At 51.3% G+C, this 94,682-nt stretch carries 86 protein-coding genes and 1 tRNA gene; 70 read left to right on the top strand and 17 right to left on the bottom strand.

Annotation, left to right across the window (positions count from 1 at the left end):
- The first annotated feature begins 282 nt into the window (after positions 1–282).
- The 4 genes from IT781_RS22805 (at position 283) to IT781_RS05280 (ending at position 2,319) form a co-directional block, all read left to right on the top strand.
- Positions 283–384 carry a phage integrase N-terminal SAM-like domain-containing protein gene (locus IT781_RS22805; protein WP_370526935.1) on the top strand — a complete coding sequence of 34 codons (102 nt, stop codon included), beginning with the start codon at positions 283–285 and terminating at the stop codon, positions 382–384.
- Positions 356–565, top strand: a complete 210-nt coding sequence (locus IT781_RS22210) for a phage integrase N-terminal SAM-like domain-containing protein (protein ID WP_228778937.1) — start codon at positions 356–358, stop codon at positions 563–565. The genes IT781_RS22805 and IT781_RS22210 overlap by 29 nt, the downstream gene beginning before the upstream one ends.
- A 396-nt stretch (positions 566–961) precedes the next feature.
- A complete protein-coding gene (locus tag IT781_RS05285; RefSeq protein WP_194969098.1) occupies positions 962–1,402 on the top strand; it encodes an Hsp20/alpha crystallin family protein in 441 nt (146 codons plus the stop codon).
- A gap of 410 nt (positions 1,403–1,812) precedes the next feature.
- Positions 1,813–2,319 (top strand): cytochrome P460 family protein, encoded by a 507-nt coding sequence (locus IT781_RS05280; RefSeq protein ID WP_194969097.1) that lies wholly within the window; start codon positions 1,813–1,815, stop codon positions 2,317–2,319.
- A gap of 83 nt (positions 2,320–2,402) precedes the next feature.
- Here the strand turns inward: IT781_RS05280 and hemF are convergent, their stop codons facing one another.
- Complete coding sequence (gene hemF / locus IT781_RS05275; RefSeq protein ID WP_194969096.1) at positions 2,403–3,320, bottom strand: oxygen-dependent coproporphyrinogen oxidase; 918 nt, start codon at positions 3,318–3,320, stop codon at positions 2,403–2,405.
- Between the two features lie 139 nt (positions 3,321–3,459).
- Here hemF and cysM point away from each other — a divergent pair, with 139 nt between their 5' ends.
- From cysM to IT781_RS05190, 17 genes are all read left to right on the top strand, one after another.
- The gene (cysM, locus tag IT781_RS05270) at positions 3,460–4,350 is read left to right on the top strand and encodes a cysteine synthase CysM (protein ID WP_194969095.1); all 891 of its coding nucleotides are present in this window, start codon (positions 3,460–3,462) and stop codon (positions 4,348–4,350) included.
- A 31-nt stretch (positions 4,351–4,381) separates the two neighbouring features.
- Positions 4,382–6,418 (top strand): C4-dicarboxylate ABC transporter, encoded by a 2,037-nt coding sequence (locus IT781_RS05265; RefSeq protein ID WP_194969102.1) that lies wholly within the window; start codon positions 4,382–4,384, stop codon positions 6,416–6,418.
- Between the two features lie 13 nt (positions 6,419–6,431).
- The gene (locus tag IT781_RS05260; RefSeq protein ID WP_194969094.1) at positions 6,432–7,019 is read left to right on the top strand and encodes a YdbL family protein; all 588 of its coding nucleotides are present in this window, start codon (positions 6,432–6,434) and stop codon (positions 7,017–7,019) included.
- A 2-nt stretch (positions 7,020–7,021) separates the two neighbouring features.
- Complete coding sequence (rlmD, locus tag IT781_RS05255; protein ID WP_194969093.1) at positions 7,022–8,359, top strand: 23S rRNA (uracil(1939)-C(5))-methyltransferase RlmD; 1,338 nt, start codon at positions 7,022–7,024, stop codon at positions 8,357–8,359.
- A gap of 111 nt (positions 8,360–8,470) precedes the next feature.
- Positions 8,471–9,769 (top strand): MFS transporter, encoded by a 1,299-nt coding sequence (locus IT781_RS05250; protein WP_194969092.1) that lies wholly within the window; start codon positions 8,471–8,473, stop codon positions 9,767–9,769.
- A 16-nt stretch (positions 9,770–9,785) separates the two neighbouring features.
- The gene (locus IT781_RS05245; protein WP_194969091.1) at positions 9,786–10,271 is read left to right on the top strand and encodes a L,D-transpeptidase; all 486 of its coding nucleotides are present in this window, start codon (positions 9,786–9,788) and stop codon (positions 10,269–10,271) included.
- A 59-nt stretch (positions 10,272–10,330) separates the two neighbouring features.
- On the top strand, positions 10,331–11,134 hold the full coding sequence (gene truA, locus IT781_RS05240) for a tRNA pseudouridine(38-40) synthase TruA (RefSeq protein WP_194969090.1): 804 nt from the start codon (positions 10,331–10,333) through the stop codon (positions 11,132–11,134).
- 90 nt (positions 11,135–11,224) lie between these two features.
- The gene (locus IT781_RS05235; protein WP_194969089.1) at positions 11,225–12,106 is read left to right on the top strand and encodes a DUF2231 domain-containing protein; all 882 of its coding nucleotides are present in this window, start codon (positions 11,225–11,227) and stop codon (positions 12,104–12,106) included.
- A 160-nt stretch (positions 12,107–12,266) separates the two neighbouring features.
- Positions 12,267–12,893 carry a phosphoribosylanthranilate isomerase gene (locus tag IT781_RS05230; RefSeq protein WP_194969088.1) on the top strand — a complete coding sequence of 209 codons (627 nt, stop codon included), beginning with the start codon at positions 12,267–12,269 and terminating at the stop codon, positions 12,891–12,893.
- A 4-nt stretch (positions 12,894–12,897) separates the two neighbouring features.
- Positions 12,898–14,100, top strand: coding sequence for a tryptophan synthase subunit beta (trpB, locus tag IT781_RS05225; RefSeq protein ID WP_194969087.1), 1,203 nt, complete (start codon positions 12,898–12,900; stop codon positions 14,098–14,100).
- Positions 14,097–14,900 carry a tryptophan synthase subunit alpha gene (gene trpA, locus IT781_RS05220; RefSeq protein ID WP_194969086.1) on the top strand — a complete coding sequence of 268 codons (804 nt, stop codon included), beginning with the start codon at positions 14,097–14,099 and terminating at the stop codon, positions 14,898–14,900. Before trpB ends, trpA begins: the two co-directional genes overlap by 4 nt.
- A 116-nt stretch (positions 14,901–15,016) precedes the next feature.
- Complete coding sequence (gene accD / locus IT781_RS05215; protein WP_194969085.1) at positions 15,017–16,009, top strand: acetyl-CoA carboxylase, carboxyltransferase subunit beta; 993 nt, start codon at positions 15,017–15,019, stop codon at positions 16,007–16,009.
- A gap of 38 nt (positions 16,010–16,047) precedes the next feature.
- A complete protein-coding gene (gene folC, locus IT781_RS05210; protein ID WP_194969084.1) occupies positions 16,048–17,319 on the top strand; it encodes a bifunctional tetrahydrofolate synthase/dihydrofolate synthase in 1,272 nt (423 codons plus the stop codon).
- Positions 17,320–17,328: 9 nt separating this feature from the next.
- Complete coding sequence (locus IT781_RS05205) at positions 17,329–18,141, top strand: SPOR domain-containing protein (protein ID WP_194969083.1); 813 nt, start codon at positions 17,329–17,331, stop codon at positions 18,139–18,141.
- A gap of 40 nt (positions 18,142–18,181) precedes the next feature.
- Positions 18,182–18,676, top strand: coding sequence for a CvpA family protein (locus IT781_RS05200; RefSeq protein WP_194969082.1), 495 nt, complete (start codon positions 18,182–18,184; stop codon positions 18,674–18,676).
- A gap of 27 nt (positions 18,677–18,703) precedes the next feature.
- Positions 18,704–20,212, top strand: coding sequence for an amidophosphoribosyltransferase (gene purF / locus IT781_RS05195; RefSeq protein WP_194969081.1), 1,509 nt, complete (start codon positions 18,704–18,706; stop codon positions 20,210–20,212).
- Positions 20,213–20,271: 59 nt separating this feature from the next.
- The gene (locus tag IT781_RS05190; protein WP_194969080.1) at positions 20,272–21,459 is read left to right on the top strand and encodes an O-succinylhomoserine sulfhydrylase; all 1,188 of its coding nucleotides are present in this window, start codon (positions 20,272–20,274) and stop codon (positions 21,457–21,459) included.
- Between the two features lie 68 nt (positions 21,460–21,527).
- On the opposite strand, the gene IT781_RS05185 is transcribed toward IT781_RS05190, so the two are convergent.
- The 3 genes from IT781_RS05185 to IT781_RS05175 form a co-directional block, all read right to left on the bottom strand.
- Positions 21,528–21,914, bottom strand: a complete 387-nt coding sequence (locus tag IT781_RS05185; RefSeq protein WP_194969079.1) for an acyl-CoA thioesterase — start codon at positions 21,912–21,914, stop codon at positions 21,528–21,530.
- Positions 21,915–22,016: 102 nt separating this feature from the next.
- Complete coding sequence (gene grxC, locus IT781_RS05180; RefSeq protein ID WP_194969078.1) at positions 22,017–22,277, bottom strand: glutaredoxin 3; 261 nt, start codon at positions 22,275–22,277, stop codon at positions 22,017–22,019.
- 35 nt (positions 22,278–22,312) lie between these two features.
- Positions 22,313–22,963: a class II aldolase/adducin family protein gene (locus IT781_RS05175; protein ID WP_194969077.1), complete on the bottom strand. Its 651-nt coding sequence runs from the start codon at positions 22,961–22,963 to the stop codon at positions 22,313–22,315.
- Between the two features lie 177 nt (positions 22,964–23,140).
- On the opposite strand from IT781_RS05175, the gene nrdR reads away from it, so the two are divergent.
- From nrdR to zapE, 21 genes are all read left to right on the top strand, one after another.
- Positions 23,141–23,593 carry a transcriptional regulator NrdR gene (gene nrdR / locus IT781_RS05170; RefSeq protein WP_194969076.1) on the top strand — a complete coding sequence of 151 codons (453 nt, stop codon included), beginning with the start codon at positions 23,141–23,143 and terminating at the stop codon, positions 23,591–23,593.
- Positions 23,594–24,685, top strand: coding sequence for a bifunctional diaminohydroxyphosphoribosylaminopyrimidine deaminase/5-amino-6-(5-phosphoribosylamino)uracil reductase RibD (ribD, locus tag IT781_RS05165; protein WP_194969075.1), 1,092 nt, complete (start codon positions 23,594–23,596; stop codon positions 24,683–24,685).
- 13 nt (positions 24,686–24,698) lie between these two features.
- Positions 24,699–25,355: a riboflavin synthase gene (locus IT781_RS05160; protein ID WP_194969074.1), complete on the top strand. Its 657-nt coding sequence runs from the start codon at positions 24,699–24,701 to the stop codon at positions 25,353–25,355.
- A gap of 8 nt (positions 25,356–25,363) precedes the next feature.
- The gene (gene ribBA / locus IT781_RS05155) at positions 25,364–26,518 is read left to right on the top strand and encodes a bifunctional 3,4-dihydroxy-2-butanone-4-phosphate synthase/GTP cyclohydrolase II (protein ID WP_194969073.1); all 1,155 of its coding nucleotides are present in this window, start codon (positions 25,364–25,366) and stop codon (positions 26,516–26,518) included.
- Positions 26,519–26,526: 8 nt separating this feature from the next.
- Complete coding sequence (gene ribE / locus IT781_RS05150; protein WP_194969072.1) at positions 26,527–27,003, top strand: 6,7-dimethyl-8-ribityllumazine synthase; 477 nt, start codon at positions 26,527–26,529, stop codon at positions 27,001–27,003.
- Positions 27,003–27,446, top strand: coding sequence for a transcription antitermination factor NusB (gene nusB, locus IT781_RS05145; protein WP_194969071.1), 444 nt, complete (start codon positions 27,003–27,005; stop codon positions 27,444–27,446). Before ribE ends, nusB begins: the two co-directional genes overlap by 1 nt.
- Positions 27,447–27,592: 146 nt before the next feature.
- Positions 27,593–28,528 (top strand): thiamine-phosphate kinase, encoded by a 936-nt coding sequence (gene thiL / locus IT781_RS05140; RefSeq protein WP_194969070.1) that lies wholly within the window; start codon positions 27,593–27,595, stop codon positions 28,526–28,528.
- On the top strand, positions 28,512–29,024 hold the full coding sequence (locus tag IT781_RS05135; protein WP_194969069.1) for a phosphatidylglycerophosphatase A: 513 nt from the start codon (positions 28,512–28,514) through the stop codon (positions 29,022–29,024). The genes thiL and IT781_RS05135 overlap by 17 nt, the downstream gene beginning before the upstream one ends.
- A gap of 91 nt (positions 29,025–29,115) precedes the next feature.
- Positions 29,116–29,192, top strand: a tRNA-Met gene (locus IT781_RS05130).
- A 127-nt stretch (positions 29,193–29,319) separates the two neighbouring features.
- Positions 29,320–29,805, top strand: coding sequence for a ribosome maturation factor RimP (gene rimP, locus IT781_RS05125; RefSeq protein ID WP_194969101.1), 486 nt, complete (start codon positions 29,320–29,322; stop codon positions 29,803–29,805).
- Positions 29,795–31,312 carry a transcription termination factor NusA gene (gene nusA, locus IT781_RS05120; RefSeq protein WP_194969068.1) on the top strand — a complete coding sequence of 506 codons (1,518 nt, stop codon included), beginning with the start codon at positions 29,795–29,797 and terminating at the stop codon, positions 31,310–31,312. The genes rimP and nusA overlap by 11 nt, the downstream gene beginning before the upstream one ends.
- A 10-nt stretch (positions 31,313–31,322) precedes the next feature.
- Entirely contained in the window at positions 31,323–34,034 is a 2,712-nt protein-coding gene (gene infB / locus IT781_RS05115) for a translation initiation factor IF-2 (RefSeq protein ID WP_194969067.1), read from the top strand.
- Between the two features lie 5 nt (positions 34,035–34,039).
- Entirely contained in the window at positions 34,040–34,402 is a 363-nt protein-coding gene (gene rbfA / locus IT781_RS05110) for a 30S ribosome-binding factor RbfA (RefSeq protein WP_194969066.1), read from the top strand.
- Between the two features lie 6 nt (positions 34,403–34,408).
- Complete coding sequence (gene truB / locus IT781_RS05105) at positions 34,409–35,320, top strand: tRNA pseudouridine(55) synthase TruB (RefSeq protein WP_194969065.1); 912 nt, start codon at positions 34,409–34,411, stop codon at positions 35,318–35,320.
- 124 nt (positions 35,321–35,444) lie between these two features.
- Positions 35,445–35,714 (top strand): 30S ribosomal protein S15, encoded by a 270-nt coding sequence (gene rpsO / locus IT781_RS05100; RefSeq protein ID WP_194969064.1) that lies wholly within the window; start codon positions 35,445–35,447, stop codon positions 35,712–35,714.
- A gap of 100 nt (positions 35,715–35,814) precedes the next feature.
- Positions 35,815–37,890 (top strand): polyribonucleotide nucleotidyltransferase, encoded by a 2,076-nt coding sequence (pnp, locus tag IT781_RS05095; RefSeq protein WP_194969063.1) that lies wholly within the window; start codon positions 35,815–35,817, stop codon positions 37,888–37,890.
- A 53-nt stretch (positions 37,891–37,943) separates the two neighbouring features.
- The gene (locus tag IT781_RS05090; protein WP_194969062.1) at positions 37,944–38,588 is read left to right on the top strand and encodes a uracil-DNA glycosylase; all 645 of its coding nucleotides are present in this window, start codon (positions 37,944–37,946) and stop codon (positions 38,586–38,588) included.
- Entirely contained in the window at positions 38,585–40,426 is a 1,842-nt protein-coding gene (gene uvrC, locus IT781_RS05085) for an excinuclease ABC subunit UvrC (RefSeq protein WP_194969061.1), read from the top strand. The genes IT781_RS05090 and uvrC overlap by 4 nt, the downstream gene beginning before the upstream one ends.
- Positions 40,416–40,973, top strand: a complete 558-nt coding sequence (pgsA, locus tag IT781_RS05080) for a CDP-diacylglycerol--glycerol-3-phosphate 3-phosphatidyltransferase (RefSeq protein WP_194969060.1) — start codon at positions 40,416–40,418, stop codon at positions 40,971–40,973. The genes uvrC and pgsA overlap by 11 nt, the downstream gene beginning before the upstream one ends.
- Before the next feature lie 80 nt (positions 40,974–41,053).
- Positions 41,054–41,659, top strand: a complete 606-nt coding sequence (locus tag IT781_RS05075; RefSeq protein ID WP_194969059.1) for a TetR/AcrR family transcriptional regulator — start codon at positions 41,054–41,056, stop codon at positions 41,657–41,659.
- 240 nt (positions 41,660–41,899) lie between these two features.
- Positions 41,900–43,060: a cell division protein ZapE gene (gene zapE, locus IT781_RS05070; RefSeq protein WP_194969058.1), complete on the top strand. Its 1,161-nt coding sequence runs from the start codon at positions 41,900–41,902 to the stop codon at positions 43,058–43,060.
- A 76-nt stretch (positions 43,061–43,136) separates the two neighbouring features.
- Here zapE and IT781_RS05065 read toward each other — a convergent pair whose 3' ends face one another.
- Together IT781_RS05065 and IT781_RS05060 are read right to left on the bottom strand one after the other, a co-directional pair.
- On the bottom strand, positions 43,137–44,882 hold the full coding sequence (locus IT781_RS05065; RefSeq protein ID WP_194969057.1) for a sulfite reductase subunit alpha: 1,746 nt from the start codon (positions 44,880–44,882) through the stop codon (positions 43,137–43,139).
- Between the two features lie 80 nt (positions 44,883–44,962).
- A complete protein-coding gene (locus tag IT781_RS05060) occupies positions 44,963–50,446 on the bottom strand; it encodes a glutamate synthase-related protein (protein WP_194969056.1) in 5,484 nt (1,827 codons plus the stop codon).
- A gap of 242 nt (positions 50,447–50,688) precedes the next feature.
- On the opposite strand from IT781_RS05060, the gene IT781_RS05055 reads away from it, so the two are divergent.
- Together IT781_RS05055 and IT781_RS05050 are read left to right on the top strand one after the other, a co-directional pair.
- Positions 50,689–51,915: an FAD-dependent monooxygenase gene (locus IT781_RS05055; RefSeq protein WP_194969100.1), complete on the top strand. Its 1,227-nt coding sequence runs from the start codon at positions 50,689–50,691 to the stop codon at positions 51,913–51,915.
- A 500-nt stretch (positions 51,916–52,415) separates the two neighbouring features.
- Positions 52,416–52,808, top strand: coding sequence for a PilZ domain-containing protein (locus tag IT781_RS05050; protein WP_194969055.1), 393 nt, complete (start codon positions 52,416–52,418; stop codon positions 52,806–52,808).
- A gap of 16 nt (positions 52,809–52,824) precedes the next feature.
- Here IT781_RS05050 and glnD read toward each other — a convergent pair whose 3' ends face one another.
- Positions 52,825–55,464: a [protein-PII] uridylyltransferase gene (gene glnD, locus IT781_RS05045; protein ID WP_194969054.1), complete on the bottom strand. Its 2,640-nt coding sequence runs from the start codon at positions 55,462–55,464 to the stop codon at positions 52,825–52,827.
- Positions 55,461–56,225 carry a type I methionyl aminopeptidase gene (gene map / locus IT781_RS05040; protein WP_194969053.1) on the bottom strand — a complete coding sequence of 255 codons (765 nt, stop codon included), beginning with the start codon at positions 56,223–56,225 and terminating at the stop codon, positions 55,461–55,463. The genes glnD and map overlap by 4 nt, the downstream gene beginning before the upstream one ends.
- 299 nt (positions 56,226–56,524) lie before the next feature.
- Here map and rpsB point away from each other — a divergent pair, with 299 nt between their 5' ends.
- The 9 genes from rpsB to IT781_RS04995 all read left to right on the top strand — a co-directional run bounded on the left by rpsB (position 56,525) and on the right by IT781_RS04995 (position 64,724).
- Positions 56,525–57,268, top strand: a complete 744-nt coding sequence (gene rpsB, locus IT781_RS05035) for a 30S ribosomal protein S2 (RefSeq protein WP_194969052.1) — start codon at positions 56,525–56,527, stop codon at positions 57,266–57,268.
- 110 nt (positions 57,269–57,378) lie between these two features.
- Positions 57,379–58,260, top strand: coding sequence for a translation elongation factor Ts (gene tsf, locus IT781_RS05030; RefSeq protein ID WP_194969051.1), 882 nt, complete (start codon positions 57,379–57,381; stop codon positions 58,258–58,260).
- Positions 58,261–58,322: 62 nt separating this feature from the next.
- Positions 58,323–59,036, top strand: a complete 714-nt coding sequence (pyrH, locus tag IT781_RS05025; protein WP_194969050.1) for a UMP kinase — start codon at positions 58,323–58,325, stop codon at positions 59,034–59,036.
- A gap of 10 nt (positions 59,037–59,046) precedes the next feature.
- Entirely contained in the window at positions 59,047–59,604 is a 558-nt protein-coding gene (frr, locus tag IT781_RS05020) for a ribosome recycling factor (RefSeq protein WP_194969049.1), read from the top strand.
- Between the two features lie 13 nt (positions 59,605–59,617).
- Positions 59,618–60,385 carry an isoprenyl transferase gene (locus IT781_RS05015; protein WP_194969048.1) on the top strand — a complete coding sequence of 256 codons (768 nt, stop codon included), beginning with the start codon at positions 59,618–59,620 and terminating at the stop codon, positions 60,383–60,385.
- A 27-nt stretch (positions 60,386–60,412) separates the two neighbouring features.
- Positions 60,413–61,285 (top strand): phosphatidate cytidylyltransferase, encoded by an 873-nt coding sequence (locus IT781_RS05010; protein WP_194969047.1) that lies wholly within the window; start codon positions 60,413–60,415, stop codon positions 61,283–61,285.
- Positions 61,282–62,469, top strand: coding sequence for a 1-deoxy-D-xylulose-5-phosphate reductoisomerase (gene ispC / locus IT781_RS05005; protein WP_194969046.1), 1,188 nt, complete (start codon positions 61,282–61,284; stop codon positions 62,467–62,469). Before IT781_RS05010 ends, ispC begins: the two co-directional genes overlap by 4 nt.
- 8 nt (positions 62,470–62,477) lie before the next feature.
- A complete protein-coding gene (gene rseP, locus IT781_RS05000) occupies positions 62,478–63,830 on the top strand; it encodes an RIP metalloprotease RseP (RefSeq protein ID WP_194969045.1) in 1,353 nt (450 codons plus the stop codon).
- A gap of 171 nt (positions 63,831–64,001) precedes the next feature.
- Positions 64,002–64,724 (top strand): DsbC family protein, encoded by a 723-nt coding sequence (locus IT781_RS04995; protein ID WP_194969044.1) that lies wholly within the window; start codon positions 64,002–64,004, stop codon positions 64,722–64,724.
- A 199-nt stretch (positions 64,725–64,923) separates the two neighbouring features.
- Here IT781_RS04995 and mutS read toward each other — a convergent pair whose 3' ends face one another.
- The gene (mutS, locus tag IT781_RS04990; protein WP_194969043.1) at positions 64,924–67,491 is read right to left on the bottom strand and encodes a DNA mismatch repair protein MutS; all 2,568 of its coding nucleotides are present in this window, start codon (positions 67,489–67,491) and stop codon (positions 64,924–64,926) included.
- A gap of 38 nt (positions 67,492–67,529) precedes the next feature.
- Here mutS and IT781_RS04985 point away from each other — a divergent pair, with 38 nt between their 5' ends.
- On the top strand, positions 67,530–68,033 hold the full coding sequence (locus IT781_RS04985; protein ID WP_194969042.1) for a CinA family protein: 504 nt from the start codon (positions 67,530–67,532) through the stop codon (positions 68,031–68,033).
- Between the two features lie 38 nt (positions 68,034–68,071).
- Here IT781_RS04985 and IT781_RS04980 read toward each other — a convergent pair whose 3' ends face one another.
- From IT781_RS04980 to IT781_RS04970, 3 genes are all read right to left on the bottom strand, one after another.
- Positions 68,072–69,580, bottom strand: a complete 1,509-nt coding sequence (locus IT781_RS04980; RefSeq protein WP_194969041.1) for a hypothetical protein — start codon at positions 69,578–69,580, stop codon at positions 68,072–68,074.
- 241 nt (positions 69,581–69,821) lie between these two features.
- The gene (locus tag IT781_RS22205; protein ID WP_305076249.1) at positions 69,822–70,244 is read right to left on the bottom strand and encodes a pilin; all 423 of its coding nucleotides are present in this window, start codon (positions 70,242–70,244) and stop codon (positions 69,822–69,824) included.
- A gap of 313 nt (positions 70,245–70,557) precedes the next feature.
- Positions 70,558–71,079 carry a DUF1264 domain-containing protein gene (locus IT781_RS04970; RefSeq protein WP_194969040.1) on the bottom strand — a complete coding sequence of 174 codons (522 nt, stop codon included), beginning with the start codon at positions 71,077–71,079 and terminating at the stop codon, positions 70,558–70,560.
- 773 nt (positions 71,080–71,852) lie between these two features.
- On the opposite strand from IT781_RS04970, the gene IT781_RS04965 reads away from it, so the two are divergent.
- Entirely contained in the window at positions 71,853–72,239 is a 387-nt protein-coding gene (locus IT781_RS04965; protein WP_194969039.1) for a hypothetical protein, read from the top strand.
- Positions 72,240–72,269: 30 nt separating this feature from the next.
- Here IT781_RS04965 and IT781_RS04960 read toward each other — a convergent pair whose 3' ends face one another.
- Positions 72,270–72,848, bottom strand: coding sequence for a hypothetical protein (locus IT781_RS04960; protein WP_194969038.1), 579 nt, complete (start codon positions 72,846–72,848; stop codon positions 72,270–72,272).
- Positions 72,849–72,988: 140 nt separating this feature from the next.
- On the opposite strand from IT781_RS04960, the gene IT781_RS04955 reads away from it, so the two are divergent.
- The 6 genes from IT781_RS04955 to IT781_RS04930 all read left to right on the top strand — a co-directional run bounded on the left by IT781_RS04955 (position 72,989) and on the right by IT781_RS04930 (position 79,868).
- Positions 72,989–73,180 carry a hypothetical protein gene (locus IT781_RS04955; RefSeq protein ID WP_194969037.1) on the top strand — a complete coding sequence of 64 codons (192 nt, stop codon included), beginning with the start codon at positions 72,989–72,991 and terminating at the stop codon, positions 73,178–73,180.
- Between the two features lie 29 nt (positions 73,181–73,209).
- The gene (locus IT781_RS04950) at positions 73,210–73,908 is read left to right on the top strand and encodes an ABC transporter ATP-binding protein (RefSeq protein ID WP_194969036.1); all 699 of its coding nucleotides are present in this window, start codon (positions 73,210–73,212) and stop codon (positions 73,906–73,908) included.
- Positions 73,892–76,414, top strand: coding sequence for an FtsX-like permease family protein (locus IT781_RS04945; RefSeq protein ID WP_194969035.1), 2,523 nt, complete (start codon positions 73,892–73,894; stop codon positions 76,412–76,414). Before IT781_RS04950 ends, IT781_RS04945 begins: the two co-directional genes overlap by 17 nt.
- Positions 76,414–77,580: a lipocalin-like domain-containing protein gene (locus IT781_RS04940; RefSeq protein WP_194969034.1), complete on the top strand. Its 1,167-nt coding sequence runs from the start codon at positions 76,414–76,416 to the stop codon at positions 77,578–77,580. The genes IT781_RS04945 and IT781_RS04940 overlap by 1 nt, the downstream gene beginning before the upstream one ends.
- A gap of 97 nt (positions 77,581–77,677) precedes the next feature.
- Positions 77,678–78,634, top strand: a complete 957-nt coding sequence (locus IT781_RS04935) for an NAD-dependent epimerase/dehydratase family protein (protein ID WP_194969033.1) — start codon at positions 77,678–77,680, stop codon at positions 78,632–78,634.
- 10 nt (positions 78,635–78,644) lie between these two features.
- Entirely contained in the window at positions 78,645–79,868 is a 1,224-nt protein-coding gene (locus tag IT781_RS04930) for an aminotransferase class I/II-fold pyridoxal phosphate-dependent enzyme (protein ID WP_194969032.1), read from the top strand.
- Positions 79,869–79,932: 64 nt separating this feature from the next.
- Here the strand turns inward: IT781_RS04930 and IT781_RS04925 are convergent, their stop codons facing one another.
- A complete protein-coding gene (locus IT781_RS04925; protein WP_194969031.1) occupies positions 79,933–80,328 on the bottom strand; it encodes a cupin domain-containing protein in 396 nt (131 codons plus the stop codon).
- Positions 80,329–81,197: 869 nt separating this feature from the next.
- Here IT781_RS04925 and IT781_RS04920 point away from each other — a divergent pair.
- The gene (locus IT781_RS04920; protein ID WP_194969030.1) at positions 81,198–81,842 is read left to right on the top strand and encodes a response regulator; all 645 of its coding nucleotides are present in this window, start codon (positions 81,198–81,200) and stop codon (positions 81,840–81,842) included.
- A 50-nt stretch (positions 81,843–81,892) separates the two neighbouring features.
- On the opposite strand, the gene IT781_RS04915 is transcribed toward IT781_RS04920, so the two are convergent.
- Together IT781_RS04915 and IT781_RS04910 are read right to left on the bottom strand one after the other, a co-directional pair.
- A complete protein-coding gene (locus IT781_RS04915) occupies positions 81,893–82,798 on the bottom strand; it encodes an NAD(P)-dependent methylenetetrahydromethanopterin dehydrogenase (RefSeq protein WP_194969029.1) in 906 nt (301 codons plus the stop codon).
- Positions 82,799–82,852: 54 nt separating this feature from the next.
- Complete coding sequence (locus tag IT781_RS04910) at positions 82,853–83,761, bottom strand: NAD(P)-dependent methylenetetrahydromethanopterin dehydrogenase (RefSeq protein ID WP_194969028.1); 909 nt, start codon at positions 83,759–83,761, stop codon at positions 82,853–82,855.
- Positions 83,762–83,896: 135 nt separating this feature from the next.
- On the opposite strand from IT781_RS04910, the gene IT781_RS04905 reads away from it, so the two are divergent.
- From IT781_RS04905 to IT781_RS04870, 8 genes are all read left to right on the top strand, one after another.
- Positions 83,897–84,907 (top strand): isocitrate/isopropylmalate dehydrogenase family protein, encoded by a 1,011-nt coding sequence (locus IT781_RS04905; protein WP_194969027.1) that lies wholly within the window; start codon positions 83,897–83,899, stop codon positions 84,905–84,907.
- Positions 84,908–84,958: 51 nt separating this feature from the next.
- Positions 84,959–85,567, top strand: a complete 609-nt coding sequence (locus IT781_RS04900; protein WP_194969026.1) for a 5-formyltetrahydrofolate cyclo-ligase — start codon at positions 84,959–84,961, stop codon at positions 85,565–85,567.
- Entirely contained in the window at positions 85,567–86,721 is a 1,155-nt protein-coding gene (locus IT781_RS04895) for a carboxynorspermidine decarboxylase (RefSeq protein ID WP_194969025.1), read from the top strand. The genes IT781_RS04900 and IT781_RS04895 overlap by 1 nt, the downstream gene beginning before the upstream one ends.
- Positions 86,722–86,811: 90 nt before the next feature.
- On the top strand, positions 86,812–87,804 hold the full coding sequence (locus tag IT781_RS04890) for a zinc-dependent alcohol dehydrogenase family protein (protein ID WP_194969024.1): 993 nt from the start codon (positions 86,812–86,814) through the stop codon (positions 87,802–87,804).
- A 346-nt stretch (positions 87,805–88,150) separates the two neighbouring features.
- A complete protein-coding gene (locus IT781_RS04885) occupies positions 88,151–89,893 on the top strand; it encodes a bifunctional diguanylate cyclase/phosphodiesterase (RefSeq protein ID WP_228778936.1) in 1,743 nt (580 codons plus the stop codon).
- A gap of 158 nt (positions 89,894–90,051) precedes the next feature.
- Positions 90,052–92,388 carry a penicillin-binding protein 1B gene (gene mrcB / locus IT781_RS04880; RefSeq protein ID WP_194969022.1) on the top strand — a complete coding sequence of 779 codons (2,337 nt, stop codon included), beginning with the start codon at positions 90,052–90,054 and terminating at the stop codon, positions 92,386–92,388.
- Between the two features lie 12 nt (positions 92,389–92,400).
- Positions 92,401–93,030, top strand: a complete 630-nt coding sequence (gene lolA, locus IT781_RS04875; RefSeq protein WP_194969021.1) for an outer membrane lipoprotein chaperone LolA — start codon at positions 92,401–92,403, stop codon at positions 93,028–93,030.
- 57 nt (positions 93,031–93,087) lie between these two features.
- Complete coding sequence (locus IT781_RS04870) at positions 93,088–94,392, top strand: replication-associated recombination protein A (RefSeq protein WP_194969020.1); 1,305 nt, start codon at positions 93,088–93,090, stop codon at positions 94,390–94,392.
- 14 nt (positions 94,393–94,406) lie between these two features.
- Here IT781_RS04870 and IT781_RS22195 read toward each other — a convergent pair.
- Positions 94,407–94,682 (bottom strand): hypothetical protein (locus tag IT781_RS22195; protein ID WP_228778935.1); only part of this gene is annotated, 276 nt, incomplete at its 5' end.

Genomic DNA, 94,682 nt, shown 5'->3' with positions numbered 1-94,682 from the left:
GTCATAGCCCCATTTTCTCATAAGTTGGAGCCTCCGAGAAAACCGGGGCGGTTCAAATTCAAAACTGCATTGATACATTCACAATCTCCTTTTGATGCGTAATGACGCTAGCTATAAGTAGCCACTTTCTCAGGTGTATATAAAATTGAAATCGCAGGTGTATAACGCCACTCTCGCAATCCGTTAGGCATGATTTTATAGTCGTCACTATATTGATATCAACCTTAATTTATCCAAACTGAAAAAGCACCGCCAAAACTTCTTGATTAAGTCTGCGAGCGTATCCGTATTAAGCGCCATAGCATTCGTACCGAAAAGCAATATGTGCAGTGGATTAAGCGTTTTATTCTATTTCATGACGTATATCCCTATACGCCACCCTAGCGGGCAGTCTTGCGGCTGTGCAAAACGGCTTTCCTGCCGTTTTGTCACGGTAAACGCTATTCTCATAAAGAGGGAGCAATCGAAAGTGAAAGCTTTTCTAACGCATTTGGCGGTAGAAGGAAAAGTGTCGGCTTCAACGCAAAATCAGGCCTTATCCAGTTTGCTGTTTTTATATAAATGAGGTGCTGTTAATCGATTTGCCGTGGCTGAATAACGTTGTGCGCGCCAAGCAGCCGCAACGTTTGCCGAATGTGTTGACACGCACGACATTAGTCTGTTGGATATGTAGAGGATTGAGCTGTGCAGTGCAGCTTCCGCTCATGCCGCACTTTTGTACGTTTTAGCTGGCTCACGGACTCTCATCTTATTCACAAAAACATCCAAAGTTCATCATTCGACATGGATTAATGTTCATCCGGAACCCTGCGTGTTGTTTTGCGGCGTTGTATGCAGGCTTAAAAAATTCAGCGTCCATACGGCTTGAAAAATTGCCAAGTCGCCTCATATTATCAGCGAATGCCGAATTGAAACGGTTTTCGACGTGTTGTTGATAATTTGAATCTATTTGGAGATGATTATGGCTATTACTCGTTATGAACCTTGGAGTTTACTGAATCAATTGCAAAAAGAGCTGGAACGGGCGTATGAAGGAACTGCCGGCGGCGAGGGTTCAATCGCCACGGCTGAGTGGGCGCCTGCGGTCGATATCAAAGAGGAAAGCGATAGATATGTGCTGCTGGCCGACCTGCCTGGCGTAAAACCGGAAGATATCGATCTGAGCATGGAAGAGGGCGTATTGACTATTAAAGGCGAGAAGAAAACCGAAGCCAAGACCCAACGTGAAAATTATAAGCGAGTGGAACGGACCTATGGCTCTTTTTATCGACGGTTCAGTTTGCCTGATACGGCTAACGCCGAAGGCATTAGCGCCAGATCAAGGCATGGGGTGCTTGAAATCGTAATTCCAAAGCGTGAAGCGATCCAGCCGAAAAAAATTACCGTCGCAGCGGAAGATTAGTAAAAAACGGAGCCTTCGGGCTCCGTTTTTTATGTTATTGACTGATGCTTAGCAAGGACTGTTTTTATCCTGCTTGTCGCCTGAACAGTTACGCACGCAGGTGCGAATTCATTCGCACTGCATGGGCATTTGTCCCGGGTCGAATGAGTTTGCCCCTACAGCTGAATTCAAATAACCGTCATGCTGGCGGTATTTTTAAACCCGTCCCAGTTCATCTGATGCCTGTCCATAAAATTGGCGCTATGAATGTCTGGCTATTTTAAAAGCAATTGATGAAACGGTAGGTAAGCCGGGAGTTTTCTGATATAAATTTGCGGTTGAGTTTGTGCTGGAGACGTTCTTGTGATCCAAATTCAAGAAGAGCAACAGCAAAGCCGCAATTTATAAAGATCCCGAAATGGAGAGTTGATATGAAAAAAATGCAGAATCTTAAATTGAGATTCTCTCTTGCCGTGGTGCTGTTGGCGCTATCGGCGACCACAACGGCGGAAACCAAAACAGCGCCGGCGGCCGCCAAGCCGGTGCACGGCGAATATAAAGACTGGCGATTGCTGTCGGTTTCCCATCGGACCGATAAACAAACCCTGCGCGCTATTTTAGGCAATGATAAAGCGATAGAAGCCGCGGGCAAAGGGCAGACCAAACCCTGGCCGGACGGTACGGTTTTAGCCAAAGTAGTATGGAAAGAACGCACGCATCCTAACTGGCCGCAAGCCATCGTGCCCGGCGAATTTGCCGCAGCCGAAGCCATGATCAAGGACAGCAAGAAATATGCTGCTACCGGCGGTTGGGGATTTGCGCACTGGGACGGCAACAAGCTGGTCATGCATGAGGAAGCCAAGGCCAAGGAGTGCTTTGCCTGCCACATGCCCATGAAGGACAATGATTACACTTATACATTTTCCGCGCTGCAATAAGCTCAGCGAGAAAAGCAGGTTTTGAAAACCTGCTGATCAGCGCGCGGGAAGGCTCTGTTCTTCCCGCGTTCAATTCTTTAAGTTCAGTTGCCGGCCAGCCAATCCTGCGGCTTCAGGTACTGCTCATAAAGCCGCGCCTCGTCACTGCCGGGTTCCGGCTGCCAGTTGTAGCGCCAGTGGGCGATAGGCGGCATGGACATCAGAATCGATTCAGTCCGTCCGCCCGATTGCAGGCCGAACAGTGTGCCCCTGTCATAGACCAGGTTGAATTCGACATAGCGACCCCGGCGGTAAAGCTGGAAATCGCGTTCCCGCTCGCCGAAAGGCGTGTCCTTGCGTTTCTGCACGATGGGCAGATAGGCCTCGGTATAATGGTTGCCGACGCTTTGCATGAAAGCAAAGCTACGTTCAAACCCCCACTCGTTCAAGTCGTCGAAAAACAGCCCGCCAACGCCGCGCGTTTCATTGCGGTGTTTGAGGAAAAAATACTCGTCGCACCATTTTTTGTAAGCAGGATAGACCTGATCGCCGAAAGGCTGGCAGGCGGCGCGCGCCGTCTGATGCCAGTGCATGACATCTTCGTGGAACGGATAAAACGGCGTCAAGTCAAAGCCGCCCCCGAACCACCAGATCGTCGGCTCGCCCTGTTTTTCGGCAATAAAGAAGCGCACATTGGCATGCGAGGTGGGTACATACGGATTTTTGGGGTGGATGACCAGCGACACGCCCATGGCCTGAAACTCGCGATCGGCCAATTCAGGGCGCTTTGCCGTGGCCGACGGCGGCAGGTTGATGCCCGATACATGAGAAAAGTTGACGCCGCCCTGTTCGAATACCTGCCCGTCCGCGAGCACGCGTGTTCTGCCGCCGCCTCCCTCCGGCCGTTCCCAATTGTCTTCAATAAACCGGGCTTCGGGCTCCTGGCCTTCCAGGGCCGTGCAGATATGGTCCTGCAAGCCGAGCAGGTAGGATTTTACGCGGGCGATATCATCGGTATTCATAGGTTTTAAGTGATGAATGGTTGAAACAGGCGGGAAATCTATCAGTTTTTGTAGGGAATCGGCAAATAAAAACGGAATCTGTGTCGCCCTTTTTTATGGGATAATTGGCTCATCCTTTGTTACCCCAACAATATCAACCATGACTTTTCCAACCATTGAATCCTTTGTCGGCAATACGCCGTTAGTCAGACTCCAGCGATTGCCCGGCGCCACCGGCAATACCATTCTAGTCAAGCTGGAAGGCAACAATCCTGCCGGATCAGTGAAAGACCGGCCGGCGCTCAGCATGATCAAGCATGCCGAAGCTAGGGGCGAAATCAAGCCCGGCGACCGGTTGATCGAAGCGACCAGCGGCAACACCGGCATCGCCCTGGCTATGGCCGCCGCCATCAAGGGCTACAAAATGACCTTGATCATGCCCGACAATATGAGCGAGGAACGCCGGGCATCGATGAAAGCCTACGGCGCCGAGATCATTCTGACGCCGGCGGCCGGCAGCATGGAGGCCGCGATCGATCTGGCGCGGGAAATGGAGGCGGCCGGCAAGGGCAAGATTCTCGACCAGTTTTCCAATCCCGACAATCCGCGCGCGCATTATGAAGGCACCGGCCCTGAAATCTGGCGCGACACGCAGGGCAAAATCACGCATTTCGTCAGTTCCATGGGTACGACCGGTACGATCATGGGCACGGCCAAGTACCTGAAAGAGCAGAATCCAGCTATCCAGATTATCGGCGTGCAGCCGGAAGGCGAGTCCAAAATTCCCGGCATCCGGCGCTGGCCCAAGGAATACCTGCCAAAAATTTACCAGGCTGAGCGCGTTGACCGCATTATCGATGTCGATCAGACTTCGGCTGAAAATACCACGCGCGCGCTGGCGGCCGAGGAGGGCATTTTTGCCGGCATTTCATCGGGAGGCGCCGTCTCGGCGGCATTGCGGTTATCGGCCGAAGTCGAAAATGCCGTGATTGTGGTCATTATCTGCGATCGGGGCGATCGCTACTTGTCGACCGGCGTTTTTCCGGGCTGATTGAGGAGCGCCCTTTTTTGCTTTGCTAAAGATGAGGCTCTTTCTGGCGATTGCCTGTTTTTTAATCGCATCGCCAGCCAATGCTTTAGATGCCGCCTCGGCCAATATCAAAACCATTGAAGCGAATGGCTGGCAGTTGCAGGGGGTGCATATCGCCTTGACGGAACTGGCTAAAAGTCCGCAGCGATTAGTCTTGACCATCGACAGGCTGGTCCTGCCCGAGCCTTTTAACGATTTGAATCTGGCTAATATCCACTGCGCCGCTTTTACCTGGGGTAACAAGGCCATGGTCTGCGCTAAGGGGCAGGCCGAAATCCGCTCGCAACGCTGGCAGTCGCCGGCAGCCGATTTTTCCTTTCAGGTTGCGGAAAACCGCAGCGCCTTTTCGCTCGCCAATCTGTACTGGGCCGGAGGGCGATTTGCTGTGGAAGGCGAAGAGATAGGCCATCAATGGCGGCTGAAAATCCGCGCCCGCAGGGTTGATGCCGAACTGATGCAGGCATTGATCAAACTGCCGTCGGCTGAATTCAAAGACGGCCGCATCAGTTTTTCAATTGACGCGTCGGGTTCGAATGACGTCGTCCATACTATTGATGCGGCGGTCAATCTGAAAGATTTTTCGGGGCAGAGCACGGATGCACGCTTCGCCGCCGAAAAACTGAATCTGACGGCCAGACTGGAGGCGTTTCGCGACGATAACGGATGGCAATGGCAACAGCATGCTGAAGCTAGCGGCGGTGCTCTTTATGCCGAACCGCTCTATCTGACGATAGGGGCGCAAATAATTGCACTGGATGCACAGGGCGAATGGAGCGATAAAACCCAGCAGGCTGAGGTCAAATCGATCAGTTATCATCATCCGGGCGCGGCGGCATTAAAGGGGAGCGCGGTTGTTCGGTATGACGATAAAGTAAGAATCGAAAAAGCCGATATGACACTGACCAGCGAGGATCTGGCCGGACTGTCGGCTGCCTATCTAAAGTCCCTGTTTGAAGGGACGGTATTAGAAGGCGTATCGCTGGCAGGGCGGCTGAGAGCCGACTTTTCCATCGCACAGAATGCGTTGACCCATTTGACGGCCGGTTTCAGCGATCTGGATGTGGATGACGAATCGGGACGCCTGGCGATGCAGGGCGGCGATGGCATCTTCAACTGGTCCAGCGACGAAGCCTTTCACAAAAAATCCGAATGGGTCTGGCAACGATTGCAGATACGGGCTTTGCCTGTCGGTCCAGCCCGGTTTTCATTTCTGGCCAAGGCGGGAACTATTGAACTGCTCGAGAAGACTAACCTGCCTTTTTTGGACGGCATTATCGCCGTCAATGCGTTCAAATGGCAGACCAGGCCGCAAGGGGAGCCTGAAGTTTACTTTGAAGGCAATGTCGATAAGGTGTCGCTGGAGCAATTATCGAACGAGCTGGACTGGACGCCGTTGTCCGGAACGATCAGCGGCCACATCCCAGGTGTCGATTACCGTGACAAAACGCTGAGCCTCGGAGGCGAGCTGAACATCAAGGCTTTTGACGGGGAAATCAAGGTCACGAATCTGGCATCGTCGGGATTGTTTACCGATTTTCCAAGGTTTCATGCCGAACTGGAAATCAATAACCTGGATCTGGATCAATTGACGCGGCGGTTTGAGTTCGGCGGCATTACCGGGCGATTATCGGGCTATGTTCAGCAGTTGTACATGGAAAACTGGAAGCCGGTCAGTTTTTACGCTTGGCTGGGGACGCCCGATGACGATGATTCCAAGCACCGGATCAGCCAGAAAGCGGTCAGGAATATCGCCAGCATCGGCGGCGGAGGCGCGGCCGATATACTGTCCAGAAGCTTCCTGCGTTTTTTTGAAACCTTTATGTACGACAAGATCGGCGTGGGCTGTTACCTGCACGAAGGCGTCTGCCAGATGATGGGCGTGGAGGCGGCGCAGCAGGGTTATTACCTTATTAAAGGCGGCGGTCTGCCGCGAATCGACGTAATCGGCTATAATCCGCGGGTTAACTGGAACGTATTGATGGATCGGTTGGCGCGTATTTCAACTACCGATGAAGTACGTATCGAATAATTTGGAGCAAATCATGAGAAAAGTAGCCGTATTCGGCACATTGTTGTTGACCGCGTGTGTGACGATCAATATTTATTTTCCTGCCGCAGCCGCGGAAAAGGCTGCCGATGAAATCATCAAAGGCATCCAGAAGGAGGAAATACCGGAAAAGACCGAGCCTAGGTCCAGCCGTCCCGATTGGCAGGTTGCCGTTTTCCGGTCGCTAGATAGCGCCATCAATGTCCTGGTTTCGCCGGCGCAGGCCGAGGAGGCTGATTTAGCCATTGACAGCCCGGAAATCAGACAGGCGCGCTCAGTTATGCAGAGCCGTTTCCCAGCGTTGAAGCGCTTTTATGACGCCGGTTATATCGGCATACAGACGGACGGGTTGTTGACGGTCAGAGATGCCGGCAGCGTGCCTCTGCAGGACAGAAACAAAGTCAACAAACTGGTGGCGGCCGAAAATGCCGACCGCGAGCATCTTTACCAGGCCATTGCCAAAGCCAACGGTCATCCCGAATGGGTCGCCCAAATCAAATCAACCTTTGCCACCCGCTGGATCAATAACGCTCAGCGCGGCTGGTGGTATCAATCATCTAACGGAAGTTGGAAGCAGAAGTAAGCATGTCACGTAACAGATCGAGAAAAAAGCAGCTGCCGGAAATGCCGGTCAGAGTCACCATAGAATCGCTGGCGCATGATGGGCGCGGCGTCGCGCATGTGGACGGCAAGGTCGTCTTTATAGACGAATCATTGCCGGGCGAGGAGGTCGAGTTCGTCTATACTGAAATTCGCCGGGATTACGCGGAAGGCAAGGTGGTCAGCCTGCTGAGCCGTGCCGTCGACCGCGTTGAGGCGGCGTGCGCGCATTACGGCGTCTGCGGCGGCTGCAGCTTTCAGCATGTCGATTCAAACGCCCAGATCCGCATCAAGCAGGATTTGCTGATCGAGCAATTCAAGCGCATCGGCAAAGTGGAAATTCCGCAGTTGTGGGAGCCGCTGGAAGGACCGCATTGGGGGTATCGCCGCAAAGCGCGCATGGGTGTCAAATACGTCGCCAAGAAAAACCGCGTGCTGGTGGGCTTCAGGGAAAGACGCCATCCGTATCTGGCCGAGATCGACAGTTGCATGGTCATGCATCCGATCGTGGGCAAGCGGCTGATTGCGTTAGGCGAGATGATCGCCGGTTTGACGGTCAAGGATAAAATCCCGCAGATCGAAGTGGCGATCGGCGACGACGACTGCGTGCTGGCTATCCGCGTGCTGGAGCCGCCGACCGAGGCCGACAAGGAGCGCCTGCGCGCGTTCGGGCGCGAGCACCGCATGAGTATCTGTCTGCAACCGAAAGGCCCCGACACGATCGAACCGCTGGACGGCGAGCCGGAAGTCATACCGACTTATGCGTTGCCGGATCAGTCCGTGGAATTCAAATTCAGGCCGGCCATGTTCACGCAGGTCAATTACGAGATCAATCGGAAGATGATCAACCGCGTGCTGGACACGCTGGATCTCAACGAAAACGATAGTGTGCTGGACCTGTTCTGCGGTCTCGGCAATTTTACGCTGCCGATGGCCAGAAAAGCCGGCCGCGTTGTCGGCGTCGAGGGCGATCTGCCGCTGGTCAAGCACGCCCGCGAAAACGCGCGTCATAATGGCATAGAGAATGTAGAATTTTATGCCGCCGATTTAAGCAAGGACATTAGCGACCAGCCCTGGGCCAACCGCAAGTACAACAAGGTCATGCTGGACCCGTCCAGGGCGGGCGCCTCGGAGGTGCTGCATCATTTTAAGAAATGGAAGCCTGATCAGATCGTCTATGTGTCCTGCAATCCGTCGACACTGGCCCGCGATGCCGGTATCCTGGTCAATGAACTGGGTTACAAGCTGATCAAGGCCGGCGTCATGGATATGTTCCCGCAGACCGGTCATGTGGAATCGATCGCTTTGTTTGAGAAAAAATAGTGTTTACAGGAAGGGGCGGCCGGAACAGTGCCGCCCGCAGAATTCAGCTATGTATCCAGTTTCATGGTTTTTCAGCGCCTGTGATTTCCGCATACAACAGTTAGAAAAGCTATGACGACCTATAACAAGACGCCTTCCATCAGCCATATCGCCTTTGCCAGCTTTATCGGCACGGCAATTGAATTCTACGATTTTTATATTTATGCGACGGCTTCGGCGCTGGTGATCGGGCGCGTGTTTTTTCCGCAGAGCGAGCCGGCGGTCCAGGCATTGAGCGCCTTTCTGACTTTTGGCATTGCCTTTATCGCGCGGCCCTTGGGAGCGGTGCTGTTCGGCCATTTCGGCGACCGGATCGGGCGCAAGGCGACGTTGGCGGCTTCACTGTTGGTAATGGGCCTGTCTACGCTCCTGATCGGCTGCTTGCCCGGCTATGACACGCTGGGCGCATGGGCGCCGATTGCGCTTTGCCTACTGCGCTTCGGGCAAGGTCTGGGCCTGGGCGGCGAATGGGGCGGGGCGGTGCTGCTGGCCACGGAATACGCGCCAGCCGGCCGTCGTGCCTGGTACGGTATGTTTCCGCAACTGGGACCGTCCGTAGGGTTTCTGCTGGCGACACTGAGTTTCTGGCTGCTGGCGGTCGGTTTGAGCGATGCCGACTTTCAGGCTTGGGGCTGGCGTCTGCCTTTTCTGGCCAGCGGCTTATTGGTTGCGGTGGGCTTGTATGTGCGTATGAAGCTTGCCGAGACGCCCGAGTTTTCGGCGCTGCTGGAGCGGGAGCCGCCTTTGAAAATGCCGCTGGCGGTTTTGTTGCGGCAGCATCTGCGCGCCGTGTTGCTGGGGGCTCTGGCGATGGTGGTCTGCTACACGTTGTTTTATACGGCGACGGTATTCTGCCTGAGTTACGGGACGAACATACTGTCGATTCCACGGCAGCAATTTTTAGGTATGCTGTGCGTGGCTATCGTGTTCATGGCGCTCGCGACGCCCTTGTCAGCTTGGGCCAGCGATAAATTTGGCCGCAGCCCCGTGCTGTTGATCAGCGGTTTTGTCGCCATTCTGGCGGGTTTTACGCTTGCTCCGATGTTGAGCAGTGGATCAATGCTGCAAATCACGCTGTTTTTGTCATTGTCGCTGTTTCTGATGGGCGCGACCTTTGCGCCGATGGGCGCTTTACTGCCTGAATTGTTTCCGGTGGCGGTGCGCTATACAGGCGCAGGTGCGGCCTATAATCTCGGCGGTATTTTAGGGGCATCGTGTGCGCCGTATATTTCGCAGTTGCTGGTCAATCAGGGCGGCTTGGCCTGGGTGGGCGGCTATGTTTCGGCCGCTGCGGCCATCAGCTTCTTGGCTGTATGGCGCATCGGTGAGACCAGGGCGCAATCAATGAACGAATGCTACGACTTAAGGTAAAAATCCAAATGCGTCTATGAAAACCGACTTATTTCTGGATATTTCGATTAGCCAACAACAGTTGAGCATTATAGGTAACGGACAGATCCTGCGAAGCTATGCCGTATCTACGGCCAAAAATGGCGCAGGTGAACGCCGAGGCAGCGAATGCACGCCGACAGGCTGGCACAAAATCAGGGCGAAAATCGGAACCGGTCAGCCGCTGCATGCGGTTTTTGTCGGCAGGCGGCCGACCGGCGAAATCTATAGCATGGAGCTGGGCAAGCAGTATCCGCAGCGGGACTGGATATTAACCAGGATTTTATGGCTGGGCGGACTGGAGCCGGGAAAAAATCGCTACGGCGAAGTCGATACGGCCTGGCGGTATATTTACATCCACGGTTGTCCCGATGAATTAATGAACGGCAAGCCTGAATCGCATGGCTGTATCCGCATGAAAAATGCCGATGTGCTGGATTTATTTGATCGGGTGGCGGCCGGGATGCCTGTTTATATTCACTAATGGTAAGAGAGTCGTTTAATGTTGTTTTGTAGTGGGCTGATTGAGCGCAGGGATCTAAGATGACGCGTATCGTTTTAGGCGTGGAATACGATGGCAGCGGCTTTTCAGGATGGCAGTGGCAGCCTGAAAAGCGCAGTATTCAGCAAACGCTGGAGCAGGCTTTGTCGAAAGTCGCGGATCAGCCTGTTACCGTGACATGCGCAGGCAGGACCGATGCCGGTGTGCATGCTTTTGAACAAGTCGCGCATTTTGATGTCGATGCAGAAAGGGAATTGCACGCCTGGATGCTGGGTGGCAACAGCAATTTGCCCGATGACGTCAAAATTACCTGGGTAAAAGCAGCTGTGAATGATTTCCATGCCCGATACAGCGCGATTGCGCGTTTTTATCGCTATATCATACTGAATCGTCCGGCTAAACCGGCCTTGCAGCATGGTCGGGTCACCTGGTGTTACAACCCGCTGGATGCCGGCAAGATGCATCAGGCGGCGCAATATCTGATCGGCAATCATGATTTTTCCTCGTTCAGGGCGCAGGGCTGCCAATCAAAAAGCCCGTGGCGCATCATGCATTTTATTGACGTCTATCGGCATGAAGATCAAGTGATCATGGATATTTCCGCCAATGCCTTTTTGCACCACATGGTCAGGAATATCGCTGGTGTATTGATGGCTATCGGCATGGGCAAGCAGCCTGTGGACTGGGCCCGGGAGCTGCTTGAGGTGAAAAGCCGTAAATTGGGCGGCATAACAGCGCCTCCCGACGGGCTTTATTTGGGCGGAGTTTATTATCCTGAGCATTATGGCATTGCCAAACATCCTGTGTTTGATAAATTGCCGGCTGATGCCAAGCGTTTTGATTAATTTGATGATCAGATTAAGGTTTTTTGTCTAATTTGCAATTATTAACATTTCGGGTTAGTGTCTTTCTCTACATATATATAAATTACAAGTATGATCAATGTGAGTAACTTTTTATCTTTCCAGATTCATGGTGGCGGTGACCATGGCGGCGGCGTTGTGAGCAGCGTAGCCAGTTTTCTTAGTTTTATCGAAGGGCTTTTAAGCAAAGAGCCGGCTGATCTTTTTCCGGCCCTCATGCCCGGCTTAGCGAGTTTGGATAATATTCATCCGCTGTTGGTGCATTTTCCTATTGCATTTTTATCGGCATTTTTTGCTCTGGATTTAATTGGCACGCTGGCAAAAAAAACGCAATGGCGCATTGCTGCCAGTTGGCTTCTTTATTTTGGTACTGTCGCTACTGTGTTTACCGTGATTTCCGGCTTTATGGCCGCTGATTCCGTAGCGCATGGGGATAATGTACATGATCTTATGGAGCGTCTTGAACAAATTGGGATTGTTGTGCTAATCATTGCTGTGTTGCTTTCGATCTGGCGCATTGCAAGCGGAGGTTTGATTCAAGGAGCGGCAAACGGTTTTTTTCTGACGTTGACTGTGCTGCTTTGTGGCTTGATGGTTTGGGGCTCCGATTTGGGCGGGTTGATGGTTTATAAATACGGCATAGGCGTTCAAGCGGTCAAACAGCCGGAGGATGGTCATGTGCATTCTCATCAGAATGCGGCGGATGAACATGACCAACAGAGCTTAGAGCATGATCATGCGGCCGCTCATGAACACGCAGAGGGCGACCATGCACACGATCACGAGTATGCGGCGGATGAAGAACATGCGCACGACCAAGAGCCTGTGGTGGACAGCCACACGCATGACCATGCATCTGACGGTCATACACACAGCCACACACATGCATCCGATGGTCATACGCATACTCACACGCATCCATCCGGTAATCATACGCACACTCACGCGCATTGAGCCCAACCAGCTTTAATAATCGCGAGGCTGACTTGTGTCAGCCTTTTTTATTGGGCTCGCGATTGTTTAATAACGAATTTTTTATATATTGCAGACGCCACCAGCGCGGTTTTATGTTATTCTAGTCGGCTGGTTTTTGAATAAATTCTCATATCACTTTATGCGAACTCGCGTTAAAATTTGCGGCTTTACCCGTGTTGAGGATGCCGTGTGTGCCGCTCAGTTGGGTGTGGATGCGATTGGCCTGGTTTTTTATCCGCCCAGTCCAAGAAATGTTGATATCGAGCAGGCAGTTAAAATCGTTAGTGCCTTGCCGACATTTGTCTCCGTCGTGGCTTTGTTTGTCGATGAGCAGGAAGCTCGGATACGTGAGGTCCTGGAACGGGTGCCGGTTGATTGTATCCAGTTTCATGGCGATGAGCCGGCCGAGGACTGCCGGATCTATGGTAAACGTTATATGAAAGCGGTTAGTATGCGGCAGGATGTCGATATCCCGGCTCTGGTGCAGCACTATCACGATGCGGCGGGATTGCTGCTGGATGCCTGGCATCCAGATGCCAAAGGCGGGACAGGCAGTCAGTTTGACTGGGAATTGATTCCAAGGCAGTGCGCTTTGCCGATTATATTGGCGGGTGGCTTGGCGGCGGAGAATGCAAAGCAGGCTGTACAGGCAGTAAGGCCGTATGCGCTCGATGTCAGCAGTGGCGTAGAGGCGGAGAAAGGGATTAAGGATGCGCTGAAAATGGCGGCATTTTTAAGAGCAGTTAATGAGGGTGACAAAAGTTAATAACATGACAAAAAAATATAATATGCCCGATGAGCGGGGACATTTTGGCCCTTACGGCGGAATGTTTGTAGCAGAGACCTTGATACCACCTATTCAGGAATTGAATGAAGCCTATCAGCGGTATTTAACAGACCCGGATTTTATCGCCGAGCTGGACGCCGATCTGAAATATTATGTCGGCCGTCCTTCGCCTTTGTACCATGCCGAACGCTGGAGCCGCGAACTGGGCGGCGCGCAGATCTATTTGAAACGCGAAGATCTCAATCATACCGGCGCGCATAAGGTCAACAATACGATCGGCCAGGCATTGCTGGCCAAACGCATGGGCAAGACACGCATCATCGCAGAGACCGGCGCCGGTCAGCATGGCGTCGCGACAGCTACGGTTGCGGCAAGGCTGGGGCTCGAGTGCGTGGTTTACATGGGCGCTGTCGATGTGGCGCGCCAGGCGTTGAACGTTTACCGCATGAAGCTTTTGGGCGCCAAGGTCGTCGCGGTCGAGTCCGGTTCCAAAACCCTGAAAGATGCGCTGAATGAGGCGCTCAGAGATTGGGTTACCAACGTCGACAATACTTTTTATATCATCGGCACCGCAGCAGGCCCCCATCCTTATCCGGCTATGGTCCGGGATTTCCAGGCCATTATCGGCCGTGAAGCGAAACAGCAATGCCAGGAGATGACCGGACGCCTGCCCGATGCGCTGGTTGCTTGCGTAGGCGGCGGTTCCAATGCCATCGGTCTGTTCTATCCGTTTATCGACGATGCCTCAGTCAAAATGTACGGCGTTGAGGCGGCCGGCGACGGCATCGAGACAGGCCGCCATTCCGCGCCGCTATGTGCAGGCCGCCCAGGTGTGCTGCACGGCAATCGCACCTATCTGATGGAAGATGACGACGGTGAAATCATCGAAACGCATTCGATTTCGGCAGGTCTGGATTATCCGGGCGTAGGCCCAGAACATGCCTGGCTCAAGGATACCGGCCGGGCGCAGTACGTCAATATTACCGATAATGAAGCTTTGGAAGGGTTTCATGCTCTGACCCGCATGGAAGGCATTATTCCGGCGCTGGAGTCCAGTCATGCCATGGCCTATACCATGAAGCTGGCCCCGATCATGAAAAAGGACGAAATCATCATTGTGAGTCTGTCCGGTCGTGGCGATAAAGACATGCATACAATGGCACAACGCGAGGGCATAGTACTGTGAGCCGATTAGCCGCTAAATTTGAAGAACTTTCCAAAGCGGGCCGCAAGGCTCTGATTCCATTCATTACGGCCGGCGATCCGCATCCTGACTTTACCGTGCCCATGATGCATGCGATGGTTAAAGCCGGCGCCGATGTTATCGAGCTGGGCGTGCCGTTCTCTGATCCGATGGCCGATGGTCCTGTGATTCAGCGCGCCAGTGAGCGCGCGCTGGAACACAAAATGAGCTTGCGCAAGACGTTGGCGCTGGCTAAGGAATTCAGGAAAACTGATACAACTACACCTTTAGTATTGATGGGCTATTTAAACCCAATCGAAGCCATGGGCTATGAGAATTTCGCCAATGCCGCGCAGGAGGCCCAGATTGACGGCGTGTTGACCGTTGATCTGCCGCCGGAAGAAGGCGAAGAATGCACGGGATTGCTCAAGACGCGCAGCATTGATCCGATTTTCCTGCTCGCCCCCAACAGCAACGAAGAACGCATCAGGAAGATGGATAAGCTGGGCAGCGGATATCTTTACTACGTTTCTTTGAAGGGCGTTACGGGCGCGGGCCATTTGAATACAGCCGATGTTGAAAACAAACTGAAACAGATCAGGGCAAATACCCGCTTGCCGGTCGGCATCGGTTTCGGCGTCAAGGATGCCGAAACAGCGAAAACTATCGCAGGGATAGGTGACGGCGTGGTCATCGGCAGCACGCTGATCAGCAAAATTGAAGCAAATCTGCAGGACCCTGAACGGGCCAAACAGGAAATTGTTGAATTATTGTCGGCCATGCGCCAGGCGATGGATAGTTAAGGCATAGTATAAAACGCAGTTACATCCGGTTGCCTGCTTATAACCGGATGTTATGGTTTACCACGAGCCGGTTTACCATTGTAAGCATATGATGAAGCGCTACGGAGCGTAAAGTAATGAGTTGGTTTAAGAAATTAGTTCCTTCGACAATCAGAACAGACGGATCGAACAAAAGAAATTCCGTGCCGGAAGGCTTGTGGAACAAGTGCCCCAGTTGTAATGCGATTCTTTACAATGTTGAGCTGGAGAAAAACTTCAGTGTCTGCCCGAAATGCGAGCATCATCTGCGCATTTCGGCCAGAGCGCGACTGAATATGTTCCTGGATGAGGAAGGGCGTGAAGAGATCGGCAAGAACGTGAAACCTACCGATCCCCTAAAGTTCAAAGACAGCAAGAAATATAAGGACCGGATCGCGCAAGCGCAAAAACAGACCAAGGAAAGCGATGCGCTGGTGGTCATGAAAGGCAAGCTGAAAGGCAAGGATATCGTTGTTGCCGCTTTCGACTTTAATTTCATGGGCGGATCGATGGGTTCCGTAGTGGGTGAGCGGTTTGTCCGAGGCGTCAACACGAGTCTTGCGCTGGGCGCACCTTTTGTAGTCTTTACCGCCAGTGGCGGCGCCCGCATGCAGGAATCATTGTTTTCATTGTTCCAGATGGCAAAAACAAGCGCCGCATTAACTAAGTTGTCTGAAGCCGGCATTCCCTATATTTCCTTTATGACTGATCCCACCATGGGCGGTGTATCGGCCAGTTTGGCCATGCTGGGCGATATTAACATAGCCGAGCCCAAGGCGCTGATAGGTTTCGCAGGGCCTCGCGTCATCGAGCAGACTGTCCGTGAAAAATTGCCCGAAGGTTTTCAGCGCAGTGAGTTTTTACAGGAGCACGGTGCCATCGATATGATCGTCGACAGACGTGAGATGCGCGATAAGATCGCCAGCATTTTATCGATGCTGATAACAAGCAGGGCAGAGGCGGAAACGGAGGTGCCGGCGGTTGAGCCGGTGGCGCCAGAGGTAGATGCGTTTATCCAGGTTGAGCCGGAAGCAGCCATTGCCGAAGTTGAAGTGTTTGCCGATAGCCATCAAACCGAGCTGGGTGCGTAATTCCCTTATGCCTATCGGTATTCAGGCATTGTCGGTTAATGATGCATTTTGATTCGCTCCAGGGTTGGCTGACCTGGCAAGAAAGCTTACATCCGCTGACAATAGACTTAGGGTTGGAACGGGCTGCGCAGGTTTTTCGCGCGCTTAATCCCGATGGTGTCAAGCCGCCGACTATTACAGTCGCCGGCACTAACGGCAAAGGCTCGTGCATCGCTTATCTTGAAGCCATCTACAGAGCACAGGGATATCGCGTCGGTGCTTATACTTCGCCGCACATTCTGAAGTATAACGAAAGAATCAAGATAGACGGCAAACCAGTATCGGATGAGTTGATTTGTGAGGCTTTTTCCCGGATTGAATCGGTTCGCGGAGATATTTCATTAAGTTATTTTGAGTTTGGTACTTTGGCGGCGCTGGATATATTCCGGCGTTCCAATCTGGATATTCAATTGCTTGAAGTCGGTCTTGGCGGGCGCCTGGATGCGGTCAATATTGTCAATCCCGATGTGGCGCTGATAACAAGCATCTGCATAGATCATATCGATTGGCTCGGCGAAACCCGCGAAGCTATCGGCAGGGAAAAAGCCGGCATTTTTCGCGCCGTTACGCCCGCCATAGTCGGTGATCCCGAACCGCCGGCCTCTTTGATGCAGGTGGCTGCCGACAAGCAGGCGCGACTCTATTGCCTGGGCAAGGATTTCGGTTATAAAAAACAGGCAAGCGGATGGGACTGGTTTGCAGGCGACCGGCAACTGAACCGATTACCCGAGCCAGGCTTAAAAGGCGAGCATCAGTTTCGTAATGCGTCATCGGTTATTTTGGCAATAGCCGAAATGGCTGAAACTTTGCCTGTCAGCGAAGCGTCAATCCGGCAGGGATTGGAGAAAGTTCAGTTGGCTGGGCGCTTTCAGTTGATCAACGATGAAATTCCCGTGCTGCTGGATGTGGGACACAATCCTCAGGCAGTAAGAACGCTGGTTGATTATGTGACAGAGGCGTTTCCCGGCAGGCGCATACATGCTGTTTTTTCCATGATGAAGGATAAAGACATCGCCGGTGTGATTGAAATCATGCATCCGGTGGTCTTTGACTGGTTTTTTGCGCCCTTGGCCAATCCACGGGCGGCTATGGAACCGCTGATGCGCGAGATTTTTGCGCAAAGCTCGGCGTCCAATGTGTTTTTTGGTTTTAATGGTTTTTCCGATGCATTCGCTGCTGCAAAAAACCGGTCACAGGAAAGCGATCTGCTGCTGGTTTTCGGGTCGTTCTTTCTGGTATCTGATTGCCTGGCTGAATTTGAAAAAAGGTGAGTTGATAAAATGGATCAAGAGTTAAAACAACGATTAATCGGTGCGGTAGTTGTAACGGCGCTGGCTGCCATTTTTATTCCTATGCTGTTTGATGATCCTGTCGATAATAGCGGTCAAGTCGTCAGCGAATTGATTATTCCCGAGGCGCCGATTGTCGAAGACAATGTGGATAGGCTGCCCGCCAATGCCGCGCAGGTTCTGGATGCGGAGAAGGGCGAGCCTGTAGGGGCTTATCCTGACAAGCCGCTTAATGAAGCAGAAATTGCCCAGGCTGAACTGAGTCAGGAAGAGTTGAATTACCCTGGTCCTGCCGACGCTGAAGGTGCGCAGGATGTTGAAATAGTTGAAGATGTCGCGCAAGTCATCGAGGAAGAGCCTGTCGTAGCGCAGCCGCAAATCATGCCCGAAAAAATTCGCCCCGAAAAGCCGGCTGATGTTAAAGCGCAGGCCGTGGTTAAAAAGCCTGTGAGAGAGCCAAAGGCGGTTGCTGCAAAGCCAGTATCGGAAGAATCTGTCCATGAGAAATCGATAGAAGCCAAGAAACCTGCTGAGCAGCAAAAAACTGCGCCGGCGAAATCAGGCTCCGGCTTGTCACGCTGGTACATACGCGCGGGCAGTTTCAGTCGTGAGGAAAATGCCACGGCATTGTGGTCTGAACTGCGCAAGCAAGGCTTTCCGGTATCCCTGGAAACGGCTCAGGTCAACGGGAAAACCCTGTACCGTCTCAAAGTGGGTCCTGAACTGGATCAAAAACGCGCTATAGCCATGCAGGAAAAATTGAATAAGCAAAATAAGATCAAATCCATTCTGGTCTCGGAGTGAGGCTGATTGAAGCGCGGCATTTGATAAATCGGGCAAGCACATGATCTGGGTAGACTTTGTCATTATTGGCCTCGTTTTTATCTATCTGGTTATAGGATTAATGCGCGGTTTTGGCAGGGAAACATTTTCATTGGTGTTCTGGATTCTGGCTATCTGGGTGGGCTTGAATTTCAGTCGTGAGTTTTCGCGTTTCCTGGAGCCGGCCGTCAGCTATCCATTAGCCAGAATTGCCGCATCGTTTGCATGCCTATTGGTGATCACACTGGCTCTCGGTGGTCTAATTAGTTTCTTATTGGGAGAAGAGTTGCTTAATCAGGCGGGATTGACCTTTAGCGATCGATTCCTCGGCATGATTTTTGGCTGTGTCCGAGGATTGGCTGTTGTCGAGGTCATGATCATGCTGGCAGGGTTAACAGCGTTGCCGGAAGATCCCTGGTGGAAAGAATCCCGGTTTATTCCGCCTTTTCAGTCGCTCGCGCTTTGGCTGCGAGATCATAACCCGTCAGGCATGGCGGGTTTCATTAATTATCGCTAAATTTTGTAAGGATCAGGTTAAAAAAGAATGTGTGGTATTGCTGCAATCGTTTCACATCAAACTGTTAATCAGGAGCTATATGATGCTTTAACAGTTCTGCAACATCGAGGCCAGGATGCCGCAGGAATCGTCACTTGCGAAAAGGGGCGGCTGCATTTGCGCAAAGAGAATGGGTTGGCGCGGGATGTTTTTAACAATGACCAGATGATGAAGCTGAGGGGCAATATGGGCATTGCTCATGTGCGTTATCCTACAGCCGGTTGCACCAGCTCCGCTGAAGCGCAGCCTTTCTATGTGAATTCTCCTTTCGGTTTGACGTTGGCGCACAACGGCAATCTGACTAATACCGAAGAGTTGAAAAAAGCCTTGTTTGTCGAAGACCAGCGCCATATCAATACCGATTCCGACTCCGAGGTCCTGCTGAACGTTTTTGCTCATGAGTTACAGACGCTGGGCAAATTGCAATTAACCGTGGATGATGTGTTTGCGGCCGTATCGGGCGTACACCGGCGCTGCCGCGGCGCTTATGCGGTTGTCATTATGATCGCCGGATTCGGGGTACTGGGGTTCCGGGATCCGCATGGCATCCGGCCAGTGGTATTCGGCGAAAGACAATCCGACCAGGGGCCGGAATTTATGATCGCTTCGGAAAGCGTAGCGCTGGATGTGCTCGGTTTTGATCTGATCAGAGATCTTGAGCCCGGTGAAGCCGTATTTATCGAGGAGTCGGGCATCCTGCATACCAAACAGTGCGCTGATAAGGTCGATCACTGCCCTTGCATTTTTGAGTATGTTTATTTCGCCCGCCCCGATTCCATCATTGATGATATTTCCGTGTATAAAGCCCGTTTGCGTATGGGTGAGAAACTGGCTGCGAAAGTACTGCGCGAATGGCCGGATCACGATATCGATGTCGTCATTCCGATTCCCGATACCAGCCGCACAGCCGCTTTGCAGATGGCCAATGTGCTCGGTGTCAAGTTCCGCGAAGGCTTCATGAAGAACCGCTATATCGGCCGGACTTTTATTATGCCCGGCCAGAAGATGCGGAAAAAATCAGTCAGGCAAAAGTTAAACGCCATCGGTCTGGAATTCGAAGGCAAGAATGTCTTGCTGGTTGATGATTCTGTCGTTAGGGGCACGACTTCCGAGCAGATTATTCAGATGGCCCGCGATGCCGGCGCCAGAAAAGTTTATTTTGCCTCTGCGGCGCCGCCTGTCCGTTATCCGAATGTCTACGGCATCGATATGCCGGCCGCTCATGAGCTGATTGCGCACAATCGCACCGAAGATGAGGTCTGCGCAGCGATCGGGGCCGACCGTATGATTTATCAGGATCTGGATGATTTGATCGATGCCGTCCGCAAGGGGAATCCGAACATCAAGCATTTCGACACCTCATGTTTCAGCAATGAATACATTACCGGCGATATTGATGAGGCGTATCTGGAGCGCATTGAAGCAATGCGCAACGATAGTGCGCAGACAGAAAGGAATTCGCATAATTTCATCATCGAAATGCAGAACTGCGGTTAAGATACGGAACTCTCATTACTAGAGCTCTCTTTTTTCTTCTTTATAAAAAACTAAAAACGATGAAAGACATTGACTGGAACGACTATTCTCTGGAAACCCAGGCCATAAGAGCGGGGCATAAGCGGACTTCTGAAGATGAGCATAGTATGCCGATTTTTGCCACGTCCAGTTATGTCTTTGACAGCGCCGAAGAAGCGGCTTTGCGTTTCACAGGCCAGAAAGCCGGCAATATCTATTCACGCTTCACCAATCCGACCGTCAGTGCCTTTCAGGAACGGCTTGCATTGATGGAGAAAGGTGAGCGCTGCCTGGCTTTCGCATCGGGCATGGCTGCCATCATGGCGGTCGGCATGGGCTTGCTGAAAGCCGGCGATCATGTGGTTTGTTCGCGCAGCGTTTTCGGCAATACTGTGCTGATGTTCCAGAATTATTTCGGCAAATTCGGCGTCGAGACTGACTTTGTCGAATTGACTGATCTGTCGGCCTGGGAGTCGGCCATCAAGCCGAATACGCGCTTCCTGTTTCTGGAAACGCCATCCAATCCGCTGATCGAAATCGCCGATATCGAACGCATCGCTGCAATCGCGCACAACCATGGCTGTTTGCTGGTGGTTGATAATGTATTCTGTACGCCCGTGCTGCAAAAACCGCTGACATTGGGTGCCGATATTGTCGTGCACTCGGCCACCAAATACATAGACGGACAGGGGCGTTGCGTCGGTGGCGCCGTCGTGGCCAGCGAGGAATTGATCGAAAAGCATATTTATCCGTACTTGCGCACAGGCGGCTCGACCATGAGTCCGTTCAATGCCTGGGTGTTTTTATCGGGCCTGGAAACGCTGGCGGTCAGAATGAAAGCGCATTGCGACAACGCTTTCGAACTGGCCAAATGGCTGGAACAGCAGCCGGCCGTCGCCAAAGTCCATTATCCCGGACTGGCATCCCACGCCCAGCATGAATTGGCCAAGCGTCAGCAGGCGCACTTCGGGGCCGTGGTCAGTTTTGAGCTGAACGGCGGCAAGGACCAAGCCTGGCGGTTGATCGATTCCACTCAAATGCTGTCGATTACCGCCAATCTGGGTGATGTCAAAACCACAATCACGCACCCTGCCTCGACCACTCACGGCCGCTTGGCGCCGGAAGTTCGCGCCGCGGCCGGCATTAAGGATGGGTTGGTCAGGGTCTCCGTAGGCCTTGAAAATATTGATGATATTAAAAACGACCTGTCAAGAGGACTGGAAGGCTAGGCAAGATAAGGTCATATTCAGACATATGGCCGAGCAGGCCCTGATCCGTTATCTTGGCTTGTAACGGATCAGGGTATGATGCTGCCTTGATCGGCATCGCTCTCGTTGATCGGCTTTTTCTTGCCGGTCTTGTCGATGCTGACAAAGGTGATATTGGTTTCAAAAACCTGGGCAATGTTGCCGGTATCAATATCTTCACACGACACTTTGACATTGTACGTTGCGGATGTCTTGCCGCGCCTGGTCAGGTTGGTCTCGAACTTCAGAATGGAGCCGAGCTTGATGCTTTGTTTGAACACCACATTATCAAGTCCGATGGTGACAAACTCATGGCCAGGAAACTGGAGATTGGCCGCGATATAGCCGATTTCATCAATCCAATGCAGCAGATTGCCGCCGAATAAATAGCCGTAATGATTCAGATGTTCCGGTAAGACTAATTTGTAGTGATCCATCGTACGCCTCGTGTTTGTAAGAATGTCTGAAAGAATGGCTTTCTCTTCATTATGGAAGACTATTTTACAAAGGACGGCGTTTAATGCGAGAAAATAATGTCCTTAAGGCGCATCTGACAGCAAGGCATCCAGTTTCTTTTGCTGTTCCAAGGCATAAAGATCGTCAAAACCGCCGACATGATAGTCGCCAATATAAATTTGAGGCACGGTCCGCCGCTGGGTTTTGCGCATCATTTCCTCTCTTAGTCCGGACTGTCTATCGACATTAAGCTCAGTATAGCGAACCCCTTTTTTATCGAGCAGGCGCTTGGCCATAACGCAGTAAGGACAAAAGGTGGAGGTATAAATCAGTATTTCAGGCATATGTTTATTAATAATTGCTAATATAGCGTACTATTCTATTCATAATTGGCTTGTTGTTCAATGCCGAGCGCCAATGATAACTGTTTAATCAGTTCTAGGGCCGCCGCTTGAAGCGTACTGCCGAATGCAATAACGCCGTCTTCATGGCCGAGCATGGTAAACAGCGAAGCCTGCCGCAAGCTGTTTGAGCGGAATAATTGCTCGACAGCCACCGTCATTTCAACCGTGCCGTAAGCGATATCGGCCGAAGTATGAGGCAGGTCAAGTGATTTGGTGTGGCGCCAGATTTCGGGACTGTGTACGTGTATGACTGCTTGTATGGCAGGATCTTGGGTGTAGACGCTGGCGTGCGTCAGCGATTCGGAAGATGGCTGGCAAAGTCCGCTAGACTGGAGCCAATTTCTTTTAGGTTCCGCTTCAGTGACAAGGCAATAGTGCTTAGACTTTAAAAATTCGATGTGTCCGGTTTGAGTGCCGCTGATAATGAATTGGCTACTGCCAGGCTCCAGTCGCTGGCTAATATTGCCGAATCCGATGTTGTCATATCTATCGGCGCATCGCCCGATAAGCCCGAGCCGGAAAAGCACAGTACGCCAGGCATTGATTTCGGTTAATGACAACGCAGGATCGATCGGCTGTTGCATATGGCTGAGCCGATATTTGATGACGCCTTCCTGTTCTTTCATCTTGGCGGAATGGTGGTTATTCGAATCATGACACTATATACATTCGAGGTCATTATTTGAATAGGACTGCTGCGTATATTAGAAAATAAAATACGGAGACAGGACATTGTGTTATAAAATTACCAGTTTTGAATTTGAAGGCCGGATTTCTGGCGCTCATGATTAGTGGCTTAAATTATGCGATGTCCGTTCTGCGGGGCACAAGATACGCGTGTTATAGATTCCCGATTAGCGAATGAAGGCGATCAGGTTCGTCGTCGGCGCGAATGTATCGCCTGTAAAGAAAGATTCACGACCTATGAGGCGGCCGAGTTGACGTTGCCGCGTATTGTGAAGCGCAATGGCATTCGCGAGCCGTTCGAGGAAAATAAACTGCGTTCGGGCATGCTTCGCGCACTGGAAAAACGTCCGGTCGGCAGCGATGATATCGAGGCCGCCATCAACCGCATCAAAAGAGAATTGATGGCTAAAGGCGAGCGCGAAATAACGGCGCAGGAACTCGGCGAGAAGGTCATGAAAGAATTAAGCAGCCTTGATCACGTCGCTTTCGTGCGTTTTGCCTCGGTCTATCGCAGCTTCCAGGATGTCAGTGAATTTACTGACATGATTGAGCATCTACAGAAAAAATAAATGATTCGATCAGCACAGCAGGACGCCATTTACATGGCAAGAGCCATCGGTCTGGCTAAAAAAGGGCTTTATACGACCGATCCGAACCCGCGCGTCGGTTGCGTCTTAGTCAAAGATAATGTTGTGATTGGCGAGGGATGGCACGTTAAAGCCGGTCAGGGCCATGCGGAAATCGAAGCGTTAAAGACAGTATACGACGCCAGAGGTGCGACTGCTTATGTGACATTGGAACCCTGCAGTCATCACGGCAGAACACCGCCTTGCTGCGATGCCTTGATCAAAGCCGGCGTCAGTCGAGTCGTGGCGGCCATGCAGGACCCGAATCCATTGGTGGCCGGGCGCGGCCTGGAAAGGCTGAAAGCGGCCGGCATTGAAGTCAGTTGCGGCGTATTGGAGCAGGATGCGCAGGCGTTGAACCGCGGCTTCATCAAAAGAATGACTGAAAATCGCCCGTTTGTGCGCAGCAAGCTGGCGATGAGTCTGGATGGCCGGACCGCTATGGCATCGGGCGAAAGCAAGTGGATTACCTCGGCCGAGGCCCGATCCGATGTGCACAAATTAAGGGCGCAAAGTTCGGCAATTCTGACCAGCATCAGTACCGTGCTGGCTGACGATCCTGCCTTGAATGCGCGCGTGGACGCCGAAGTCGTGCAGCCTGTCAGAGTTATATTGGATTCGCAGTTGAAGATGCCGGTGACAGCCAGGATGGCGAGCCTGCCGGGGCGCAGTCTGATTTTAACCTGTTCACAGGATGAACAGCGGCGGCAGACATTGCAGCAGGCCGGCTTCGAAGTTTATGGTTTGGCTGAGAACAAGGGGCGGCTTGATCTGAATGCAGTTCTGGATTTTCTAGCAGGACAACAGATCAATGAGGTATTGGTAGAAGCGGGCGCCGTTCTGAATGGGTCTTTGCTGGCTGAAAACCTGGTCGACGAATGGATCGTTTATATGGCGCCTTGTGTTCTGGGCGATCAAGGCCGCGGATTATTTACCGTGCCGGGTCTGCAGCAGATGAGCGATAGGAAGAATTTTCATCTGCACGATGTCAGACAGGTAGGTCCGGATTTGAAATTAACACTTATATCGCAGTAATCAGGGGTATTCCATGTTTACAGGCATCATACTAGCCATCGGAAAAATAGCGACCATCGAGCATCGGGCCGGTGATTGCCGATTCAAGATCAACACTGGCAAATTGCCGCTTGATGGCGTCGCGCTAGGCGACAGCATTGCCGTTAACGGGGTGTGCTTGACAGCCATTGAGCTGGGCAAGGATTATTTTTGCGCCGATGTATCTAACGAAACGCTGTCCAGAACATTATTGGGCGAAGCCACGATCGGCGCATCGGTTAATCTGGAATTGGCCTTGACGCCTTCAACGCGCATGGGCGGGCACATCGTCAGCGGGCACGTCGATGGCATTGGCAGGGTCATGGAAAAAAAGCCGGACGGACGCTCTTTCCGGTTCAAGTTCAAGGCACCTGACAATCTGGCCAAATATATCGCCGAGAAGGGTTCCATTTGCATCAACGGCATCAGCCTGACAGTCAACGACGTGGATGGTGCCATGTTTGGCGTCAATATCGTGCCGCATACGCTGAAGGAAACGACGCTGGGCGAGGCTGTGCCGGGAACCCGGGTCAATCTGGAAGTCGATTTGCTGGCACGCTATATGGAGCGCTTGATGCAGGGCGATTCGGCGGCAGCTGCCCAAGGCGGCGTGACAGAAACATTGTTGCAGCAGGCGGGCTTTTTGGGCTAGAGGCATTAGTGAACACGATTGAAGAAATTATAGAAGATCTGCGTTTGGGCAAAATGGTCATCATTATGGATGATGAGGACCGTGAGAATGAAGGCGATCTGCTTATGGCGGCGGCATTCACGCGTCCGGAAGATATCAACTTCATGGCTCGCTACGGGCGCGGCTTGATTTGCCTGACCTTGACCAGTGAGCGCTGCCAGCAGCTGCGCCTGCCGCTGATGGTTAATGAAAATAAAACTTCTCATTCGACCAATTTTACGGTGTCTATCGAGGCGGCAACGGGCGTGACCACAGGCATTTCCGCAGCCGACCGGGCGCGTACCGTGCAATGCGCGGTCGCTGTCGATGCAAAAGCCGAAGATCTGGTTCAGCCTGGTCATATTTTTCCATTAATGGCCAAGCCCGGCGGCGTGTTGAACCGGGCAGGACATACCGAAGCGGGCTGTGATCTGGCACGCTTGGCCGGTGTGGAGCCTGCGGCCGTTATCGTCGAGATCCTCAATGAAGATGGCTCGATGGCCAGGCGGCCGGATCTGGAGGTTTTTGCGAAACAGCATAATCTCAAGATCGGCACCATTGCCGATCTGATCCATTATCGTATCCAGCATGAAAACACTCTGGAGCGCATCAGTGAATGTGCTTTTCCCACAGAATTTGGGGATTTCAGGCTTTACGCTTATCAGGATCGCAATGACAACAATGTGCATCTGGCATTGGTGATGGGACAGGTTTCGGGTGACGAGCCCGTTCTAGTCAGGGTTCATGCGCGCAATTTGCTCGATGATTTATTTGCGTCTAAGCGCAGCGGCGGCAGTGTTTCAATCCGCGAAGCCATGCAAAAAATAGCCGAGGAAGGGCGCGGCGTGCTGGTGGTCGTCAGGCAGAGCGAAGACAATAAATCCCTGGTGGAGCTGATTCACCGTTATCAATTGGAAGATCACGGCATTGCCAATGCCGGACTGGTTGCGGATGCCGTGGATTGGCGCACGACAGGCACGGGTTCGCGGATATTGGCGGATCTGGGCGTGCGCAAATTGAAAGTGTTAGGGACGCAAAAAAGATATGTCGGGCTGTCCGGATTTGATCTGGAAGTGGCCGAGCATGTCGGTATCGATGCCTCCGAGGGCGTCGTTTCAGAAAACAATGTTAATAATTTAGATTGAGAAACAAAATGTCGGCAATAAAGACTTATGAAGGCAATTTTTCCGCCCAAGGCGGCAAATTTTGTATCGTGGCCTCCCGTTTTAACAGTTTTATCGTTGAGCAGTTGGAGGCCGGCGCTATTGATGCGCTGGTACGCCACGGTGCGGCTAAGGCCGATATTGATCTGGTCAAGGCGCCCGGCGCATTTGAGTTGCCCATGGTGGTTCAGCGCATAGCCGCCGCCAAGAAATATGATGCGATTATCGCCATAGGCGCGGTAATTCGGGGTGGTACGCCGCATTTTGAATATGTGGCTGGCGAGTGCGTCAAGGGGTTGGCCAATGTTTCGCTGCAATATGATATACCAATCAGTTTTGGTGTGCTGACGGTCGATACGATAGAGCAAGCGATAGAGCGTGCAGGTACGAAAGCGGGCAATAAAGGCGCGGAAGCCGCCCTGTCTGCAATCGAAATGGTCAGCCTGTTCAAGAACCTGGAAATCTGATGAGTCAAGCGCGTACCAACGCCCGTAGAAGTGCTGTTCAGGCATTGTATCAATGGCAGATGACGGGACAGAATCTCAGTGAAATCGAGCGTCAGTTCCTAGAGGAAGAACGGCTGAAAAATGCACAAAAAAGCTATTTCACCGAGCTATTCTTCGGCGTTCCTAAAAATCTGACTGCCATTGATCAGGCTTTGTCTGAATTTGTCGACCGTCCGGTCGACAAGATTGATCCGGTCGAAAGAGCTATTTTGCGCATCGGTGCTTACGAATTGATGTTTCGGCTGGATATGCCGTACCGGGTCGTTCTGAATGAAGGCATCAATCTGGCCAAGGATTTTGGCGCCGACGGCAGTCATAGATACGTTAACGGCATCCTCGATAAAGTGGCTCAAAAGCAAAGGCCGCTTGAGATTAAAGCCAAATCAGAAGGTAAAAAACCATAGTGCCTGTTTCGACAATCGTTCCAGACATTGTTCTACCTCGGCAACTGCTCCATGCGTTGCTCTACCTCCTGCATCCCTGCAGTCGTCCTGCATCTGACCGCCAGGGATGGCGGAAATGCCGGTCTGGTATGGAGCACTGACCGGCCATGCAGTCGTCAGAATTTGCCCTGATTCGGCGGTTTTTCACTAACCAGCCGGTAAAAAACCCGACAACGCGTTTGGGAGTGGGCGACGACTGTGCATTGCTGGCTATTCCTGATGGTTATGAGTTGGCTATAACGACCGATACAATGGTCGAAAATGTGCATTTCTTTGCCGGAACCGATCCCGAACAGCTTGGCCATAAATTGCTGGCTGTTAATCTGAGTGACTTGGCCAGTATGGGCGCGCGGCCTGTTTCCGTGACGCTGGCGTTGACCCTGCCGAAAGTCGATGAGGACTGGCTGGCGGCTTTTGCCAAAGGCTTTTTGGCATTGGCCGAGCGTTATTCAGTGGATCTGATCGGCGGCGATACGACGTCTGGTCCCTTGACGCTAACCGTGCAGGCTCTGGGGCTGGTTCCTCGGGGGCAGGCATTAACGCGCTCGATGGCTCAGCCGGGTGATTTCATCTACATGACCGGCTGCCTGGGCGATGCGGGGCTGGGGCTGAAAATAAAGCAAGGCTATGACTGCGCAAACCCTGACGAAGCTTTAAAACGGTTCAATAAGCCGGATCCCGCTTGTGAGCTTGGCCAGGCTTTGATCGGCATAGCCAATTCGTGCATTGACTTGTCAGACGGTTTGGCCGGGGACTTGGGGCATATTCTGGAGCAAAGCAATGTGGGGGCTTGTCTGGATTGGGATGACTTGCCGCTGTCGCCGGCCGTACTGAGCTACATACGCGATACGGGTGACTGGCAGATGCCTCTTTCTGCAGGAGATGACTATGAGTTATGTTTCACTGTATCCCCCGATAAAGCAGGGCTGCTGCCTATCGGTTGCAGGAAAATCGGCGTGATTGAGCCTCAGCCTGGGTTGCGGCTTAACAAATCGGGTAACATTCAAGCATTGCGGGTAAAAAGTTTTGAGCATTTTTCTTAATACGCAACTCGGCAAAAACAAACTGACGCCGAAACAGGTCTTATCGGACCCGATTTTATTTCTGGCTTTCGGTTTCGGCTCGGGATTGGCAAGAAAAGCGCCCGGGACCTTAGGTACTCTAGCGGCAGTGCCTGTTTATTGGTTATTTGCCCAGGCTGATATTGTCGTTTACAGCTTATTAACACTGGTCGTGACTATTGCCGGCATAAGCATATGCGGCCGGGCAGCGGAAAAACTGGGTGAGCACGACTTCGGTGGCATAGTCTGGGACGAAGTGGCCGGTTATTTGATTACCATGTGGCTGGTCCCTTTGACATGGCAAACGCTGGCGGCGGGTTTTGTCCTGTTCAGGCTATTCGACATACTCAAACCATGGCCTATCAGCTGGGCCGACCGACACATAAGTGGCGGTTTGGGCATCATGCTGGACGATGTATTAGCGGGCGCATTTGCCGCTGTAACTTTATTCCTGATCGCACATGGAGGTTGGATTTAAGCATGGGAATCAGCAAATTGACCTATAACGCTGTAAAATATAAAAAATAGGTTGCCAAATCCGAAAAAGTCTTTATAATACAATTATCAATCGCGGGGTGGAGCAGCTTGGTAGCTCGTCGGGCTCATAACCCGAAGGTCGTAGGTTCAAATCCTGCCCCCGCTACCACTTTTTTAGGAACCCCATTTATGGGGTTTTTTATTTTCTGGGCTTTGATAATTTAAAAGTCCGCTATTGATTGTTTATGGAAGAGCCTCTGGCTCTTTTTTTATGTGCGAAAATAAACGAGGCAAAAATGAAACAGGCTCCTGAGCATTTGGTTAATCTAATCGAGCCAATTGTTGAAGGTTTAGGCTATGAATGTGTGGGCATTGAATATAATCCGCACCCTAAACATGGCCTGTTAAGAATTTATATTGATAGCGAGAACGGCATTCTGCTTGACGACTGCACGCGCGTCAGTCATCAAATCAGCGGTGTCCTTGATGTCGAGGATCCCATTCAAGGCAATTATCAATTGGAAATTTCTTCGCCGGGAGAGGACAGACCATTTTTTAAAATAAGTCAGTTCGAACGATATATCGGCAGCACGGTATTGGTAAATTTATTTAAACCTTTGGCTGGGCGTAGAAAAATTACAGGTCGGATTGAAAAAGTCACAGACGATATTGTTACGCTTCAGGAAGGTGATCAGGTTTTTGAGGTGCCATTTAGCGCAATGAGTAAAGCGCGTTTGGTTCCTGAGTATTTAATTGAAAAAGGAGGGCGCAGTGGCAAATAAAGAAATTTTGTTAGTAGTAGATGTTTTTTCTAATGAAAGGGATATTGAAAAAGAGATTGTTTTCCAAGCTATAGAATCAGCATTGGAAGCGGCCACTATCAAGCGTCATGCAAATCAGATCAAAGCCCGTGTCGTGATCGACCGGAAAACCGGCGATTATGTCACATATCGCGGCTGGGAAGTCGTCGATGTCAATCCTAACATTAATGGTGATGTGGAGTTTCCGGAAACCCAGATTCCTTTGGAAGTCGCACGGCTGGATAATCCTGACGTGCAGGTAGGCGATATTATTGAAGAGGAAATTGAGTCAGTTGATTTCGGGCGCATTGCCGCACAGACGGCCAAGCAGGTTATCATCCATAAGGTCAGAGAAGCCGAGCGTCGGAAAATTGTCGAAGCCTATAAAAGTCGTGTTGGTGAATTGATTACCGGTGTTGTAAAGCGCATTGAAAAAGGCAGTGTTTATCTGGATCTGGGCGGGCATATAGAAGCTTATATTGCCAAGGAAGACATGATTCCGCGCGAATCCGTGCGCATCGGCGACAGGATCAGAGGTTATCTGAAAGATGTGCGTTCAGAGCCTCGGGGGCCACAATTATTCGTCAGCCGGACCGCACCGGAATTGCTTATCGCATTATTCCGGCTTGAAGTGCCCGAAGCCGGCGAAGGCCTGATTGAAATTCTGGCGGCCGCGCGCGATCCAGGCTCCAGGGCTAAAGTGGCGGTAAAAAGCAACGACCCGCGCCTGGATCCGGTTGGCGCATGTGTGGGCATGCGGGGTTCCAGGGTGCAGGCGGTTTCCAATGAGTTGGCCGGAGAGCGCGTTGATATCATCCTTTGGAATCAAAGTGACGCCCAATATGTCATTAATGCCATGTCGCCAGCTGAAATTCAATCCATCGTCATTGATGAAGACAAGCACAGCATGGATCTGGCTGTCAGCTCGGACAATCTGTCCCAGGCTATCGGCCGAGGCGGGCAAAATGTTCGGTTGGCGACCCAGTTAACCGGATGGGAGTTAAACGTTATCGATGCATCCAAAGCTGAAGAAAAAAATGAAGCCGAAGCAGGGGAAATAAAACGTCTGTTTATTGAGCAGCTCGATATCGACGAAGAGATAGCAGCCATCCTGGTTGAAGAAGGCTTTAATACGATTGAAGAGGTGGCCTATGTTCCAGTCAGTGAAATGCTGGAAATTGAAGGGTTTGATGAAGAGCTCGTCAATGAGCTCAGAAGCCGGGCTAAAGATGCTTTACTGATTAGCGCCATTGCTTCAGAAGAAAAACTGGAAACAGCTGAACCGGCACAGGATCTGCTGGAAATGGAAGGCATGAATAGAGATCTGGCCTATGAAATGGCCAGTCAGGGCATTATTACGATGGATGACTTGGCGGAACAATCGGTGGACGATTTGCTGAAGTTTTCCGGAATAGATAAAGATCGGGCGGCAAAATTGATTATGAAGGCACGTGAGCCTTGGTTTGCCGAGGAAAAGGCGAGTAAGTAAGGGGTAGGAAATGAGCGATAAAACAGTACGGCATTTGGCTGAGGTAGTAAAAATACCTTTGGAACGATTATTAGAGCAGCTGAAAGAAGCAGGATTATCCGCTAGCGCCCCTGATGATGTCATTAGTGATGATGAAAAAATGCAGTTGCTGGCGCATTTGCGTAAGCGGCATGGCAAGTCTGACGGTTCCGATGAGGGAACGCCTAAACGCGTGACTTTGAAGCGCAGAAAAGTCAGTGAGCTTAAACAGGCGAGTGTGCCGGGCAGTGCGACCAAGACAATCAGTGTTGAAGTACGTAAAAAGAAGACGTATATCAAGCGCACCGAAGTCAGCGAAGCTGATGAGCAAAAAGAACTGGAGCTGGCCAGACAGGCGCAGGAAGAGCAGCAAAGACAGCTCGAGCGCGAGGAAGAAGCGCGCCGGAAGCAGGAGGAGCGCCTGAAGCAAGAGGAAGCCTTAAGGCAGGCCGAAGAAGTCCGTCTGCGTGAAGAACAGACGAAAGCGGAGGCCGAAGCGCCTCAAAAGGCAGAAGCTGAAAAGGCTGCAATTGAGCCGGAAGTTGAAGCCGAGGCTGAAGTTAAGCCGGAAGTTGAAGCCAAGGCTGAAGTTGAGCCAGAGGCCGAGCCTGAAGCAGAGTTCGAGATTGAATATGATGCTTTAAAATTCAAAGAAGAAAAGAAGAATAAGCACGAAAAACCCGGCAAAACAAAAGAAGCCGAAGATATCCGGAAAAAACAGGAAGAAAAGGAGCGTCGTCTTGAGGAATCTATTAAAAGAAATGCAGAAAAGGTAAGGCAACAGGCCGCAGCGAAACAGGAAATGCTGCAACGGAAGAAAATACAGGAAGAGGGTGCTCGCGCCGGCGGTAAGGAAGGCAAACGCGGCAAGAAAAAAGGCGGCAAATTCGAACGTGCGGCTACGCCTGAAATCAGGCATCAGTTCGAGATGCCGGTTGCGCCTATCGTGAAAGACGTCACAATACCTGAATCTATTATCGTTTCCGACCTCGCCCAGAAAATGAGCGTGAAGGCGGCCGAAGTGATCAAACAGTTGATGAAGCTGGGCATGATGGCGACGATCAACCAGAGCATAGATCAGGAAACAGCGGCCATTCTGGTTGAAGAAATGGGCCATAAAGCCATCATGCAAAGCGAAGATGATCTTGAGCGGGAAATGCTGGCTGAAGTCACGGCCGAGGATAACCGCGCTGCGCTACCACGGGCGCCTATCGTAACGATTATGGGGCACGTCGATCATGGTAAGACATCGTTGCTGGATTATATCCGCAAGACTCGCGTAGCTGCCGGTGAGGCAGGCGGTATTACTCAGCATATCGGTGCGTATCAGGTGAAAACCGATCATGGCTCAGTCACCTTTTTGGATACACCGGGCCATGCCGCATTCACGGCCATGCGTGCGCGTGGCGCCGATGTGACCGACGTTGTTATTGTCGTCGTAGCTGCTGATGACGGTGTGATGCCGCAGACAAAAGAAGCGGTTGAGCATGCCAGAGCAGCCAAGGTGCCGATTATCGTTGCGATCAATAAAATCGATAAGCCTGATGCCAACCCTGATAAGGTTATGCAGGAGTTGTCAGCTATTAACGTCGTGCCCGAAGAATGGGGCGGTGATGTGCAATTCCTGAAAATCTCGGCTAAAACGGGTGAAGGCATTGACGATTTGATCGAAGCCTTGATCGTGCAGGCGGAAATTCTGGAATTGACCGCACCGGTTGAAGGTGCGGCATCCGGTATTGTCATTGAATCAAGGCTCGATAAAGGTCGTGGTGCCGTGGCAACGGTGCTGGTACAAAAAGGCACGCTGGAAAAAGGCCAGATCGTTCTGTGCGGCCATGAATTCGGCCGCGTCAGGGCCATGTTCAATGAGAACGGCAAAGCTATTAAAGAAGCCCTTCCGAGTGCTCCGGTGGAAATTCTCGGCTTATCGGGCACACCGAATGCCGGCGATGAATTTTTAGTCGTGCAAAATGAACGAATTGCCAGAGAATTGGCCGAACACCGTGAAGACAGAAGCAAGACCAGCCGCCATGCCGCTCAGCAGGCATCGAAACTGGATGAAGTCTTCTCGAAGATGGCCAGCGGAGAAACCGCGAGCTTGAATCTGGTTATCAAGACTGACGTTCAGGGAAGTCTGGAAGCATTGCGCGAATCCTTGATCAGTCTGTCCACGGAAGAGGTCGAGGTGAAGGTCGTCTATGGCGGTGTCGGCGGTATCAATGAAGGCGACGTCAACCTGGCGCTGGCTTCGGGCGCGATTCTGATGGGCTTTAACGTTCGTGCCGATGCGACGGCCCGGAAACTGATCGAAGAGAAAGGCGTTGATCTGCATTATTACAGCGTCATCTATGATGCGATTGATGAAGTCAAAAAATCCATTAGCGGCATGCTGGCGCCTGAAATCAAGGAACAGATTGTCGGTCTTGCTGAAGTTCGCGATGTCTTCCGGTCGCCTAAATTCGGTGCTATCGCCGGCTGTATGGTTATCGACGGCTATGTTAAGAGAAATCTGCCGATACGCGTGCTGCGCAACAATGTGGTTATCTACGAAGGGCAACTGGAATCGTTGCGCCGCTTCAAGGAAGATGCGACTGAAGTCAAGATGGGCATGGAGTGCGGTATCGGTGTGAAAAACTACAACGATGTCAGAGTCGGTGATCAGATCGAGGTGTTTGAACGTATAGAAGTTAAACGGGAACTGTAATCCTTATGGCAAAAGAATTCGGTCGTAGCGCGCGCGTTTCATCGCAGATGCAGAAAGAGCTTTCCTTGATTCTGCAACGGGATATTGATGACCCCAGGTTGGGCTTTATTACTATTAATGAAGTTGAAGTCAGCAAGGATCTGGCCGTGGCAAAGGTTTACGTTACGGTCCTGAATGCCGACGAGCAGGGCAAGCGCAACAATGTCAAGTGGCTGAACGAGATGGCGCCTGTTATCCGGCATGAGCTGGCCAAGAGGATGCGTTTAAGGCATATGTCCGAATTGCGTTTCTATTATGATGATTCGTTCGATACCGGCATGCGCGTTGCCGAGCTTTTAAGCGATCTGGATAAGAAAGACAAGGATTAGCCGGGAATGAGTAAACGCAAATCCGGGCGCAATGTCCACGGCATCCTGTTGCTGGACAAACGCCTGGGGGTTTCTTCAAACAAAGCCTTGCAGGAAGTCAGGCGTTTGTTTGACGCCAACAAAGCCGGGCATACCGGCAGTCTGGACCCATTGGCAACAGGCTTGTTGCCGCTGTGTTTCGGTGAGGCGACCAAGGTTTCGGCGCTAATGCTCGATGATGACAAACGTTACCAGACGCTGGTTCAGCTTGGCGTCATGACCGATACGGGGGACGCGGAAGGTCAGGTTCTTGAGACCAGGCCGGTGCCCGAACTGACTGTTGATGCCATCAACGCCTGTCTGAAAAAGTTCACCGGTGAAATCGATCAGGTGCCTCCGATGTATTCGGCTTTAAAGCACAATGGCAAAAAGCTCTATGAATTGGCCCGGGCCGGTGAAACCGTGGATCGGAAAGCCAGGCGCATCACAATATATGACTTGCAATTGCTGGATTTTTCGAAAGATCAGTTGAGACTGGACGTTCGCTGTTCGAAAGGCACCTATATCCGTTCATTGGCGGAAGATATCGGCCACGAACTCGGCTGCGGTGGAACGGTAAAAGAGCTGCGTCGGCTGGAAGCCGGCCGGTTCAGTATTGAAAATGCCAAGACCCTGGAGCAGTTGGCCGAAATGGATGAGCAGGAACTGCAGCAATGCCTGATTGATGTCGATAAGCCTTTAGAGTTCATGCCTGCCGTGCAGCTGTCCGAGAGCGAGGCTATCCGTATAAAGCAAGGGCAAGCGCTCAAGATTAAAGAAGTCTTGCCCGGCATGGTGCGTATGTACCATACCAAGGTTTTTTTGGGCTTGGGAGAAATGCTATTGGATGGTAAACTAGCGCCGAAAAAATTGTTCAATCTGAACGACGAGCCTGCCTGAACCGAAGGGTTCTCAGGCTAAAAATTACACCTGTTTCTACCCCCTATCGTGGAGACAGGGTATTCATTAGTTGTCATAACAGGCAACTTTATTTTTAATTTTTTAATCTTAATAGGGATTATAAATGCCATTCACTGCAGAACAGAAAAAAGCAGTCGTAGAAGCTTATCGACTGTCAGAAAACGATACCGGTTCACCCGAAGTGCAAATTGCCTTGTTGACCGCACACATTACTCATTTAACACCGCACTTTGCAACCCACAAAAAAGACAACCATTCTCGTCGCGGTCTGCTGCGCATGGTTAATCAGCGTCGCAAGTTGCTGGATTATTTGAAAAATAAAGACGGTAATCGTTATCGTTCATTAATTGAGCGTCTAGGCTTACGTAAATAAAAAAAGCAAAAAAGAAACGGCACATAAGGTGCCGTTTCTGCTTTAGCAAGTCATGGATTGAATAAATCTTCAAATAACCTTTATACAAAGGAACCTTATAGTGAATCCTATTAGGAAAGAATTTCAGTACGGCGATCAGCTCGTAACATTAGAAACCGGTGAAATAGCTCGTCAAGCAGACGGCGCTGTTATGATCGATGTCGATGGCACCTCATTGCTGGTCACAGTCGTTGGTAAAAAAGAAGCTAATGGTGGCGATTTTTTCCCACTGACTGTTAATTATCAGGAAAAAACATACGCCGCTGGCAAAATCCCAGGCGGTTTCTTCAAGAGAGAAGGACGTCCTAGTGAAAAAGAGACTTTAACGTCTCGTTTAATCGATAGACCGCTCCGTCCTCTTTTTCCGGATGGTTATACGAACGAAGTTCAAATTATCGCTACTGTCGTGTCATTGAACCCGGAAGTTGATCCTGATATTCCAGCTTTACTGGGGGCTTCGGCCGCATTGGCTGTTTCGGGATTGCCCTTTAACGGCCCGGTAGGCGCTGCTTGCGTCGGCTACAAAGACGGCAGTTATTTATTGAATCCATCCCCTGCGGTATTGAAAGATTCCGAACTGGAACTGGTTGTCGCCGGTACTGCGAAAGCCGTTTTGATGGTTGAATCAGAAGCTCGCAATTTATCTGAAGAAGTCATGTTGGGCGCGGTTTTGTTCGGTCACGAACAAATGCAGACAGCCATCAATGCCATTAACGAATTCGCTCAACTCGCCGGTGCGGCAACTGTTGATTTTACGGCTCCTGAAGCCGATGCTGAGCTAGTAAAACTGGTAACCGCGGAAGTGGAAGCCGGTATTAAAGCCGCTTACCAAGTGCCTGAAAAACTGGTCAGACAGGAACAGTTGAAAGAGATCAGAAATGCGGCTGTAGAAAAACTGGCTGCGGAAGAGCAATATGCAGAACAGGACATTCGCGCCATTATCGAACATCTGGAGAAAAAGATAGTTCGTAGTTCCATTCTAGAAGGCAAACGCATTGACGGCCGCGCTCTGGATTCAATCAGACCGATCACGATCAGAACCGGCGTACTGCCCAGAACCCATGGTTCCGCCTTGTTTACACGCGGCGAAACGCAGGCTTTGGTGGTCGCGACCCTGGGTACTCAACGTGACGCGCAAATTATCGATGCGTTGTCCGGCGAATACAAAGAGCAGTTCATGCTGCATTACAACTTTCCTCCGTTCAGCGTCGGCGAAACCGGTTTCGTCGGCTCGCCAAAACGCCGCGAGATCGGCCATGGCCGTTTAGCGAAGCGTGGCGTTCAGGCGGTTCTGCCTAATATGGATGAATTTCCATACGTGATTCGCGTCGTTTCCGAAATCACCGAGTCAAACGGTTCAAGTTCTATGGCTTCCGTTTGCGGCAGTAGTCTGGCATTAATGGATGCGGGTGTGCCTATTGCATCACCGGTAGCTGGTATTGCCATGGGCCTGATCAAGGAAGGCGACAGCTTTGCAGTGTTGTCTGACATCATGGGCGATGAAGATCACTTGGGCGACATGGATTTCAAAGTGGCCGGTTCCGAGAGCGGCATTACTGCATTGCAAATGGATATCAAAATCGACGGTATTACCGCCGAAATCATGAAGACGGCTCTGGAACAGGCAAAACGCGGTCGCTTGCATATTCTGGGCGAAATGAATAAGGCGCTGTCTACGACGCGCGAGCAGATGTCCGATTATGCGCCACGCATCATTACGTTCAAAATTGATCCTAGCAAGATCCGTGAAGTGATCGGTAAGGGCGGCGCGACGATTCGCGGCATTACCGAACAAACCGGGGCAAGCATCGATTTGACCGATGACGGCCTCGTCAAGATTGCTTCAGTTGATAAGGCGGCCGGCGAAGAAGCGCGCCATCTGATCGAGGAAATCACGGCTGAAGTGGAAGTAGGCAAAGTTTATGAAGGCAAAGTCGCCCGCTTGATGGATTTCGGCGCTTTCGTAACGATACTGCCCGGTAAGGACGGCCTGGTGCACATCTCGCAAATTTCGGACGAGCATGTTGATAAAGTCAGCGACAGATTGTCTGAGGGCGATGTGGTCAGAGTGAAAGTACTCGAAATCGACCGTCAAGGCAGAGTCAGACTCAGTATGAAAGAAGCGGACAAAGAATAATATATTCTGCTGCTATAAGAGAGAAAGGGCCGTTAAGGCCCTTTTTTGTAAGCATGAAATTAACAAAAATATTCGATCAAGAGTGCCGGCAGTGTAAAAGGCTGGACGAATTTCTGCTGGAAGTTAAGCAGAACTATCCAAGCTATCACGCCCGCCCGGTGGCGCCGTTTGGCGACCCCGATGCCCGGTTGCTGATTGTCGGTCTGGCGCCCGGCATGCATGGCGCCAATGCAACCGGCCGGCCGTTTACGGGCGATTATGCGGGGCTGCTGTTGTATGAGGCGCTGCATGAATTCGGTTTCAGCAATCAGCCCATATCCAAATCATTAGCTGATGGCCTGGAGCTCAAAAATTGCCGCATAACCAATGCCGTGAAATGCCTGCCTCCGCAAAACAAGCCGACGAGCGCGGAAATAGCGCTATGCAACAATTTCCTGGCTGTCGAGTTAAAAACATTGCCGCAAGGCGCAGTCATACTGGCGCTGGGGACTATAGCGCATCAGGCGGTATTGAAAGCCTATGGATTGAAACTGAATAGCTCGAAATTTGGTCATAGTATATTGCACGAATTGCCGGGTGGGCGAATGATGATCGATTCATACCATACCAGTCGCTATAACGTGCAGACTAACAGGCTGACAAAAGCGATGTTTGCCGATATTTTTCGTACGATTGGGACATTATTGGATAGAGAGTGAATGTTGAGATTTCTGAAAATGCTTTTGATGTAAAAGCGTTTTTAAAAAGCCTGACCACGCGTCCTGGCATTTACAAAATGCTCAATAAGGAAGGCGAGATTATTTATATCGGCAAGGCTAAAAACCTGAAAAACCGCGTTTCCAGTTACTTCAAGCCGCAAACGGCCTCGCCCAAGCAGCAGGCGATGGTCGCCAGAGTGGCCGCCATCGAAGTGACTGTCACGCATACCGAAGGCGAGGCTTTATTGCTGGAATGCCAGCAGATCAAACGGTATAAGCCTCGCTATAATATCTGCTTAAGGGACGATAAATCCTATCCTTATATTTTTCTGTCCACTGAGCAGGATTTTCCGCGCATCACCTTGCATCGCGGCGCAAAGAGCAAGCGTGGCCGCTATTTCGGCCCTTATCCCAGCGCCGGTGCCGTCAGGGAAACGCTGAAGCTGCTGCAAAAGATATTTCCTGTTCGGCAATGTGAGGACTCCGTTTATAACAACCGGATTCGGCCTTGCCTGCAGTATCAAATAGAGCGCTGTACCGGGCCGTGCGTGGGGTTGATTGACAAATCGGCCTACGCCCAGGATGTAGACAGCACGATCCTGTTTCTGGAGGGCAAGGGTAGTTTGCTGATCGACCAGTTGGTTGCCAAGATGGAGAAGGCGGCTGCCGAGCTTGATTATGAGCAGGCTACCATCTACAGAGACCAGATTTTGAAATTGCGCTCCGTGCTGGAAAAGAACTTCGTCCATGGCGAGCGCGGCGATGTCGATATCATCGCCTGTGCCAGCAAGGCAGGCGTGGCCTGCATCCAGGTATTTTTTATCCGTAACGGGCAGCATCTGGGCAATAAGCTGTTTTTCCCGAAAATAACCGATGAACATGACCCGGCCAGCATTCTGCAGGCGTTTATTCCGCAATATTATCTGGAGAGGCAAGCGCCTTATGAATTGATCGTCAGCCATGAGCTGGAAGAAACCGATCTGTTGACGGAAGTGTTGGCCAGCCAAGCCAAGCATGCCGTCAATATTTCTCCCAGAGTCAGAGGAGAGCGTTTAAAATGGCTGCAAATGGCCTGCGCGAATGCAGAAAATGCATTGCTGAGCAAGCTGTCGGATAAACAGGGGCTTTACGCCCGGTTTCTCAGTCTACAGGAAGAGCTTGGCTGCACGGAGTTGCCCAGACGTCTGGAGTGCTTTGATATCAGTCATACCCAGGGCGAACAGACGGTTGCATCCTGCGTTGTTTTTGATAGGGAAGGTCCGGTAAAATCAGCGTACCGCCGTTTCAATATCGAAGGGATAGCCGGGGGCGATGATTATGCCGCTATTCATCAGGCCGTATTCAGACGCTTTAAACGACTGAAGCAAGGGGAGCATATGGCACCCGACATATTATTTATCGACGGCGGCAAAGGACAGGTGCATGCCGCCCAAAAGGCATTAGCGGAATTAGACATAAACAATGTTATGATAGTGGGTATTTCGAAAGGACCGGACAGAAAACCCGGCATGGAAAAACTGATTCTGGTTGATCAGGATCAGCCCATTGATATGACGCCTGGCGCTAGCGGTTTATTATTGATTCAACATATCCGCGATGAAGCGCACCGGTTTGCGATAACAGGACACAGGCAGCGTCGAGGTAAAGCAAAAAAACAGTCGGTATTGGAAACTATTCCAGGATTGGGGCCTAAGCGGCGGCAGATTTTATTGAAACAGTTTGGGGGGCTGCAAGGCATTTCACGAGCGGGCGTGGATGCACTTTGCAGCATAGATGGCATAAGCCAGCAATTAGCACAACGAATTTACGAACTATTCCATCATCAAGATGATATTTAACTTACCGACAGCGCTTACCCTGTTAAGAATTATATTAATTCCTTTGTTAGCAGTTATTTTTTATCTGCCCTGGCAATACTCCAACCTGGCCTGTACGTTGATTTTTATTGTTGCGGGCGTTACGGACTGGCTGGATGGTTATCTGGCCAGAAAAATGGCGCAAGAAACGCCCTTCGGCGCTTTCTTGGATCCGGTGGCCGATAAGCTGATGGTGGCTATTGTCCTGGTGCTGATTGTTCAGCAGCAGCCAAATCCCTACATGGCTATTGCCGCCGCCGTTATCATCGGCAGGGAAATAACGATTGCTTCATTGAGAGAATGGATGGCGGAAATCGGCAAGCGTGCAAAAGTCAAGGTTTCCCAATTAGGCAAATGGAAAACAACTGCGCAAATGTTGGCCATTACTTTATTGTTGTATCATGAGGATCTGGCCGGCATTCCAGTAAACATTGTAGGGTATGTTCTCCTGTATATTGCCGTATTATTAACACTGTGGTCTATGGTTAATTACTTAAGGGCTGCGTTGACAGCTATCGCGGAGCAGTAGCTATGCTGCGAGTCCGGGTAAATCCTTGGATTATTTAACATATGAGATACAGCACATTGAATTCGCTGTGAAAGAAGAAAATGGATAAGGAAAAAGAAAAAGAAAACATACAGCTAAAATCTGAAACACAGGATGAAATATTACTGGCGGCTTTGAAACTATTTGCCGAAAAAGGTTATTTCAATACTTCGTTGACAGACATTAAAGATGCGGCGGGAATAAAAACCACAAGCGGCATTTATCAGCATTTTAAAAACAAACAGACGATTGCCTCGGCGTTGTATGCCAATATCTTCGATAGCTTGAACATATCCATCGACGATATCCGGCGCAGAAATAAAAAATCATCGGAGCAATTGCGCGAAATTGTTGATTTAATGTTCAGGCTGACTACTGAAGCGCCCGATGTGGTGCAATTCTTGCTGGTTTTGAAAATCCATGAGTTCTTGCCGGAAGAAAAGCCCTTGCTGGAAACGGCACCTTTCTCAAAGATTATCAAGATCATCCAGGCCGGTATCAAGGCTGGGGAAATACGTAATATGGATCCAGTTCTCGGGTATGCATTTTTTTTCGGCATCATCAACCAGACTTTGCGTCTGCTGTTGACCGGCGCCCTGGACAAGAAACCCGAAGTCTACCAATCGCAGACATGGCTGGCGGCCTGGAACGCGATCGCCAAGAAATGAGCCGGATTCTGTTACTCTTTTCAGCATAAAGATGGGTGATGTTGTTCAGTTTAAACGGCCGAAAGTATCGCTACTGCATAAAGGCAACACCTTATGCCGCAGCGGCTTTCATAAATGGGAAGTAATCAATGAAAAACAGTTTGATGTCAAGCAGGGAAAGCTGGTCACTGTTTACCGATGCAAGCGGTGCGCAAAAATCAAGTCCGAAGCGCTTTGAGTTCTCCTACGACTAACCTTTTCATGTTCAAACCTTTATTGCGACAATATGACTGTTTAGCGCCCCATTATGCCGCCTCGGATAATGGGATTCTGGAAAAACATTACCAGGAACTGGTTGTTAAACGTCATATCCAGAATGATGATGCTCAAGTGGAAGTCTTGGGCCATTTGCAGCAGTTGCTGGACACCCTCTTGGAAAAAGCCGATTACGACAGCAAACTGACGCTGGGGAAACTGCTTTCAGCCAAGCCTGAGCAAGGCAAGAGCCTTTACATATTCGGCGACGTCGGCAGGGGTAAATCCATGCTGATGGATTTCTTTTTTCAAGCCTGTCCGATCAAACAGAAGCGGCGTGTTCACTTTCATGCCTTTATGCAGGAAGTTCACCATCTTATCCATCAATGGCGGCAATCCCACGATGGCGATCCGATTCCCGCATTGGCCAGACATATTCGAAAATCTACGCTGCTGTTATGTTTCGATGAGTTTACTGTCAATGATATCGCCGATGCCATGATGCTGGCGCGCTTATTTAAACAGTTGTTTAAAAAAGGCGTCATTATGGTCGCTACATCCAATTACCATCCCGATGCGCTTTATAAAGACGGCCTGCAACGGGAGCTGTTCCTGCCGTTTATTGCCTTGCTTAAGCAATCCGCTGAAATTCTGGAGCTGGTAGCTAAAGAAGATTACCGTTTGACGCACCTCAAGGCGTTATCGACGACTTTCCATGCCTCGCTTGGCGAGTCAGGAAATGCGTTTCTGCGGCAAAGCTACAACCACCTGACCAATAGCGCTGCAACGGAACCCTTAGTTTTGCAAGTGCAGGGCCGAAAGGTTCATTTTGCGGCGGCGCATGGCGATATTCTGTTTGCCTCGTTCAGAGAGCTTTGCAGCAGACCGCTAGGCGCAGCCGATTATCTGGCGATTGCCCGGGAATTCAATACCTTGCTGATTTCGGATATCCCCAGATTTTCCTTGGAAAACAAGGACGAAGCGAAACGCTTCGTGATCCTGATCGATGTACTCTACGAACATAACGTGAAACTGATCTGTACTGCCGCGGCGTCTGTTGATCAGCTTTGTACAGATCACGGGGCTTTTGAATTCAAGCGAACCCAATCAAGGCTGGTCGAGATGCAAACGGAAAGGTATCTGAGCGAAGGGCGGATGTCTGCCTAAGGCTGGTATTCAGAACGGAAGTACGGATGCCAGGAGCGACTGGTTGGTCACTCCTGGATGTCTTTTCCAATAAGAGTTAATAAACGTCTCTGACGTAACGTTTGTCTTTTTTCAGTTGATTGACATAATCGATGGCCTGCTGTTCCGACATTTTCCCATGTTCGGCAATCACATCATGCAGTGCTTTATCGACATCCTTGGCCATGTGGTAGGCATCGCCGCAAACGAAGAAATAACCACCCTGTTCCAGCCAGGCAAACAACTCGGCGCCGTTTTCACGCATGCGGTCCTGCACATAAACCTTTTCTTTTTGATCTCTGGAGAATGCCAGATCCAATCGGGTCAGCAAGCCTTTTTGCTGCATGGCTTCCAGCTCTTCACGGTAGATAAAATCGGTTGCGGAATTGCGATCGCCGAAGAACAGCCAGTTTTTGCCGGGCGCATTTCTGTACTCGCGTTCCTGCAGGAAGGCTCGGAATGGCGCGATGCCGGTGCCGGGGCCGACCATGATCATCGGCAGACTGTTGTCGTCAGGCACTCTAAAGATCTTGTTAGGGGTAAAGAAGACTCGCACTTCGGTTTCGTCATCGACCAGATCAGCCAGAAAAGTTGAGCAGACGCCTTTATGCTGGCGGTCATAACTTTCATAGCGCACGCTGGCCACAGTCAAATGCACGGTGTCAGGATGCATTTTGCCGCTGGAGGAGATCGAGTAGGCGCGATGCTGCAACGGTTTCAGCAGACTTATGAATTCGGCGGCCGAGAATTCCACTTGCGGGAATTGCAACAGCAGGTCCAGTATGTCACGGCCCCATAAATAATCGGCCAGTTTGTCCTTGTCGCCCGATTCCAGAATGCCGTTGAGTTCCTGATCGCCTGAACGGCTGGCAATCTCTTCAATGAATTCCTTGCTGGGCAGTTTGATTTCGAATTGCGTGCGTAATGCTTCATGCAAAGCGATGGATTCACCGTTGACCGGTTCGTCTTCATCACCCTTGCAGCCGAGCGCAGTAAGGATGTCGGCGACCAGTTTGGGGCAGTTGGTCGGTGCCACGCATAAGGCATCGCCGGCTTCATAGCTTAACCCGGAACCGATAATGGAAATCTCGTAATGCCGTGTTTCTTTTGATGACGACTCGGCCGTCAGAAGCCGGTTAACAAGCATTCTGGCCGGGAACGGATTTTTTCGGTTGTATTGAGGCTTTTCTGCATGAGCTGCTTCGACATCGACAATCACCGTAGGCGATGCTGCTCCTTCAGCCATGTGTGGAATAACGGCGCTGATCCAGTTCGATGCCGGTTCTTCAAAATCGACGTCACAGTCAGTGCGGTCATAAATGCGCGTTGCGCCCAGTTCGGCCAATCTTCTATCCCAGTCTATGCCCGCTTTACAGAATAAGTCATAGCTGGTGTCGCCCAGCGCCAGCACTGAAAATTTCATGTTATTAAGAGCCGGCGCTGAATCGCTGGAAACAGCCTGCCACAGCATTTGGGCGTTGTCGGGCATTTCGCCTTCGCCGTAGGTGCTGGTCACGATCAGCAGGTATTCCATGGAAGCGAGCTGATCTATTTCAATCTCATCCATGCTTTTTATCAGAGGTTTCAAGCCATGTGTTTTCGCAACATTGGCGGCATCATGCGCGATCAATTCGGCATTGCCGGTCTGGCTGCCGTACAAAATGTTGATGATGCGGGCATCGGCTTGGTTAGCAGTGCCGGCGCTTTGGATCATGTGTGTATGCATGCCGGCAAAAAAGCCGCTAAGCCATGCGCGCTGACTATCGCTGTAGGGAGCGTCGAGTGGGATATGAGGTGTTTTCATTTGAGTTACTAACAAATCACTGTCTGTAGATCGGCCTCCCTTTTTAGAGGGGAGGCCGATGTGTTGTAAAAAGAATGGATTTAAGCGGGTTGTGCGCTCATCATGTCCTGGACGATGCTTAATCCGACGAGTCCGGCCAGATATTCTTCGATACAAGGAATGCCGGCCAACGTCTCTCTGTTGATTCTGTCCTGTTCAATAATCCAGGCAGTGGAGCCTATCGAATAAATACTCTGTACATCACGCAGGATTAGTGTCTTCTTGTAATCATTCAGACGTTTGGCTGCCAGCAGGCAGGCAAGTTGGTCATCACTGTAATTGCTGTAAGCTTCGCGAGTGTTCTTGACCAATGCTTCCTGCAGTTTGCGAGGACGCTCCATGATCAGTTTGCGCGCAGCCTGCTCTATCTGGCTTTGAGTCTGCAACGCTTCAGGCAGATGCTTCAGCATGTCGCGGGCGTAAGACCGGGCTTTCTCAAACACGGAGAAACTGTTGACCAGCTTGAACATCAATGCTGTATCGGTTGTGCCGTAATCCGGAATCGCGCCGCCAAACAACGGTTGTGTTGTCTGGTACGCCCGTCTGACCTGCTCAACCTGTTCAGCCGCCAGTGCCAGCGACAATTCCTCGATCATTTCCTTGCGATCCAGCGATTGCTGCAAGTATTTGGCTGTCTGGGTTTTATAGAGCCATAACGGCAGCGTAAATTTGAAATGCGCGCGTTCGGTAGCCCAGTTATCGAGCAACCATCTGGCCCTGCTTGAGTTGGCATAGCTGGCATGCTGCTCGAGCATAGACAGAATGAACTGTTCATGAGCTCGGGCCGTATCGGTATCCTCGGTCAGGCGGTGCAGCTCCACGGACGAGCTGTCGTACAAGCTTTCCAGCCGATCTTCCGGATCATACTGATAGGCATTGCCGCCGGACATGCCGTTGCAGAAACCTTTGCCGAACCCGCCTATATTCAACACGGCGCCGTTGATCATGTATTCGCAGGCGAAATCGCCCACACCTTCGACGACCGCCATGGCGCCCGAGTTTCGGACCGCAAACCGGTCGCCGGCTTCGCCGTTGACAAAGGCCTTGCCGCCGCTGGCGCCAAACAGGGCAAAGTTGCCGATCAGCACGTTATTGCCCGGTGTTTTAATGCCGCCGCCTGGCGATTCGACGACCAGTATGCCGCCACAAGCCGATTTGCCGACGCCATCGTTGCAGGTGCCGGTGTGCTCCATGCGCATGCCGTCATTCATGAAGGCGGCATAACTTTGCCCGGCTGAGCCGTGCGTGCGGATGATCACGCTGTCCGGCGCCAAATAGCGGCGGCCGTGCTGGTTGGTGTAAATGATCTTGGAGCGGGAAACCTGCTCATCGCTGAGTTCATAGGTCAGCATGCGCTCGATGTCGATCGCTGCCTGTCCGCCCACCGTTTTGTTGCGGTTGTTCAGTTTGAAATCAGCGCCTTCGATAATGAGTTGCTGTTTATTGCCGTCAATAATGTCGGTTTTAAACCGTTTGATAATGGCGTCATCAACGCTGAAGTCCGCTTCCAGGTAGATCGGATTTTCAATTTTTACCTCGTTCGCTTGCGCAAGCAGGCGGGTCAGATCCAGCTGGCCGATCATGGCTTCGTGATTGATCAGGTGCAATAGCTCGGTTTTGCCGCGCAGTTCGCGCAGGCTTCGATAACCTAATACGGCCAGTATTTCCCTGACTTCGTGAGCCAGATTCATGAAGTATTGGGCCAGTACGCGCGCATCGCCTTTGAACTCTTCATGCTCGGTGGTCAGGCCGGCCGGGCATTTGATGTTACAGTTCTTGGCCATGACGCAGCGCAGCATCATTAATGCCGTGGTACCGAATTCAAAGGAGTCGGCGCCTAAAATGGCCGATTTAACGACGTCCAATCCGCTTTGATGGGCGGCGCTGCAACGTAATACGACTTTGTCGCGCAGACCGTTGACGGCCAGTGCCTGATGCACTTCGGCGATACCGATTTCAGGCGAGCGGCCGGTGTTTTTCAGGCTGGTTACGGCTGCCGCGCCGGTACCGCCGGTATTGCCGGCTACGTTGATCACGTCGGCTCCGGCTTTGGCGACGCCGACGGCAATTGTGCCGATGCCTTCTGATGACACCAGCTTGACGCCGACTTTTACGCGCGCAGCTTTGGCGTCATGAATCAATTGCCCCAAATCTTCGATAGAGTAGGTATCGTGATGAGGCGGCGGGCTGACCAGTTCCACTTTGGGCGTGCCGCCGCGCAGAGCGGCAATTTCGACCGAGACTTTGGGCGCAGGCAGCTGACCGCCTTCGCCCGGTTTTGCGCCCTGGCCGATCTTGATTTCAATCTCCTGGATATTGGGGTCGGCCAGATAGCCGGCCCAGACGCCAAAACGGCCTGACGCGAATTGTTTGATTTTGCTCGAACGCAGCGTGTTGAAACGGCTGGAATGCTCGCCGCCTTCGCCGGAGTTGCTGAGTGCACCGACAATGTTCGTGCCCTGGGCGACCGCTTCGTGTGCTTCTGCCAGCAAAGCGCCGTGACTCATCGCGCCGGAGGCCAAGGTTGCGGTGATTTCATGAGCCGGTTGTACATCGGTCAAGGTAATCGGATCGCGCGCGCTCTGGATGGACGATAAATAGTTAGTCAGAAGGCTATCAGTGTCGGCTACTTTGATATTTAGCGTACTGCCTATGGCTGTCGCACTGAATTCAGTATCGGCGAAGCGTTTTTTAAAGTGCTGCGACAGTTGCTCCAAACGCGCTTCGGATGAATTTTCAGTGAAGCTGATGCTGAAAGAAGCGTTGTCAGTTTGGTCGACCTTCAGACCGCGGATCAAATAGTTGATATTGCCGTACACACTCTGCCTGCCGAGAATGCGGTTGAAATCGGCAACGGTTTCGGCCGTGCTGACGTCAGCCGGAAAATCCATGATGTCGCGCAAGGCGGCCGGCCTGGATTCGCGCTCAAGATACAGGTTTTTGGTAAAGCTGCGATAAGCCGGCGTGATGCCGAAGGCGTCGATTTGCCCCGGGGTACGCTTGTTATAGCCGAAATCGGCGTAGGCCGTGTCGCTGGCGACGGGCGATTTATCCTGAGGGATATACAGAATCTCCTCATCGGTCATGTTGATATATTCCCGGACCGCGGTATTGCCGAAACTGTGGCCGGCGCCGTCCTGGCGCTCCTTGAATAGTCCGAGGAATGGGATGTCTTTTTCCTCGTGCACAGACAGTGCTTTTTGATGCCATTCTGTCGCGCTGGCCGCGATATCGGCATAACGCGCCCCTCCGACTGCTGCATGGATGTTTGGGAAGTAAGGGCGCAGCTTGGGCTCATTGGTATCCAGATAGTTGGATTCGAAGAATTCCCCGCCAATATAGCTTTCCACGGTGCATAGGCCAAATTTGCCCATGGTTTTCATGAGCGATTTTTCAGCGGCTTTCTGGAAATTGTACAACGCTTTTTGCCGCTCATCCGCTGCGTAATGGCTGAGCACGCGGTTATGCACGCTGATAGGGCAGACCGCCGAAGCGCCGAAGCCTAGGATCGTGGCGATATCATGCGAGCTGGCTGCCTGTCCGGTTTCCGCGATCAACGATGAATTAAAGCGCAGGCCGTGTTTAACCAGATGCTGGTTGGCGGCCGCAATCATCAGCAGGGCCGGAATGGCGGCTTTGTCTTTATCGATGTTGGCGTCGCTCAGGATGATGATGCCGGTGTTTTTTCGTGCGGCACTCTCAACCTGCTCGCAGACGGCTAGTAACGCCGCTTCCAAAGACTCTTCGTTGCACTTCGCGTCATTGAAGTCAGGCGTATACAGCATGTCCAGCGTGACGACGCTGACCGCTGCTTGTCTGCGGATCTGTTCCAGTTGAGTGCGCAGCAGAATCGGCGAGTCGATAACGAGCTGTTTACTGTACTCATCGGAAAAAGTCGGTTTGGCGCCCAAGGCCACGCGCAAGGTCATGCCGTCGCTCTCTCTGAGCGAATCGAGCGGCGGATTGGTGACCTGTGCGAAGCGCTGGCTGAAATAGCGCGACATGCCCCCTTCCGTGCCCGACAGCGCGTTAGGCGCGATACCGTAGCCCATGGCCGATATTTTTTCCATGCCGGTAGCCAGCATCGGGTCAAGCAGGAATCTGAAGCTTTCCTGGTTGAGCGAGTAAGCGGTGTGCCGCTGGTCTATCGTGAAGGAATACGCGTCATTAATCTCGGACAGCTCAACTTTCGGCAGTTCCGGCATATGGATGCAGCGTTGCGCCAGTAACGCCTGGTAGTCTTGCTCCTGGGCCAGGCGCTCCATAATCTGGTGGGTGTTGTAAGCTTCGCCGGTGCTGTGGTCGAAGCAGATCATGCCGCCGGCTTCAATGCGTCCGCGTTTTAAGACTTCCTTCGGAGGGAAATCAATTTGCCCGGCTTCTGACATGACAGCCAGATAGTTTTCAGTTTCAACCGAGCGTAAGGGGCGCAGGCCGAGACGGTCCAGGCGTGCGCCAACACGTATGCCATCGCTGAAAATCAATGCCGCCGGACCGTCGTTCTTTTCTTCGTACAAGCTGAAATATTCCAGCATGGCGCGTACTTGCGGCGACAGTGTTGTATCGTTTTCCCAGGCTGGCGGCATCATCGCCAGCACTGCTGTGACGATATTGAGATTGTCTTCGTTGATGCGGCGCGTCAGGGTTTGGTCCAGACGGCCGGAGTCTGACTGGCCGCACGGGAACACGATGTGCTTGTTGTGCTGGCGCGCGATGGCGTTTTCGCTCAAGCGGTTTTTCTTGTCGGTGTTCAGCTCGCCGTTATGGGCCATGTAACGGAATGGCTGAGCCATCAGTGCGGCCGGAGCTGTGTTGGTTGAAAAACGGGTATGGAAAAACAGTGTGTTGATCGCGTGATCCTTGTCGCGCAGATCTATAAAGTACGGAATGACTTCAAAAGAGTTGAGCCGGCCTTTGTAAACCTGTGTACGCGAACTCATGGATAAAGGATAAAAGCCGTTCAATTCAGGGCGCGAGAAGCCTTCAACTTCAATAGCCAGCAAGGTGGCCTGAATATGCTTTTCAAACTGATCATGCGTAGCCGTTTTTAAATGCTTCGGGCGGTCGAAAATCACCTGCTTGATAGGCAGCTGTGCTTTGACCGAAGCGGAATTGAGCACGGCGTTATCAACCGGGACGTCTCGCCATTGAATAATTGGCAGATCAAATGCCTCGAAGTGGCGGTTAACAAGTTCTCTTGCCGCTGAGTCATAGTGATCATGATCTTCCGGAAAAAAGAAGTTGGCTACGCCAAACTGACCGAGTTCCAGATTTTCGATGCCGGTGATCTTGCGAAAGAACTTAAGCGATAAATCAATGTTAACGCCAGCACCATCGCCAATTCCTTCTGCACTCATGCCGCCGCGATGTGGAATAGTGCAAAGCGCTTCGTGTGATTTAATCAGCAGATCATGAGTTTGTACGCTCTTTTTGTGAGTAATAAAACCCACGCCGCAGCTGTCCTGCGACAATTCATCGTTATACAGCATCTGTTCTTTACTACCTAATCGGGAATTTTCAGTCATTTTTCGGCCCGTTCTAATCGTGCTGTCAAAAGACAGCGTTTATAGTTCGTTTTTTGTTTCAATGCGTGTTAGAGTCAAGGAATTAAATTTTAATTCAGGCAGACACATTGAGATACTACGAAATCTTTTTAGATGAATTTCATCTAGTGAAACCTTTTAATTGTATCACGAAAGATTGTACATGCTAGTACTCTATTTTTGTCGAATTGTGGAAGTTCAGGTTGTCTTATATATTAATTGATATGAAAGAGCGTTTTGATGTTGTAATCGTAGGCGGCGGCATGGTAGGGGCGGCCTTAGCTTGTAGCTTGGGCGGCAGCTTATTGAAGGTGGCTGTAATAGAAAATTCGCTGCCGCAGGAGTTTTCTGCCGATCAGCCGCATGACTTGAGGGTTTCGGCACTCAGTATTGCGTCGAAAAACATCCTTGAAACGGTCGACGCCTGGCGGGGCATCACCAGCCGCAGGCTTTGCCCGTTCCGGCGCATGCGTGTCTGGGAGACTGCCGGCGATACGGAATTTTGCAGCGATGATATCGGTCATTCGGAGCTGGGCTATATTGTTGAAAATCGTGTGACGCAACTGGCTTTATTAGACCGCTTGCGCGATTTCGATAACATCGAACTGATCTGTCCTGCCACGATTAACCGAATCAGTTATTCAGCCGAGAGTCAAAATGATCATTCCGAACTGGAATTGGCTGATGGGCGCCTGTTGTCGGCAAAAGTGCTGGTTGCGGCAGACGGTGGGCAATCCAGAGTCAGGCAGGCTGTGGGCTTGGGGGTAACAAGCTGGGATTATAAACAGCACGCCCTGGTCATTTATATTGAGACGGATTATGGGCAGCAGGATATCACTTGGCAGCGTTTTGTACCTAGCGGGCCGCAGGCATTTTTGCCGTTGACGGGGCATTATGGCTCCATAGTCTGGTACAACTCGCCGGATGAAGTGGTCCGATTAAAAGCATTGCCTCATGAGGAACTGATGGCCGAGCTGGCGGCTGCGTTTCCTGACTGTCTTGGCAAGGTTAAGGGAGTTCTCGGCACAGCCAGTTTTCCTTTAAAACGGCAGCATGCGCAGGACTACGTCAAGCCCGGCGTTGTTCTGGTCGGCGATGCGGCGCATATGATCAATCCGCTGGCTGGGCAGGGGGTGAACATAGGCCTGTTGGATGCGGCCACGTTGGGGGAGGTTTTGATTGAGGCGCAGAAGCAGGGGCAGGCTATTGATGATATAGTCGTTCTAAAGCGCTACGAAAAGTTGCGGCGCAACGAAAACCTGAGAATGATGACAGTCATGGAGGTTTTTTATCGCGTGTTCAGTAACGAGATATTGCCGGTCAAGTTCTTGCGGAACCTGGGGCTGGGGCTGGCCGAGCGACTTTCGCCGGCAAAAAACAAAGTCATGCGCATGGCCATGGGGTTGGATGGCAATCTTCCCAAGCTCGCCAAGGGGCAGTCGATCGTTTGAGTTGTCGGGTTTTATTATTTTCAGAAAACGACGGTTGCGCCATTTCATTGGCTTGAGCCTGTCGTGTACACAGGAATTGAATAGGCGCTGATCAGTAGCCATTGGCGCCATTCTTGTCTATTTCACAACCCTTTGCATGTCCTACTATAAATCACGGGTTAAGTGACACATTTTGATGACTCATGCGTTTTGCGACGCACTGTCACATACTTGGATACGATCTTGGCGGTCCTGAACACTAATTGCAGACAGGCTGACGAACATTTTTTCGTTTTGTGATGGAGCTCGTGTTGTGTTATCGACTTCCGTTTTATGGAGATGACAGGTTTCATAAGATTTTCTCTCAAAAAATCCTTTCGACTTGGTTGCCGCATCAATTCGCGAATTAGTGTGATGCAGTTCATGTTGTTGATAAAAAAAGTAATTAAGCGGCCGCTCCATCTGGTTCTTGCGTTGTTTTAGGCTAGAATTTACCAATCAATTTATTGAGTACCGAAGCAATGCGTAAAAAAATTTATCCCAAAATTTCAAAGCCGCTTTCAGTGATTGTCGCCAATGAGGATGGTGTGCATTTAAATGTTTTGGCGCTGGACACCAGTAGCGCGGAGATCTCTATTCAGTGTGACATCGGGCAGCGTAATGTCATGACGCCGGGCGGCAGTTATGTGCGCGGCGGCAGGCCGGTGGAACTATCTATTAGTCTGGAACTGCCCGATGAGAACGGGCAGATGTCGCCTATAGCGGCGCGTTGCCATATTGCCTATTCGCGGCGGGTTTCCAGGGATCTCTGCAAGATCGGCATGCGCTATGTCGATATGGGAAAGAATGACTATAACCGGCTGATCCAATTTATCGAAAAAACGCTGGCTTCCAGTAATGGCTTTGCCTATTGATCGATTTGGGCTGTTTTTAATCGCTGCCGGTTTCCAGCATTTTAAGAATTTCCCTGCGTATTTGCTCCTGCTTGGATGGGTCGGTGATAGGCTGTAATTGCTGGTCGGTTATATAAAACATGTCCTCGGCGCGGCTGCCGATCGTGGTTATTTTTGCGCTGTACAGATGGATGCGCTGCTGTATAAAAGCCTGGCCTATTTTTGATAAGAGACCGGCACGGTCAGTCGTTATCAGTTCTATGATGGTGTGCCTGTTTAAAGGGTCTGCATGAAACCGAATGCTAGTCTGGATAGGAAAGTGCTTGGCCTGTCTTGACTGGCGACGGATATTCTTGTGCTTTTTGACTTCCCGGTGCAGCAGGTTGTGGCGCAGTGCCGTGCAGATATGGACTTCCCTGAACGGTTCGTCAATAGGTTCTCCTGACTGCTCCAGTACCTGGAAACTGTTGAGTACATAATTGTCCGATGTGGTCATGATTCTGGCATCCAGAATCGTAAGTCCCAGTTGGTCCAATGTTGCCGTGCTTATTGAAAAAACGGCCTCTTCATTTTTCGTATAAATGAAGACTTCCGCGCTGCCTCGCTGGGTTTGCGGGCGCAGCAGCACCAAAGGCAGTTCGTCTTCGTTGGATGAAGCGATGGCGATAGTATGCCAGGCTATCTCATCCGCCGAATATCTCAGGAAATAATCGTCGCTGGCATGCTTCCAGGATTTGTAAATAACCGGTTCCGGTATGCCGAGCTTGATCAGTTCGTCTTTGGCTTCTTTTTTGTTTTCGAGCAGCCGGTCTTCCAGCGCAACCGGGTTTTCCAATCCTCTCTGCAGGGCGCTGTGCGTTACCGAATAAAGCTCCTGAAGCAACGCGTCTTTCCAGGAGTTCCACAGTTCCGGATTGGTGGCGCGAATATCTGCCACGGTCAGTAAATACAAGTAATTCAGATATTCGATGCTGCCCACTTGCTGAGCGAATTCGTGGATGATATCGGGGTCGCCGATGTCTTTGCGCTGGGCGGTCATCGACATGATCAAGTGGTTGCGGACCAGCCAGGTGATCAGCTTGGTGTCATGCTGTGAGAGGTCGTGCTGGATGCAGAATTGCCTGGCGATTTCTTCGCCTATCATGGAATGATCGCCATTTCGGCCTTTAGCGATGTCATGGAACAAGGCGGAAATATACAGAATTTCCGGCTTGGAAATCAGAAGAAAGATGTCGTTGCAAAAAGGGAGTTCGTCAATGTGTTTTTCCAATGCAAACCGGCGCAGGTTGCTTATTACGAAAATCGTGTGCTCATCCACTGTATAAATATGAAATAAATCATATTGCATGCGCGCGACGATGTTGGCAAAGCCGGGTACATAGGCGCCTAATACCCCGTAGCGGTTCATTCGTCTTAATTGATGGGTAATGCCGCGGGGTTGACGAAATATTTCCATGAACAGGCGGTTGGCTGTTTTATTCTTGCGAAACGCATCGTTAATTAGGTACAGGTTCTTGCGGATCAGGCGGATGGTGGTGGCCCTGATGCCCTTGAGTGAGGAGTTTTGTTGCAGAATTAGAAAAATTTCCAGCAGAGCCGTTGGCTCTTGCTCAAAAATAGTGTCTTCAGTCGCTTCAAGGTAGCCATTGATAACGGAAAATTTAGCATTAAAAGGCAGTGGTCTATAAACAGCTTCTCCGCAAACGAAGCGCTCATTAAACAGTTGCAGCAACATTTCATTCAGTCGCTCGAGTCCGAGTACCGTTTTGAAATAAAACTGCATAAATTGTTCGACATCCTGATTGTAGGTCTGATCTTCCGAGCTAAATCCGAACTGCTTGGCAAGGTCGCGTTGATAATCGAAAATGAGCCGGTCTTCGCCGCGATTGGTCAGCAGATGCAGTGCATAGCGGATGCGCCAGAGCACATCAAGGGCGGCAATCAGTTCCGTGTACTCGGATTCCGGCAGAAAGCCGTATTTGATCAGTTCCTTAAGAGTGGAGGTATTGTAATGCCGCTTGAATACCCAGGAGATAATCTGCATGTCGCGCAATCCGCCCGGACCTTCCTTGATGTTCGGTTCGAGGTTATAGGCGGTGCAGTGGAATTTGGCATTGCGCTGCCGCTGTTCTTCCATCTTGGCAATGAAAAACTGATCCGAGGGCCATATTTTGTCAGGCGTAGTGGCTTCTCTAAGTGTTTCGTAAAGGGCGATATTGCCAACGATCAGGCGCATTTCCATCAGGCTGGTCATGATCGTCTGATCATCCTGGGCGGCTTTAATGCATTCTTCGATCGTGCGCACGCTTTGTCCGGGTTTTAAGCCGATATCCCACAGGAAAGTAAAGAAATTTGCCAATGCTTCCTGATAAGGCGAAGTATCCTCCGAATCGAGTAAAACCACGATATCGATGTCTGAATAGGGGAATAATTCCCGGCGACCATAACCGCCTACGGCGATCAAACTCAGCGATTGGGCATAATTGCCGAGGTAATGCTGCCAGCACAGGCTCAGGATTTTGTCGATGAAATCGGACTTTTCTTTAAGCAGCGTGGCAACCGAACTGTGAGGATCGAATTTTTGCCTCAGTTCAGCGTCTTTTTGCTTCAGCAGTTGTTTGAACTGAAGCAGGCTGTCTTTTTCTGTAAAGAGTGTAGGAAAGGTCAAATCATTCACATTTCTTCCTGGCGCAAAGTTAGGATTTCATAACCGGTGGCTGTGACAAGAATGGTGTGTTCCCATTGGGCGGACAAGCTTCGATCTTTAGTGACTGCAGTCCAGCCGTCGGCCAATACTTTGACATGGCGCTTGCCGAGATTGAGCATGGGCTCAATGGTTAAAATCATGCCGGCTTGCAGCACTTCACCCGTGCCAGCTTTGCCATAATGCAGAACCTGTGGATCTTCATGAAATTTTTTGCCGATGCCGTGGCCGCAAAACTCTCTGACTACAGAAAAGTGATTGGCTTCGGCGTGTTTCTGTATGGCATGGCCTATATCGCCTAAGGTGGCGCCCGGCTTAACTTGCTCAATGCCCAGAAACATGGCTTCGCGAGTTACATTTACCAGTCTTCGGGCGTGTTGGCTGACTTCCCCTACACAGAACATTTTACTGGTATCGCCGTGGTAATCATCTTTTATAACCGTAATATCGATGTTGACGATATCGCCCGATTTAAGTTTCTTTTCGCTGGGAATGCCGTGGCAGACCTGGTGATTAATGGATGTGCAAATGGATTTCGGGAAACCGTGATAATTAAGCGGCGCAGGTATGGCTTTTTGCACGTCGACAATATAATCGTGGCAGATTTTGTCGAGTTGATCGGTGGTGACTCCCGGGACAACATAAGGCGCAATCATTTCCAAAACTTCAGCGGCCAATTTTCCGGCGATACGCATTTTTTCAATTTCACTTTCGGTTTTAATGATTATGCTCATGGAGATGATTACTTGTATTTGCTAAGGTTGTTTGTGCCGGATAACAGATGAGGCAAGATAAAGGTCTAGTTTTGAAGGTTAGTCAGATTATGACATGCGAAGAGTTTAACAGAGATTGGCTTGTTGTAAAAAGCTAATTATGATATAAAGTTAAGTTCATTTTTGTATTAATACTCACACTTGTCGTCACGTTTGGCAGGGTGCTGGCTCAAGTTATTGTAGCTGGTTGCCAGGCGGGGTAAGTGGAGGCGTAACCCAACTCGGACAAATAGTCCGATTTTAGATCTTAGGAGAAATTAATGGCAGCAGTATCCATGCGTCAAATGCTTGAAGCGGGTGTTCATTTTGGACATCAAACCCGTTACTGGAACCCGAAAATGGCTAATTACCTGTTCGGAGCACGTAACAAAATCCATATCATCAATTTGGAAAAAACGCTTCCGATGTTCAATGACGCCATGAATTATCTGGGTCAAATGTCCGCAAACAAAGGTACCATCCTGTTTGTCGGCACTAAAAAAGCAGCGCGCAAAGTTGTTGCGGAAGAAGCAAAACGTTGCGGCATGCCTTATGTCAACCATCGCTGGTTAGGCGGCATGCTGACCAATTTCAAAACTATCAAGAAATCAATCAATCGCCTGAAAGAACTGGAAGCGATGAAGACTGACGGCACGCTTTACCAACGGTTCAGCAAGAAAGAAGCGCTGGGCATGGAGCGTGAACTCGAAAAGCTCGAGCGCAGCCTGGGCGGTATCAAAGACATGAAAGGCATTCCTGATGTTATTTTCGTACTGGATGTCGGGTATGAGAAAAATGCAATCAGCGAAGCGAAGAAATTAGGCATTCCGGTAGTGGGCGTTGTTGATTCCAACAATTCACCGGAAAGAATCGATTACGTCATTCCTGGTAATGACGATTCAATTCGAGCGGTTTCACTATACTGTCAAAGCGTTTCTGCGGCTGTAATGGAAGCTAAAGCGGCAAGTCTGGATATGTCGGCAAAAGCCGATGACTTCGTTGAAGAAGCCTCAGCAACAGAATAATTCACTCCCTCATTTATAACAGGCAATGGCCTGTGTGAGTGAGGGTTCAGATCAAGAAAAAACGCCTCCTTATGGGGGCGTTTTTATAGTACGAACAGTGAGGAAAAATAATGAGTATTACTGCAGCAATGGTTAAGGAACTGCGCGAGAGAACCGGTTCCGGCATGATGGAATGCAAAAAAGCGTTAACAGAAGCCAATGGCGACATGGAACTGGCCATTGAGAACATGCGTAAATCCGGCTTAGCCAAAGCCGATAAAAAATCAGGCCGCACTGCCGCTGAAGGCGTTATCGGTATAAAGGTCAGCGATGATGCGAAAACAGCGGTTATGGTGGATGTTAACTGCGAAACCGATTTCGTTGCCAAAGGTGAAGATTTTGTTAACTTTGTCAACAATGTAACAGCGGCTTTATTGACTTCCGATGTTGAAACGGACGAGCAATTGCAGTCCATGAAATTGGCCGACGGCAGCGTTGTCGATGACGTGCGTCGCAGCTTGATTGCAAAATTGGGTGAAAATATTACCATTAGACGCTTTGTAAAGTACCATACAGAGCAAGGCGGTACTGCATCCTACCTGCATGGCAGCAAAATCGGCGTCATCGTTGAATTAGCAAAATCTGACAGCGAGTTAGGCAAAGATATCGCAATGCATATTGCCGCAAGTAAACCGGAATGTGTTTCTGAAGATCAAGTGCCTGCGGAACTGATTGAGAAAGAAAAAGAAATTTTCTCGGCTCAAGCGGCAGAAAGCGGAAAGCCGGCAGAAATCATCGAGAAAATGATTGGCGGCCGCATCAGCAAATTTTTGGCCGAAATCACTTTGCTGGGCCAGCCATTTGTTAAAGACGATAAAACTACCGTCGGCAAACTGGTCGCCTCAAAAGGCAACAGCGTTATTCGCTTCGCACGCTTTGAAGTAGGCGAAGGCATTGAAAAGAAAGAAGAAAACTTTGCCGAAGAGGTTATGGCTCAAGTTAGAGGCAGTTAAGAAAATTCCCCGGCTACCGGCCGGGGGACTTTGTGCTAATAAATATTAATACCCGGTTGAATATGACTAAGCTGATTTGCCAGAGAATTTTACTTAAATTAAGCGGTGAGGCGCTGATGAGCGAGACAGGCGGCAGTATCGATTCAGATATTGTCAAGCGTCTTGCCACGGAAATTAAAGATTTATGTGATGTAGGTATCCAGGTCGGCTTGGTCATAGGTGGCGGCAATATACTGCGCGGCGCTGACAAAGCTTCGGAAGGGCTGGACCGGGTGACCAGCGATCAGATGGGTATGCTGGCCACAGTCATCAATGCATTGGCCATGCAGGATGCGCTCGAGCATTTAGGTCAACAGGTTCGAGTCATGTCAGCCTTGAAAATCAATCAGGTATGCGAAGATTATATTCGCCGCCGGGCCGTGAGGCATTTGGAAAAAGGCCGCGTGGTAATTTTTGCAGCCGGCACGGGCAATCCTTTTTTTACCACCGATTCGGCAGCCAGCCTCAGAGCGATTGAAATCAACGCGCAACTGATGATTAAAGCGACTAAGGTCAAAGGCGTCTATTCGGCAGATCCTGAGAAAGTAAAAGATGCCGTATTTTATCCTCGATTAACGTATGATGAAGCCCTGGATCAGCGCCTGAACGTCATGGATGCGACTGCGCTGGTATTATGCAGGGACAATAATCTGCCGATGCGCGTCATGAATGTGTTTGAGAAAGGTGCCGTCATGAAACTGATGATGGGTGAAGAGATAGGGTCTCTTATTCAATGAGGAACATATAATGATAAGTGATATTCAACAGAATGCCGCAACCCGTATGGGCAAAAGCATAGAAGCGTTAAGGCATGAATTTTCAAAAATAAGAACGGGTAGGGCGCATCCGAGCCTATTGGAACAGATAACTGTTTCTTACTATGGTACAGAATCTTCGTTATCGCAGGTTGCCAATATTGCTGTTGAAGATGCACGTACTTTAACTATCACGCCATGGGAAAAGACCATGGTGCAGGCGATCGAAAAAGCGATTTTGAAGTCGGATCTCGGTTTGAACCCGAATACCACCGGCATGACTATCCGCATTCCATTGCCGCCGCTGACTGAAGAGCGCCGTCGCGATCTCGTTAAAGTGGTCAGGCATGAAGCGGAGAATGGCCGTGTGGCGATCAGAAATATTCGCCGTGATGCCAATTCGGAAATAAAGGACGCATTGAAGGAAAAAATGATTTCCGAAGATGAAGCGCGCGCTGCTGAAGAGAAAATCCAAAAATTGACCGATCAATATATCAAGGAAGTGGAAAAATTATTGGAAGCCAAAGAGGCAGATCTGCTGTCAATTTAACTGAGATTTAGCAATGTCAGCTGATGATTCCAACAGTTTAGAATCAGATAATAACAAGCCGCGCCATATCGCCATCATTATGGATGGCAATGGCCGCTGGGCACAGAAAAGATTTATGCCGCGCCCTATGGGGCATCAGGCCGGCGTCAAGGCCGTCAGAAAAGTCGTCGAATACTGCGCCAAACAGGAGATTGAGGTTTTATCCCTGTTCGCTTTCAGCAGCGAGAACTGGCGACGTCCACAAGAAGAAGTTTCCATGCTGATGAGCTTGTTTATCACTACGCTGCAGCGGGAAATCGACAAACTGCACCGTAACGATATCCGCTTGCGGTTTATCGGCGACAGAACGGCATTTCCAGAAAAATTACAGGCTAAAATTGCCGAAGGAGAGGCGAGGACAAAGGACAACATGGGCTTAACCCTTGTTGTGGCGGCAAACTACGGAGGTCGCTGGGATATGTGTCAGGCCTTCCGGAAAGTGGCTGAAAAAATAGCGGCCGGCGAACTGGAAAGCCAGGAGATCAATGAAAAGCTGGTCGAACGATATTTATCCACTGCTGACCTGCCCGAGCCCGATCTGTTTATCAGAACAGGCGGCGAGCAACGTGTCAGTAATTTTCTGTTGTGGCAATTAGCCTATACGGAGCTGTATTTTACACCGACACTCTGGCCGGATTTCGACCAGGATTCAATTGAAGACGCTATTAAGAGCTTTAAAAGCCGGCAGCGGCGGTTTGGCCATACCGGGGAGCAGGTGCTTAATAAAGCCGTCACCTTCTAAATCTTAATAATCACAATAATTAATAAAATGTTACTGCAGCGAATTATAACCGCCTCAATATTGGCTCTTTTGGTCGTACTGGCTGTGTTCCAGTTGCCTTCGGAGTATTTTTCATTAGTTTTAGGATTGATCATTTTGGTTGCCGCCTGGGAATGGAGCGATTTGGCAGGCATCAGTTCACCGTTGAAGCGGGGCTTGTTGTTACTGGCGCTGGTTCTGCCGATGCTGGGCCTTCATTTCTGGACTTATTTTCTCGAGCTGATTGCGCAAAGCTTCGATTGGCCCGAAGTCAGGAGTTATTCTGGTGCGCTGGAATGGCTGGTTATCCCGCCGGTACTGTTCTGGATACTGGCCATGATACTGATCAGAAGCAGGCCGTCGGAGATGTTGAAACTGCAGCTGGGAACGCGTTATAAAGCGTTGATCGGCTGGTTCGTCTTATTGTCGGCCTGGTTGTTTTTGAGCCGGCTGAGAGCCATATGGGGCGAGGGAATGGTGCTTTATTTCCTGCTCCTGATCTGGGCAGCCGATATTGCAGCCTACTTCATCGGCAAGAAATACGGGCAAACCAAGCTGGCGCCTGAAATCAGTCCCGGCAAAACAGTAGCGGGCATGTATGGCGCTTTAATAGCCGGTGTGGTTTGCGCAGTTGTTCTAAGCCTGTTCTATGGTTATAACTTTATGATCGCATCGGACTTTGTTCTGCTGTCCGTATTGACGGTCCTGGTTTCTATTTATGGCGATTTGTTTTTCAGCCTCGCCAAGCGCCAGCGCGGCGTAAAAGACAGCGGTTCCATTCTGCCGGGACATGGCGGCATTTTGGATCGCATCGACAGTCTCATTGCCGCAGCGCCGTTTTTCTACGCCGGTATTTTCCTGATGTCTGGGTTAGTGGCATGAAGAAAGGCATTTGCATACTCGGAGCGACCGGCTCGATCGGCGTCAGTACGTTGGATGTGGTGGCCAGGCATGCCCATCTTTACAAGGTCGTCGCCTTAACCGCCAATACCAATACCGATACCTTGTACGAACAATGTCTGGCGCATCGCCCGGAATACGTCGTTATTGTTGATGAGGCTAAGGTTCAGGCATTCAAGGACAAACTGAAGAATTCACCGGTCCCAGACATTAAAGTCCTGTCCGGCGCCCATGCGCTGGAGCATGTTGCCACGTTGGACAACGTCGATTCGGTCATGGCGGCTATCGTCGGCGCGGCGGGACTGCTGCCCAGCTTGGCTGCGGCAAAGGCCGGCAAAACCGTATTGCTGGCTAATAAAGAAGCGCTGGTCATGTCCGGCGACATTTTCATGCAGGCCATAGCCGATTCGGGGGCGCAGTTGCTGCCGATCGACAGCGAGCACAATGCGATATTCCAGTGTATGCCTGCCGGTTATAAAACCGGCGTGCGCGCCAAGCAGGCCAGACGCATTCTGCTCACCGCTTCGGGCGGCCCGTTCCGCGAACTGCCGCTGGAGCAAATGCCGCATGTGACGCCAGCTCAAGCGGTCGCTCATCCCAATTGGGACATGGGCAAGAAAATTTCAGTCGATTCAGCCACGATGATGAACAAAGGTCTGGAAATGATCGAAGCCTGTCTTCTGTTCAATATGACTCCGGACCAAATACAGGTGGTCATCCATCCGCAAAGCGTTATCCATTCGATGGTCGATTATGTGGATGGTACCGTGCTGGCGCAGATGGGCAACCCGGACATGCGCGTTCCCATCGCCCACTCCCTGGCTTGGCCGGAACGGTTCGAATCCGGCGTGGAGCCGCTTAATATTTTCGAAGTCCGCCGCATGGATTTCCAGGAACCGAATCTGGAGCGTTTTCCCTGCCTGCGCCTGGCGTATGAGGCCATCAATGCCGGCGGGATCATGCCGACCGTATTGAATGCCGCCAATGAAATAGCGGTGGACGCCTTTTTGAATGAGCGCGTGCGCTTTACCGATATTCCGGTCATCATTGAGCGCTGTATGCAGCAATTTGAAGTCAAACCGGCCGATAGTCTGGAAATTGTTCTGGACGTGGATAAACAAGCCAGAAAGTTGTCTAATAAAATTATTGACGAGCTTATTGGTTAAAGGACTTCATGCATACTCTGTTTTATTTCATCATTGCTATCGGTATTCTTGTTTCATTTCATGAATTTGGGCACTTTTGGGTAGCCCGCAGAGCCGGAGTCAAAGTGCTCAGGTTCTCCGTAGGTTTCGGCAGAGTATTGTGGTCCTACCGGAAAGATCCTGAGTCAACAGAGTATGTCATATCGGCCATTCCTCTGGGCGGTTATGTCAAAATGGTCGATGAACGCGAGGGCGAGGTCAAAAAAGAGGATCTGCCTTATGCCTTTAATCAGCAGCCGGTGTTGACAAGAGCAGCCATCGTGGCGGCAGGGCCCGTGTTTAACCTGATGCTTGCCGTCGTTTTGTTCTGGAGCGTATTGGTCATCGGCGAAGTCGGCATAAAGCCGGTGCTCGGTCCGGTGGAACAGGGCACGCTGGCGGCAGAGGCGGGCTTTGCAGAAGGCGACGAGATCATCTCCGTCAATGGCAAAGCGACGCCGACCTGGGCCGAGGCCTTGAGTGTTTTGGTCGCTTCCGCACTTGATAGCGGAGAGCAAGTAGAAGTCAAAGTCAGAAATTTTGAAGATGCGCAAAGCACCAAAATTTTGAGGATTCCAGAAAAAGACAGCAACGATCCTGATGTCTTATATAAACGATTGGGTTTTAAACCCTGGACGCCAAAACTGAAGCCGGTCATAGGACAAGTGCTCGCCGGTGGTGCGGCATCTGAAGCCGACTTGCAGACAGGCGACCTGATCATCAGCGCTGACGGTACTGAAATCAATGACTGGATGCAGTGGGTGGAGTATGTAAAAAGCCACCCCGGCGCAGCGATCAATGTGATTATCGAGCGCGATGACAGACGCATGCCGATAATATTGACGCCTAAGAGCGTCATGTCCGAACAGAAAACCGAAGGAAAAATCGGCGCGTCCGTTCAGGTGCCGGAAGGTCTGACGGATTCCATGCGTGCCGAATATTCTCTATCGCCGCTCCAGGCCGTGCCTGCCGCTTTCGAAAAAGCTTATTATTATTCCGTCTCAACCTTGAAAATGATGGGCAAAATGCTGGTCGGCAAGGCTTCTGTTGAGAATTTAAGCGGTCCCATCAGTATTGCCCAGTTTGCCGGGCAGTCGGCCACGATGGGCTTTACCCATTTCCTGAAATTCCTTGCCCTGGTGAGCGTCAGTCTCGGCGTGCTCAATCTGTTGCCTATACCGGTGCTGGATGGCGGGCATTTAATGTTTTTCGGCATAGAAGCCATTAAAGGCACTCCTGTTTCGGAAAAGGTACAACTTTTCTTTCAACAGATTGGCATGGCCTTGCTGTTTTTTCTAATGGTATTCGCCATGATTCTGGATATTGGGCGTTTATTTCAATAATAAGATCACTGATTATAACCGATGTTATGCGGCTATCTGACTTCGGCCAATGTCTCCCCCCCCCCCCCCCCCCGTAGGGTACGCACTGCGTACCTCTCTTTTAACGATCCGGTGAATATATAAAGGTACGCATTGCGTACCCTACAATGTAAAGGAAAAAACGAGAAGACCATGAAAAAAATTATCAAGATTGCCGCACTATCACTATTCGGCCTGACCTTGCCTGTCGCTCATGCAGATGAAAATGCCATCCGGCAGGCATTCTCAACGTCCATGCCTGAAGTAAAAATCGATTCCGTCAAACCTTCCGAGATAAAAGGCCTCTATGAGGTTGCAATCGGCGCGAATATTTTTTATGTGTCTGATGACGGCAAATATTTACTGCAAGGTCATCTAATCGATGTAGCGAAGCGTACCGACCTGACGGAAGAAAAATTAGGCAACACGCGCAAACAGGCTCTTGAAAAACTTGGCCAGGATAAAATGATCGTGTTCAAGCCGAAGATAGCTAAATACAAAATCTATGTTTTTACCGACATCGATTGCGGCTATTGCCGCAAACTGCATTCGGAAATCGATCAGTACATGGCCCAGGGCATACAGATCCAATACCTGTTTTTCCCGAGAGCCGGCAAGGGTTCGGATTCCTACAACAAAGCCGTTTCCGTCTGGTGTTCTGAAGACCGCAATGCGGCGCTGACAGAAGCCAAAAAAGGCGGAACGCCGGCCGCCAAGACCTGCGACAATCCGGTCGACGAACACATGCAGCTCGGCGCAGAGTTTGAAGCCAGAGGCACGCCGATGATCGTTACCGAAAAGGGCACGATCTATCCGGGCTATATGCCGGCTAAGCAGTTGGCTGAGGCTCTGGAAAGCGAAGCGAATCCGAAATAGCATGGCCGGCCGTTAGTAAGCCCTGCATAAAGGACTTCGAAGTGCTGGGTTTACCAACCCAGCCTACCCGCTGCCCTGCCAAAATCAAGGCGAAATCCATTGTAGGGTACGCATCGCGTACCTTTCCAGGGCTTTCCGGCACACCGCAAGTCCGGAAAGGTACGCGATGCGTACCCTACAAAGCTGTCATGCTTTCCGGCTAAACCATCTCCTTGAGCCGATAGAGCAAGTCCAAAGCCTGACGGGGGCTGAGCTCGTCGGGATTCATATCCTCCAGCAGACACACGGCAGGATGGCATTCCTTGGCCGAAAACAGATCCAGCTGATTAATCCCGGTTTCCGCCTGCTGCTCTATGTAGGCATTGTTTTCCAGATGCTGTAATTTGGCTTTGGCCTTATCGATCACGGAACGCGGCACGCCGGCCAGCGAAGCTACCTGCAGGCCGTAACTCTGATTGGCCGGTCCTTCCTTGACCGCATGCAGGAAAATAATCCGGTCGCCGTGTTCCATGGCATCCAGATGCACATTATGGATAGTTTCCTGCTCATCAGCCAGCGTTGTCAGCTCGAAATAATGCGTGGCGAACAGGGTAAACGCCTTCGTTTCCTTGGCCAGATAATCGGCGCAGGCCCAGGCCAGCGACAGGCCGTCGAACGTGCTGGTGCCGCGGCCGATTTCGTCCATTAAAATCAGGCTTTTCGATGTGGCATTGTGCAGGATGTTCGCCGTTTCCGACATTTCCACCATAAACGTTGAACGGCCGCTGGCCAGATCATCGGAAGCGCCTATGCGCGTGAAAATCTTGTCGACAGGGCCGCAGGTCAGGGTTTTGGCTGGCACATAACAGCCGATATGCGCGATCAGGACGATCAGCGCCGCCTGGCGCATATAAGTGGATTTGCCGCCCATGTTAGGCCCGGTGATGATCAGCATGCGCCGCTGGCTGGAAAACGACAAGTCATTGGGCACGAACGGAATATCGGACACCTGCTCGACCACCAGATGCCGGCCGGCCTCGATATGGATGCCGGGTTCGTCGACCAGTGCCGGTTCGGACAGATTCAGCGTATCGGCGCGTTCGGCAAAATTGACCAGCACATCGAGTTCGGCCAGCGCGGCGGCGCACTCCTGCAGAGGGATCAAGGAGGCGGCGATGATCGAAAGCAGTTCCTCGTACAGAGACTTCTCGAAGGCCAGCGATTTTTCGCGCGCGCTGAGGACTTTATCTTCAAACGCTTTCAGCTCTTCCGTCACATAGCGCTCGACGCCTTTCAGTGTCTGTTTGCGAATATAATGGCCGGGCACTTTTTCGGCATGCAGGCGCGAAATCTCGATATAGTAGCCCTGCACGCGGTTATAGTTGACTTTCAGATTCGTGATGCCGGTCGCGGCTTTCTCCCGATTTTCCATATCAATCAGGAACTGGTCGGCGTTCTGGCTCAGGTTGCGCAGTTCATCGAGTTCCCGGCTATAGCCCGGCGCAATTACGCCTCCGTCCCGGATCAGCACGGGCGGGTTATCAATGACGGCTTTGTTCAGCAGTTGCAGCATCACCGGCTGCTCGCCGATTTTTTCACTTAACAGCGTCAATTGCGGATTGTCGCTCGCAGCAAGCACTTGCTGCAAGGCCGGCAGCACCGCCAGCGTATTGCGCAATACGATTAAATCCCGGGGCCGCGCCGACTTCAGGGCAATGCGCGAGCTGACTCGTTCAATATCGCCGACTTGCCGAAGCTGGGCCTGCACATCGCGGTACAGTTGGCCGTTCAATAAGGTAGCGAGGCAGGCGTAGCGGTCTTTCAGTATGGCATGATTGCGCAAAGGCCGGTTGATCCAGCGCCGCAGGCAGCGGCTGCCCATGGCCGTAGCGGTTTTGTCCAGCACGCCGAACAGTGTGTATTGCAGTTGTCCGGACGGGTGCGAGTCCAGTTCCAGATTGCGGCGGCTGGCCGCGTCGAGCACGATGCTGTCGTCGCTGTTCTCAATGCGGATGCCCTGAATGTGCGGCAGCGCGCCTTGCTGCGTGTCCTTGACGTATTGCAGCAGGGCGCCGGCGGCGGCGATGGCGGCCGGCATATGCTCGCAACCGAAACCTTTCAGGTCGTGCGTGTTGAACTGCTTCAGCACCAGCTGTCGCGCGCTGTCGGTTTCGAAATGCCAGGGCGGCCGGCGGCACAGGCCGCTGCGCTGCTTGATGGCGGCAGGCAACGGCCAGTCCTCGCTGAACAACAGTTCGGCAGGGTTCAGGCGGCCGATTTCGCCGAGCAGCTGATCCTCGGATTCAACCTGCTGCAGGATAAAACGGCCGCTGGTCAGGTCCAGCGTGGCGATGCCGAAGTGATGATTCAGAACGCAGACGGCGACCAGCAGATTGTCCTTGCGGTCTTCGAGCAGGGCCTCGTCCGTGACCGTGCCGGGCGTGACGATGCGCACTACCTTGCGCTCGACAGGGCCTTTCGAAGCCGCAGGATCGCCGATCTGCTCGCAAATCGCGACCGATTCGCCGTTGCGCAGCAGTCTGGCGATATAGCCTTCGGCCGCATGATAAGGAATGCCGGCCATGGCGATCGGCGTGCCGGCCGATTGCCCGCGGCTGGTCAGGGTGATATCGAGCAGCTGCGCCGCTTTCTTGGCATCGTCATAGAAAAGTTCGTAAAAATCCCCCATGCGGTAAAAAACCAGCGTATCGGGATGATTGGACTTGATGCGCAGATACTGCTGCATCATCGGTGTGTGGGGGGTAGCGGAATTTTGATTTATACTCATGTGCCTATTTTATCCGAAGTCGCAGGGGAGTCACCATCATGGATCACGAATTATTTGAACTGGCCGAACAGCTGGGCCGCTCGCTGAAAGCCGGCGGAAGAAAAATCGTCACGGCCGAATCCTGCACCGGCGGCTGGATTGCCCAGACCATCACCGAAGTGCCGGGCAGTTCGGCCTGGTTTGACCGGGGCTTTGTGACCTACAGCAATATATCAAAAGTGCAGATGCTGGGCGTCAGGCAGGAAACGCTGGAAAAATACGGGGCCGTCAGCGCTGAAACGGCAATGGAAATGGCGCAGGGCGCTCTGTCAAACAGCGATGCGAACTGCGCCTGCGCCGTAACCGGCATCGCAGGACCCGATGGTGGCTCACCGGAGAAGCCTGTAGGCACGGTTTTTATCGCCTGGCAATACAAAGACGGCGGCTGCGAGGTGATAAAAAAGCAATTTGCCGGAGCTCGGCATCAAATCAGGCGGCAAACGGTGAAAACGGCTATCGAAGGAATAGCCGACTATAAATTGATGTTGGCGGCAGGGGGTTAGATCGGGCTGGCGAGAGCCTATCCGGCAATGATTGCCAATCAATCAGTGACAACTTGGCTAACCTGAAAGCGCATAAAGTGCGGCGTAGATTCAATAAATTTAGCTAGGCAAAAGGTTCCGTTTACCAATCTCTTATCGATGGCAAAGCGAGTCCCTGTGCTGTAATTATCGGGAGACAGGAGAAATTCGGTTTTTCCGTCGACACGCTTGATGATGAATCCTTCTTTTTCATTGATTTCAATCGGGTAAACATTGCCGTCCAGAATCTCCAACAGTATGTGCTTCAGGCTCGTCACGGGCTCGATGCGCTGATAGCGGATAATCGCCAGCAGCGGTTTTTTATTCTCCCGTATGAAAACTAGCGGTTCTCCGATTGCGCAATCCTGGCCGATCTTAGCTGTATAAAAGTAGGGACTGTCGGTTTTAAAGGCTCTGGTTTTGGCGATAAACGCTGGTCTTTCATCTTTGAGAAATTTGGTTGTGATAAAACCAAAGCTATTTTTCCCGTCTTCCAGAGGCTCAAGTTCAAGTTCGCTTGTCTCTGATTGCTCTTCCAGGGTTCCGCTCAGTTCAAGAATACGAAATCTGTTGATCAGCATTTTCAGCAATTGGGCCGCCCATGCCGTTCCTATGGCTATATCGCATTCAGTGGGGCTGGCCGGATCGGCCGATTCCCTGACCGGCTCATAAGCGGTCAGCCGGTTCAATGCCGACAGGAAAGTTTGGTAATGCTGCAGATGCGCCGTATTTGACTCAAAGTAGCGAATGATGCCCGATGTATTGATATACAGGATCCCGTCGTCCGCTCTATAGGGATCAGTATAGTGTGGGGCTGCAAGCGAATCAGGATGCCAACAGAAGAATGAAGATTCGGACGGGTTCGTATCCAGTATCAGCAAACGGCAGAGCTTGCCGGTTGCGTGAAAAATATCGGCAATTTCCGAAGGGGAAAAATCATAGGCGTTGCAGATAGAGAACAACAGTGCCTGTTTCAGGGCGGCTTCGATAGTTAGTTGCCGGTTCAGGCTTGGGGCAACATCCTGAATATCCAGATCAAGGATATCGAACGCTTTGGCGTTCAGGTAAAGCTCGCTGATTTTTGCCCAGAGCGCGGTATCAGGCGCTTCATAAAATACAGCGTTGCGCCTCATCAGCAGGCAGGACAGTTGCATGGCCTTGTAAATAATCGAAGCTTGCTGCGCTTTGCATAGCGTACTGTCATTGCTGATGCTGCAATAAGCGAAACAGAGCGTTTTGGTAAGTTGAGTGGAAAAATGAACCAGTTTTCTTGTTTTATCGGCAGCATGGGCGGCCTTGTTGCTGGTCGCTATGTGCACAAGGCTGTTGGACGCCATTAAAATGGCCGGCGCTAATTGATCCAGGACTGAATAGAGCACTGAGGCTTCAATAGCCGAGTTGCTGAGTTTTTTAATAAGTGTGTAGAGCTGATTGACCTTGTCGTTAACCGATAAAGGTTCCAACGCAGCCAGCCAATTGTCTATAGACTCTGGATCCAGCGCAAAGGGGAAAGCATGGGAATCAGCCATAAGTATATAAACAGGAATTATTTAAGAAAGAACTAATTATAGTCTTACTTTTATTCCAGGGGATGGCGTTTTGTAAAAATATTGATTCCTGAGATAGGTGACACAGTCTTGTCACCCCAAAAATTAAAAGCACCAATAAAAAAACCATCCAATCTCTTGCAGGATTGGATGGTTTGTATTCGATTAAGGTATAGATTATATTTTTAATCGAAGGCAAAAATGTTGTTCGCCTTATTAACTATTAAGAGCAAGAGGCAGGTTTAACAGCTGCGTCTAGATCAGAAGCGCAAGTCCATTGACCGGTTGAATTATCGTAAGTAAAAGTCACTGTTTTGCCGATAACTTTTGTATTCGCACCGGAAGCGACATAGGTTGCTTTAAGTGTCCAAGCTTTATCAGCACCGGCTGCCTCAATCTTATCAACATATTTACCTTTGATTACAGAGCCAGCAGGAATAGTCCAAGTGCCAACTTCTGAGTATGCCGCAGTAACCGGAGATTTAAGTCCATCAATTAATTCGAAAGCTTCAGAAGCTTGGGCTTTTGCTGTGTAATCGTTATAAGCCGGAATCGCAATCGCTGCCAAAATACCGATGATCGCAACAACGATCATTAATTCGATTAAGGTAAAACCTTGTTGTACTTTTCTCATTTGAGTGTTCATGGTGCTTTTCCTTTTTAGTTATGGAAAGTTTAGAGTTACGTCAGTAATAATGCAAAGGCCGTGCCAAAATGTGCGAAGCGTGATTTTGCAGGGTTTCAGGGGCAGGCGAAGGTCGGAAAGCTATTTAGCAATACCGTTAAAAATGGCAGGCTTTGTCAGTCTGTGACAAAAATGGTCAGTTTGCGGTGATATGTTTAGTTAATAAAGCATGGGCATCCGTGTTCTTTGTAGTTTTTATAGAATATTGAGGATTATGAGGCGACTGAAGCCGCCTCATACACTGTGAAAAGGCTTGCAGAAGTTTCCTGTCTGCTTATTTCGGTATTTCAAGCTTATCCACAGGCTTGTGGCTAACGGCGGTCGGAAAAGACACCTCGCCATTCGGAAACTTGGCGCCTTCAGGCCATAAATGGAAGATGATACCGTCAGTCCTGGCGGCCGCATCGGCGATTTCCTTGGCTTTCTCGGGCGACACATCATGTACTTGCACGCGGCCGGAGGCGATTTCCACCTTGTGGTCGTGGAAATGCTTGTTCCATTGCTCCAGCGTCACGCCGGAACGCGCGAGTTTTTGGTCAACGAAATATTCGATCTCGACGAGCTCGGCATTGGGATCGTCCGACAGGAAAATCATGCATTGCAGGATTTCGGGTTTGATCGATTTGCAATAATGGTGATAGGGGCCGTGCACAGTGCCGTCTTCATGGCGATGCGGCGCGGTGACATGAATATTGTAACCCTCGGCCGGCGTTTTCGGCCGCTCTTCGGCATTCAGAAGGTTGGGGATGAAGATGGTTGCCGTGCATGTTATCGTGAGAAAAAACCACTTTTTCATGAGTATCTCCTCTTTGGCTGGTTGCTTAGTAAAACCTAATAGGAACAAGAGGTAAAAAACTTTCCCTTGAGATTAAACGCTTGAGCCGTTAACAAAAATAAGATTGGCGATGGGGATTTTTGTTCAAGTTAATGTCGGGTGACAAACGGCTGCAACCGTAACTTATGATTAAGTGCTAGCACTTTACCCAAAGGGCCCACAGGGCATAAAGGCAAAGCTAATCCAATAATATGTCCGTTTAGTCTGGGACTTTTTATGTCTTTAATTGTCCATAGTTAATGGCAATAGGTATGACATAGTTGCCTTAAAGATATGACTTTCTGACTGGGGTGGAATCGGTGATGGAAAAATTATATGGTTTTTTACTGGTTATAGGTGGCGTGGCTCTTCTCTACGCTGTTTTGGTTTTTATGCCCATGCTTTTTACTTATCTCTCCTCCGGAGATTTTAGGCCTTGATGTAATTCATTATCCCCGCTAAATATTTTTGTCTATGCGATTAGATTCATAATCGGCATGCATTTGATCGCCCTAATAAATCCTCCAGCCTTACGGAATTGGGGTATTGGCACTTCGAGTATTTTTAGGCGTATCCGAAAATAAAGGCGAAATCATGCCGGCTAATGCCGCTGTTTTACGCAAAGCCGCAACCCAGCCCGCGAATTGTTCAGCTTGGGATTTTTTTATGGCGTTAATTGTCACATTCAGGTGCTGTTCATTAAGTGTAATATAATCATTCTGAGGTATGACTTTATGGCTGGAGTGTGATAGACAATGAAAAATTACCGCATAGCATTATTGAAGCTTATGATGGGGGCCTGCTTTTTTTTGTATGGTCATGAAACCATTGCCGAGGCTGGCACGGAACAGGATCAGGCCGAGCGCAGTAAATCAGCCGGTCAAAAAACAGACGCGCCGGCAGCGGACGCAGGCAATGCCACCGAATTTCAAAAGCCGCTCGATCTTTCCATTCCGTTCAAGATGACCGAGGGCGCCGCACAGAAGGGCGGGCAGAATGCTGTTGCGCAGGACCTGTTTGCAGCCGGAAAAAAGCAGCGGGCACTGGAACTGAACGGTGGCGCGGTTATGACGCACGATCCGGAAGGCGAGAAACAGCAAACCGTCGATGGGGCTGGCATTGTTTTCAATCTGAAACCTTAAGCAGCAGCCGGCTGTCAGCGGCGACACGGCCTAGCTTTCTATATTCAACTCGATATACGGACAGCACCGGTATTTCGGGTCATAGGACATCAGCAGGAAGGCCCGGTCTATAACCGAGAAATAGCGGAACGTATGATCCGACAGGATCGGGAACGTGTAATCAAAATTGAGGATGGGCTCGTCGGTGTGGATGAGCACCATATAGGTGTCGTAAGGTCCGCCTTTAATATTTTTGGCGATGTCCTTGGCTTTGAGGCGCCGCGTGATCGAATTGATCAGTTTGTCTTCGTCCCATTCGGCCCATTGTGTGAGGACGCCGTTTTTATAAGCCATGATGGCCTCGGGATCGACCAGTTCCGTCACCTCGACGCCCAGCCGCCTGCCGTCGAACAGCAAGGCTTCGCAATCGGGCGGATCATTGCCTCGGCCCCGCGTGCTGGGTTGGTCAAAAAAGGCGACATTCGTTACCTCCAGCGATGCTTTCAGCGAATGCACGATTCTTAATTCTTCCAGTTCACGATCTTCAGGGTATGCAAAGAAATCGCTGTATCGGCGCCATCTTCTGAGACCTTTCGGCATCAGGTAAGTTATTTCTTTTTCCTTCTCCATAATCAATTTCGACTGGTCAAGGTTTTTGCTAAGTTTCTGATTCTAACGCCAAAATATTACAGCGATGAAATTAATCTTGAATTCTTTGATCAAAATCAGTTCTATTAAAGGGTTTAACGGGATTTGCATAGGAGGGTTTAATGGAAATATTCGATTCGATAAATCTTTATCTGCACAGTCATCCGACACTGCTCGCCGAGATGATGTTCCTTTTTCGCCTCAAAGCCTGGATTCTTTGCGGGCTGGCGCTTTATTTCGTTGTCCTGATGCACAGGACCCAGAAGAAAGAACAGGCCGAGCTTGCCAAAAGGGATGACAATTTTCTGGCCTAGCGCCGGAGGGAATTCAAGGTGCCACCTTTATGCCAACAGAAGCGGCCGTATCGATACAAAAGCTGAGCAAAAGCTATGAGGAATCAGGCAGGCGGCATCAAATTTTCACTGATCTGAACCTGGATGTGAGCCGTGGCGAGTTCATCGTGCTGCTCGGCCGCAGCGGTTCCGGTAAATCGACCTTGCTGAATCTGATCAGCGGCATCGACCCTCCCGATGCCGGCAGCGTCATCATCAACGGCACCGACATCACGGCGCTTTCCGAGCACGGACGCACGCTGTTCCGCCGCCATCATCTGGGCTTTATCTTCCAGTCCTATAATCTGATCCCCACCCTGACCGTGGCCGAAAACCTGCTGCTGCCGCTGGAACTGATCAGGCCCCTGGCACGGGCGGACCGCGATAAAGTCGCAACGCTGCTGGACAAGCTCGGTCTTGCCGACCGTTGCGAGACTTATCCCGACCGGCTGTCGGGCGGCGAGCAGCAGCGCGTCGCCATCGCCAGAGCCCTGGTTCACGATCCGGACCTGATTCTCGCCGACGAGCCGACCGGCAACCTGGACCTGGAAACCGGCAGCCAGGTTCTGGCGCTGCTCGATACGCTGGTCAAAAAAGCCGGCAAGACCCTGGTCATGGCGACGCACAGCCGCGAAGTCATCGGTCAGGCCGACCGCATTGTTTCAATCCGCGATCAATCATTGGTTCCGGTTGATGAGCGCTGTCCTTAACCGGGCCAGCCGCAATTTTCTCTGGCGGCATCCCTGGCAACTGGTCCTGGCGCTTCTGGGCATTGCCCTGGGCGTCGCGGTCGTGGTTGCAATCGAACTGGCGATGGAAAGCGCGCTGGCGTCCTTTGACCAGACGCGCAAGGCTTTTTCGGGGGCGGCAACGCATCGCATCGTGGCCGGCGACGGCGGCCTCGATGAAAAACTCTACACGCGGCTGCGCGTGGAGCAGGGCATACAGCAGCTGTCGCCGATCGTGAGCGGTTATGTGCGGCGAGCCAATGACAGCTTCAGGCTGATCGGCATCGATCCGCTCGTTGAGAAATCCTTTCAATCGGCCTGGCAAAAACAGTACAGCGATGTCGGCTTTCTTGCCCGCCTGATCGCCGAGCCCGGCACGGCGCTGGTCAGCGAGCAAACGGCAGCGCGCCTGCATCTGAAAGTTGGTGATGAAATCATGGTCGAGGCCGGTAACGGCGAGCGCCGGTTAAAAGTCATCGCCCTGTTGTCGCCATCTCATGCCATCTCCGAACAGGCGCTGTCGGGATTGATCATAACCGATATCGCCACGGCGCAGGAGGTGCTGGGCCTGTATGGCAGGCTTAGTTCCATCGATGCGTTGATCGATAAAGACGCATCCGATACGCTGGCCCGGATACGCCGGATATTGCCGGCCAATGTCTTGCTGCTTTCGGCAGACGACCAGTCGCAAGCCATGCGCGAGATGACGCGCGCGTTTTCGATCAACCTGAAGGCTTTGGGGCTGTTGTCGCTGCTGGTCGGGCTGTTCCTGATCTATAACACGATGACGTTTCTGGTCGTGCAGCGCCGGCGCCTGATCGGCAGTTTGCGTGCGCTGGGCGTCACGCGGCGGCAGGTTTTTCAACTGATTATCAATGAGGCCTTCTGGCTGGCGATAGCCGGCACGGCGATCGGCATCGCGCTCGGCATCATGCTGGCTCAGGGCTTGCTGCATCTGATCTCGGGCACCATCAACGCGGTTTACTTCCGTCTCGATGCGGCTTCTTTAATGATCACGCCCGTGCAATTGGGCAAAGGCATCCTGCTGGGACTCGGCGCGACCTTGCTGGCCGTGCTGCCGCCCGCCTTGGAAGCGACGCGCTTGCCGCCGATGACGGTGTTGATCAGGTCGCAGCTGGAATCGGGCGTGCGCCGGTTGATCAAAGTGGCGGGCATGGCGGGCGGCCTGTTCATAGCGATTGGCTTGGCGCTGGCGCTGTGGTCCGGTAAAAGCATTTCGTTGGGGCTGGTCGGCATTTTTCTGTTGCTGTTCGGCTTCGCCTTGCTGACGCCGGTTTTCACGCTGATGGTCATGAAATTGGTCGAGCGCGTGTTCGGGCGTATTTCAGGCGTTTTGGGGCGCTTGCCGGCGCGCATGGTATCGGCCGAGATCAGCCGGACCGGCATCGCCATCGCGGCGCTGATGATGGCCGTTGCGGCGACGATCGGCATGGATCTGATGATAGGCAGTTTTCGGCATACGGTGCAGGAATGGCTGCAAGGCGCGCTACGCGCCGATCTGTATGTAGCGTTGCCGGCCGAGAAGACGCCGGCTTCCGCATCCGAAGCGCATCGCCTGAAAGCAAAACTGGCCGCGCATGCCGATGTGCAAATGCTGAGCAGTTTGCTGGCTGTGAACCTGATCGCCAATGATGCGCTTACCAGAGTGTCGGTGTATGAGCTGAATCCCCAGGCCAGACGCGGCTTTGTTTTCAAGCAGGCGGCCGGCACGGTCTGGGACCGGTTCGAGCGCGAACAGACAATTATTGCCACGGAACCTTATGCGTATCATCATGACGTCAAAGTCGGCCAGACGATCATGATGCGCACGGAAAAAGGTCAGCAGCCTTTTGAGGTGATCGCGGTTGAAGCCGACTACAGCGACCAGGGGCATCTGGTGATGAGTCGGCGCAATTATGGGCGCTACTGGCCCGACCTGGGGTATTCGGGCATCGGCATTTACGCCAAACCCGGCGTGGACTTGAAACGGTTGGAAGACCAGCTCGGCCAGTGGCTTAAGCCGCCGCAGTCGATACAGTCGAACCGGGCGATTTATAAGGCATCGATGGGCTTGTTCGAACAGACGTTCACGATTACGGAAAACTTGCGCTGGCTGTCGGCCATCATCGCGTTTGTCGGCGTTTTCAGCGCCCTGATGGCCTTGCAGTTCGAGCGAACGCGGCAATTGGGCGTGCTGCGGGCCATAGGTGTCACGCCAGTGCAGCTGACGGCGCTGATCATCGGCGAAACGGGACTGATGGGACTGGTGGCGGGTCTGTTTGCCGTGCCGGTTGGCTATGTTGTCGCGTATGTGCTGATTTTCGTCATTTACTTGCGTTCGTTCGGCTGGACGATGGCATTTTATTCCAATGCGGCCGTTGTTTATCAGGGGCTGGCGCTGGCGTTTGGCGCCGCTTTGCTGGCCGGCGTCCTGCCTGCGCTGAAAATGGCGCGGACCCGGCCGGCCGAAGCGTTGCGGAACGAGTGATGAAAAAACTGATTTTTTTAGGTTTGCTTATAGTGCTGGCGGTCCTCTGGTGGCTGCCTGCCAAATTCCCGTTTGATCTCGAACCGATTCCTGACAAGTCTTTCGGTAAAACCTTGTCGAAAAAAGACGATGTCTTCAGCGATGTATTGTCTGAAAGCGACAAAGGCTTTGCAAGGGCTCTAAAGCCGCGCAAGTTCTCGTTTCCTCTTGATCATGGCGCGCACGATCAATACCGGACCGAATGGTGGTACTTCACCGGCAACCTGAGCAGTGCCGAAGGGCGCAGGTTCGGCTATGAGCTGACGTTTTTCCGCTTTGCATTGAGTCCTGACGCGCCGGCATCAAAGTCGGCCTGGCGAAGCAATCAAGTATACATGGCTCATTTGACCCTGACCGATGCCGGGAAAGACCGTTTTTATACCGACGAGCGCTTCAGCCGCGCCGCCAATGGCTTGGCCGGCGCCTCCGATAAACAGTATCGGGTCTGGCTTTATGACTGGTCGGCTTCGGCCCGGGACAGCACGGATTTTCCGTTGCGTCTGTCCGCGAAAAGTGATGAATTCGCCATCGATTTTATGCTGACGCCCATGAAGGGGCCGGTTTTTCAGGGCGAGGACGGCCTGAGCCGGAAAAGTGATGAACCCGGCAACGCCTCGTATTATTATTCCTATACCCGGCTGGCGACCGAGGGCAGCGTGCGCATCGGCGACACTCTGTTTTCGGTAATTGGCAATAGTTGGATGGACAGGGAATGGAGCACGAGTTCATTGTCTAAGGAGCAGGCCGGATGGGATTGGTTCGCGTTGCAGCTCTCCGATGGCAGCGAATTGATGTTTTACCAGCTCAGACGCAAGGATGGTAGGGTTGACCGCAACAGTTCCGGTTCCATCGTGCTGGCCGACAATGTCAAAGTGCCGCTTACGGCGCAGGATGCTGCGATCGAAGTTTTGGCTACCTGGACGAGCCCGCATTCGAAGATCCGCTATCCGTCATCGTGGCGCTTGAGCGTGCCCGGCCAGCGGCTTGAGCTTGATGTCGTGCCGCTGATAAACGATCAGGAACTCAATGTCAGCGTCCGGTATTGGGAAGGCGCGGTCAGCATCAAGGGGACAAAAAACGGCAGGCCGGTTTCAGGCCAGGGCTATGTTGAGTTGACAGGGTATTGATACGCATTGCGTGTGGGTTGGGTAACTCCGAAACGCCGGGTTTATCAACCCAGCCTGACCGCTAATGAACAAAAAACATAAAAAAGCGAGGATGGCTATGAAAAAGATCTTGGTTACGGGGGCTACAGGCCAGATAGGCTCCGAATTGACAATGGCTCTGCGCGATCGATTCGGCGCGGATAATGTCGTGGCGGCCGGGCATGGCAGGCCGCCGCTCAGCGAGTTGCAGCAGACTGGGCCTTATTGCAGTTTCGATGTGCGCGATGTTCCGACATTGCGTCAGGTCGTCGAAGATTATCAAATCGATACGGTTTTTCATCTGGCATCGCTGTTGTCCGCGGTCGGGGAAGAAAAGCCGCAGCTGGCCTGGGATATCAACATGAACGGTCTGTTCAACGTGCTGGAGGCAGCGCGCGTGCATGGCTGCGCCGTATTTTTTCCCAGTTCCATCGGCGCTTTCGGGGGCGGCACGCCCGCTGTCGATACGCCGCAGGACACGATTCAGCGCCCTGCCACTTTATACGGCATTACCAAGGTCTCAGGGGAACTGCTGTGCGATTATTATTATCGCCGTTTCGGCGTCGACACGCGCGGTTTGCGCTATCCTGGGCTGATCTCGAATGTTGCATTGCCGGGCGGCGGCACGACGGATTATGCCGTGGATATTTTTTATGAGGCCGTCAAAAACGGGCATTACGATTGTTTTCTTGAGGCCGACACGCAACTGGACATGATGTATATGCCCGATGCGATCGATGCCGCGATTCGGTTAATGACGGCGGACGGCCGAAAGCTGCGCCATCGCAATGCCTTCAATATCACGGCCATGAGTTTTACGCCCCGGCAGCTGGCTGCGGAAATACAGAAGCATCTGCCGGGATTTACGATCGGTTACCGTATCGATCCGGTGCGTCAGGCGATCGCCGATTCCTGGCCCCGGCATATGGACGATAGCGCTGCAAGAGCGGAATGGGGCTGGCAGCCGCGCTTCGATCTGTCGAAAATGGTCGAGGATATGCTGGAGAAAATAGAGGTCAAACTGGGCAAAGGCTAAGGAGGTATTTATGTCGCTGACAAAAATCGAGCAGTTATTCAATGCGAAATTAACTCAGTTGCAAGAGCAGGGCATAAGCAAGGGCAATGAGAAAATCATTACCGGCCGGCAAGCGGCCGCGGATGGTTTCGGTCCGCGCTATTTTCTGGAAGGCTGCGCGGATCAGGCGTTTTTGCGCATGAATTCCAATTCCTATCTGGGCTTGACCGGACATCCCGAGTTAATTAAGGCAGAAGCTGAAGCGGCAGAAAAATTCGGTACGGGGCCCGGCGCGGTGCGCTTCATCAGCGGCACTTACCGACCGCATGTCGAACTGGAGAAAAAGCTGGCCGAATTTCACGGCCGCGATGCCGCCATGATCATGAGCGCCGCCTATGCGACCATGATCGGCGTGCTGCCGCAGTTTATCTCTGACGAGACACTGGTCGTCAGCGATGCGCTGAACCACAACTGCATCATCAATGCGATTCGTCTGTCGCATCCGGTCAGGAAAGAAGTTTATGCGCATGCCGATGTTGATGCGCTGGAGCGCATCCTGGATGCCAATAAAGGCCAGGTCAGGCGAGTCTGCGTCGTGACGGACGGCATTTTCAGCATGCGCGGCGATCATGCGGCGCTTGACCGGATCAGTGCCTGCTGCCGGCGCCATGAAGCCGGCTATGACGAGGGCATTATCACCGTTGTCGATGATTCGCACGGGGTCGGCGCTTTCGGCCGGACCGGGCGCGGCACAGAAGAATATACCGGCGGCAAGGCCGATATCCTGATTGCCACGCTCGGCAAGGCGTTCGGCGTGAACGGCGGCTATGTGGCTGCGAGTTCGGCCGTCATCGCCTATCTGCGCGAAACAGCTCCTTTATACATCTACTCGAATCCGATCACGCCGGCCGAGGCGGCTGCAGCCATGGCTGCGCTAGACATTGCAGACGGTCCGGAAGGTATGCATCTGCTGGAGAAATTGCGCAGCCTGAGTGCGCGGCTCAGGGCCGGACTGATACGGTTGGGCTTTGAAACCTTGCCCGGCGAGCATCCTATCGTGCCCATTCTGATCAGAGATACGGAAAAAACCACGGCTTTGGTGGAACACTTGTTCACGCATCAGATTCTGGCTACGGGGCTCAATTATCCGGTCGTGCCGAAAGGCGAGCAGGAAATCAGGCTGCAGGTATCGGCTGATCATACCGAAAAGGATATGGATTATTTATTGGCTGTGCTGGCCGAGTTTAAGCCATAGCGCTCCAATGCAGGTACGGCTTTTCTATTTGGGGAAGGGCGGCTAAAGTCGCGCTTGCTGGCTTTTATTCGGTCGGCACCATTTCAAAAATGATCACTTCGGCTGGCACTTTTCCTACGTTCTCTACCGACATTAATTCGCCGGATTCCCAGAACACGTCGCCAGCAGAATAAATATGGGTTTTGCCGCCCTCGATCACTTTCAGCCTGCCCTTGGTTACATAGCGGGGGCCTGGGCCTTCATGCGTATGTTCGGGCGTTTTAGAAGCGGGCGGGAAGGTGACTCGTATTGTCCTGGCATTGATGTTTTTGCTGGGCAGTTCCACCTTGTTTTCCAATAGCACGGTTCTGCCTAATGCCGGCTTTTCTTCCGCCGAGGCCGTGTTCATGTGCCCGGCGAATAGTGCCGTCAGTGACATCAAGGTTAGTCCAGCGGGGGTAATAGTTTGAATTTTGATCATGTGCTTGCCTCGTTTTTTATGTGTTATGGAATCAGTTTTGCAAGTTGAAGCGGATTTGGATCGGTTTGCTGCTACAAGTTTCCAGTTATTTCGGCATCTGTTTGAGTTTGCCCGGCTATAATTGGTTTAGACAGGCTATCTTCGGTATTCAGCGCCGTATTGTTAATGGGCTGAATGAAAGAGATCAATACAAACAGGTCGCTTCCGGTATAGCCAATTACAGATTCGCTTGCCGGGCCTTTGCGCAGTGTATCAAGTGCGTATGGCGATAACATTTGCCTTATTTTGACATAAATCAATAGGCTGATTAAAAAATATGGATAAAATTTTATTATAAATTTTAAGGTAACTTTATATCCAATCTGAGTGGTCCAATCTGAGTGAGGGTTTTTATTATTATGATCGTCTTATATGTATGATAGCTTTTATGGTTACATCCGCGCTTTTGCAGGCATGCTATTCACTTTTTTGTAAAAATTCAGGTTTAATATTTAGAGAAAACACAGCTATCGATTTAAACACTTTCATAAACGATGATCGAGAAAGAAGGTCGCGCCGTAAGGATTATGATGAAGATGAGCGGTAAAATCCCTGGAGTAAAACGGTAATTTATTGTTTTGTAAAATATTTTATCGATTTATTAATGCTTTATCTTAAGATGGTAATGTAACCTTATAATCGTGCAAATATTGATTAGTGAGAATCTGGGTGGAGATTGAATATGACGTATATTATCGAACATAAGTAAAGCTACGTATGTATAATAGCTTATATGTCACGCTATAATAGAAAGACTGTTAAAAGAGTGTTGACAGTAATTCCTATTCAAATAATTGGTTTGTAACTAATTAAAAAACAACAAAAAATGTATGATTAGTGTTTTGCTTGTTGATGATCATGAACTTGTCCGGACCGGTATCGAAGCATTGTTGAACGCTGCTGAAGATATTAAAGTTGTCGGTGTGGCCAAGTCTGGAGAAGAAGCTGTCGATGCAGTTGTTAATCTGTCGCCGGATGTGGTGCTGATGGACGTGAATATGCCCGGCATTGGCGGCGTAGAGGCATGTCGTAGAATTTTACAGCATGATTCTAAAGTAAAAATAATTGCGCTATCAGTCCATAATGATGGACCTATTCCACGTCAATTGCTCAAGCTGGGCGTCCTGGGGTTTATTTCCAAAGGCTCTTCGGCCGAAGAAATGGTGAGCGCAATCCGTAAGGTGATGGAAGGCAAGCGCTATCTGTGCGCGGAAGTGGCCAATAATTTAGCCTTTCAAGGGTTGTCTGGCAATAGTGAATCGCCATTTTCAAAGCTATCTCAGAGAGAGGCCGAAGTGGTGACTTTAATTCTTCAGGGAAAAACTATCAAGGAAATGGCGGATATGCTGATATTGAGCGACAAAACCGTTAATACCTACCGCTATCGCCTCTATGACAAACTTCACATAAAAAATGATGTTGAATTAACGCGCTTGGCGGTTAAATTCGGTCATATCGACTCTGCTCTGATTTAGCAGGGCTGTTCAAATGGAGGGGCGCCAGGATGCGCCCCTCCTCCGGTCGCTTATAACAGCCCCCGGGCCTTGTTAAAGGCGTCTCTGAAATCAAGATACAATGGCTTATCGGTTTCCAGCATGGATTTCAGCAATTCATGCTGCAGCTGGTATTTAACATTGCCAACAGCCAAAGCGCCTACGCCCACCGCACCCGATGCATTGACGGCATGGATTAATGGCGCGCCCATGTCTTTGAGCTTGATGCCTTCGATTCCCAATGGCGGAACCGCATTCACATCACCCGCTACTTTCAAGCGTTTCGCTTCATTCAGAACATCGGCGCTCAAAACCTGAATGCCGGCTCTTGCTGTGCAAAAGATGATGTCGGCATTGGCGACCAGACGGGCTTTATCGGCTTCGGAACTGGCGTACGTGCCTCTGAGGTTGCAGCCAAAACGGCGATTGTATTCCTTGGCCATATCCAGGGCGGTATCGATTGACAAATGGTCGACCAATGCCGTGTCTGCGCCGGCCAGGGATGCGATGACGCCTGTAGCGACGCCGACAGGGCCGGTTCCGCCGAAGACGACGGCATTGCAGTCTTTCAGTTCTTTGCCGTGTTTTGCTTTCAGCTCTTTTTCTACGCAGGCCACCAATGCGGCCGCTGTCGTGAATGCGCCGCTAGGATCGGCAAGAACAGAGACTTCAAAAGGGGGAACCATAGCTTGTTTGCAAGTATCCAGCATGTCCATGGCCAGGCCCAGGTCGCGCCCGCCGATAAAAATGCCGGTACGTTTGACCCCGGACGGGCCGCGAGAGAATATGGCGTCCTGGGTCAGGCCATAAACCTTGTCCAGTTTGACGTTACTGTAAGGCACGAGCACATCAAAGCCCGCATCCATTGCCATATTGACATCGAATGGGCTGTTGTTCGGCATGGGGTCCAGCATGTGAATAATGCTGCGTTTCTGCATTAGAGATCCTCTTTCAATAGGGCGGGTTAAGCTGAAATGAAACCCGCTTACAAATTAAGCTTTTGATTTAATGTAATCCCTTGCAACTTCGAAAGCGTGCTCGAAATGCAGGTAAACAGGTTTATCGGTAGCGATCATTTTTTTCAGCAGACGGTTTTGAGCCTGATATTTGATATTGCCTATAGCCAGTGCGCCTATGCCGACAGCGCCGCTTTTTGAGCCTTGAATCGGCGTGCCGTCATGGAATGCATCGACGCCGGCAATGCCTGATGGCGGCACGGCGTTGACATCGGCGGCCACTTTCAGTTGAGGCGCTGACGCAACCAGCTCTGCGCTCAGCAACTCAATGCCGGCAGCGCCTGTTGCAAAGACTACGTCGGCCGTTTTGATGTATTCGGCCTTGTCGGCATCGGCCCCGGCTTCAATAGTGATTTTGCCGTCGCCGAACTCATTGCTGCACATGTCGGCTATGCTTTGTGCTCTTTCCAGTTGACGGCCGATAATCCTTACATGGGCGCCTGCCTGCGCTGCAATCACGGCGGCTGCCTGACCGACCGGGCCGGTTCCGCCCAATGCCAGGATGTTTTTGCCTGCCAGCGTGGTGTTGAATTTCGTGGCTAATTCGCGTTCGACGGCTGCAACCATGCCGGCTGCGGTCGTGAATGCGCCGCTGGGGTCGGCGAAAACGGAGACTTCAAAGGGAGGCACCATGGCGTGTCTGGCTGCTCTCAGCATATCCATGGCCTGTTTGGTATCGCGGCCGCCGATGAAGATGGCGGTTCTTTTCAGGTTTTTCTGGCTGCGCGAGAAAATGGCGTCCTGTACTAGCCCCTGAACTTCGCTGGGCTCGACATTGATATACGGGACTGCTGAAACCCAGCCGGCATCCATCGCCATGTTGACGTCAAACGGGCTGAGGTTTTTGGCTGTGGTCAGCATGTGTAAAATGAATGGTTTTTCCATGATATCCCCTTGATGTGTTGAGCAGGCAAGTATAAAAGAAAAAATGGCAGAATAACACCGTCATGGGCTTTTTGGATTTTTAAAAAAATGGTGAATCTTGTATTATCAAGGCATTTTTATTTTTCGGAGAAATGAATGCACAACGTTACGTTGATTAAAGGCGATGGTATCGGTCCTTCCATTATGGAGGCTGCGGTCAAGATTATCGATGCGTCCGGCGCCAAGATAAACTGGGAAGAAGCCGACGCGGGCATGGCCGCGTTTGAAAAACACGGCACGCCGATTCCTGATGCAACCCTGGCCTCGATAGAAAAAAACCGCGTGGCTTTCAAGGGCCCTCTGACGACGCCGGTCGGCAAAGGTTTCAGAAGCATCAATGTCGCCTTGCGTCAGCAATATGATCTTTACGCCAATGTCCGCCCGGCCAAAACCTGGAAAGGCGCGCAGACCCGTTTTGACAATGTCGACATCGTCGTCGTCAGGGAAAATACGGAAGGCTTGTATGCCGGTTTAGAGCATTTTCTGACCCCTAAAAAAGACATCGCTGAAAGTTTGGCTGTCGTGACGCGCCAGGGTTCGGAACGTATCGTTGAGTATGCCTTTAAATACGCGCGTGAAAACGGCCGCAAAAAAGTCACGATCTGCCATAAAGCCAATATCTTGAAGTACACGTCGGGTTTGTTTCTGGATGTTGCCAGAGAAGTGGCAGCGCGCTATCCGGACATCGAGTGCGATGAGAAAATCGTCGACGCCATCTGTATGCATATGGTCATGGATCCGTCCCAGTTCGATGTGGTTGTGACCACCAATATGTTCGGCGACATTCTTTCCGATCTGACGGCCGGCCTGGTCGGCGGCCTGGGATTGATTCCGGGCGCCAATATCGGCAGCGATGCGGCACTGTTTGAGGCGGTGCATGGCAGCGCGCCAGATATCGCCGGCAAAAATATCGCCAACCCGACGGCTGTTATCATGGCGGGCGTCATGATGCTGAATTATCTGGGCGAGCATGAGGCTGCGAACCGCATCAAGGCCGCGACTGAAAAAGTCATCGGCGACGGCGAGTTGGTCACGCCGGATTTGAACCGGAATTCAAAGGCCGGCACTACCGAAATGCGCGATGCCATTATTGCGGCCATGCGATAAACTCTCATTAATGCGGGGCGGCCTGATGGTCGTCCCTGTCAGTCTAATACGATGATCGATCTGAAAGCCCAGCAACGCCGCAAAGCTTACGATGCCCGCAACGCACAAGCGGATAAAGAGGCGGCCAGCCGGGTCATTTGCAATCAAATCACAGCGCATCCGGCCTATCAGCAAGCCAGAACCGTGATGTGGTACATCCACTGCCGCTCGGAAGTCAGAACCGAGCCGACTCTGAGGCACGAAATTTCGACCGACAAACGTATCATCATTCCCTACTGTACCAAAGATGAGCAAGGCCGTAACAAATTAGGCCTATGGTGGCTGGAAGACTTTGCCGAATTAGCGCCCGGCATGTGGGGAATTCTGGAACCGCCCAAGCAACGCTGGGGCGAGGCCGGCAAGGAAATCGCACCGGAACAGCTCGACTGCATTGTCGTGCCGGGCGTGGCTTTTGACCGGCGCGGCGGGCGCCTTGGCAACGGCGCCGGCTACTATGACCGTTTATTGCGGTGCGTCAGGGCCGATGCCGTGTTGATCGGCGTGTGCTATGAATCCCAATTACTGGATCGGATCGCCATGGCATCTCATGATGTGGCCATGGATTTTGTGATGACGGAAAAAGCGATTTATGCAGGCCCTGGCCGGCCGCTTGCAGGCTAATGGATTTTCAGGCGCTAAAAAACAGCGTTGCTTCCTCGCCGGCTTTTGTTCTGGATGCCGCCGAGATCGTAAATACTTTGAAAGTGTTGGATACGCTACGCAATCAGTGCGGCTGCAAAGTGTTGTATTCGATCAAGGCGCTGCCTTTTTCCTCTGTGCTTGAGCTGGCAAGACCTTTTGTCGACGGCTTCTCGGTCAGTTCTCTGTTTGAAGCGCGGCTGGCTGATGAAATTCTGACAGGACAGGGTAGCATACATTTAACGACTCCCGGCATCAGGCCCGATGAGATCGATGACATTGCAAGCCTGTGCACGCACATCAGCTTCAATTCTTTAAATCAGTATCAGCGCTTTGGCGAGGCGGCCAGGGCTGAATCTTCGGTCGGCTTGAGGCTGAATCCCAAGTTGTCCTTCCTTGATGATGATCGCTTCGATCCGTGCCGGCCGTTTTCGAAACTGGGCGTCGATATCGATGAATTGTGCCGTTCGAACTTTCTTGACCAGATCAGTGGACTGCATTTCCATACCGTTTTTTCAGCAACGGATTTCACGCCGCTAATTAAAACGATAGAAAAACTTCAGTCTCATTTGGGGGCAAGATTCACACACCTGAAATGGTTGAATCTGGGCGGCGGCTATCTGTTTAACCGGATCGAAGATCACAGCCGCTTTATTGATCTGGTGCGCCGGCTGAAAAACGATTTCGGCATCGATATCTATATCGAGCCGGGCAAGGCCGTGGTTGGGCAGGCAGGGCATTTGATTGCTACCGTGATCGATACGTTTGCCAGCGACGGCAAAGCCATTGCCGTACTTGATACATCAATCAATCATAATCCGGAAGTGTTCGAATATCAGCGCCAGCCCGAACTGCACGAGCATGAGCCGGAAGGCGCGTATGTGGCCGTTCTGGCGGGCTGCACCTGTCTGGCCGGCGATATATTCGGCGAATATCGGTTCAATAAACCGTTGAAGATGGGCGACCGCGTGGTTTTCAAACATATTGGAGCCTACAGCCTGATCAAGGCCAACCGGTTTAACGGCCACAATCTGCCTGATGTCTATGAGGCATCGTCAGAAAAAGTCACTTTATTAAAGCGCTATGACTATGCGGATTACCGCAGCCAGTGGATGAGGAATGGGACTGTATCCTAGGCAACTTGTTAGAAGAAATCAGTGTCAGTAACCGAAACAGGCACACGGTAACAGTTTTTAAAGTTCAAATTAAGCAATGGAGTTATGACGATGAAAGCAGTATTAATGACTGAAAAAGGCGGTCCGGAAGTTCTGCAGTTACAGGACATAGCGGAACCGGAAATAACTCATCCGGCTCAGGTAAAAGTCCGCCTTAAGGCAGCCGGCATCAATCCCATCGACACCAAGGTGCGGGCCAACGGGCTCTTCTATAAGGATGCGCTGCCGGCCGTGCTGGGTTGCGATGGCGCCGGCACCATCGTTGCCGTAGGCGATGGCGTGACAAATTATAAGATCGGTGATGAGGTATGGTTTTGCAATGGCGGCCTGGGGAAAGAGCAGGGCAATTATGCCGAATATACGGTAATCGACAGCCGCTGGGTAGCTTTGAAACCCAAAACCATTTCGTTTACCGAAGCGGCGGCCCTGCCGCTGGTCTTGATTACGGCATGGGGCGCCCTGTTCGAGCGAGGCGGTCTGCAGCCAGGACAAACGGTTCTGATCCACGCCGGCGCCGGCGGCGTAGGGCATGTGGCCATACAGTTGGCAAAACAAAAAGGCGCCCGTGTCATTACGACGGTCAGTTCCCGGGAAAAAGCCGATTTTGTGCGCGATTTGGGCGCTGATGACGTTATTTTTTACCGGGATGAGAATCTGCAGGATCGCATCAACAGCTTGACCGAAGGAAAAGGCGCCGATCTGGTTTTCGATACGGTCGGCCCTGAGGTCTTTATAGCCAGTATAGAAGCTACGGCTCATTTCGGCAGTATCGTGACGTTGCTGGACCCCGGCCTGATCAGCCTGGCGGAGGCCCGCATGCGCAATTTGAAGATCGGTTTTGAATTGATGTTGACGCCCATGCTGAGAGAGCTTGATGCTGCGCGCGAAAAGCATGTGGAGATTTTAAAGCAATGCGCCGAACTGATTGACCGCGGGGATCTAAAGACGCGCGTCAGCCATGTATTGAAACTCGATCAAGCAGCCGATGCGCATAAGCTATTAGGGGAAGGGCACATGACCGGAAAGGTTGTGCTCGAAATATAACCGGCCAACCCTGTTTGATAAAGATCAAAGCTGAACAGATTTGCATAGTGGGCATCGTCAGTCAACGTGGGCATACCAGTTATAAGGTTGTAACTGAGAAAAATCATGGGAATTTAAGGTTTCTTATTTATACTGAAAAATGTTATTGATTTTTCAAGTGTTAGATTAACGATAGTTAAGCTTTTCAATTATTTCAATCCGCCTTGACTTTGTCAGGCAGTGTATGGAATGTTTTTAAATATCAGAAAAGTTAACGCCGTGTTAAGGCAGGTCAAAGATGTTGAGCAGTTTACAAAAACAAAGAAAAATTATTGTTGCTGATGCAGATCCTGCCTCAAGAATTGAAATGATAGAATTTCTGCAAGCGCGGGGATTCAATAACGTGGCTGTTGCCGCCGATGGCGATCAGATCCATGAAATACTGCGCGCCTATCAACATGAACCAGAGCTATTGGGGGCGGTTATCATTGATGAGAAATTGCCCCGCTGTCAGATTGAGGAATTGTGCCAAGTCTTGCCGCATGAGGATGAAGGGATTTTCCTGCCCTTCATTGTGCTTGTTGATGAGCCGCCGAAGAACAAGACTCTGGCATTAGGAGGCAAATGCCAGTTTTATGAGCTGGTTCGTCCGTACCTTGCTACCGAATTGCTCATGCTGGTTGAGTTTCTTTTAGTCTTGAAGGACGAGCGTTTTCTGCGCTATAAGCAGAAAGAAGAACTGATTTCCCAGTTGGCTGCACGCAAATTGCTTAATGCGAAATTAGAATATCTGGTTATCCATGATGATCTGACCGGCTTGCTGAACCGGCGCAATCTTGAGCAGCATCTTTATCTGGAGCTGCATGAACATGCCAAATCCCGGCAAAATGGCGTGTTATTGTTTATCGATCTGGACAGATTCGGATTGATCAATGATTTGGAAGGGTTTGCGGCCGCTGACGGATTGCTGGTTGAAGTAGTGGCCGTTATTAAAAAGGCGATTCAGGCAAAAGGCCTGTTCGCCCGGGTCGGATCGGACGAGTTATGTCTGTATCTGGAAAATTCGACCCTCGATAATGCGATGGTTATTGCGGAGCGTATTTGTAAAAGACTGGATGAATTTCGCTTTACCATAGACAATGCCTGTTACCATATCACGGCCTCTATCGGCATCGCTTCTTTAAAATCTTCCAAAATTGTCAAGTATCCCGGAGAGCTGATATCCAGAGCGCATCAGGCCTGCTCGATAGCCAAAAACAAAGGCCGCAACAGAGTATGGCTGTATTGCGAAGACGATCAGGCTTTCAAGGAAAGGCAGCGTGATATCCACTGGATGTCCTTAATCCGGGATGCGCTGTTGAATGACAGATTCTTTCTTGTTTTTCAGCCAGTGGTGGGTTTATCCGACGGCGAAATCTCCCACTATGAGGTCTTGATCAGAATGAGAGGCAGCGACGAACATGTGATTGACCCGGGCGAGTTCATCCCGGTTGCGGAAAGGATGGGGCTTATCTACAGCATCGATGCCTGGGTGGTCGATAAAGCCATAGACTTTTTGGCTTCGCTGCCACAGGAATTGTCGCATGTAAAGCTGGCGATCAACCTGTCCTGCATGGCCTTTCAGGATGATTCGATCGCCGCCTTCATTCAGCAGAAACTGGATACGTCCTGGGTCGGCGGCGACCGCCTCACCTTCGAAATCACTGAGACGGCGGCAGTGGGCAATTTTGAACAGACCCTGTCCATGATCAATCAGATCCGTGCATTGGGCTGCCAGATTGCCCTGGATGATTTCGGCGCCGGCTTTTGCTCGTTCAATTATCTGAAAATATTCCCCGTTGAGTATGTGAAAATCGACGGCCAATTTATACAGAATCTGGTCAATGATGAAACCGACCAGATACTGGTCCGCTCAATGCAGCAGATAGCCAGAAAGCTGGGCAAGAAAACCATTGCCGAGTATGTCGAATGCCCCCGAACGATCAAAATTCTGAAGGAAATCGGGATCAATTACGGTCAAGGCCACATTTTCGGCAAGCCCAACGAGCAGCTCTCGTCCCGAAGCGCTTTTCGAAGGCACGGTTTGACTAAGTCCCGCTGTGCCAGCTGAGCCTGATTTAATCGTTTTTTAAAAGCCAGCCTGTATTATTCATTTATCGTTCATTTTATACAGATAGATTGAGGGTTGCTGATTCAGGCAATCCTATTTATGTATAATAAGAAATGCTGTCAGGATGATAATTATGAAAATGAATATTGTAAGAGGCTATGGTAGAAAAAACGAAAAAGCGCGGGGTTCGATATGTCCAGAAAAAAAAGGTGAACAGGCCGGCTTCTCATTGGTTTAGAAAGTCGATCTGGGCCTTTATTGCCGGATTCACGTTTGTTCTGCTGAGCTATCTGGGATATCTGGATTACAACGTACGCAAGCAGTTTGAAGGGAACCGCTGGGCCATCCCCGCCCGTGTCTACGCCAGCCCGGTTGAGCTCTATGCCGGCTATGGCGTTTCCGCGGCAAAATTTGAAGATTTATTACAGACGCTGCATTATCGCAAGGATGCCCGGTTATCATCGGAAGGCACGTATTTCAGACAGGGACCGTATGTCAGCCTGAAGACCCGCAGTTTTACCTTCTGGGATCAGCAGCAGTCATCCAGCCTTTTGCGTGTGGGCTTTACCGATTCCGGCATAGCCAATATCATCGATCTGGCTCAATCGAAAGAAGTGGCCATCGTGCGCATGGATCCGGTGCAGATCGGCAGTTTTTATCCCACCATCAAGGAAGACCGTATCCTGATCAAATGGCAGGATGCGCCCGAGGCTCTTATCAAAGGCCTGCTGGCGACTGAAGATCGGGACTTCTACGACCATTTCGGCATTTCACTGAAAGGCATCGCCCGCGCCATGTGGGCTAATGTCCGCGCCGGCGGCATCGTGCAGGGCGGCAGTACCATCACTCAGCAGTTGGTCAAGAATTTTTACCTGACGTCTGAACGCAGCCTGTGGCGTAAAGTCAATGAAGTTTTCATGTCGCTGATACTGGAAGCCCGCTTCAGCAAGAATGCGATTCTTGAGGCTTATTTGAACGAGGTTTTTCTCGGCCAGGACGGCGGCAGCGCCGTGCATGGCTTCGCGCTGGCCAGTGAATTTTATTTTGGCAGCAATTTAAAAGACCTGCCGTTGGAACAGGTGGCTTCGCTGGTCGCCCTGGTTCGCGGGCCTTCTTATTATGATCCGCGGCGTTATCCTGAACGCGCTCTGCAACGGCGCAATCTGGTTCTGGATGAGATGGCGGCGGAAGCTTACATTACGCCTGAGCAGGCGGCTGCGGCGAAGGCAAAGCCGCTGAATGTGGTTGATCGGACGCATCGCTCGGCAAACCGCTATCCAGCCTTTCTTGACCTGGTTAAACGGCAGTTGAGACAGGAATACCGCGAGGAAGATTTAACATCCGAAGGTCTGGCTATTTTTACGACGCTGGATACCGTGGTTCAGGACGCGCTGGAGAAATCCGTCGCCACTAAATTGGACCAGCTGGAGAAACTGCCCAAAGCCAATGATCTTGAAACGGCGGTCGTCGTGACCCGCAGGGATAGCGGCGAAATTGCCGCGCTGACCGGCGGGCGGGAAAACTCGGCGGCTGGATTTAACCGCGCACTGGATGCGGTCCGGCCGATCGGTTCTTTGATCAAGCCGGTCGTTTATTTGACGGCGCTGGAGTATCCGGACAAATATACAATCACGACGCCGATCAGCGACACGGCCATCCATATCAAAAGCGGCGACAAGATCTGGGAGCCGAAAAACTACGATCACAGGGAGCACGGCAACGTCGGATTGCATACTGCTCTGGCGCATTCCTACAATTTGGCAACGGTGCGCATCGGTATGGATGTCGGGATTGCCAGAACAGTCAAGACTTTAAGAAATATGGGCGTGACGCGGCCTGTCGATCTGTTTCCTTCGTTTTTGCTGGGGGCTGCGGAATTGACGCCGATGGAAGTCACTCAGATGTACCAGACGCTGGCCGGCGACGGTTTTTCAACGCCGTTGCGGGGCATCAGGGCCGTAGTCGCGGCCAATGGCGAACGCCTGCAAAGTTATCCGTTTACGGTCAGGCAGGCAGTCGATCCTGCCGCCACTTATATCGTCAACACAATGTTGCAGGAAGTCATGCGTGAAGGTACGGGGCGCGCCGCCTATTCGGTGTTCCCGTATGATTATGGCCTGGTCGGCAAGACTGGCACGACCAATGATTCGAAAGACAGCTGGTTTGCCGGCTACACCGGTGATTATTTATCGGTGGTCTGGGTGGGCCGCGACGATAATAAACCTATCGGCCTGACCGGTTCGACCGGTGCCCTGCAAGTCTGGATATCGCTGATGCGGCAGATTTCGACGCAGCCGGTGAATTTGGTTCCGCCGGACAATATCAAAATGGCCTGGGTTGATCCTTATAGCGGTTTGCTGGCGAATGAAACCTGCGAGGGCGCGCGGGAATATCCTTACATTGCCGGTTCTGCTCCGATTGAGTATGCGGCCTGTGCGGAAACCGCGCCGGCCGATGGGGTTAACACCTTTTTCAACAATCTTTTTCCGCAATAAGTTAGGGCATTTATGAATAAAATTAATTATTTTCGTCTGATCTTGCTGGTATTGGTCTTTATTAGCGGTGCCGGCTATGCGGAAGACAGACCGGTCCGGGAACTGAAAGCATTTCTGAGCGCCACAAGGACATTGACGGCCGATTTTAAACAGGTGCTGATCAATGAAGCCGGCGATCCGGTACAAACCAGTTTCGGAGAGTTTTATCTGCAGCGGCCCGGCAAGTTTCGCTGGGATTATAAAAAGCCCATTCAGCAGCAAATTATATCCAATGCCGGAAAAGTCTGGTTTTATGATCCGGACCTGGAACAGGTCACGGTTAAAAAACTCGATGAGTCGGTGGGCTCCACGCCGGCTCTACTGTTAAGCGGCGAGGTATCCCTGGAGGATAACTTTACGATGGAGAAACAGGGCGAAGACGAAGGCCTGCTCTGGGTAAAATTGCTGCCCAAACACGAGGAAAGCGGTTTTAAATATGTGCTGATCGGCCTGAGTGGCGGCACACTGGGCGGCATGGAATTAAGCGACAATTTTGGCCAGCTGACGCGCATTTATTTTTCCAATGTGGTGACCAATCGTGAAGTCAAGCCGGATCTGTTTCAATTCAATGCGCCTAAAGGCGCCGATGTCTTCTCCGAATAATCAGGAAGACCGGCGCATGACAGGCAGCTTGAGCCCTTCATCTTTCTCCGCCTTTATATGTTTGAAGACTTGACCAAACCCTTGGCCGACAGGATGCGGCCAAGGTCGTTAGAAGACTATGTCGGCCAGCAGCATGTTTTGAAGCCTGGCAAGCCCTTGTATGAAGCCATCGCTTCAGGCAAGCTGCATTCGATGATTTTCTGGGGGCCGCCTGGCACAGGCAAAACAACGCTGGCTCGGCTTATCGCCCATCATTCCGATGCCGAATTTATGCCTATTTCCGCGGTCTTGGCCGGCGTCAAGGAAATCCGCGCGGCCGTTGGCGAAGCGCAAAGAATTCAGCAGCAACAGCATCGGCGGACTATTTTATTCGTCGATGAAGTGCACCGCTTCAATAAATCGCAACAGGACGCTTTCCTGCCGCATGTGGAAGACGGCACCGTCTATTTCGTCGGCGCGACGACTGAAAATCCGTCTTTCGCGCTCAACAATGCGTTATTGTCGCGGGCTCGCGTTTATGTACTCAACGCATTGACGCCCGAAGACCTGCTGGGCGTGTTGAACAAGGCATTAACCGACACGGAGCGGGGATTGGGCAGCCTGAATGTCGAAATGGCAGAGGACGTTAAACGGCAATTTGCCGAAGCGGCCGATGGCGATGCCAGAAGGTTGTTGAATCTGCTCGAAATCGCCGTGGAGCTTGCCGCAGCCAATGGCAGTCGCGTAATTGATGAAAAAACGGCCAAGGAAGTGCTGACCGGCGGCGTACGGCGGTTCGATAATCAGGGCGAGGAGTTTTACAATCAGATTTCAGCCTTGCACAAGTCGGTGCGCGGAAGTTCACCCGATGCCTCGCTTTATTGGCTCTGCCGCATGATCGACGCCGGCTGCGACTTGACCTATCTGGCCAGGCGCATCGTTAGAATGGCTTCGGAAGATATCGGCAATGCCGACCCTCGGGCCTTGCAGATAGCCGTCAATGCCTGGGAAACGCAGGAGCGGCTAGGCAGCCCCGAAGGCGAGCTGGCATTGGCTCAGGCCGTCGTTTATCTGGCCTGCGCGCCTAAGAGCAATGCCGTTTACATGGCCTATAACGCGGCCATGCGTGACGCCAAACAAAGCGGCAGCCTGAGCGTGCCGGTGCATCTGCGCAACGCGCCGACCAAATTGATGAAGTCGCTCGATTACGGCAAGGAATACCGTTACGCGCATGATGAACCGGAAGCCTATGCGGCCGGCGAAAACTACTTTCCCGATGAGCTGGCAGGGACTCAGTATTACCAACCGGTCGACAGGGGGCTGGAGATTAAAATCAAGGAAAAGCTCAGGCATTTGAAAGAGTTGGATAAGCGCGTAAAGTAACCTGCTTTCTGATGTTACGATAGGCACCCTTTCCCGTTTGCCGCGCCGAGTACCGCAGCTTTCGGCGAGAACAGCCCGCAGGGGCGTTGCATGGATGCAGCGCGTTGCCAGAGGGCCAAGGATGGCCCTTCTGGCAACCCTCGTCGAAAGCGAGGAGCGCAGGACAAATCGGCAGGATAGCCGATTTGCATGCTTTGCACCCGAAGGGCGAGGTACATGGATGTGCCGAGTGAGCCAAGCGGCAACCGGGCGGCCTTTCTTTTGGTTCCTTTTCTTTCGACTGCATGGAT

The organism is Methylobacter sp. BlB1, from assembly GCF_015476545.1.
Taxonomy (GTDB): Bacteria; Pseudomonadota; Gammaproteobacteria; order Methylococcales; family Methylomonadaceae; genus Methylobacter.
Note: the sequence above shows the minus strand (reverse complement) of the source record. Positions and strands in the feature narration are given on the sequence as shown.

Coding starts and splice junctions, on each gene's coding strand:
- IT781_RS04950 (WP_194969036.1), top strand. CDS start 73,210: ATGCCAACAGAAGCGGCCGTATCGATACAAAAGCTGAGCAAAAGCTAT.
- IT781_RS05200 (WP_194969082.1), top strand. CDS start 18,182: ATGATCTGGGTAGACTTTGTCATTATTGGCCTCGTTTTTATCTATCTG.
- IT781_RS04930 (WP_194969032.1), top strand. CDS start 78,645: ATGTCGCTGACAAAAATCGAGCAGTTATTCAATGCGAAATTAACTCAG.
- rpsO (WP_194969064.1), top strand. CDS start 35,445: ATGCCATTCACTGCAGAACAGAAAAAAGCAGTCGTAGAAGCTTATCGA.
- nusB (WP_194969071.1), top strand. CDS start 27,003: ATGAGTCAAGCGCGTACCAACGCCCGTAGAAGTGCTGTTCAGGCATTG.
- IT781_RS04905 (WP_194969027.1), top strand. CDS start 83,897: ATGCACAACGTTACGTTGATTAAAGGCGATGGTATCGGTCCTTCCATT.
- IT781_RS05075 (WP_194969059.1), top strand. CDS start 41,054: ATGGATAAGGAAAAAGAAAAAGAAAACATACAGCTAAAATCTGAAACA.
- IT781_RS05285 (WP_194969098.1), top strand. CDS start 962: ATGGCTATTACTCGTTATGAACCTTGGAGTTTACTGAATCAATTGCAA.
- frr (WP_194969049.1), top strand. CDS start 59,047: ATGATAAGTGATATTCAACAGAATGCCGCAACCCGTATGGGCAAAAGC.
- mutS (WP_194969043.1), bottom strand. CDS start 67,491: ATGAGTATAAATCAAAATTCCGCTACCCCCCACACACCGATGATGCAG.
- rbfA (WP_194969066.1), top strand. CDS start 34,040: ATGGCAAAAGAATTCGGTCGTAGCGCGCGCGTTTCATCGCAGATGCAG.
- ribE (WP_194969072.1), top strand. CDS start 26,527: ATGTCGGCAATAAAGACTTATGAAGGCAATTTTTCCGCCCAAGGCGGC.
- IT781_RS04945 (WP_194969035.1), top strand. CDS start 73,892: ATGAGCGCTGTCCTTAACCGGGCCAGCCGCAATTTTCTCTGGCGGCAT.
- ribD (WP_194969075.1), top strand. CDS start 23,594: ATGATTCGATCAGCACAGCAGGACGCCATTTACATGGCAAGAGCCATC.
- truA (WP_194969090.1), top strand. CDS start 10,331: ATGACGCGTATCGTTTTAGGCGTGGAATACGATGGCAGCGGCTTTTCA.
- IT781_RS05280 (WP_194969097.1), top strand. CDS start 1,813: ATGAAAAAAATGCAGAATCTTAAATTGAGATTCTCTCTTGCCGTGGTG.
- IT781_RS22210 (WP_228778937.1), top strand. CDS start 356: ATGACGTATATCCCTATACGCCACCCTAGCGGGCAGTCTTGCGGCTGT.
- IT781_RS05235 (WP_194969089.1), top strand. CDS start 11,225: ATGATCAATGTGAGTAACTTTTTATCTTTCCAGATTCATGGTGGCGGT.
- ispC (WP_194969046.1), top strand. CDS start 61,282: ATGAAGAAAGGCATTTGCATACTCGGAGCGACCGGCTCGATCGGCGTC.
- IT781_RS04920 (WP_194969030.1), top strand. CDS start 81,198: ATGATTAGTGTTTTGCTTGTTGATGATCATGAACTTGTCCGGACCGGT.
- IT781_RS04960 (WP_194969038.1), bottom strand. CDS start 72,848: ATGGAGAAGGAAAAAGAAATAACTTACCTGATGCCGAAAGGTCTCAGA.
- pyrH (WP_194969050.1), top strand. CDS start 58,323: ATGACTAAGCTGATTTGCCAGAGAATTTTACTTAAATTAAGCGGTGAG.
- IT781_RS05060 (WP_194969056.1), bottom strand. CDS start 50,446: ATGACTGAAAATTCCCGATTAGGTAGTAAAGAACAGATGCTGTATAAC.
- IT781_RS05190 (WP_194969080.1), top strand. CDS start 20,272: ATGAAAGACATTGACTGGAACGACTATTCTCTGGAAACCCAGGCCATA.
- rpsB (WP_194969052.1), top strand. CDS start 56,525: ATGGCAGCAGTATCCATGCGTCAAATGCTTGAAGCGGGTGTTCATTTT.
- grxC (WP_194969078.1), bottom strand. CDS start 22,277: ATGCCTGAAATACTGATTTATACCTCCACCTTTTGTCCTTACTGCGTT.
- rlmD (WP_194969093.1), top strand. CDS start 7,022: ATGTCACGTAACAGATCGAGAAAAAAGCAGCTGCCGGAAATGCCGGTC.
- IT781_RS05185 (WP_194969079.1), bottom strand. CDS start 21,914: ATGGATCACTACAAATTAGTCTTACCGGAACATCTGAATCATTACGGC.
- IT781_RS04935 (WP_194969033.1), top strand. CDS start 77,678: ATGAAAAAGATCTTGGTTACGGGGGCTACAGGCCAGATAGGCTCCGAA.
- thiL (WP_194969070.1), top strand. CDS start 27,593: ATGCAGTCGTCAGAATTTGCCCTGATTCGGCGGTTTTTCACTAACCAG.
- IT781_RS04925 (WP_194969031.1), bottom strand. CDS start 80,328: ATGATCAAAATTCAAACTATTACCCCCGCTGGACTAACCTTGATGTCA.
- IT781_RS04890 (WP_194969024.1), top strand. CDS start 86,812: ATGAAAGCAGTATTAATGACTGAAAAAGGCGGTCCGGAAGTTCTGCAG.
- map (WP_194969053.1), bottom strand. CDS start 56,225: ATGAGCATAATCATTAAAACCGAAAGTGAAATTGAAAAAATGCGTATC.
- IT781_RS04970 (WP_194969040.1), bottom strand. CDS start 71,079: ATGAAAAAGTGGTTTTTTCTCACGATAACATGCACGGCAACCATCTTC.
- rseP (WP_194969045.1), top strand. CDS start 62,478: ATGCATACTCTGTTTTATTTCATCATTGCTATCGGTATTCTTGTTTCA.
- folC (WP_194969084.1), top strand. CDS start 16,048: ATGATGCATTTTGATTCGCTCCAGGGTTGGCTGACCTGGCAAGAAAGC.
- tsf (WP_194969051.1), top strand. CDS start 57,379: ATGAGTATTACTGCAGCAATGGTTAAGGAACTGCGCGAGAGAACCGGT.
- IT781_RS05205 (WP_194969083.1), top strand. CDS start 17,329: ATGGATCAAGAGTTAAAACAACGATTAATCGGTGCGGTAGTTGTAACG.
- lolA (WP_194969021.1), top strand. CDS start 92,401: ATGAATAAAATTAATTATTTTCGTCTGATCTTGCTGGTATTGGTCTTT.
- IT781_RS05260 (WP_194969094.1), top strand. CDS start 6,432: ATGAGAAAAGTAGCCGTATTCGGCACATTGTTGTTGACCGCGTGTGTG.
- IT781_RS04940 (WP_194969034.1), top strand. CDS start 76,414: ATGAAAAAACTGATTTTTTTAGGTTTGCTTATAGTGCTGGCGGTCCTC.
- IT781_RS04955 (WP_194969037.1), top strand. CDS start 72,989: ATGGAAATATTCGATTCGATAAATCTTTATCTGCACAGTCATCCGACA.
- nrdR (WP_194969076.1), top strand. CDS start 23,141: ATGCGATGTCCGTTCTGCGGGGCACAAGATACGCGTGTTATAGATTCC.
- IT781_RS05230 (WP_194969088.1), top strand. CDS start 12,267: ATGCGAACTCGCGTTAAAATTTGCGGCTTTACCCGTGTTGAGGATGCC.
- IT781_RS05010 (WP_194969047.1), top strand. CDS start 60,413: ATGTTACTGCAGCGAATTATAACCGCCTCAATATTGGCTCTTTTGGTC.
- infB (WP_194969067.1), top strand. CDS start 31,323: ATGAGCGATAAAACAGTACGGCATTTGGCTGAGGTAGTAAAAATACCT.
- IT781_RS04915 (WP_194969029.1), bottom strand. CDS start 82,798: ATGCAGAAACGCAGCATTATTCACATGCTGGACCCCATGCCGAACAAC.
- rimP (WP_194969101.1), top strand. CDS start 29,320: ATGAAACAGGCTCCTGAGCATTTGGTTAATCTAATCGAGCCAATTGTT.
- IT781_RS04895 (WP_194969025.1), top strand. CDS start 85,567: ATGGATTTTCAGGCGCTAAAAAACAGCGTTGCTTCCTCGCCGGCTTTT.
- IT781_RS05015 (WP_194969048.1), top strand. CDS start 59,618: ATGTCAGCTGATGATTCCAACAGTTTAGAATCAGATAATAACAAGCCG.
- IT781_RS05065 (WP_194969057.1), bottom strand. CDS start 44,882: ATGAAAACACCTCATATCCCACTCGACGCTCCCTACAGCGATAGTCAG.
- IT781_RS04910 (WP_194969028.1), bottom strand. CDS start 83,761: ATGGAAAAACCATTCATTTTACACATGCTGACCACAGCCAAAAACCTC.
- mrcB (WP_194969022.1), top strand. CDS start 90,052: ATGGTAGAAAAAACGAAAAAGCGCGGGGTTCGATATGTCCAGAAAAAA.
- trpB (WP_194969087.1), top strand. CDS start 12,898: ATGACAAAAAAATATAATATGCCCGATGAGCGGGGACATTTTGGCCCT.
- IT781_RS05090 (WP_194969062.1), top strand. CDS start 37,944: ATGAAATTAACAAAAATATTCGATCAAGAGTGCCGGCAGTGTAAAAGG.
- hemF (WP_194969096.1), bottom strand. CDS start 3,320: ATGAATACCGATGATATCGCCCGCGTAAAATCCTACCTGCTCGGCTTG.
- IT781_RS22205 (WP_305076249.1), bottom strand. CDS start 70,244: ATGAACACTCAAATGAGAAAAGTACAACAAGGTTTTACCTTAATCGAA.
- IT781_RS04995 (WP_194969044.1), top strand. CDS start 64,002: ATGAAAAAAATTATCAAGATTGCCGCACTATCACTATTCGGCCTGACC.
- IT781_RS04900 (WP_194969026.1), top strand. CDS start 84,959: ATGATCGATCTGAAAGCCCAGCAACGCCGCAAAGCTTACGATGCCCGC.
- IT781_RS04870 (WP_194969020.1), top strand. CDS start 93,088: ATGTTTGAAGACTTGACCAAACCCTTGGCCGACAGGATGCGGCCAAGG.
- pgsA (WP_194969060.1), top strand. CDS start 40,416: ATGATATTTAACTTACCGACAGCGCTTACCCTGTTAAGAATTATATTA.
- IT781_RS05160 (WP_194969074.1), top strand. CDS start 24,699: ATGTTTACAGGCATCATACTAGCCATCGGAAAAATAGCGACCATCGAG.
- IT781_RS05055 (WP_194969100.1), top strand. CDS start 50,689: ATGAAAGAGCGTTTTGATGTTGTAATCGTAGGCGGCGGCATGGTAGGG.
- IT781_RS04965 (WP_194969039.1), top strand. CDS start 71,853: ATGAAAAATTACCGCATAGCATTATTGAAGCTTATGATGGGGGCCTGC.
- IT781_RS04885 (WP_228778936.1), top strand. CDS start 88,151: ATGATAGAATTTCTGCAAGCGCGGGGATTCAATAACGTGGCTGTTGCC.
- cysM (WP_194969095.1), top strand. CDS start 3,460: ATGACTTTTCCAACCATTGAATCCTTTGTCGGCAATACGCCGTTAGTC.
- IT781_RS05265 (WP_194969102.1), top strand. CDS start 4,382: ATGAGGCTCTTTCTGGCGATTGCCTGTTTTTTAATCGCATCGCCAGCC.
- zapE (WP_194969058.1), top strand. CDS start 41,900: ATGTTCAAACCTTTATTGCGACAATATGACTGTTTAGCGCCCCATTAT.
- IT781_RS05175 (WP_194969077.1), bottom strand. CDS start 22,963: ATGAAAGAACAGGAAGGCGTCATCAAATATCGGCTCAGCCATATGCAA.
- IT781_RS05245 (WP_194969091.1), top strand. CDS start 9,786: ATGAAAACCGACTTATTTCTGGATATTTCGATTAGCCAACAACAGTTG.
- IT781_RS05250 (WP_194969092.1), top strand. CDS start 8,471: ATGACGACCTATAACAAGACGCCTTCCATCAGCCATATCGCCTTTGCC.
- IT781_RS04980 (WP_194969041.1), bottom strand. CDS start 69,580: ATGGCTGATTCCCATGCTTTCCCCTTTGCGCTGGATCCAGAGTCTATA.
- IT781_RS05050 (WP_194969055.1), top strand. CDS start 52,416: ATGCGTAAAAAAATTTATCCCAAAATTTCAAAGCCGCTTTCAGTGATT.
- IT781_RS04985 (WP_194969042.1), top strand. CDS start 67,530: ATGGATCACGAATTATTTGAACTGGCCGAACAGCTGGGCCGCTCGCTG.
- purF (WP_194969081.1), top strand. CDS start 18,704: ATGTGTGGTATTGCTGCAATCGTTTCACATCAAACTGTTAATCAGGAG.
- accD (WP_194969085.1), top strand. CDS start 15,017: ATGAGTTGGTTTAAGAAATTAGTTCCTTCGACAATCAGAACAGACGGA.
- truB (WP_194969065.1), top strand. CDS start 34,409: ATGAGTAAACGCAAATCCGGGCGCAATGTCCACGGCATCCTGTTGCTG.